We start from the raw sequence: 108,561 nt of genomic DNA on the forward strand, positions 1-108,561 counted from the left end.
TGCGGCGTGCGCGGCGGCGGGGGGGGGGGGGTGGGCTTGGGGGTAAACGATCTCTATCCCGGGGGGGCGGCGCCCGCCCCCCCCCCCCGCTACACTGTGAGATTTCCGTCCGCTACTTGGCGGCGACCACCTGCAGCGCGATGACGGCCGAGAGGTCGTCGTGCAGGCGGACGGTGGCCTCGTGGTCACCGACGACCTTGATCGCGTTGGGGAGCTCGATCTTGCGCTTGTCGAGCTCGCCGATGCCCGCGGCCTTGACCGCGTCGGCGACGTCGCCCGTCTTCACGGAACCGAACAGACGGCCCTCGCGGCCGGCCTTGACGACCAGCTTGACGCGGGTCGCCTCGAGCTTGGCCTTGAGGTCCTGAGCGGCCTCGATCGTGTGCAGCTCGCGAGCGGCGCGGGCCGCCTTGATCTGATCGACCTGCTTCTCGCCACCACGGCTCCACACGATGGCGAAGCCCTGGGGGACGAGGTAGTTGCGTGCGTAGCCGTTCTTGACGTCGACGACGTCACCGGCGGAGCCGAGGCCGGTGACCTCGTGCGTGAGAATAACCTTCGACATTCTGTCCCTACTCCTTAACGGCCAGAGCCGGCGTAGGGGAGGAGTGCCATCTCGCGCGCGTTCTTGACTGCGCGGGCGATGAGGCGCTGCTCCTGCACGGAGACACCGGTGATGCGGCGGGCGCGGATCTTTCCGCGCTCGGAGATGAACTTCCGCAGGGTGGCGACGTCCTTGTAGTCAATGACGCCCACGCGGACGGACTTCGCCGGTGCGGCGTTCTTCCCGTCCTTGCCCTTGCGGATCGGCTTGCGGCGGTCGCCGCTCGACTTTCCAGCCATGATTTCCTTTGCTTTCCGCCTGACGTGGCCGTGGCCGGCCAGGCAAACTCAGTTGGAGGGACCCTTTAGAACGGGGTCTCGTCGTTGTAGGAGCCCGGAGTGTTCCAGACGTCGGCGCCCGCGGACGGGTCAGCCGGTGCGGAAGCGGCCCACGGCTCCTCGACGGCGGGTGCGCCGCCACCGAAGCCACCAGCGCCACCAGGGCCACGACCCGACGACTGCGCGCGGGTCACCTGAGCGGTGGCGTACCGCAGCGACGGCCCGATCTCATCGATCTCGAGCTCGATGGAGGTGCGCTTCTCGCCCTCCTTCGTCTCGTAGGAGCGCTGCTTGAGACGCCCCTGCGCGATGACGCGGGACCCCTTGGTCAGCGAACCTGCGACGTGCTCGGCGAACTCACGCCACACGCTCGCGCGCAGGAAGAGAGCCTCACCGTCCTTCCAGTCGTTCGCCTGACGGTCGAACGTACGGGGAGTGGACGCGATGGTGAAGTTGGCGACAGCCAGCCCGTTCTGCGTGTAACGCAGCTCGGGGTCGGCCGTGAGGTTGCCCACCACGGTGATGACGGTCTCGCCGGCCATGGGACTAGGCGCCGGCCTTCTCGGAGGCTGCAGGCTTCTCGGAAGCTGCAGGCTTCTCGGAGGCAGCGGCCTTGTCGGCGGAGGTGGACGCCTTGCGGGCGGCCTTCTCGTCGGCACGCTTCTGAGCGGCAGCGACCTGGGCGATGGCCTCTTCGGCACGGAGCACCTTGGTGCGCATGACGGCCTCGCTGAGCTTCAGCTGGCGGTCGAGCTCCTTCGTGGTGTCACCGGTCGCGGTGAGCTGCACGACGGCGTAGATGCCCTCGGACTTCTTGTTGATCTCGTACGCAAGGCGACGACGACCCCAGATGTCGATGTTGTCGACAGATCCGCCGTCGTTACGAACGACGTTGAGGAACTTGTCGAGGCTCGGAGCTACGGTGCGCTCATCGATCTCGGGATCGAGGATGACCATCAACTCGTACTGATGCATGACTAACCCACCTCCTCTGGTCTCAGCGGCTACAGACGTTCTGCAGCAGGAGGGTTTGACATCGGTTGCATAGGCAGGACTCCGCCCGGGCAACTTACCTAGGGTAGCCGATGGGCTGCTTCCGCGCCAACCGGGGCGCTGGGTGGTGGTGTCTGCGACGGTCAGTGTGATGCTCATGCGTCCAGCCTCGCCAAGAGGGGAGGCTCGCAGGGCGGCGTCCGCAGATCTGTGGACAACTCATCCGGGTGCCGACGTTGTGGAGGACCAATGCGATGCAGGACGAGCCCTACCGCGCCTCCCACCACGCGAGCAGCCGCCCCGTGGCCTCCTCCTCGCCGAGCGGTCCTTCATCGAGCCGCAGCTCCAGGAGGAAGGAGAGCGCCTGACCGACCTCGCGTCCGGGCCTCAGCCCCAGCAGCCGCATCACCTGCTCGCCGTCGAGGTCCGGCCGGACGGCGTCCAGCTCCTCCTGCGCCTGCAACTCAGCGATGCGCTGCTCGAGGTCGTCGTACGCGAAGCCGAGCCGGTCGGCCTTGCGCCGGTTGCGCGTCGTCACGTCGGCGCGGGTCAGCATGTGCAGGCGCTCCAGCTCGCCTCCGGCGTCGCGCACGTACCGGCGGACGGCCGAGTCGGTCCAGTGCGCGTCCGAATACCCGAAGAAGCGGAGGTGCAGCTCGATGAGGCGCGCGACCGAGTCGACCGTGGCCTTGTCGAAGCGCAGCGCGGTCAGCCGTTTCTTGGCGAGCTTCGCCCCGACGACGTCGTGGTGATAGAAGGAGACGGCGCCGCCCGGCTCGAACCGCCGCGTCGCGGGCTTGCCGATGTCGTGGAGGAGCGCGGCGATCCGCAGGACCAGGTCGGGCGCCGTGCCGGGGTGGCGCTCCTTCTCGTAGCCGATCGCTTGGTCGAGCACAGTCAGGCTGTGCTGGTACACGTCCTTGTGGTGGTGGTGCTCGTCCACCTCCAGCCGCAGCGCCGGCAGCTCCGGCAGCACCTGGTCGGCGAGCCCGGAGTCCACGAGGAGCTGGATGCCGGGCCGCGGGTCGTCGGACGCCAGCAGCTTCGTGAGCTCGTCCCGCACGCGCTCTGCGCTGACAATGCCGATGCGCTCGGCCATGTCCGCCATCGCCTCGCGCGTCTGGTCGTCGACGGCGAAACCGAGCTGAGAGGCGAACCGGGCGGCACGCATCATCCGCAGCGGGTCGTCCCCGAAGGACACCTCCGGGCTGGACGGCGTGGTGATACGACGTGCCAGGAGGTCCTCCACACCGCCGGACGGGTCCACCAGCCGCACCTCCGGGATGCGGAGAGCGAGCGCGTTGACCCTGAAGTCCCGTCGCAGGAGGTCGCCCTCGAGCGTGTCCCCGAACTCCACCTCCGGCTTGCGCGTCGCGCCGTCGTAGCTGTCGCTGCGGTAGGTCGTGACCTCGACCGTGTCGTCGCCGAAGCGCGCCCCGATCGTCCCGAACGCGCGGCCGATCTCCCACACGGCGTCGGCGATCGGCCGCACGACGCCCAGGATGTCGTCCGGACGGGCGTCGGTGGTGAAGTCCAGATCGTGCACCTCGCGGCCGAGGAGGGCGTCGCGCACGGGCCCTCCCACGAGCGACAGCTCGAAGCCGGCCGCGGCGAACGCCTGGGCGAGCCGATCGACCGTCGGGGTCGCGGCCAGGGCGCCGAGGCGGTCGAGGGATTCGGCGACGGACTGCATGGTGACTCAGTTTAATGGGAGGCCGCACGCGCCGCGCGCCTCGGCGGGAGCCGCGTGCTCGCCGGGCTCTCACAGGGGGCGGCCCCTAGAATCGTCGACATGGAGGCGGAACCGGGATCGTGCGTCGGCGCATGAGCGTACCCGGCTCCACCCTCCGGGGTGCGCGACTGCCTGCTGCCCTGATCGGCGCGGGAGTCGCCGTCCTCGCTCTGCTGGCCGGTCCCGCCGCGAGCCCGGCGACCGCGTCCTCCCGCCCCGCGTCGGTGGCCGCAGCCTCTGTCCGCACGGCGACGACAGCCTCGATCGGCGCGTCGCTGACCGCCGACAACGGCGGGGTGCTCGCGCCAGGCCAGGAGCTCGTCACGTCCGTCACGGTGACCAACCCGACGGACACCGCGTACACGGCCGGCTCGGTCGGGTTGTGGCTCGACCCGCAGCCGCAGAAGACGCGATCGGATCTCGCCTCCTGGCTCACCTCGACGGATGCGGTCTCGGGCCGCGTCGAACTCGGCAAGGCGACCCTTCCCGTCCTGGAGCCCGGCTCCAGCGTCGTGGTGCGCGTGAACGTGCCCGCGGCGGCCATCCCCTTCGCCGGCAGGACCACCTCGGCCGTCTACGGGCTCGGCGCCACGGTCGACATCGGACCCGCGGTCGCGAACGCCCGGGGTTCGGTCGTCTGGAGCCCGGGCGACGCCGCGACGCGCTCGACGGTCGGCGTCGTGATGCCGATCGTGAGCCCGTCGACCGGTGACGGCCTCATCTCCGGGCAGGACCTGGCCACGTACACGGCCCCCAACGGTGTGCTGACCCGCGACCTCGACGGCCTCCAGAACCACGCGACCGTCGCGATCGGCCTCGATCCGATGATCCTCGCGTCCATCCGCGCGCTCGGGAACTCCGCGCCGACCAGCGCGACGGCATGGCTCGACCGGCTGAGCACCCTCCCGAACGACACCTTCTCACTCGGTTACGGTGACGCGGACGTCGCCGGCCAGATCCAGTCGGGCCTTCCGGCGCCGCTGCAGCCGACGGCGCTGGGCTTCGCGCTCGACCCCAAGAACTTCTCGCCGACTCCGACGGCGATCGGGGAGCCGCAGAACCCGACATCCACGCCGGCGGCGACGCCCAGCCCGACGCCGACGCCCGGCACCGGGACGACGCTCCCGACCCTCGACCGGCTGCTGGCCTGGAACTACAGCCTCCGCGGCATCGCGTGGCCTGGCGACGACACCCTCCGCTCGGCCGACCTCGCGCCGCTCGCGGCAGCGGGCCTCGGGACCGTCGTCGTCTCCGGAAGCAACACCAACGCCGACAAGCTCGACTCGACCCCGAACGCGCCGCAGCACAGCGGATCGTCGACGCTCGCGGTCTCCGATCAGCGGCTCTCCGAGGCGCTCCGCCAGGCCGTCTCGGCGCCGAGCGACCTCGCCTGGAACGCCGCGATGTCGAAGCTGAACGCGCAGCTCCAGCTCGTCAGCGCGGAGGGCACGACACCCCACCACCTGCTCCTCGCGCTCGACCGCTCCTGGCCGTCGAGCGGGACCCAGCTCCAGCGCACGCTCGACGCGCTGTTCACCGGCCCATTCGCCGCGCCGTCCACATTCCCCGCCCTGCTGTCGTCCGCGCCCTCGTCGGAGCTGGCGATGACCGACGCCCCCGAGTCGCAGACCCGGATCGACAGCATCCACCTGCTGCTGCAGGACGAGAAGTCGATCGACGCGTTCGCGACCATCCTCAGCGACCCGACGACGCTCACCGGGCAGACCAGGGCGCAGTTGCTCACACTCCTCGCGGTCTCCTGGCAGAACCCGCGCACCCAGTGGACCACGGCTGTCAACGCGAGCAGGCAGTCGACGGTCAAGACCCTCCACTCGGTCCACATCCTGCCCACCGAGAACGTCAACCTGGTGAGCGCGCAGGGGTCGATCCCGTTCACGGTCAGCAACGAGCTGAGCACCGAGGCGGTCACGGTCGTGCTCAGCGCATCCCCGTCGAACAGCCGGCTGGAGATCGACGCGCCGACCACGAAGACCATCCCTCAGGACTCCCGGGCGACGATGCTCGTGCCGGTGAAGGCCAAGGTCGGAAACGGCCAGGTCATCCTGTCGCTTCAGCTCTACAGCCCGACGGGCGTGCCGATCGGCGACCCCAGCTCCGTCACAGTGGATGTGCACGCCGACTGGGAGGGCATCGGTGCGCTGATCTTCGGCGGCCTGCTCGTGCTGCTGTTCGGCTTCGGGCTCGTGCGCAACATCCTGCGCCGACGTGACCAGCGCCGGAATGATGCGGACGCCCAGGACGAGGATTCGACGCAGGACGAGGCTACGACCCAGGACGAGGCTGCGACGCAGGACGAGGCCGCCGACACCCGCACCACCCCGGGAGGCACCGATGGCTAGCGTCGGCCGGGCGAGCGCGATGCTCGCGTCCGGCACCCTCGTGTCGCGCCTCCTCGGGTTCGGCAGGGCATGGCTGCTCGTCCAGGCGATCGGCCTGTCGAGCATCGCCGCGAACGCGTACAACACCGCCACGATCGTCCCGAACAGCGTGTACGCCATCATCGCCCAGGGCATCCTCAACGCGATCCTGGTGCCGCAGATCGTGCGCGCCTCGGTCAACCCCGACGGCGGACGCGCGTACATCAACAAGCTCATCACGCTCGGAATCGTGGTGTTCGCGGGTGTGGCGGCCGTCGCCACGCTGCTCTCCCCGGTCCTGATGTCCCTGTACGGCCTGCGCGGGGCCCAGGCGGAGCTCGCGACCGCGTTCGCGTACTGGTCCTTGCCGCAGATCTTCTTCCTCGGGCTGTACACGCTGCTCGGGGAGGTCCTGAACGCGCGCAAGTCGTTCGGTCCGTTCACCTGGGCGCCGGTCGTCAACAACCTCGTCGGCGTCGTCATGCTCGGCGTGTTCGTGCTCGCCTTCGGCGCCTACGCCACCGGCAACAACCATCAGGTGTGGTCGCCCGGGATGGTGGCGCTGCTCGCCGGCGGGGCGACCCTGGGGCTGGCGGCGCAGGCGCTCGTGCTCTTCCTGTTCTGGCGAAGGATCGGCCTCCGTTTCCGCTTCGACTTCGGCTGGCGCGGGGTGAACCTCGGCTCGGCCGGAAAGGCAGCGGGCTGGACCTTCGCCATGCTCATCGCCACGCAGGTCGCTGGACTGGTGGAGACCAACGTCGCCAACTCGGTCGGCGAGGGGCACGCCGGCTCGTTCGCGATGACGAACGCCTGGCTCGTCTTCATGCTCCCGCACGGCATCATCGCCGTGTCGATCGTGACCGCGTTCTACACCCGGATGGCGGAGCACGCCCACCGCGGAGCCATCGAATCCTTCCGCGACGACTTCTCGAGCGCGGCGCGGTCGATCATGTTCCTGATCGTGCTGGCGTCGGCGGTGCTGATCGTCCTCGCCTATCCTGTCGCCCGCGTCTTCACCTCGTCCTACCAGTCGATGGGCAACGTCCTCATCGCCTACCTCATCGGCCTGGTGCCGTTCTCGCTCGTGTTCATGGCCCAGCGCGCCTTCTACTCGCTCGGGGACACCCGGACGCCGTTCATGTTCACCCTCGTGCAGACCGTGGTGATCATCGTGGGCGTGCTCTCCTGCTTCGCGGTGCCCGCGGACTTCCGCGCCGCCGCCATCGCCTTCGTGGTCTCCGGTGCGAGCGTCGTGCAGGCGGCCCTGGCATTCGCGCTGCTGCGCCGCCGAACCGGGGGAGTGGACGGCCGGCGCATCCTGAACGGGATGTGGCGCTTCTTCGTCGCCGGAGTCGCCTCGATGGTGGCGGGCGGCGGGTTCCTCGTCATTCTCGGGGGAGTGGACCACGGGTCCTTCCCGGTGAGCGGTCCGATCGCCGCCGTCGTCTCGTCGGCGATCGTCGGCGTCGTCATGCTCGTCGTCTACCTCGGCTTCCTCGCCCTCCTGCGTTCCAGCGATCTGGAGGCCGGTATCGCGCCCGTTCTGGAGCGCGCCGCGGCCCGTTCCTCCGCTCGCAGGTGACACGGAATAGCATCCGCCTAGGATGTGTTCTACAGGGCGGTGTCTCCGGACGGAGCACCGCAGACCATCAAGGAGTTCCTCCGTGCGGCAGATCATCATCATCGGTTCCGGCCCAGCCGGTTACACGGCGGCCATCTACGCCGCTCGCGCCAACCTCAAGCCGCTGCTGATCGCCTCCTCTGTCGAGGCCGGCGGCGAGCTGATGAACACCACGGAGGTCGAGAACTTCCCCGGCTTCCCCGACGGTGTCATGGGCCCCGACCTCATGTTCAAGATGCAGGCGCAGGCCGAGAAGTTCGGCACCGACATCGTCCTCGACGACGTCGTGTCCGTCGACCTCTCCGGCGACGTCAAGACGGTCACGCTCGGCTCCGGCGCCGTTCACGAGGCGCTGTCGGTCATCTTCGCCACGGGCTCCGCGTACCGCAAGCTCGGGCTGGAGGACGAGGAGCGCCTGTCCGGTCACGGCGTCTCCTGGTGCGCCACCTGCGACGGGTTCTTCTTCCGTGAGCGCACGATCGCCGTCGTCGGCGGCGGCGACTCCGCGATGGAGGAGGCCACCTTCCTGACCCGCTTCGCGGACAAGGTGTACGTCATCCACCGCCGCGAGTCCCTTCGCGCCTCCAAGATCATGCAGGAGCGCGCGTTCGCCAACGAGAAGATCGAGTTCATCTGGAACTCGGAGGTCGTCGGCATCAGCGGAGACGAGCAGGTGCGCGCGGTGACGCTGCGCAACCTGGAGACCGACGAGAAGAGCGAGCTGGAGCTGCAGGGCCTCTTCATCGCGATCGGCAACGACCCGCGGGTCCACCTGGTCCACGGCCAGCTCGACCTCACTCCGGAGGGGACCATCGCGGTCGCCGGCCGGAGCTCCAAGACGAAGGTCGCGGGCGTGTTCGCCGCGGGCGACGTGATCGACCCCACCTACCGCCAGGCGGTCACCGCCGCCGCGTCGGGTACGGTCGCCGCGCTCGACGCCGAGCACTACCTCACGACCCTCCCCAAGGACCTGCTGGAGCGCGCCGCAGAGGGCGCGTCCGGCGATCTCGAACTCACGACCACCGCATAAGGAGAATCAGCAACTATGTCAGCAGCACGTTCCGTCACGGACGCCACTTTCGAGCAGGACGTCCTCAGCAGCGGAAAGACCGTCCTCGTCGACTTCTGGGCCGAGTGGTGCGGTCCGTGTCGCGCCGTCGGCCCGATCCTCGACCAGATCGCCGCCGAGCACGCGGACAAGATCGAGATCGTCAAGCTCAACGTGGACGAGAACCCGCAGACCGCGGCGAAGTACCAGATCACCTCCATCCCCGCGATGAAGGTCTACCAGGGTGGCGAGGTCGTCAAGACCGTCATCGGCGCCAAGCCGAAGCCCGCCCTCGAGGCCGACCTGGCCGCCTACCTCGCGTAGGGCGACACAGGCAGCTTCCACACACTGTCAGACCCGTCCGGCGCTCATCCGCCGGGCGGGTCTTTCGTGTATCCGGGTGTCGGCTCGATTTCCAGCGGGATGCGTGCCGCCCCTAGCATGAATGAACGACACGAGAAACGGACGATTCGTGACAGAACAGGGCAGCCCTCGCCAGCAGGGCAACAATCTGGACCCGTGGTATCACCACTACGCGCAGCGCACCAGCGGCCTGGCCGCCAGTGAGGTCCGAGCCTTGTTCGCCGTCGCCAGCCGCCCCGAGGTGGTCTCGCTGGCCGGCGGCATGCCGTACGTCGCGGCGCTCCCCGAGGATCTGGTCGTGGGGGCGATGAACCGGGTGATGCGGGAGCAGGGTCCGGTCGCCCTCCAGTACGGGTCCGGCCAGGGCGTTCCGGCGCTGCGGGAGCAGATCCTGGACGTGATGGCGCTCGAGGGGATCAGCGGCAGCGCCGACGACGTCATCGTGACGACGGGCTCGCAGCACGCGCTCGAACTGTTCAGCAAGCTGTTCATCGACCCGGGCGACGTCGTGCTCGCCGAAGGCCCCAGCTACGTGACGGCGATGGTCATCTTCCGTTCGTACCAGGCGGAGGTCGACCACATCCCGATGGACGAGCACGGGCTCATCCCGGAGGCGCTGCGCGAGCACATCGCCCGCCTGAAGGCAGCGGGCCGGCGGGTGAAGTTCCTCTACACGGTGCCGACCTTCCACAATCCGGCCGGCGTCACCCTGTCCTGGGAGCGACGGCTCGAGATCCTCGAGATCGCCCGCCAGAACGACATCCTGGTGCTGGAGGACAACCCGTACGGGCTGCTCTACTTCGGTGAGAAGCCTCCTGCTGCGATGCGGTCGGTCGAGCGCGAGGGCGTCGTCTACCTGGGCACCTTCTCGAAGACGCTCGCGCCCGGATTCCGGGTCGGCTGGGCGCTGGCTCCGCACGCCATCCGGGAGAAGCTCATCCTCGCCAACGAGGCGGCCGTCCTGAGCCCGAGCTCGTTCAGCCAGCTCGTCATCTCGGAGTATCTGCGCGACGCCGACTGGCGCGGCCAGATCGACACGTTCCGCGGGGTGTACCGGGAGCGCAAGGAGGCCATGATCTCCGCGCTCGAGGAGTACCTCCCGGAGCTGTCCTGGACGAACCCGAACGGCGGCTTCTACGTGTGGCTCACTCTGCCGTCGCACCTCGACTCCAAGGCCATGCTGCCGCGCGCCGTGACCGAGCTGGTCGCGTACACGCCCGGCACCGCGTTCTACGGGGACGGGTCGGGTGCGCAGAACATCCGCCTGTCGTTCTGCTATCCCACGCCGGAGAGCATCAAGGTCGGCGTCCGCCGACTCGCCAACGTCATCAACGGCGAGCAGGACCTCCTGGACACGTTCGCCGGCACCGGTCCGCTCACCGCGTCCCGCGCCAGTCGCACCAGCCCGAACCCGCCGACGGATCTGCGCTGACCGACGCGAAACACCGCGTCCAGCACGCCCCGCCAGTGCATCCACTGCCAACGAAAGAGCAGGTCATGGCCGAAAAAGAAGCACTCGACATCGTCGTTCTCGCCGGCGGAATCTCGCATGAGCGCGACATCTCGCTGCGCAGCGGACGACGTGTCGCCGACGGCCTCCAGTCGTTCGGACACCACGTCACCGTGCGCGAGCCAGACGGCGAGCTGCTCGGATACCTGAGCGAGAGTCGCCCGGACGTGGTCTGGCCGGCGCTCCACGGATCGAGTGGCGAGGACGGCGCCCTCCGTGCGCTCCTAGAACTCGCCGGCGTGCCGTTCGTCGGTTCCACGACGGACGCCGCCCGGCTCGCCTGGTCGAAGCCGGCTGCCAAGACGGTGGTCTCCCGTGCCGGCGTCGCCACCCCCGTGTCGGTCACGCTGCCGAAGGAGACCTTCCGGGAGCTCGGCGCCAACAGCGTGCTGGCGACGGTGCTCGGAGCGTTCGATGTCCCGCTCGTGGTGAAGCCGGCCCACGGCGGTTCGGCGCAGGGTGTCACCATCGTCACGGCCGCTGAGGAACTCCCGCGCGCGATGGTCGACGCGTACACCTACGCCGACGTCGCACTGATCGAGCGGAAGGTCGCCGGCGTGGAGGTTTCCGTCGCCGTACTCGACACCGGAGACGGTCCGATCGCGCTCCCGCCGGTGGAGATCGAGCCGATCGAAGGCACCTACACGTTCGATGCGCGGTACAACGCGGGGGAGACCCGGTTCTACGTGCCGGCGCGACTGGACGAGTCGACCACCGAAGCGGTTTCTGCCGCAGCAACCGCCGCGCACATAGCGCTCGGGCTCCGGCACCTGTCCCGAGTCGACCTGATCGTCGACGCGGCGGGCGTCCCGTGGTTCCTGGAGGCCAACGTTCTGCCGGGTCTCACGGAGACATCGATCATGCCGCAGGCGATTGCGGCGTCCGGTCGCGACCTCGGGGATGTCTACGCGACGCTCGCGGCGGCGGCGATCGCGGACGCGGGGGAGTAGGCGAAGGTTTCACATGAAACGGGAGGGGGAGGCTGATTCAGCCTCCCCCTCCCGTTCAGTGGTTGCGATGTTTCATGTGAAACGGACGGGCGAGCTGTAAGTCGGCTGGCCGATCTCGTCCAGAATCCGGTTCAGGTCCTGGATCGTCGCGAAATCTACGACGATCTGGCCTTTTCGTGCACCCAGACTGATCTTGACACGGGTATTCAGCCGGTCACCGAGGCGCTCGGCGACCTCATCCAGGTGCCCGCGGTGCTTGCCGGGGGAGACCTTCGTCCGCACCGGCTTCGGTGTCTTACTTGCGGCGGCCTCCGCCGCGCGGACAGTGAGCTCCTCGTTGACGATCTTGTCCGCCAGCCGGAGCATCGCATCCTCGTCGTCGCCGACCGAGAGGATCGCGCGAGCGTGGCCCGCACTGATGACGCCGGCCGCCACACGCGACTGCACCGGCGCAGGCAGCTTCAGGAGACGGATCGTGTTGGTGATCTGCGGGCGCGAACGCCCGATCCGAGTGGCGAGCTGCTCCTGCGTGATCCCGAAGTCCGCAAGGAGTTGCTGGTACGCCGACGCCTCCTCGAGCGGATTGAGCTGCGACCGGTGCAGGTTCTCGAGGAGGGCATCGCGCAGCATGTCCTCGTCGGCAGTGTCCTTGATGACCGCCGGGATGCTGTCGAGCCCGAGCTCCTTGGTCGCGCGCAGCCGACGCTCGCCCATGATGAGCTCGTATTTGTCCACCTGGCCGGCGAGAGGACGAACGACCACCGGCTGCAGCACGCCGACCTCGCGGATGCTCGCCACGAGCTCATCCAACGCTTCGCGGTCGAACTCGACGCGCGGCTGCGCCGCATTGGGGACGATGTCAGCGGGGGAGAGGTTCGCGAGCTGGGCACCGGGCACAGCGACGAGTTCCGCCGTCGCCACCGCGGATGTCGCCGGGAAGAAGACATCCACCGGTCGCGACGACTGATCGCTCGTGGGGATGAGTGCGCCGATACCGCGTCCCAGACCAGTGCGCTTCGCTGCCATTAGCGGGGTACTCCTCTTCGTGCGATTTCAGCGGCCGCCTCGAGGTACGAGAGCGACCCGGACGAGTTCGCGTCATAGCTGATGACGCTCTGCCCGTAGCTCGGTGCCTCCGAAATCCGCACGGAGCGCGGAATGATCGTGTCGAGGACCTCGTCGGGGAAGTGCTGCCGGACATCATCCGCCACCTGATGGGCGAGGTTGGTCCGCGAGTCGTACATGGTCAACAGAATCGTCGACACCTGCAGCTTGGGGTTGAGGTGCCGCTCGATGAGCTGGATGTTCTTCAGGAGCTGGCTCAGGCCCTCGAGTGCGTAGTACTCGCACTGGATCGGGATGAGCACCTCAGTGGCAGCGACGAACGCGTTGATGGTGAGCAACCCGAGCGAGGGTGGGCAGTCGATGAGGACGTAGTCGATGTCGAACTCGTCCAGGAAACGAGCGAGTGCACGCGAAAGGCGCTGCTCACGGGCGACCATCGAGACGAGCTCGATCTCCGCCCCGGCGAGGTCGATGGTCGCGGGGATCACGAAGAGCCCATCGAACTCCGGGCTCTTCTGGATGACCTCTTCGAGCTCCTTGTCGTTGACGATCACGTCGTAGACGCTCGGCGTGCCCTCGCGGTGCTCGACGCTCAACGCTGTGGAGGCGTTTCCCTGCGGGTCGAGGTCGATGGCAAGCACACGAGCACCCGATTTCGCCAGGGCTGCAGCGAGGTTCACGACGGTGGTCGTCTTCCCGACGCCACCCTTCTGATTGGAGATCGTGAAGATCCGCGTTCGTGACGGCAACGGCAGCGTCGTTGAAGCGATGGCTTGTCTCCTCCTGGCGAGATCCTGCATTTCCCGGGCTAGTGGCGTCGACGCATCGAAGGTGATTTCACCCACCTCAACGGGAGCATCCTGTTCGGGTTGTTTCACATGAAACCTCGTTGCTTGGTACGGTCTACGGCCACGCCGCGGGGGAGGTGCTGGAACGCAGTGCGAACCACTCGTCAACTCTAGCTTGACTGTTCGGCGACACCCTTCAGCATCGCGGAAGCTGTGGAGAACGCGGCTATCCTCAGCGGACCTGTGCCCGAATGACTCGCGTGACGTCGTCGAGGACACCTTCGCCGAGCGTGAGCACCTCGACGTCGTGGACACGGAACTTCCGCAGCTCCTTGGTCGCCGCCTCGACCTCTGCGGCTGCGCCGGCACCCTTCATCAGCACCAACTCGCCGCCATCACGGAGCAGGGGAGCGGTCAAAGGAATCAGCTTCCTGAACGCGCTCACTGCACGCGCAGTCACCTGATCCAGCGGCTCAGCCAAGCGCACGTCTTCCGCGCGATCACGCACGACAACCACGTTGCCAAGGCCGAGCTCATCGACCTGCTCGGTGAGCCAGGCGACACGACGCTCCATCGGCTCGATGAGCACGAAGTCGACGTCCGGCCGGGCGATGGCGAGCACAAGACCCGGCAATCCGGCTCCGCTTCCGACGTCGCCGACGCGACCGCGGTTCAGCAATGGCGCGACGATCGCAGAGTTCAGGATGTGCCGCGACCAGATACGGGGGAGTTCGAGCGGCCCGATGAGTCCACGCTCTTCACCCTGCGCAACCAGGTTGGACGTGAACGCGCGCGCGACATCGAGTCGCTCACCGAAGAGCTCTGCAGCGACCGCGGGTTCGGTCTCGACGGAATCAGTCACCGTTTCACATGAAACTACGCAGCGGTGATGACCGTGTGACGGTCACGACCCTCGCCGCGCGAGTTCGAGACATAGCCGCGCTCGGACACGATGTCGTGGACGAGCTTCCGCTCGTACGACGACATGGCGGGGAGGGAGGCCTCGGCCGCACCCTCTTCGAGCCGGGCGATTGCCCGGTCCACCAGCGTGGCGAGCTCCGCCTGGCGCGCATCGCGCGAGCCGGCGATGTCGAGGATCAACCGCGAGAATCCGCCGGTCTGGTTCTGGACCGCGAGGCGGGTCAGCTCCTGGAGAGCCGTGACCGTGTCCGGCTTCGACAGCAGTCGCAGGTTGGTGCCCTCCTCGGAGTTCACCGAGATGTACGCACGGCCGTTGCGGGTGTCGATGTCGATGTCGCCGTCGATGTCGGCGATGTCGAGCAGCTCCTCGATGTAGTCCGCGGCGATGTCGCCCTCGCGGTCGAGGTCTGCAGGGGGCGCCGACTCAGCGTCGCCGTCCACGTCTGCGGTGATGGGGGAGTGGACGGCTTCCTCGTCGGAAGGCGTGAACTCTGTCTGCACGTCGGTCATGTCCCTACTTCTTTCCGGCCTGCTTCTTCGCGCGGTTCTTGTTCACCGGCTGCACACGCTGCGTGGTCACCGGCTTCTGCGGCACTTCGTCCACCTGGAGGACGACGGCGCCGTCCTGCACCAGCTTGCCCTTTCGGGCCAGGCGGGCCTCGCGCGCCTTGGCTGCGTCGGACCCCGGCGTCGGCATGTTGCGGATCACCAGGAACTGCTGACCCATCGTCCACAGGTTCGAGGTCAGCCAGTAGAACATGACGCCGAGCGGGAAGGCATAGCCCGAGAACAGGAACACGAAGGGGAGCAGGTAGAGCAGGATGCGCTGCTGCTTGAACTGCGGGCTCGCCTTGGTCTCCGGCGACATGTTCTTGGAAACGATCTGCAACTGGGTGAGGAACTGCGATCCCGTCATCAGCACGACCATGACCGCGGCGATCACCATGACGGCGACCTGCGGAGGGTTGGCGTGCTGGGCGCCCGAGAAGCTCTGGTGCAGCGGAGCCACACCGAACAGCGTCGCGCTGCCGAACTGCTCCGCAAGCGTCGCGTTCAGCGGACCGACGCCGGCCTTGCCGCTCTGGGCGCCGTTCAGCACCTGGAACAGCGCGAAGAACACCGGCATCTGCAGCAGCAGCGGGAGGCACGAGCTCAGCGGGTTGGTGCCCGTCTTCTTGTAGAGCTCCATCGTCTCGCGCGACATCGCCTCGCGGGAGAACTGGTCCTTCTTGCCCTTGTACTTGTCCTGGATCTTCTTGAGCTGCGGCGCGATCTCGAGCATGCGGCGCTGGTTCTTGATCTGCCGGACGAAGATCGGGATGAGCGCCGCGCGCACGACGACGGTCAGCCCGACGATGGACAGCACCCAGGTGATACCGGCCGCCGGGTCCATTCCGATGTTGCTGAAGATCCAGTGGAAGGCGACGAGGATGAGTTCCACGACCCATTTGATGGGCCAGAGGATGGTGCCGATGATGTCCATGTCTGGGTGCTAGGCCTTTCCCTGGCTGGTGGCGACGACGAATCCGAACGGAGTGACCCGGTAGCGGCGCTTCTTCTTGAGGGGGACGTCATCGACCCCTCCGGCTGCCCACGGATGGCAGCGTGCGATCCGGCGGATGCCGAGCACGCTCCCGACGATCACTCCATGCTCCTGAATCGCCTGCAGAGCATAAGCGGAGCACGAGGGGTAGTACCGGCACACATCGCCGTACAGCGGGGAGATCACCGCTCGGTACGCCCGAAGCACCAGTACGGCAGCGTTCCTCGGAGCGAGGAGCACGGCTGCGATCGCGGTGTTCATGGACGGACGTTGCCTTCGCTGGTGTCCCGTGGACGGTTGTCGCGCGGACTGGTGGTGTGACGGCTGAGGAAACGGTCGGTGGCCCGCGAGACCTCACCGTGCAGATTAGCCCAGGTCAGTTGGGCGGACGCTGGCAATGCCCGGATCACCACGTCGATGCCGGCGCCGTCGGCGGCCGCCGGTGACAGGTGGGGGAGGAGGTCGTACGCCGCGGCCTTGAGCCGGCGCCGAACGCGGTTGCGCACGACCGCGTTCCCGACCGCCTTGCTCACGATGAAACCGAATCGCACCACGTCGGAATCGCGGTTGAACCGGACGTACGCAATCGTGCTCGCTCCGTTGAAGCGAGCACCTCGTCGCACGGTCGCCCGGTACTCCGCGCCCCGCGTGATGCGATGGTTCTTCGCGAGCACGCGCCGCGCCCTACGCCGGAAGGGGCTCTGACCCGAAAGGGGTCAGGCCGAAAGCTTCTCGCGGCCCTTGGAGCGGCGCGCCGACAGGATGGCGCGGCCGGCACGCGTGCGCATGCGGAGGCGGAAGCCGTGGGTCTTCGCGCGCTTGCGGTTGTTCGGCTGGAACGTTCTCTTGCTCATATCAATCTCCGTGGTGGTCTCTTCACAGGCCGGTGCTGAAAGGAATTCGGCCAGCACGGGGAGGCCAGGAAAGTTTCTGGGCAGCCGAAACGGCTGAAGTCAACTTATTAAAGCTACGTCCTGAGGCAACGGAGGTCAAACCGATCGCCCTGAAACCCTTGATTATGCACGGGATTGGCAGGAAGCGCGTGACCGACGCGCCGGAGTATTCCGGGAATCGAATTTGATCCACACCTGTGGACAAGTTAGCGTGAACTCCAAAGTTATCCCCAGGCCATCCCAAAAACGGCCGGAGATCGCTACGGTATTGCTCACACAGCGGTGGATAACTCTGTGAATACCCCTCGGCGGCATCCTTGCCGCCAGCCCAGCGCGAGTCACACGGGGGACGACTCGTCTCGCGTCGGGCCGACGGCATCCACGAAATTCGAAGACGGGGAACGATGGCAGGCGGCGAAGAGTCCATTTCTGCGGCATGGCAGAACGTGCTCGACAATCTCGAGACGGACGACCGCATCACCCCGCAGTTGCATGGCTTCCTCAGCCTGGTCGAGCCCAAGGGCATCATGGCCGGCACCTTCTACCTCGAGGTGCCCAACGAGTTCACGCGCGGGATGATCGAGCAGCGCAGCCGGGTCCCGCTGCTCAACGCGATCGGCTCCCTCGACCAGGCGCTCGAGGTGAACACCTTCGCGATCGTGGTGAACCCGGAGATCCAGCAGGAGTCGATGGTGGGCCCCTCCGAGCCCGATCCTGCGCCGTATCTGGACGCGGTCGCGCCGATGATGGCGCCGCCGACCGAGATCACCGCGCCCCCGCGCAACGGCGACACCCGCCTCAACTCCAAGTACAGCTTCGACAACTTCGTCATCGGCCAGTCCAACCGGTTCGCGCACGCAGCTGCGGTCGCGGTGGCGGAGGCCCCGGCCAAGGCGTACAACCCGCTCTTCATCTACGGCGACTCGGGCCTGGGCAAGACCCACCTCCTGCACGCCATCGGCCACTACGCGATGAGCCTCTACCCGGGCATCCGCGTGCGGTACGTGTCGAGCGAGGAGTTCACGAACGACTTCATCAACTCGATCGCGAACAACCGCGGCTCGTCGTTCCAGGCGCGCTACCGCAACATCGACATCCTGCTGATCGACGACATCCAGTTCCTGCAGAGGGCGGTCGAGACGCAGGAGGCGTTCTTCCACACGTTCAACACCCTCCACGACCACAACAAGCAGGTGGTCATCACCAGCGACCTGCCGCCGAAGCACCTGACCGGCTTCGAGGACCGGATGCGGTCGCGGTTCGAGTGGGGTCTGATCACCGACGTCCAGGTCCCCGACCTGGAGACGCGCATCGCGATCCTCCGCAAGAAGGCGCAGAGCGAGAAGATCCTCGTCCCCGACGACATCCTCGAGTTCATGGCGTCCAAGGTGTCGAGCAACATCCGCGAGCTGGAGGGGACGCTCATCCGCGTCACCGCGTTCGCGAGCCTGAACCGCACTCCGGTCGACATGCCGCTGGTGCAGACGGTGCTGAAGGACCTGATCACGCTCGACGACGACAACGTGATCGCGCCGACGGACATCATCACCAACACCGCGGAGTACTTCAAGCTCAGCGTCGACGACCTGTACGGCTCGAGTCGCTCGCAGGCGGTGGCCACCGCGCGCCAGATCGCGATGTACCTCTGCCGCGAACTGACCAACCTCTCGCTGCCGAAGATCGGGCAGCTCTTCGGCGGCCGCGACCACACGACCGTGATGTACGCGAACAAGAAGATCAGCGAGCTCATGAAGGAGCGGCGCTCGATCTACAACCAGGTGACGGAGCTCACCAGCCGGATCAAGCAGAACCACCGCTACGGCAAGTAGGCCGGCGGACGGTCTCGACAGCACGCCACGCCGCGGCGCTCGAGAAAGTTATCCACAGATTGATCCCCAGAGTGGGGAGAGTTCGTTATTAACACCTGGGGATAACTTGTGGAGAAGTTCCGGAAAGTCGCTCGATTAATGGGGACGAACGGCTCGGTGCTGTGAAAAGCCGTCGATCGGGATCGCGCTCGACATCCGTGTCAACAGTGGGATTCCACCGGCCATCAACAACTCACGAGGGTGTAGTTCCCACTGATTGCAAGGTTTCCACCGAGTTATCCACAGTTTCCACAGCGGTTAACACGATTAATGATTAATCCTTCTCAGTTAAGGCCGGGCGACAACCTCGAGCGCTCGCTCGAATGACAACTTCTGCGAAGAAGGCCAAGCGCTAGGATCGGTGACGTTCGTATCCGAGCGCCGACCAGGGGAGACTTCGTGAAGTTCCAAGCCAATCGGGATGTCTTCAGTGAGGCCGTCTCCTTCGCCGTGAAGCTTCTTCCGCAGAGGACCACCCTCCCCATCCTGAGCGGCGTACTGATCGAGACCACCGACAGCGGCCTGCAGCTCTCCTCGTTCGATTACGAGGTCTCGGCGCAGACGCAGATCGCAGCGGAGGTCGAGGAACCCGGTCGTGTGCTCGTCTCCGGACGGCTCCTGGCCGAGATCGCAGCCAAGCTCCCGAACGCACCCGTGCAGTTCTCGACCGAGGAGTCGAAGATCGTGGTCCGGGCCGGATCGGCGAACTTCACGCTGCTGTCCATGCCTGTCGAGGAATATCCGAGCATCCCGCAGGTCGGCGGGGAAGCCGGGCTCGTCCCTGCCGAGGAATTCGCCGAGGCCGTCGCCCAGGTGGGCGTCGCCGCGTCGCGCGACGACGTGACCCCGGTCATCACCGGAGTGCAACTCGAGGTCGGGAACAACACGCTGGGTCTGGTCGCCACCGACCGGTACCGCGTCGCCGTCCGCGAGATCGACTGGGACAACGGCACCACCTCCGGTGAGGCCCAGACCGCGCTCGTCCCCGCCCGCACTCTGACCGAGATCGGCAAGACCTTCGGCCACTCCGGAACCGTGTCCATCTCGATCACGAACCGGGACGACCGCGAGCTCATCGCCTTCACGGCCGACAAGAAGACCGTGACGTCGCTGCTGATCAAGGGCAACTTCCCGCCGGTCCGCCGGCTGTTCCCCGAGCAGGTCGACAACTACGCGGTGATCAACACCGCCGAGCTCATCGAGGCGACCAGGCGCGTCTCCCTCGTTCTGGAGCGCGAGGCCGCGCTCCGCTACACCTTCACCGCGGACGGTCTGACGCTGGAAGCGATCGGCTCGGAGCAGGCGCAAGCATCCGAGAGCATCGACGCTCTCCTCACTGGCCAGGAGACGGTGGTTTCATTGAAGCCGCAGTTCCTGCTCGATGGTCTCGGTGCCGTGCACTCGGAATTCGTGCGCATCTCCTTCACCAAGACCGAGAACCCCAACAAGCCGGGTCCGGTGCTCATCACGAGTCAGACCTCGAAGGACCAGTCCGGTTCGGACTCCTACAAGTACCTGCTGCAGCCCAACCTGCTGCTCCGCTAGGACCCGGTCCCGCTCCACGAGAGAAGAAGGACAATCATGCACATCGGCCTCATCGGTCTCGGACGCATGGGCAACAACATGCGCGCTCGCCTGGAGAAGAAGGGCATCGAGGTCACCGGCTACGACACCAACCGCGACGTGTCGGATGTGGCGACGCTCGCGGACCTCGTCGCGGCCCTCCCCGCTCCGCGCACCGTGTGGGTCATGGTGCCGGCCGGTCAGGTCACCGACTCGGTGATCAGCGACCTGGAGCCGCTGCTCGAGAAGGGCGACCTTGTCATCGACGGCGGCAACTCGAAGTTCACCGAGGACTTCAAGCACGCCGAGCAGCTCGCGCCGAAGGGTGTGGACTTCATGGACGCCGGTGTCTCCGGCGGCATCTGGGGTCTGGACAACGGCTACGGTCTGATGGTCGGCGGTTCCAAGGAGCAGGTCGAGCGCGTCATGCCCGTCTTCGACGCGCTGCGTCCGGAGGGTCCGCGCGACGAGGGCTTCGTCCACGTCGGCGAGGTGGGGGCCGGCCACTACGCGAAGATGGTGCACAACGGTATCGAGTACGCCCTGATGCAGGCCTACGCCGAGGGCTACGAGCTGCTCGACACCCGCAAGGACATCATCAAGGACGTCACCGGCACCTTCAAGGCGTGGCAGCGCGGCACGGTCGTGCGCTCCTGGCTGCTCGACCTCCTGGTGCGCGCCCTGGAGCAGGACCCGGAGTTCGAGCACATCGAGGGTTTCGTGGACGACTCGGGCGAGGGCCGGTGGACCGTCGAGGAGGCGCTCAACAACGCCGTCCCCGTCCCCACCATCAGCGCGTCGATCTTCGCGCGCTTCGTCTCCCGCCAGAAGGACTCGCCCGCGATGAAGGCCGTCGCCGCCCTCCGCAACCAGTTCGGCGGCCACGCCGTGAAGGCCGTGGACTAACCCTCATTGAGAGTTACACATCTTTCCCTGACTGATTTCCGCAACTATCGCACCGCGGATGTCCCGTTCGCGGCCGGCGCCAATCTGTTCGTCGGCCGCAACGGTCAGGGCAAGACCAACCTCGTCGAATCGCTCGGCTACCTGAGCACTCTCGGTTCGCACCGGGTGTCGAGCGATCAGGCGATGATCCGCAAGGACACCGACTCGGCGATCGTGCGGGCGCGCATCGAGCACGACGGCCGCGAGCTCCTCGTGGAGGTGCAGCTCAACCGCTCCTCGCCGAACCGGGCGCAGGTGAACCGCGGCGCGATCAAGCCGCGCGAGCTGCCACGGTACTTCTCCAGCGTGCTGTTCGCCCCGGAGGATCTCGCGCTGGTGCGCGGCGAGCCGGGTATCCGCCGCCGGTTCCTGGATCAGCTCCTGATCCAGCGCAGCCCGCGGTTCTCGGCGGTCATCGCCGACTACGAGCGCGTGCTGAAGCAGCGGAACACCCTGCTGAAGTCAGCGCGCGCCTCCCGTGTGAAAGGCGACCAGCTCGGAACACTCGACATCTGGGACGAGCGACTGGTCGCGCTCGGCACCGAACTGGTGGATGCCCGCCTCGACCTGGTCGCCCGGCTCAGCGACCCGCTCGTCGCGGCGTACCGCTCGGTCGCCGGCGACGACCACCATCCCCGGCTGATCCCGCAGCTCACCATCCGCGGCGCCCACATCGACGATGAGGACGACGACGCCGAGACCGACGTAACCACCTCATCCGGTGACACCGCGGAGGTCTTCCGCGGTGCGCTGGCGGCCGTGCGCTCGAAGGAGCTGGAGCGTGGCCTCACCCTGGTCGGGCCGCACAGGGACGACGTCCTGTTCGAGCTCAACGGCCTCCCCGCCAAGGGCTACGCCAGCCACGGCGAGTCCTGGTCGTTCGCGCTGGCACTGAAACTGGCCTCCGCCGAGCTGCTCCGCCAGGAGTCCTCGACCGGAGACCCCGTACTGATCCTCGACGATGTCTTCGCGGAGCTGGATCAGGCCCGCAGACGGATGCTCGCAACCGCCGTAGCAGGTTACGAGCAGGTCCTCATCACGGCGGCCGTCTACGACGACGTCCCGGAGACCCTCACCGCCCACACCGTGCGGATCGAGGCCGGGACTATCGTGGGATCGTGAGCGAGGCGTCGGCCGTGTACCTGCGGATGAAGGAGCTCTTCACGGGCACCCCTTCCCGCAGCCGGAGGAAGCGCGGCCCGGAAGACCCCTCCGCGTCGAAGCCTTTCGGCGCCGGACGAGACCCGCGCGGACTCGGCGACGTGGTCGACGCCCTCGCACAGCAGCTCGGCTGGACCGCTCCGCTCGCGAAGTCCGACCTCCTGGAGGGCTGGGAGCAGCTCGCCGGCGAGGAGACTGCCAAGCACGCCATTCCCGACCAGATCACCGACGGCGTGCTGGTCGTGCGCTGCGAGTCGACGGCCTGGGCGACGCAGCTGCGGATGATGCGTTCGGAGCTCCTGGTCCGCATCGGTGAGCGGTTCCCCGACGCCGACATCCAGTCGATCCGTTTTCAAGGCCCGGACGCCCCCTCCTGGAAACGCGGTCCCAGGTCGATTCCAGGGCGCGGTCCGCGCGATACTTACGGCTGACAGCACAAAAGAGGTCGCCCGTCCAAAGAAAACGCCTCAGAGGGGCGATTTCGGGCATTCCGGCTCCCTGCCCTTGGTAGAATGGAGAGTCACTGTCAGGTGCGGTCAGGAGCCAAATTTCATATGACGATGGAACCGAACAGGGCCGAGGCGGAACACGACTACGGCGCGAATGAGATCCAGATCCTCGAAGGTCTCGAAGCCGTCCGCAAACGACCCGGAATGTACATCGGCTCCACCGGCCCCCGCGGCCTCCACCACCTGGTGTACGAGATCGTCGACAACTCCGTCGACGAGGCGCTCGCCGGTCACGCCGACAACATCGAGGTGACGATCCTCCCCGACGGCGCTGTCCGGGTGGACGACAACGGCCGCGGCATCCCCGTGGACGAGCACCCGACCGAGAAGAAGTCCACGGTGGAGGTCGTCCTCACGATCCTGCACGCCGGCGGAAAGTTCGGCGGAGGCGGCTACGCGGTCTCCGGCGGTCTCCACGGTGTCGGCTCGTCCGTCGTGAACGCGCTCTCCTCCCGCCTCGACGTCGAGGTCCACCGGCAGGCGCACGTCTGGCGGCAGAGCTACCGCAACGGCGTGCCGCAGGCCCCGCTCGAGAAGGGCGAGGCATCCGACCGTCAGGGAACGATCATCACGTTCTGGCCGAGCCCCGACACGTTCGAGACGGTCGTGTTCGACTACGACACCCTCCGCACCCGTTTCCAGCAGATGGCGTTCCTCAACAAGGGACTGCGCATCGCGCTCACCGACGAGCGCCCGCCCGAGGTCGAGCCGGTCGAGGGAGAAGTGGAAGAGGACGCGACGGTGTTCGCCGCGCGTTCCGACGTCTTCCTCTACGAGCGCGGCCTGACCGACTACGTGCACTACCTCAACTCCGCCAAGAAGGCAGAGGTGGTCCACGACGAGATCATCTCGTTCGAGTCGGAGGACACCGAGCGCAAGATCGCGCTCGAGGTCGCCATGCAGTGGACCACGAGCTACAACGAGTCCGTCTTCACGTACGCGAACACGATCAACACCCACGAGGGCGGCACGCACGAGGAGGGTTTCCGCGCTGCGCTGACCACGCTGGTCAACCGGTACGCGCGCGAGAAGAACATCCTCAAGGAGAAGGACGACAACCTCTCCGGCGAGGACGTGCGCGAGGGCCTCACCGCCGTCATCTCGGTCAAGCTGTCCGAGCCGCAGTTCGAAGGACAGACCAAGACCAAGCTCGGCAACACGGAGGCCAAGGCGTTCGTGCAGAAGGTCGTCGGCGACCAGCTCGGCGACTGGTTCGACCGCAACCCGAACCAGGCCAAGGAGATCATCCGCAAGGCGCTCCAGGCCGCGACCGCGCGCCTCGCCGCCCGCAAGGCGCGCGAGACCGCCCGGCGCAAGGGCCTGCTGGAGAGCGGCGGGATGCCCGGCAAGCTCAAGGACTGCGCCTCCAAGGACCCGACGCTGTCGGAGATCTTCATCGTCGAGGGCGACTCGGCAGGCGGCTCGGCCGTCCAGGGCCGCAACCCTGAGACGCAGGCCATCCTCCCGCTGCGCGGCAAGATCCTCAACGTCGAGAAGGCCCGGCTCGACCGCGCCCTCGCGAACAACGAGGTCCAGGCCATGATCACGGCGTTCGGCGCCGGCATCGGCGAGGACTTCAACCCGGAGAAGGCGCGCTACCACAAGATCGTGCTGATGGCCGACGCCGATGTGGACGGCCAGCACATCACGACCCTGCTGCTGACGCTGCTGTTCCGCTACATGCGGCCGCTCATCGAGCTCGGCTACGTGTACCTCGCACAGCCGCCGCTCTACCGCCTCAAGTGGTCGAACGCCGACCACGAGTACGTCTACTCCGACCGCGAGCGCGACGCCTTCCTCGCGGAGGGTCTGGCCGCCGGCAAGCGCATCCCCAAGGACAATGGCGTGCAGCGCTACAAGGGTCTCGGTGAGATGGACTACAAGGAGCTGTGGGAGACCACGATGAACCCGGAGACGCGCACGCTGCTCCAGGTCACGCTCGACGACGCGGCCGCCGCCGACGAGATCTTCGCCACCCTGATGGGCGAGGACGTCGAGTCGCGCCGTTCGTTCATCCAGAAGAACGCCAAGGACGTGCGTTTCCTCGACATCTGAGGATGCGCAACGACAAGACCCCACGGTCTGAGAAGAGAGCACTGTGACGGACGAGACCCCCACCGGCGAAGGCTTCGGCATCCACGGCAGGATCGACCAGGTCGACCTGCAGTCGGAGATGCAGCGGTCGTACCTCGACTACGCGATGAGCGTCATCGTCGGGCGCGCGCTGCCCGAGGTGCGCGACGGCCTGAAGCCGGTCCACCGGCGCGTGATCTACGCGATGTTCGACGGCGGCTACCGTCCGGACAAAGCGTTCTCCAAGTGCGCCCGCGTCGTCGGCGACGTGATGGGGCAGTTCCACCCGCACGGTGACTCCGCCATCTACGACGCGCTCGTGCGCCTCGTGCAGCCGTGGAGCCTGCGCTACCCGCTCGCGCTCGGCCAGGGCAACTTCGGCTCGCCCGGCAACGACGGCGCCGCCGCCCCGCGATACACCGAGACCAAGATGGCCCCGCTGGCGCTGGAGATGGTCAGGGACATCGACGAGGAGACCGTCGACTTCCAGGACAACTACGACGGTCGCACGCAGGAGCCGGCCGTCCTCCCTGCCCGCTTCCCGAACCTCCTCGTCAACGGGTCGGTGGGTATCGCGGTCGGCATGGCCACGAACATCCCGCCGCACAACCTGCGGGAGGTCGCCGACGGCGCCCTCTGGCACCTCGCGCACCCGGAGGCCCCCCGCGAGGAGCTGCTCGAGGAGCTGATCAAGCGGATCAAGGGCCCGGACTTCCCGACCGGCGCACAGATCCTCGGCATCAAGGGCATCCAGGACACCTACCGCACCGGCCGCGGCTCGATCACGATGCGCGCCGTCGTCAGCATCGAGGAGCTCCAGGGCCGCGTCTGCCTGGTCGTCACGGAGCTGCCGTACCAGGTGAACCCGGACAACCTCGCGATCAAGATCGCCGAGCTGGTGAAGGACGGCCGCGTCGGCGGCATCGCCGACATCCGCGATGAGACCTCCGGCCGCACCGGTCAGCGCCTCGTGATCGTCCTCAAGCGCGACGCGGTCGCGAAGGTCGTGCTGAACAACCTCTACAAGCACACCCAGCTGCAGGAGAACTTCGGCGCCAACATGCTGGCGATCGTGGACAACGTCCCGCGCACGCTCGCGCTCGACGGCTTCATCACCGCCTGGGTCGAGCACCAGATCGAAGTCATCGTCCGCCGCACCCGTTTCCGCCTCCGTAAGAAAGAGGAGCGGGCCCACATCCTGCGCGGCTACCTCAAGGCGCTTGACGCGCTGGACGAGGTCATCGCTCTCATCCGCCGGTCGCCCACCGTGGAGGACGCGCGCGAGGGACTGAAGGGCCTCCTCGACGTCGACGACACCCAGGCCGACGCCATCCTGGCCATGCAGCTCCGCCGCCTCGCCGCGCTGGAGCGCCAGAAGATCATCGAGGAGCACGACCAGATCGAACTCGAGATCCTCGACCTCAAGGCGATCCTCGCGGACCCGGTTCGCCAGCGCACGATCGTGAGCGAGGAGCTCACCGAGATCGTCGACCGCTTCGGTGACGACCGCCGCACCGAGATCATGTTCGGTTTCGACGGTGACATGAGCATGGAGGACCTCATCCCCGAAGAGGAGATGGTGGTCACGGTCACGCGCGGCGGCTACATCAAGCGCACGCGCAGCGACAACTACCGCAGCCAGCACCGCGGCGGCAAGGGCGTCAAGGGCGCCCAGCTCCGCGGCGAGGACGTGGTCGACCACTTCTTCGTCACCACGACGCACCACTGGCTCCTCTTCTTCACGAACAAGGGCCGCGTCTACCGCGCCAAGGCGTACGAGCTGCAGGAGGCCGGCCGCGACGCGAAGGGCCAGCACGTCGCGAACCTGCTCGCCATGCAGCCGGACGAGGATATCGCGGAGATCCTGGACATCCGCGACTACAACGCCGCGCAGTACCTGGTGCTCGCCACCCGCGACGGCCTCATCAAGAAGACCGCGCTCGAGGAGTACGACACCAACCGGTCCGGCGGCATCATCGCGATCAAGCTCCGCGAGGACGACGAGCTCGTCTCCGCGCTCCTGGTCGAGGAGGACTCCGACCTCCTGCTCGTCTCCCGCAAGGGCATGTCGATCCGATTCACAGCAACCGACGAGGCGCTCCGGCCGATGGGTCGCTCCACCTCCGGTGTGATCGGGATGCACTTCCGCGGCGACGACAGTCTGCTCGACGCGGCCGTCGTCTCCGACGAGGGTTATGTCTTCGTGGTGACCGAGGGAGGGTATGCCAAGCGCACGTCCGCCGACCAGTACCGCCTCCAGAACCGCGGCGGCCTGGGCATCAAGGTCGCCAAACTGAGCGACGACCGAGGGGATCTGGTGGGTTCTCTCATCGTCGATGAGGACGACGAGGTCCTGGTGGTTCTTGCCAGCGGCAAGGTGGTACGCTCTGCCGTGGCCGAGGTACCCGCCAAGGGCCGAGACACCATGGGTGTCGTTTTTGCACGTTTCGCCGAGACAGACAAGATCATCGCTCTGGCGAAGAACACCGAGCGCAACCTGGATTCCCAGGAAGCCGATGCAGAATCGGTAGCCGACGATGAAACCGGTCGCCCCGGGAAGGATGAAGCCGTAGATGAGCAGTAGCGTCGCCGAGAAACTCGCGAGGAAGTCGACACGACGACCCACGTCCGCCAAGCAGGTGCGACTGAAGCTCGTCTACGTCGACTTCTGGTCGACCGTGAAGCTCTCGTTCCTCGCAGGCATCTGCCTGGCGATCATCGCGATCGTCGGCACCTTCCTGATCTGGACCGTCCTCGACCGCACCGGTATCTTCGACCAGCTCAACGGCCTGGTCAAGGACGTCTCCGGCGCCAGCGGCGGCGACCTCCGCTCCGTGCTCGGCCTCGGCCAGGTCATGGGCTTCTCGCTGGTGGTGGGCATCCTCGACATCGTCGTGGTGACCGCTCTCGGCGCCGTCTTCGCGCTGCTCTACAACCTGTCGGTCAAGATCACGGGCGGCCTGCTCGTGGGCTTCACCAACAACTGAGCGCGGCCGGCACTCGATTTCACCATCCGGGCTCAGATCAGGTACCCTCTAATCTGTTGCCCATTCGGGGATATAGCTCAGGCGGTTAGAGCGCTTCGCTGATAACGAAGAGGTCCGAGGTTCAAGTCCTCGTATCCCCACCATGTGTCGTGACGGACACCATCACCCGGGGCCTTAGCTCAGTTGGTAGAGCGCCTGCTTTGCAAGCAGGATGTCAGGAGTTCGAATCTCCTAGGCTCCACAGTGTTTTTCAGTCGCGATCAGGCGCGTTCAGCAGCAGGAGGCGCGATCGCCCGCGTCGGGGCGGTGCTCGAGTAGGCGATGCTCGTCGTCACGCTTCCGAGGGTCCCGATCGTGCCCGACACCTGTTCGAGGTGGCGCATCGAGGTCGCGACGACTTTCAGGATGAAGCAGTCGTCGCCCGTGACGTGGTGCGCCTCCAGGACCTCCGGCGTGATCGCGAGCAGGTCGTGCAGCGGCTTGTACTGGCTGCTCGGGTAGCGCAGTCGCAGGAACGCGAGGATGCCGTACCCCAGGCGCTCGGGGTCCACGACCGCACGGTAACCCGAGACGACGCCCGCTTCCTCCAGCCTCCTGACGCGTTCGGCGACGGCGCTGTTCGACATGTGGACGGTGCGGGCGAGCTCCGCGATCGACTGCCGGCCATCGCGCTGGAGCTCGGCGAGGAGCGCGCGATCGACTCCGTCGGCGGTGAACGGTGGATTCACGGTCATGAGGGGATTCTGGCACGGAAGTGACGGTCTGAGTGGTCGGATGCCGTGGATCGCCTGTTCAAATCGCGCTTCGACCTCCCTACTGTGGTGTCCATGACCATGACCACGACGACCTCCGAGGCCACACAGCACTTCGCGGCGAAACTCCGCTTCGAGACCGACCCCTCCGATGTACGCTCGGCGCAGCTGGCGGGGGAGCGCTTCACGCTGATCGACAGCCGCGGCGACGCCGCGTGGGCACAGGGTCGGATCGCCGGCGCCGTCCACCTCCCGTCGGCGGAGATCGCCGAGCGGGCCGTCGCGCTGGTGCCGATCGACCTGCCGGTGGTGGTGTACTGCTGGGGCCCGGGCTGCAACGGGTCGACCCGCGCCGCCCTCGCGTTCAGCCTGCTGGGCTACGAGGTGCGAGAGCTGATCGGCGGCTTCGAATACTGGGCACGCGAAGGCCTCCCGGTGGAGGACGACCAGGGGCCTGTGGAGCGGGCGGCGGACCCGCTGACTGCGCCGGTGGGCGCGGTGAACTGCGCGTGCTGATGGTGGTGGACATCGTCGGCTTGCTGAGATAAGATATTTACAGCAGGACCCCGAAAGGCCTCCCGCATCTGCCAACGCCCCGCTCGCGCGGGGCGTTGTGTTTTCACGGGTGCCACACGTATTCGCTCACGGTGATCGTCCGTATGTGAGCAACGATTTTCGCTACCGAGCGGCGTGCCCGGGGATCGCGTTCCGCGATGGTCCGATCGCGGTTCAGGAAGAACGTTGCGACGTCTGCGGCCTGGAGAAGTCTGCTCTCGTGCGACGGGCCGAAGTAGATCGTGTCCGCGATGCAGCGAAGGGCGTCGGTCGTGTAGCCCGGAGCGGCAGCAGACTTGAAGTCACGGAGGCTGCGACGCGCCCGCGTGGCTGCCCGATGCTCGTCAGCCAACACCAACCCGAGAGAGTCATCGTCGAATCGCCCGAGCTGACGCTGCACCTCGGCGAGAGTGTGCGCGAGAGTGAGCAGGTGCGGTGGATGCGGCCGACTATAACGGCTGCGCAGCGCAGTGAGGTCGACGCCGCGGAACACATACGACGCCGTTGAGCGAGCAAGGACCTTGGCCACGAGGTCGCATGCTTTGACCCGCCACGCGATTGGTACCGCTCGCCAATCGCGATGTCCGTGAAACATGTCGACGGCATGAAACTCCGCGCCGGGGTCGAAAGCAGGAACATGATAAGAGACCAGTTCTGCGATCTCGTTCAGGCCGTGCTCGATGGATCGAATAGCATCTGGATCGGCGATCAGGGCACCAATGAAGTAGAAGCGATCACTTCGAGCAGATTCATCGACGTAGATCAGGCGCACGTCAACAGATTACTAAAATCTGACATCGCGGACTACTTGAGCAGCCGCGACAGCACCCGATCCGCCAGCGGCTTCCCGCCCGTCTGGCATGTCGGGCAGTACTGCAGCGTGGAGTCCGCGAAGATCACCTGCCGGATCGTGTCGCCGCAGACCGGGCACGGCTGGCCCGTGCGGCCGTGGACGCGCATCCCCGACTTCTTCTCGCTCTTCAGCTCTGACGCGGCCAGGCCCTCCGAGCGGGCGAGGGCCTCGTGGAGCGTCTCCTCGAGCGCGGCGTAAAGGCGGTCGACCTCCTCGGCGCTCATCGAGGCGGGCTTGAAGGGGGACATCTTCGCGACGTGCAGGATCTCGTCCGAGTAGGCGTTGCCGATTCCGGCGATCAGCGCCTGGTTGCGCAGCACACCCTTGATCTGGGCGCGGCCCTGGCCGGCGAGGATGGCGCCGAACGCCTCCCGTGTGAACGCCGCGTCGAGGGGGTCGGGGCCGAGGCGGGCGACGCCGGGCACCTCCGCCGGGTCGCGGACGATGGAGATGGCGAGGCTCTTCTTCGTGCCGGCCTCGGTGATGTCCAGACCCGAACCGCCGTCGAGGACCAGCCGCGCCGCCAGCGGCCCCCTGCTCGGGCGCCCGGTCGGCGGGGGCGGCGGGGTCTCGCGCCAGCGGATCCAGCCCGCCCGCGCGAGATGGATGACGATGTGGAGGTCGCCGGCGGCGATGTCGAGGAACTTGCCGTGGCGGCTGACCCCGGAGATCGTCAGCCCCTTCAGGGCCTCGGGCGGAGGATCGAAGGTCTTCAGCGCGGAGAACGCGATGATGCTCAGCCGGTCGATGACGCGACCGGTCAGGCGCTCGCCCAGGTCGGCGGCGAGGGCGGTGACTTCCGGCAGTTCGGGCACCACCCCATACTGCCGCTCTCCACCGACGAGCGGCAGTAGGGTGTCGGAATGGACATCAGGGTCGCCGCGTACGGCGTCATCGTTGACGGGCCGCGCATCCTGCTCGCGCACTGGAACGAGGGCGGCCGCTCCGGGTGGACGCTGCCCGGCGGCGGGATCGAGCCCGGCGAGGACCCGCTCGACGCGGTCGTGCGCGAGATCCAGGAGGAGACCGGCTTCGAGGCGCGGGCGGAGGAGCTGCTCGGCATCGACTCGAAGATCGTCCCTGCCGAGGCGCGCTTCGTCCCGGAGGCCGGGCCGCTGCACGCGCTCCGGATCGTCTACCGCGCGACCGTCACCGGCGGGAGCCTGAGGAACGAGCTCGACGGGACGACGGACGAGGCGGCCTGGTTCGCGCTCGCGAGCATCCCGAACCGGCGGGTCGACCTGGTCGACGTCGCGCTGCGCATGGCCGGTCTCGGCGACCTGGCCCGCCCGGAGCGCTGAACCGCGGTCAGGCCACTCGGGTGACCGGGCGCTGCTCGGCCGGGATGATGATCCACATCGCGATGTAGGCGATGAACTGCGGCCCCGGCAGCAGCAGGGACAGCAGGAAGAGCAGCCGCACCGTCAGCGGCTTCACGCCGAAACGGTTGGCCAGTCCGGCGCAGACGCCTCCGAGGATGCGGCCGTCGATGGGTCGCTGCAAAGTGTTCATGCCTCCAGCCTCGTCTTCACGGGACCGGAGCACCATCGGGGAAACCCCCGATTCGACCCTGGGGACGGCTGCCCCCGGAGGACTACTCCGCGGCGGGAGTGGTGGGCTCCTCGTCGGCGACCCAGAGCTCGTCGTCCGCGCGGAAGGTCTGCCAGACCGCGTAGAGCAGCCCAGCTGCCGCGATGACGCCCAGGCCGACCGCGATGACCGTGCCCGCACCGGGACCCGAGTTGCGGGACGCCGCTGACGCCTTCTTCGTGACCTCCTTGCGCGCCTTGGTGAAATCACCGGCGAAGGCTGCACTGCGCGCGGCCCGCGCGTGGTCGACGACCGAGAGCGCGGTTCCGACAGCGGTGCCGACGGCCGGGATCACGTCGCCCACGAAGCGGTCGCGTGCGACGCCCGCATAGTGGCCGGCCGAGTCCTTGGCCGACTGGGCGACGGGACGGACGTACGAGTCGTAACCGTCGCGCACCCGCGGCGCGAGCTCCTCACGGGAGTAGTGGGCGGCCTGCTTGCGGGCCGCGGCCGCCAGAGCGTTGGCGTTCGCGATCACTTCCTGCTGCTGCCCCCACAGCTCCTGCGCGTCACTCCGCAGACGGTCGAGCTCCTTCTGGCGCTTCCGTGTCAGGCTCATTCTGGACCTCCATTGCGTCGGCTGGGCGAACTGACTCCATCTTGCCACCGAAAGCCCTGAGGATGGCCCGAGAGCCGAAGTGCGCTCCCGAAACCCAACTGGGCCCTGTGCAAGAATTAGTGGCATGTCTAAGCACACCGCTGTCGCCACGCTCCACACTAACTACGGAGACATCAAGGTCAACCTCTTCGGCAACCACGCTCCGAAGACGGTCCGTAACTTCGTGGGCCTCGCGACCGGTGAGATCGAGTGGACGCACCCCGCCACCGGCGAGAAGACGAACAAGCCGCTCTACGACGGCGTGGTCTTCCACCGCATCATCCCCGGCTTCATGATCCAGGGCGGCGACCCGCTCGGTCAGGGCATCGGCGGCCCCGGCTACCAGTTCGACGACGAGATCAACCCCGAGCTCGACTTCACCCAGCCGTACATCCTCGCGATGGCCAACGCCGGCGTCCAGGGCGGTCGCGGCACAAACGGCTCGCAGTTCTTCATCACCGTCGCGCCCACCACCTGGCTGCAGGGCAAGCACACCATCTTCGGCGAGATCGCGGACGACGCGTCCCGCAAGATCGTCGACAAGCTGGCGGAGCTGCCGACCGACGCCCGCGACCGTCCCCTCGACGACGTCGTGATCGAGTCGGTCGAGATCGACCAGGCCTGAGTTCTGCTGGAGGGCGGAGAGGGAACCATGTCTCAGCCCGTCGACGCTCCGACGAGCGTCTGCTACCGGCACCCCGATCGCGTCAGCCATGTGCGCTGCCAGCGCTGCGGCCGCGCGATCTGCGGTGAGTGCCAGACTCCCGCCGCGGTGGGAGTGATCTGCCCGGAGTGCATGGCGCAGCAGCGCGCCACCGCGCCGCGCACCCGGTCGCCCTGGATCTCTCGGCTCACGGGGCCGGGAGCGCCGGTGGTGACGTATGCGATCATCGGCATCTGCATCGTGGTCTTCATCCTGCAGAACCTGCCGGTGATCGGCTCGCAGGTCACCAACTCATTGCTGTACGCGGGGGCCTACTCGTACCCGTCCGGCTCGCTGTCGCCGGCGCTCGCGTTCGAGCCGTGGCGGATGCTGACCTCGGTCTTCCTGCACGCGAACATCATCCACATCGCGCTCAACATGTACACGCTGTGGATCTTCGGAATGGCGCTGGAGCCCGTGCTCGGCCGGGCGCGATTCCTCACGCTGTTCCTGATCAGCGGGTTCGCCGGGTCGCTCGGCGTGCTGCTGCTCTCCCCAGCCGGTCAGCCGGTCATCGGCGCGTCCGGTGCCATCTTCGGCATGCTGGGCGCCTTCTTCATCATCCAGCGCCGGCTCGGCGGAAACGGGATGCAGATCCTCGTCCTGGTCGGCCTCAACCTGGCGATCGGCTTCCTGCCCGGCATGAACATCGCGTGGCAGGCCCACGTCGGCGGTCTCGTCGGCGGCGCCCTGGCCGGGCTGATCTACGTCGAGACGCGCATGCCGTCGCGGCGCCGCTGGCAGACACCGCTCATCGTGGTGCTCTGCGCGGTGCTCGTCGGCGCCAGCCTGCTGCACTTCGTCTGACGCCGGGCACTTCCCCACAACGCGTGGATAAGTTATCCACAGCCTTATTAACAGTGGGGATAATTACACCGGTGTAACTCTCCACAGGCTTATTAACACTGGGGAGAAGCCGACTGCAGGGCTGTGGGCGGTGGGGAGAACTGCTGTGGATAAGTGGAGGACGGCGGGCGAGGACGCGGTCAGCGCCAGCGGGTGGTCATCAGGAAGCCGATGAAGGCGATCCCGAAGCCGACCAGGATGTTCCACGCGCCGAGGGCGGGGATCGGGTACTGGTTCTGGCTGACGTAGAAGACGATGATCCAGATGAGCCCGAGCAGCATGAAGCCGAACATGACGGGCTTGAACCAGACGGGGTTGGGTGCGTCCTCGCCGGTTGCGGCCGAGCTGCGCTCGGGACGGGCGGAGCGCTCGAGCTTGGTCTTGGACTTGGTGCGTGCCATAGCACACAAGTGTAGCGGGCGCGGTCTGAACGTTCGTGGCGATGCAGGCGTGCAGTTCCCGGGAAACACCCGGTTTGGCGAGGCGCGCTCCCGCTTAGAATGTGCCATATGACCGTCCCCGCAGAGCCCGAGCGCCACCGCGCCGGCTCGCGCCGCGCGGCCCGGCCTCCGCGCCGCACGCGCAGCGCAGGCGAAGTGGTCCTCACCGTCATCGGCGAGCTGCTCATCACGGCCGGCGTGCTGGTCGGCCTCTTCCTCGGCTGGCAGGTGTGGTGGAACAACCTCGTCCTGTCGGGCCAGCAGACCTCGGCGGCGCAGGAGCAGAGCAAGAAGTGGATCGACGACGCGATCAAGGCCCCGCGGCCGACGCCGACGGACCCGTCGTCCCCCGAGGCCGTCGACCCTCCCGTGATGGCGCAGCCCGCGGATTACGAGCCGTTCGCCGTGATCTACATCCCGCGCCTCGGGCCGGACTGGAAGCGTACGATCCGCGAGACGGTCGACGTCGAGAAGGTCCTCAACAGCTACACCGCGGGCGTCGGCCACTACGCCGGTACGGCGATGCCGGGGGCGGTCGGCAACTTCGCCGTCGCCGGGCACGACTCGGGCTGGGGCAACACCTTCATCGACCTGTCCAAGCTGCAGCTGGGCGACCGCATCTACGTGCAGACCAAGGACGGCTGGTACACCTACCTCTTCCGCAACTTCGAGTTCGTGCAGCCCACGCAGGTGCAGGTGATCGCGTCGGTGCCGCATCATCCCGACGTGCAGCCCATCGACAGACTGATGACGATCACGACATGCAACCCGCCGTTCCACGCGGGCGAGCGGCTGATCGCCTACAACGTCTACGCGGGCTACCAGCCCACCCAGAACGTTCCGAATGAGATCCGCGCAGCGGTGACGGGAGGCTGAACCATGTACGGAGCACTGTGGCGCATCCTCCCCGGGCCGGTCTGGCTGCGCATCGTCATCCTGGTGGTCCTGTTCGCCGTCCTGCTGTGGGGGCTGGTGACCTGGGTCTTCCCGTGGGTGGATTCGCTCCTCGGACCCCAGGAAGGTACCGTTGGGCCGTGACCCGCGTACTCGTCATCGACAACTACGACAGCTTCGTCTACACGCTCAACGGCTACCTCCGTGAACTGGGCGCCGAGACCGAGGTCGTGCGCAACGACGACATCGCGATCGAGGACCTGGCGGCGCGCGTCGCGGAGTTCGACGCGGTGCTGGTGTCGCCCGGGCCGGGCAAGCCGGCCGACGCCGGGGTGTCCGTCCCTGTGGTCGAGCTCGCGCTGAAGGCGGGGACGCCGCTTCTCGGGGTCTGCCTCGGGCACCAGGCGATCGCCGAGGCCTTCGGCGGCGTGGTCACCAACGCCGAGGAGCTGATGCACGGCAAGACCTCGCAGGTCGAGCACGACGACAGTCTGCTGTTCGACGGGGTGCCGCAGCCGTTCACGGCGACGCGGTACCACTCGCTGGCGGTCGTGGACGGCACCCTTCCCGACGAGCTCGTCGTCACTGCGCGCACGGCCGGCGGCGTCATCATGGCACTGCAGCACCGGACCGCGCCCATCTATGGCGTGCAGTTCCACCCGGAGTCGGTGCTCACCGAGGGCGGCTACCGGATGCTCGGCAACTGGCTCGAGAAGTGCGGCCTTGCCGGCGCGGCGGAGGCGTCCCGTTCGCTCAACCCGCTGGTGAAGCTGGGCTGAGCCGAGCCTTCCTGCGCGGTCAGCCCGAGCAGTAGGTGAGGCCGACCGTGCTCCCCTGGGGCACGTCGCCCGGCGCGACCGTCTGCGTGTGCACCAGCGGTGCGCCGCTGTTCTGCTTGCAGGTCGAGTCCGCCTTCGGATCGGCCGTCAGCCCGAGCTGCTGGAGCAACGAGGTCGCCGCGGGCAGGGATTGGCCGGTGAGGTCGGTCAGCGTGACCTTGCCGCTCGAGACGGTGAGGGCGATCGCGTCGCCCTCGTGCGCGTTGCTGCCGGCGGCCGGCGAGGTCTGGATGACGACGTTGGCCGGCACCGTCGCGGAGTTCTGCGTCGTGACCGGGCCGAGAGCGAGTCCTGCCGTCGTCAGCGCCTGCTTCGCGGCGTCCTGCGTCATGTTGGTGAGGTCGGGGACGGACACGGACTTCTTGCCCGTCGACACGAAGACGTTGATGGTGTCGCCGGTGGCCACGACGATCCCGGCGGCCGGGTCGGTACGGATGACCTGACCGTCCGCGTAGGTGGAGCTGGCCTCCGTCGACTGCGTCCACTTGAGCTTGAGGTCCTCGAGCTGCTTCGTCGCCTTGTCGAGCGTCTGCCCGGACAGGTTCGGCACCTGACGGGAGCTGTCCGGCATGGTCGTGCTCGGCGCGATTCTCAGCACCCAGGCCAGGACCGCGACGATCACGACCGCCATCACGGCGATGCCGGCCCAGATCCAGATGACCGGTGGGCGGCGCTGCGTGCGGACCATCGTCTGGTCCTCCGCGAGCTGACGGAAGGCGGCCTCCGGGCCGGAGACCGAGCTCGGCGGCGCACCGAAGAGCGTCTCGGAGAACTCGTCCGGCTGCTTGTGGACGGGGACGCGCCCTGCGGCGGCCTCCTCCAGGTCGTGACGGAAGTCGGCGACGGTCTGGTAGCGCTCGAAACGGTCCTTGGTGAGGGCGTGGGCGACCACGGTGTCCATCGCCGGGGAGACCTTGGGGTTCACGGTGCTCGGCGCGACGGGCGTCTCGCTGACGTGCTGGTAGGCGACGGCGACCGGGGTGTCGCCGCGGAACGGCGGCCGGCCGGTCAGCATCTCGAACAGGACGACGCCGGTCGAGTAGAGGTCGGTGCGCGCGTCGACCGTCTCGCCCTTGGCCTGCTCCGGCGAGAAGTAGCTGGCGGTGCCGAGCACCGCGGTCGTCTGCGCGACCGTGGCGGAGGAGTCGCTGATGGCGCGAGCGATGCCGAAGTCCATCACCTTGACCTGGCCGGTCGTCGTGACCATGACGTTGCCCGGCTTGATGTCGCGGTGCACCACGCCCGCGCGATGCGAGTACTCGAGGGCTGTCAGGATGCCCTCGGTGATCCGGATCGCCTCGGCGACCTCCAGCGGGCCACGCTTGATGAGATCTTTCAGAAGAACGCCGTCGACGTACTCCATCACGATGAAGGGGAGCTGCGCCTCGTGGCCGTTCGGCTCGCGGACGGTCTCCTCGCCCGCGTCGAACACCCGCACGATGGTCGGGTGCGTCATCCGCGCCGCCGCCTGGGCCTCCTGACGGAAGCGCGTGCGGAACGCCGGATCCGTCGCCAGGGACGGCTTGAGCAGCTTGATGGCGACCGTGCGGCCCAGCCGGGTGTCCGTCCCACGGTGCACGTCGGACATGCCGCCGCGACCGACGAGCTCGCCCACCTGATATCGGCCTGCGAGCAGGCGGCTATCTGGGCTCAAGACGGGCTCCTTTTCGGGTGGTGGCTTCTGGCTCCGGATAGTGTAGCGGGCCGACTCTGGATGTCTCCCCCGGGTGGGGGCAGACCGGTCGTCGTCAGTGGGGCGCGGCTCCGGTCACGGCGACGGGAGGGAGGTCGCGCCGCCGGCGGCCACGACCGTGTAGGGGGTCGTGGGCGACTGGGCGGACTCTACGGAGTCGCCCTGGTTGCAGAAGATCGAGTAACTGAGCGTGTAGTTGCCCGCAGCCGTCGGCGACCAGGTGAACTTGGAGTCGTTGACCGGCGCCTGCGGCTGCCCGTTGACGAACAGCCGGCGCCCGGTGAGGTTCTGGCCCGCCGGGCAGGTCGCCGAGCCGAACGACACCGTGATCTGCGAGTTGGCCGCTCCCTGGCCCGACGGCGGGGTGGCCGAGACCGAGTCGCTCGGCGTCGGGATCGGCGTAACCGGTCCGTAGACCTTGATGGTGATCGTCGTGCCCTTCTGCACCGGGCCGGTCGGGTTGACCGAGTACACCGTGTTGACCTGGCCGGCGGAGGAGGCCGCCGAGCCGGTCTGCACGTCGGCGACCATCCCGACGCCCTGGAGCTTCTGCCTGGCCTGGTCGGCGGTCAGGCCGAGGTAGTCGCCCTCGTTGATCTGCACCGTGGTGCTGGTCGGGGTGGGCGACGGCGTCGGCGAGGCCGGCGGGGTGGTGTGGACGACCGGCGGAGGTGTCGTGGTGGTCGCGACCGGGGTCTTGGGCTGTGCGAGCAGCGCGATGATCGTCCCGATGAGGACCAGGGCCAGGAGCGCGATGAGCGCGATGAGCGGCCACGTCCACGGGCTGCGCTTCTTCTCCTCGACCGGCTCCTCGGTCTCCTCCTCCTCGACAGCGGCACCGGCGGCCGCAGCGGGCAGCACCGTGGTGGCCTGGGTGGGGGCGACGTTCGGGGAGGTCATCAGCACGGTCGCGGCGTCGGCGGCGATCGCGGCGCCGAGCACGGCGGGCACCGACGCGGCCGCGGCACGGATGTCGCCGCGGCGCAGGGCCTGCGCTGCACGCGCCAGGTGGGCCGCCGAGGCGGGACGGTCGGCGGGGTTCTTGGCGATGCAGGCGAAGACGAGGTTGCGGACCGGCTCCGCGACCGTGGCCGGCAGCTCCGGCGGCGCCTCGTTGATCTGCGCCATCGCGATCGCGACCTGCGACTCGCCGGTGAACGGCCGGCGGCCCGCGAGGCACTCGTAGGCGACGATTCCGAGCGAGTAGATGTCGGTGGTCGGCGACGCCGGGTGGCCCGAGGCCTGCTCGGGCGACAGGTACTGCACCGTTCCCATCACCTGGCCCGTGGCGGTGAGCGGGACCTGGTCGGCGATGCGGGCGATGCCGAAGTCGGTGATCTTGACCCGGCCGTCCGGCGTGATCAGCAGGTTGCCCGGCTTGATGTCGCGGTGGACCAGCCCGGCGGCGTGCGCGGCGTGCAGAGCGGAGGCGGTCTGCGCGACGATGTCGAGGGTGCGGTCGCTGCTGAGGACATGCTCGCGCTCGAGGACGGTGGAGAGCGCCTCACCGGGCACCAGCTCCATCACGAGGAAGGCGCTGCCCTCCTCCTCGCCGTAGTCGTAGACGTTCGCGATGCCTTCGTGGTTGACGAGCGCGGCGTGCCTGGCCTCCGCGCGGAAGCGCTCGAGGAAGCCGGGGTCGCCGAGGTACTCGTCCTTGAGGATCTTGATGGCGACAGTGCGGCCGATGACCAGATCGGTCGCCTGCCAGACCTCGCCCATGCCGCCGATCGCGATGCGCGACTGCAGCTCGTAACGTCCTCCGAAGGTGAGCCCTGCTGTGGGTCTCATTTATTCAGCACCGCCTCTAGTACTTTTTTCGCGATCGGCGCGGCGATGGAGTTACCCGTGCCGCTCTGACCGCGTCCACCGCCATTTTCAACGACTACCGCAACCGCGAACTGAGGGTCGTTCGCCGGCGCGAATCCTGTGAACCACAGGGTGTACGGGTCGGTCGACCCGTTCTGCGCCGTCCCCGTCTTACCGCCGACCTCGACCCCGTCTATTCTTGCATTGCTCGCAACGCCGTGATCGACGCCGTCGACCATCATCTGCTTGATGGTGTCGGCGTTCTGCTGGCTCATCGGCTGCGAGAACTGCTGGGGCTGGAACGTCTCGATCGGCTGCAGATCCGACGAGCGGATCGAGTCGACCAGGTTCGGCGTCATCAGCTTTCCGCCGTTCGCGACCGCGGCCGACACCATCGCCATCTGCAGCGGGGTCGCACGGTCGTCCTTCTGCCCGAAGGAGCCGAGCGCGCGCTCCGCGGGGTCGGTGTAGAGCGGGTAGACGCTCTTCTCGACCGGGATCGGGATGCTCAGCGACTGGTTGAAGCCGAACTTGTCGGCCTGGTCCTTGATGACCTGCGGCTGCAGCTGCATCCCGAGCTCCGCGAACGGGATGTTGCAGGAGAGGATCTGCGCGGTCGCGATCGACACCGTCGCGCCGGGGCCGCAGGTGGTAAGCGAGTCGTTCTTGACGACGGTCGGGGAGCCGGGGAGGGGCAGCGAGGCCACGTTGGGGAGCTGGCTGTCCTTGGTGTACTGGCCCGTCCCGAAGGCGGAGGCGCTCATCACCGGCTTGAACGTGGAGCCGGGCGGGTTGAGGTTGCCGCCGATGGTGCGGTTGGTGAGCGGGCTGCCGGAGGTGTCGAGGAGCTGCTGGTAGGCCGTGTTGACAGCCGCGGTGTCGTGGGAGGCCAGCACGTTCGGGTCGTAGGTGGGCTTCGACACCATCGCGAGGATCTTGCCGGTCTTCGGCTCCAGCAGCACCACGGCGCCCTGGTAGTTCCCGAGGGCGTCCCAGGCCGCCTGCTGCGCCTTCGGGTCGATCGTCGTCTCGACCGTCGCGCCCTGCGGGTTCTTGCCGGTCAGGATCGAGTTGATCCGCTCGAAGAACTGCGAGTTGGAGCTGCCCGACAGCCGGTCGTCGAGGGCGCCCTCCAGTCCGGTCGCCTCGCCGTTGACCGGGTAGAAGCCCGTCACGGCCGAGTACAGCGGCCCGTTGCTGTACTGGCGCTGCCACTTGTAGACGTCGCTCGATGGCACGGACTGCGCGATCGGCTGGCCGGCGACGAGGATGGCGCCGCGCTGGGCCGCGTAGCTGTCGTTCCGCGCGCGGGTGTTGCGCGCGTCCGCGGCCAGGCTGTCCGCCTGGAAGGCCTGCAGGATCGACGTGGACACCAGCAGCGCCAGGAACATCACCAGCACGATCGTGCTGACCCGCTTGATCTCACGATTCATCGTTCAGCTCACCACCAGACGGGGTTGGTTGCGGACGGTGTCGGACAGCCGCAGCAGCAGCGCCACGATGATCCAGTTGGCCACCAGGGAGGAGCCTCCCGCCGCGAGGAACGGCGTCGTCAGACCGGTGAGCGGGATCACCCGCGTCACGCCGCCGATGACGATGAAGCACTGCAGGCCCACGGTGAACGACAGCCCCACCGCGAGCAGCTTGCCGAAGTCGTCCTGCCCGGCGAAGCCGATCCGGAGGCCGCGCGCGACGAAGATCAGGTAGAGGGCGAAGATCGCGAACAGGCCGGCGAGACCGAGCTCCTCTCCCATGCTGGCGATGATGTAGTCGCTCTGCGAAACCGGGGTGACCCAGGGCTCGCCCTGGCCGAGGCCGGTGCCGATCAGGCCGCCGTGCGCGAGGCCGAAGAGGCCCTGGACGAGCTGGAAGCTGCCGCCCTGCGCGTCGTAGACCTTCTGGGAGAACGGGTCGAGCCAGTTCGCGAACCGGTCGTGGACGTAGGGGAGGAGCTGACTGGCGACGATGGCGCCTCCGCCGATCAGCAGCACACCGAGGATCACCCAGCTGATCCGGGCGGTGGCGACGTACACCATCACGAGGAACAGCCCGAAGATGAGGAGGCCGGTGCCGAGGTCGCGCTGGAAGACGATGACGGCCATCGACATCAGCCAGACGATCAGCAGGGGGCCGAGGTCTCGTGCGCGCGGGAAGCGGATGCCGAGGAACTTCTTGCCCACCATCGAGAGCGAGTCCCTGGCCTGCACCAGATAGCCGGCGAAGAAGATCGCGAGGCAGAGCTTGGCGAGCTCGCCCGGCTGGAAGCTGAACGGGCCGATGCCGATCCACACCCGGGCTCCGTAGATCTCCCTGCCGATGCCGGGCAGCATCGGCAGGAGCAGCAGCACGAGCGCGGCGAGGCCGAAGATGTAGGTGTAGCGCTGAAGCACGCGGTGGTTGCGGATGACGACGATGACCGCGATGGCGCACACGATGGCGATGGCCGCCCAGGCGATCTGCTTGACGCCGGCGCTCGCCCAGCCGGAGTCCTTGAAGTGGATGTCGATCCGGTAGATCTCGGCGATCCCGAGGCCGGTGAGGAGGGTGGCGATCGGGAGCAGGAACGGGTCGGCCTGCGGCGCGATGATGCGGAGCGCGATGTGCATCCCGAGTACCAGGGCCGACAGGCCGGCCCCGAGGTAGACGAGCGTGAGGTCGAGGTGGCCGAGCGCGCCGAGCTGCACGAGGACGACTGCCGCGGCGTTGATGCCGCAGGCGATGATCAGGAGGAACAGCTCGAGGCTGCGCTGTTTGGCGGGCAGGCGCAGCCGCTTGACCGGGCCGGTGGCCGGCCTGGCCTGCTTCCGCTCGCTGACGCTACTGTTTTGCGGCATCGGTCAACTGGTCCACGATCGCGCGGGCGGCCGTCAGGTCGTCCGCGTTGATGGTCTGCTGCACGAGCTGCTTGTCGTACTGCGGGAGGCTCTTCACCGTCACATCGGACTCCTCGTAGACGTGCGAGAGCACGATCGGCCCGAGGTTCTGTTGCACGCCCTGGTAGATGGCGACCTTGCCGGCGGGCGACGAGCCGACGAAGAAGCGGGACTGGGTCCACTGGTACCCGAAGAGCACCGCGAGCACGATCGCGACGACGAGCACCGCCAGCCCGATCATCCAGGTGAGCCGGCGGCGGCGCGCCCGGCGCTCGTCCTCCTCGATCAGCTCGTCGAGGTAGTCGTCCGACTGCGGCTCGAAGTGCGTCGGACCGGTGGCGGGGCGCACCGGGTGGAGCCGGAGGGTCGGGAGGCGCGTGGCGCGGGTCGCAGGCTTGGGCTCGCCGAACTGGAGCGGGACCGACGCTGAGCCGACCGTGATCGGCTCCTTCACGACGTCGCCGCGGGCGACGTCCGCGATGTCGAGGATCACGGCGGTGACGTTGTCGGGCGCGCCGGCGTCGAGGCTCTGCTTGATGAGCTTGTCCGCGACCTGCTTGGGCGCGTCGCGCGTGGCGAGGGCCGCGAGGAGGTCGTCGTGCTTCACGACGCCGCTGAGTCCGTCCGAGCAGATCAGCCAGCGGTCGCCCGGCCGCGTCGCGAGGATGAGGGTGTCGATCTCGGGGGAGGCGTCGACGTCGCCGAGCACGCGCATCAGCACAGAGCGGCGCGGGTGGACCATCGCCTCCTCCTCCGTGATGCGGCCGCTGTCGACCAGCCGCTGCACGAAGGTGTGGTCGACCGAGACCTGGCTGAGCTCGCCGTCGCGGAAGAGGTAGATGCGGGAGTCGCCGATGTGGGCGATGGCCATCTCGTCGCCGACGCGCATGAGCGCGCTGACGGTGGTGCCCATCCCGGTGAGCTCCGGATGCTCGAAGACGGTCTCTGCGAGCAGCGAGTTGGCGGCGATCAGCGCGGACTGGAGGGCGAACTCCGCCTCAGGCGCCGTCTCGTACTCGCCGTCGGCCTCCTTGATGCGGTTGACCGCGATCGCGCTGGCGACGTCCCCGCCGGCGTGGCCGCCCATGCCGTCGGCCACCACGAACAGCTCATGCCCGGCATAGCCGGAGTCCTGGTTGTTCGAGCGGATCTTCCCGACGTGCGAGACGGCCGCTGCCCTATTGCCTGCCACGGGTTACCGTCGCAGCTCGAATGTGGTCGTCCCGATCTTGATCGGGGTGTCGAGCGGGACCTGGGTCGGGACGGTGACGCGGCGGCCGTCGAGGAACGTGCCGTTGGTCGAGTCCAGATCCTGGATCATCCACTCGTCGTTCCACAGGAGCAGGCGGGCGTGGTGGGTGGAGGTGTAGTCGTCGCGGATGACCAGCCCGGACTCGCTGGACCGGCCGATGGTGATGGGGTCGCGGCCGAGCGCGAGCTCCGTGCCGGCGCGGGGTCCGGAGGTGAGGACGAGGCGGTGGGCCGTCTGCACGCTGGCCTTCGTGCCTCCCACTGCGGTGTTGGCGCCGGCCGGGAGGTTGGAGACGGGGGCGTGCTGCATGACCGGCTCCGTCGGCCCGGCGGGAGCGGGGACTGCGGCGGGGGAGGCGACGGGCGCTGCTGCCGGGGTCGGGAACGGCGAGGCGGCCGCCTGGGATTCCGGGAGCTTGCGCACGCGCTGGCCGAACAGGTCCGTGCGGAGGGCGTAGACGATGCCGAACACGAACAGCCACAGCAGCAGCAGGAAGCCGAACCGCAGCACCAGGAGGGTGAGCTCACTCGGGTTCACGAGGTGCTCCAGAAGTTGTCGCCCTGCGCGGAGCCGGGGGAGGGCGCCGCCTGCGGGAGCACCCGGAAGACGATACGGGTGCGGCCGATGGTGACGACGGAGTCGGGTTCGAGGATCGCCTTCTTCACCGGCTGCCCGTTCAGCTTCGATCCGTTGGTGGAGCCGAGGTCCTCCACCTGGGCGCGGTGGCCGTCCCAGGTGATCATGACGTGCCGGCGCGAGATGCCGGTGTCGTCGACCGTGATGTCGGCGTCCTGTCCGCGGCCGACGACCGTGCGGCCGCCGGTGAGCGGGTAGTGCCGGCCGTCGATGTCGAGCACCGGCGTCCAGGCGACGTCGCCCTTCACGTTCTCGGAGTCGATCTGGAGCATCCCCACGCTGATGTCGGGGTCCTCCCTGAGCTCGATGGAGAGCCCGCCGGCGAACGCGTAGTGCTGGCTGGTGGCGTGCTTCTGGGCGAACGCGACGAGCTCGTCGGTGAGCGCGGCCCCCATCGAGCTCATGCGCGTGTAGTCGGCTGCCGACATCCTCAGGATGAAGCGGTTCGGCGCCAGGACCCGGTCCCGCGAGACGACCGCCGCCTTGGTGTCCATCTCCTTGCGGATGGCGCTGGTGAGCTCCACGGGCTGCAGCCCGGAACGGAAGGTCTTTGCGAACGCGCCGTTGACGGCGCGCTCGAGCCCCCGCTCGAAGTTGTCCAGAATGCCCACTAGTCTCCCGCTCCCGGCTTGGCCAGCTACATGCATGTTAGTCGGAACCCCCTGGAAGACGACCCTGCACGGCTCCCTCACAGGTGAAGAGGGTTCTCAGGGGCTCCTGCGGATTCGTTCTCGGAGACGCTGTCGTGTTAGTCTTCCTGGGTTCGCGCGAGTGGCGGAATTGGCAGACGCGCTGGCTTCAGGTGCCAGTGCCCGCAAGGGCGTGGGGGTTCAAGTCCCCCCTCGCGCACGAACGAGAGGGTCGCCTCGACGGAATGTCGGGAGCGGCCCTTTCTGCTTCCCTGAAATGTCCCTCATTCAGGTGGCAGAACGACGGGTGCGCGAACACTAGAGTGATCGCGCCGGGCAGCGTGGATGCTCTCCGTGCCTGTTTTGCGCGGAGGGGGATGGCGTGGGGAGACTGCGTCTGCGGGTGGCGGTCGTCGCGATCGTGGCGGTGATCGCGGGGGTCGTGGGAGTGTCGGCGCCGGCGAGTGCGGCATCGATCGGGATATCCACTGTGGGATTGACGATCGACTGCACCACCCTGCACAGCGGCTATTACCAGTCGCTGCATGTGACCACGAGGTTCTGGGGCATGACCGCCGGCGCCCAATACACCGGGGATGTGCAGGTGACGTCTCCGCAGGCCACGATCGCGTTCGCTGCGCCGGTCGTCGCGGACACGCGGGGGTACGGCACGGTCGACACCACGGCAACCGGGACGTTCATCTCCGGCGGCGCCGCGGTCATCGAGCTCTACTCCGGGGGTACGCAGGTCCTCTCGCAGCAGGTGGGCCTCGGCTCGTGTGCCTCGGGGGTCACAGTCACCGGGAGCCTGACCGCTGAAGCGATCTGCCCGACGCGCTACCTCACGGACTTCGGCCAGGAGCAGGCCACGACGCGCCACGTCCACGGCACGCTCACCGGGTTCGTGCCCGCTGAGCCCTACACCTTCACCTTCAGCCAGTCCTCGCCCCTGACGACCGTCTCTGGCGTCGCGGACGCCACCGGGGCGGTGCAACTGGATTTCATGAGCGACAATCTGGAGGCGAGCACCTACGCCGGGGTCTACACGACGAGCCAGGCCCAAGGGGTGGCCTCCGCCGATATCGTCCAGACCGACCCGTGTCCCGCCATGCGGACCAAGTTCCCGGCTCCGGCCACCACGTCGGATATCCAGGGAGACGGGCTGTCCGACCTCGTGGCGATCGACTTCAGCGGACGGCTGCTCTACTACGAGAACGACTCCTGGCTGAGGATCAGCGGCCTCCCCTTCACCACCCCGACGGTCATCGGCTCGGGGTGGGGGCCGCAGCACGGCATCCGGATGCAGTCGATGGGCGATATGACGGGCGACGGTTACGCGGACCTCGTGGCCGTCCGCTCCGACGGGTCGCTTGTCGCGTACTACAACAACATCAAATCCAACCCGGGCCATATGCCGTTCAGCTCGGGCACGGTCATCGGCAGCGGTTGGCAGGGGTTTACGTCGATCACCCTCGGTGATGTCAACGGCGACGGGTTCGCCGATCTCATCGCGCGGAAGTCGGACGGCACTGTGTGGTTGTACCTGAACCACTTCCTCAGCAACCCCGGGCATCTCCCGTTCTCCTCCGGCGTTCCGATGACGATTCCCGGGCTCGGCCCCACCGACAGTTTCGTCGCGGCCGATGTGAACAGGGACGGCTACGCCGACATCGTGAGCTCCGCCGGCTGGACGAGCCTCAACCGGGCGCCCGCCGGGAGCCCGCAGATGTTCATCGACGCCAAGGGTCCGCAGAGCGGCATCCTCAACACCCTCGCCGCGGACGCTCCGCGGGCCGGGTGGGTCGCAGGAGTATTCAACTCCTGGTACATCGTGACCGGGGTGGTGATCGCCAACCCGAACGGCGACGGGTCCCTGCTCTACCTGGAGGGCCTGGGCTACTCCGGGACCGCGAAGGTGATCGGCTCCGGCTGGCAGACCATCCGGACGATTATCTCGTGATCGCGCAGCGCCGGGCGGCCCGGTTCGCAATCGCGCTCGTTGTCGCGCTGGCCGGCGTGATGGTGTCCGTGACGATGCCGGCGAGTGCCGCGACGACCATACAGGGGCAGGACCTGGTGGCGACAGTCGACTGCTCGTCGTTGCAGGGCGGCATGTACACAGCGCTGCACGTCACCGGATCCTTCTCCGGCCTCGGCGCGGGAGCCACCTACACGGCCGGGCTGTCGGTCGGAACCGCCGCCCAGCAGCCGGTGACCGCCGACTCCAGCGGCTCCGCAGTCCTGGACATGCCGCTGACGGGACAGTTCGCGGCCAGCAAGCAGATCGTGCTGACCCTCCGCACGGCGACCACCAACGTGTACCGCGCCGTCCTCACGACCAGCGCGTGCGCCTCCGGCGTCGCGGCGAGCGGACAGCTCACCGCCGACACGGTGTGCGCGATGCGCTACCTGACCGACACCGGCGCCATGGACGCGTCGTCGTTCCATGCGCACGGAACCCTGACCGGCTTCGTGCCGGGTCTCACGTACTGGCTGCAGAGCGATCCGAGTTCCCCGCAGTTCACCGCCGTCGCCGACGCGACGGGAGCGCTGACGTTCGATTTCACGTTCACCGGCAGCGCGACCGCCCTCACCACCCAGGTCTGGACGGGGAGCCAGGGGGTCCCGGTCGCGCAGGAGGCATTCGCCCTGGGCGATCCCTGTCCGGCGCTCGTCCAGGCTCCGAAGCCCGCCCGCCTCAGACACGACGGCGACATCAACGGCGACGGACTGGGTGACCTGCTCGCCGTCGACAAGAGCGGACGGCTCCTCCTCTACAAGAACGGGTCCCGCACGAATCCCGGCGGCCTCCCGTTCACGAACGGCACGGTCATCGGCTCCGGCTGGGGCTACGACTACGGGGCGAGCCCGATGGCGGAGGGTGACCTGACCGGGGACGGCTACGGCGAGGTGATCGCGCGCCGCCCCGACGGGACGCTTCTCGCCTACTACAACAACATGGGGTCGAACCCGGGCCACCTCCCCTACACGACGGGGACCGTGATCGGAACCGGATGGAACGCCTTCTGGCCGATCACGCTCGCGGACGTGAACGGCGACGGTTACGCCGACATCCTGGCAGAGAACTACAACGGGACCACCTGGCTGTACCTCAATCACTACCGTACGAACCCCGCGCAGCCCTTCACGACCGGAGTTCAACTCACGGCGGCGGGCATCCAGAATCTGGACGGCTTCCAGGCAGGCGATCTGAACGGGGACGGGTACGCCGACCTCATCGATCCTGCGCACTGGGTCGATCCCAACCGCACCCCCGCGGGAGGGTCGCCGTTCGCGCAGACCGTGCCGCTGAAGCCGGAGACGTTCTCCGCCGATGCCGGATGGACCCTGGGCGACTACGACGGGTCGGGAAAGGACGGGATGCTCATCGCCAACCCGTTCGGCGACGGCACCCTGCGGTACGCGCCGAACCCGATGGAAGCGTCCGTGCAGGGCGGTACGGTGATCGGCTCCGGCTGGCAGGCGATCTACCAGATCATCTCCTGAGGCGCGAAGCCACCCGCAACCGCGCGAACCGGTAGACGGCCCCCACCGCGAGCACGACGACGCCCGCGACGATCGACCCCACCGGCAGCGTCACCACGAGCACGAGGCATCCCGCAGCGCCCAGGACCGCCAGCACCTGCGGGTAGCGCCGCTGCGCCCGTTCCTGGGTCCAGGCCGACAGGTTCGCGACGACGTAATAGAGGAGTACCCCGAACGACGAGAAGCCGATCGCGCCGCGGAGGTCGGTCACCGCGACGAGCACGCAGACCACGAGCCCGAGCGCGAGTTCGGCGCGATACGGGACGCGGAAGCGCGGGTGCACGGCAGCGAACCAGCCGGGGAGGTCGCGGTTGCGGGCCATCGCGAGGCTCGTCCGCCCGATGCCGGCGATCATCGCCAGCAGAGCGCCGAGCGCCGCGGCGGCCGCGCCGATCCGGATCACGAGCCCCGGCAGGTGCGCTCCAGTCGTGTCCGCGACCGCGCTCAGCGGGGCCGGCGCCGCCGCGAGTCCCGCCGGGCCGAGGGCGTGCAGGGCGGAGACGGCGACGAGCGCGTACACGACCAGCGCGATGGTGAGGGCGGTCGTGATCGCCCGCGGGATGGTGCGAGCAGGGTCGACGACCTCCTCGCCCATCGTGGCGATCCGGGCGTAGCCAGCGAACGCGAAGAAGAGGAAGCCGGCCGACTGGAGGGCGCCGTAGACCGTGGGCGTGGTGCCGGGGGCGGCGGCGCTCGCCGCGGTGTGGGTGAAGCCGATCACCACGGCAACGGTGAGCGCGAAGAGGGCCACCCCGACCAGGATGCGGGTGAGGAGCGCCGTCCGCGTGATCCCGAGCGTGTTGACGAGCGTCAGCACCACGACCGCGAGGATGGCGACGGGCTTCACCCAGGCGGCCGGCACCGCGTAGGTGGCGAACGTGATCGCCATCGCGGCCGAGCTGGCGGTCTTGCCGACCACGAACGACCAGCCGGCGATGAACCCTGGCCACTCGCCCAGCCGCTCCCGCCCGTAGACGTACGTGCCGCCGGAGGTCGAGTACTGGGCTGCGAGCTGCGCGGAGGAGGTGGCGTTGCAGAAGGCGATGAATCCGGCGATGACCAGCCCCACCAGCAGCCCGACGCCGGCAGCCGCGGCCGCCGGGGCGAACGACGCGAAGATCCCGGCGCCGATCATGGAGCCGAGGCCGATCATCACGGCGTCGCCGAGGGTGAGCCGCCGAGCGAGCGCGCCGGGTGGCGGGGAGGCGGGGGTGGTCACGGGCGGCAGCCTAGTCGCCGTGCGTGAATCGCAATTAGACAGTTCCAACTGCACAGTTACAACTGAACAGCTAGACTGTCAATATGCCCGATCCTTCCGCCTCCTCCATCCGCGCGGCCCTCGACCTCCGGGTCGCCTTCGCCCGGCTCCGCCGGCGGCTGCGCGAGGTGGCGACCGAGCCCGCGGGTCTCAGCGCGCAGCAGTCGTCCGCGCTGGCGCGCATCGGCAAGGGCGAGGGCAACACGGCTTCCCGTCTGGCGGAGCTGGAGGGCGTGCGCCCGCAGTCGATGGCCACCACCATCGCGTCGCTCGAGGAGCTCGGCCTCGTCGTCCGCACGCCCGACCCCACCGACGGCCGGCGGCAGCTCGTCTCGCTGACCGACGCGGGCCGGGAGGCCGAGAGCGGCAACCTGGACGCCCGGCGCGAGTGGCTCGTGCAGGCGATGGAGGAGCGGCTCACCGAGGAGGAGCGTCAGACCGTGCTCGCCGCGACGGTGCTCATCGACAAGCTGGTGAGCGCGTGATCGACCTGATCGCCGCCAAGCCAGGCCCCGTCGACCGGTTCGACCGGCGGCTGCTCGCGCCGATGATGATCGGCGCCGTGCTCAACCCGGTCAACTCGTCGATCATCGCGGTCGCGCTCGTGCCCATCGCCACCGCGCTCGGCGCACCGGCGTCCGAGACGGCGTGGCTGGTGTCCTCCCTCTACCTGGCGACCTCGATCGGGCAGCCGCTCGTCGGCCGGCTGGTGGACATGTTCGGGCCGCGGCGACTGTCCATCGCCGGCGCGATCCTCACCGGGCTGGCGGGCGTGATCGGCGTGTTCGCCCCGAACATCGCGGTCCTGGTGATCGCGCGCGTCATCCTCGGCTTCGGCACCTGCGCCGGCTATCCGGCGGCCATGTACCTCATCCGTAGCGAGGCGACCCGCACCGGGATGCGGAGCCCGGCCGGCGTGCTGACCGCGCTGTCGGTGACGACCCAGACCATCGCGGTGATCGGGCCGACGCTCGGCGGCCTCCTCATCCAGGTGGGCGGCTGGCGAGCGACGTTCGCCGTGAACATCCCGCTGGCGATCGCGTCGCTCGTGCTCAGCCTGCTCTTCCTCCCGAAGTCGACGGCGCTGGACGCGACCCGGCCGGCGCGCGGACGGCTCGACTACCTCGGCGTCGCGCTGTTCGCGGGCACGCTGGTGAGCCTCCTGCTCTTCCTGATGAACATCCACCTCGCGCAACTCTGGCTGCTCGGGCTCGCTGCCGTGTTCGGTGCGGCCTTCGCGCTCTGGGAGCTGCGCCGCCCTGACCCGTTCATCGACGTGCGCGTGTTCGCGGGCAACATCCCGCTGCTGGTCACCTACGCGCGCGCCGTGCTCGCGGCGACCGTCTCGTACTGCTACCTCTACGGGTTCACGCAGTGGCTGGAGGGCGGCCGGGGCCTGTCGCCGGCGGCCGCTGGACTCATCCTGCTGCCGACCTTCGCGGTCGGGATCGTGGTCGCGTCACTGTTCGGGCGCAAGCCGGAGATCCGCTGGAAGCTCATCGTGGGCGCGGCCGGTCAGATCGTGATGGCGGTGCTGCTGCTCCTGGTCGGAGCGGAGGCCGCGATCTGGTTCCTCGTGCTCATCGCGATCGTCACAGGAATCCCGCAAGGGCTGGTGAGCCTCGCCATCCAGAACACGCTCTACCACCAGGCCGACCCGGCGAGGATGGGCGCGACATCGGGACTGCTGCGCACTTTCATGTACCTGGGCGCGATGCTCGCCTCGGCGGCGACCGGAGCCTTCTTCCACACGACGGCGGACACCGGCGGCCTGCACGACCTGGCCTGGTTCATGCTCGGCGCGGGCGGGCTGTTCCTGGCGATCACGCTCGTGGACCGCTCCCTGCGCCGGGTGGACCGGCTCGCGACCGGCGCGAGTGGCGACTGATCGGCGGTCGATTGCCGCTGCGCCGTAGAATCCTCTCGTGTCCGAGGACGTCCCGGTGCTGAGCGAGCCGCTCTTCGACGTGTTCGCGAGCGGGAGCTGGATCTTCCTGCCCGCCGGTCCCGCGCGCGGCATCGCGACCGAGCTGGACGCCGAGATCCTCGACGAGCAGTTCTCCTGGTGCGAGAACCCGCACCTCGGCGAAGGCGCCGGGCTGCTCGTCCTCACCTCCGCCATCAACGGCTGGATGCTGCTGCACGGCGCCAGCGAGACGGTCGGCTGGGCCGCCGGCCTCCTCAGCGAGCAGCGTGACCTCTACCGGGCGACGATCGACGTGCGGCTGCCGGCAATGAGCTGGAGCTTCCTGGAGCGCGGAGCGCCGACCCGCTCGGTCTCGGTGGAGCTGGGCGACGACGGCGACCTGGTGACCCGCACCTCCGGCCACCCGCTCCCGTTCGAGTCGGACGGCGTGCACCTCCCCGGCACGGGCAGCGGGTACGACGCCTTCTTCTACCCGGTCGCCATCCTCGGCGAGCACGGCGTGACGCTCCACGACCTGGAGGTCGCGCTCGACCGGCCCAGCGTCACGCTGCGGGTGCGCTGACCCGGTAGCGCAGCATCACCGTCCCGGACGGGAACGCGTGCTCCTCCAGCAGTTCGAGGTCGAGCATGAGATCGGTCGGCAGCGCGGCAGTTCCGCCGCCGACGGAAACGGGGACGAGATAGAGCACGACCTCGTCGACCAGTCCGGCACGGAAGGCCTCCGCTGCGAGCGTCGGGCCACCGATCGACACGTCGCCGGGTGCGGCCTCCACCAGCGCGCGGACGGCGGCCGGATCGAACACCGGCTCGACCGTCGTGCGCGGCGTCGTGACACCGGTGAGCGACGACGAGTACACGATCTTGTCGGCGTCGCGCCAGATGTCCGCGTACTCGCGCATGACCGCGGGCTCGTCGCCGGAGCCGATGTCCTGCCACACATGCATGGTCTCGAACATCCGACGGCCGTAGAGATAGGTGCCGATGCCGCGCTCGCGGGCGTTGACGGCGGCGTGCACCTCCTCGTCGGGTGTGGCCCAGTCGAACGAGCCGGAGGTGTCGACGGTGTAGCCGTCGAGGGACGCGAGAGCCGAGAAGACGAGCGACATGCGGCGACTCTAGGCCTTCGGGGCGCCGGAGGGCAGGGTCGGCTCAGTGCGGGAGGAGCACGGCCAGCGCCCGCAGCTCGTTCCCGAAGACCAGCGGCACGACCACGTCGAGCACGAATCCGATCACGAGAACCAGCGACGCGGCGCCGGCCGCGAGGATGACCAGCGTGGAGAGCAGCCTCAGGTAGGCGTTGTCCGCCACCTCCGCGAGCGTTCCCCGTGCCCGCACCAGGCCCCCCTGGTGGTGGCGGTGCTCCAGCGTGGTCATCGTCTCCCCCCTCCTCGGCCGGCCCCTCGTCCGGCTGACGGGTGGCCGTCCGCCGGACGGCGCGGCCACGACGTCAAGTCAAGCGGGGGAGGGGTCAGGGGGCATCGGTCGATGGTCGGGAGGGGGTCATCCCGTGGGATGATCTCCGGCCACCGTGCAGCCATAGCCGGTGTCGGGCGCCGGTGGCACGTCGCCGGCCGCCGAGGCGAGGCGCCGGGTGAGCTGCTCGCGGCGTGCCTCCAGGACTGCGATCGCCGCCTCGACCTCGGCGAGGCCGTCGAGGTACGCGGCGACGGAGGCGGGGCACTCGTCGCTGCGGGCGTGGCCCGAGCCGAGGCAGGCGATGAAGGGCGCGGCCTTCCCCGGCGGGATGCCGGTGGCCGCCAGCTCGCGGATCTCCCTGACCGCGCGCAGCTGGGCGTCGTCGTAGTCGCGGTAGCCGTTCGGCAGCCGCCCGGGCGCGACGAGTCCGAGGCGCTCGTAGTAGCGGACGGCCTTCACCGTCACGCCGGCGCGGCCGGCCAGCTCGCCGATCTGCATGTTCCACCTCGCGGAGCCGGGGATGATTCGCTCGCCGTCAGCGTAAACCCTGACCCCGAGGTCATGGTCGAATCGCGCTACACTATTAGTTAGTGCCCTAACTATTAAAGCAAGGTAGGAGAGTCGAGATGTCCGGTCGCTTCGCGCAGTGGTACGCGAACTGGAACGCCAAGCTGATCCGCGTGGCCGGTCCCGCGCAGCTCGGCGCCGGGCATCCCGAAGGCCCCGACCTCCGCTCGCCGGCCGCGCCGTGCCCGATCTGCGGGCACCCGATGACGGAGCACTCCGTGCTGCGGCCCGAGGGCCAGCGCGACGCCAGCCGGCTGGTGTGCCCGATCGCCGCCTGAGCCCCATCGCCGCCGGACGCGCTCAGGACTCCCGGACGGCCGCCGCGATGATCGTCCGCAGGCTCTCGCGCAGGTTCAGGATGTCGTCGACCGGCAGGCCGAGCCGTTCCACGATCCGCGGCGGGATCTTCTCCGCCTCGGCGCGCAGGTCGCGCCCGGCGCGGGTGAGGGTGACCTCCAGCGCGCGTTCGTCGGTAGAGCTCCTCCTGCGTTCGACGTAGCCGTTCGCCTCCAGCCGCTTGAGCAGCGGGGAGAGGGTGGCCGGCTCGAGCTGCAGTGCGTCGCTGAGCTCCTTCACCGACCGCGGCTCGCGCTCCCAGAGGGCGAGCATCACCAGGTATTGCGGGTGGGTCAGGTTGAGCGGCTCCAGCACGGGCCGGTACAGGGCGATCACGCTGCGGGCGGCGACGGCGAGGCCGAAGCAGACCTGATTCTCCAGGGCGAGGAGGTCTTCGGGCACATCGGTAAGTCTAGGCGTCGGCCCGGCCATGCTGCCTGATCACTCGGTCTGCCTGATCACTCGGCCCGGGAGAACTCGGAGGCCCGCGTCACCTGGTCCGGGGTGAGCGCGACCCCGGTGTACCGCTCGAACTGCCGCGCCGCCTGCAGGGCGATGACCTCCGCTCCGGTGATCAGCCGCTTGCCCGCCGCCCGTCCCGCCGCAACGAGCGGCGTCTCGGACGGGAACGCGACGACGTCGAAGACGACGGACGAGCGCTCCACGAACGCGTCGCCGAACGACAGCGCGGACTCGTCGGTTCCGCGCATCCCGAGCGGGGTGACGTTCACGATCACGTCGAAGTCCGGCTCAGGCTCGCTCGCCGTCCAGGTGTACCCGTACTTGCGGGCCAGCGCCGTGCCGGCCTCCTCGTTGCGGGCAAGCACCGTCAGGTCGTCGAACCCGGCGCCGCGGAACGCCGCCACGACCGCCTTGGCCATGCCGCCCGACCCGCGCACGACGACGCGCGACACGGGATCGACCGCGTGCTCGGAGAGGAGCAGGGCGACCGCCTCGTAGTCGGTGTTGGAGGCCGTGAGCAGGCCGTCCTCGTTGACCACGGTGTTGACCGACTCGATCGCCAGCGCCGACGGCTCCAGGTTGTCGACCAGCGGGATGATGGCCTCCTTGAACGGCATCGACACCGAGCAGCCGCGGACGCCGAGCGCCCGGATGCCGCGGACGGCGCCCTCCAGGTCGTCGGTGGTGAACGCCTTGTAGACGAAGTTCAGCCCGAGCTCGTCGTACAGGAAGTTGTGGAACCGCGTGCCGATGTTGCTGGGGCGGCCGGAGAGCGAGATGCAGACCTGCATGTCCTTGTTCAGGATGGGCATGGGTCCATTGTCGCAGGGCGGCTCAGAGCGCGGAGAAGGGACCCGTCACCACGTAGGCGGCGCCGAGCTCTGCCTGGACATCGGCGACGAGTGATGGGATGGCGGACCCCCAACGCTCGTGTGCAGCCGGGTCGTCCCACTCCAGGAGCGGAGCCTGATGTTCCTCCCAGTCGCGATTCCACGCCACGAGTCGCGCTTGCAGGCTGATCGAAAGGCCCCAGTCATCCGGGGACAACCGGCCGTCGCCCGGTGCGCGGAGAAGAGGTGCGGTCGAGAGGTACTCGGGTCCCAGGCGGACATGGATTCGTCCGTCCAGGTCCACGGGAGCCTCACCGGTGTACGGACTACGGCGCGGGTGCGGCCCGACCGGCTCAGAGCGGGGTGGGGGCGTGGACACGTCGCCGTAGGGAAGTGCATAGCCCTCGCCTACGTCGAACGACGGCCCGAGCTCGAAGCGCAGGTCGGCAGCGAGCCGGCTCCCCTCCGCGAGCCACAGCACCGCGACGCGACCATCGTCCCAGCCGGCACCCGGACGGTAATGCTCGGACCACCGCCGCCACCAGCACACGAGTCTCCGTGTCAGCCCGGCCGAGACCGCCTCAGGACCCGGTGCGACCTCGCCTTCCGGCTCCCACAGCGGCCACGGCCCGTCCCAATCGGGGAACAGGCGTAGATGGCGCACGATGTGATTCTCGCTCAGGTTCAGCCGGAGCAGTAGGACTGCCCGTCACGAAGAGGGAAAGCCGTTATCACCCGGTCATTCGTCAGCGAGATGATCGTCCGGATGTCATACGCATCGAGAAGGACGCCGTATTGGTTGTAGAAGCCCATCTTGATGACAAGGCATCGCTTGCCGCCGGATTGATCCTGCGCGAAATCGGGGACCATCAGAGCATTGGCGACAGCCGCGTTCATGAGGTCGTCCCAGGAGACATTCGGGAACAGCCCGGATGGCGTAATCGTGTTCAGCCTGGACTGCCAGAGCTGTTCTTTCTCAGCCCGGATGTGCTTATAGCCGAATGACTCGGCAGTCCCGCAACGGAGTCGCTTCGTCTGAGGGATGCCATTCCAGAAGTGCACGTACTCCCGGATGACCATCTCGGAGTCGTTGATCGTGAAGCACTGTACCCACTGAGGGAAATCGATCAGCCGAGAGTTCGGGCTCCCTGCTGGTGGCGAAGCGGATAGGCCGGAGGACGCGAGCTCATCCGGCCTATATCGCTGATTCCCCACCGTGATCCAGCCGAGGGATTCGTTTCGGGGAGGCTCGGGCGGCGGGGCAGCGGCGGTGAGCACGGCGAGACACGCGATCGCACTGGCAACGCTCATCACTACTGGACGGATCTTCATCGACTCTCCAAACATAGAAATAAACATTTCATACGTTACACAAGGAGAGTGCAGGGCACACCCGTACCCGGTCAAGCAGGCCATCCAGATGGTCAAGGACGTGCGGCGGGCAAGAATCCGGCCGCGAACGACGACAAGCCAGAGCAGAAGGCCGGTCCCCGTTCAGGACCGGCCTTCCGTGTCCCCCCTGGACAGTTCCCCCCGGACTTTCCCCTCTGGCGGCCTTGGTCTCACGCTAGGACGCAGGCGGGATGGCGGCATCAGGGCCACCACGGATATCCGTACCCGTGGTGACCCTGATCGCCGGCCGGGGTTCCGGGGCGAAGTGGGGTCACAGCGTCGTGAGGACGTCCCCGATCCGCGTCACGTAGCCGTCGATGAGCGTGACCGCTGCGGGACCGTCACGGCGTGCCGTGGCCTCGCGGAGATCGCGGGCGAAGCGCTCGAGGGCGAGCGGGTCGAGGTGGCCGTGCAGCTTGCGGCCGAGCCGCCGGACCTGGGGGAGGACGTTGCCGAGCGTGCGGATGCGGACGGCGTTGTCCTCGATCCGCGCGAACGCCACGACGAGTTGCGAGAACACGGTGACGAGCCGAGGGGCGTCGTCGTTCGCCGCCGCCGCGACGAGCTCGGCCTGGATGTCGCCGATCAGCTCGTCGTCGTCGGCCTCCCAGAGCGGGAGCCCGCGCAACGCGGCGCCGGCCCACAGGTCGCCGGCGACCTGCACGGACTCGAGGACGCCGCGGATGTCGAACCGGGCGACGCGCGTGAAGCGGTTGCGCTCCATCTCGACGAGGCCCTGCTCGGCGAGCCGATCGAGCGCGTGGCGGATGGGGGTGCGGGAGATCCCCAGCCACTCGACGAGGTCGGCGTCGCGGAGGCGTTCACCCGGCTCGAGGGTGCCGTCCATGATGGCGGCTTCGATGCGCACGTAGGCCTCTTCGGAGAGGGAGATGCGGGCGACGTGGTCAGTGGGCATGGGCATGGTCGGGTGCTCCTGGGTCGGGGGGTGGAACGAGCGGGTTGCTCTGGTCAGATGCTTACTGGTAATCTATAAATATACCAGAGCAAAACTGAGTTCATGAAACGAGTCCCCCATGACCCTCGAAGAACTCCGCGCGCGCTTCCCCTCGCTCGCGGCCGACCGGCGCCTCCTCCGCAATGATGTCTACGCGGTCCTCCTCGCCGGCATCATCACCGGAGACCTCGCACCAGGCGAGCGCCTCAAAGACGGAGAGCTCACCGAAGCGCTCCGCGTCTCGCGCACCCCGGTGCGGGAGGCGATAGGAAGGCTGCAGCAGGTCGGCCTGATCCGCACCGCCCCCAACCGCTACACCCTGGTGTCGCCCCTCGAGATCCGCGAGATCGTCGACGTCGTCGGCGTGCTGCGGCTCCTCATGCCCCCGGCGATCCGCCACGCGGTCAACGGCGTCGACGTGGACACGGAACTGGAGCTGACGGTCGTGGCCGAGCGGCTCGATCGGGAGGCCGAAGGGGCGGGCGACGCGTCGCCGATCGACGCGTTCCAGCGCTCGACGGCGGCCATCCTGGCCGTGATCCCCGACCGCGTGCTCGCCGAGACGATCGAGAACCTCATCCCGCGCTTCGTCCGCTACGTCACACTGTCGGACGAGGGCGCGGCGGCGGTTTCGCGGGAGCGGGTCCTCGACTTCGTCCGGGCCGTGGTCCTGGGCGACGAGAGGGCGGTGGGCGTCCTGGAGGAGGTGTTCCTCGAGCTCGCCGAGGTGCTCAGTCCGCGCGTCGGCGGAGCCGCCTGAGCACAGCCGCCGGGAACACCAGCAGCAGGAGCACCAGCACCAGCAGGATCCCGACGCCCGCGGCGATCGCCGCGGTGAGGCCCAGCGTCACGTCGAAGACGAAGAACACCACTCCGGAGGTCAGCAGGGCCACGAGGCCCAGCGTGATCCTCAGCAGCCGGTTGGCGATCGCGACGGACTGCGCCTTCTCGTGATGCCGGAAGAGCTGGCGGTGCAGCGCCACCGGCGCGAGCCCGAGCGCGGTGCTGCCGGCGGCGAGCACGACGAGGACCAGGTAGAAGCCGACCTGGAACGCGTCCAGCGTGCCGAAGCGCGCCTGGAACGCGATCGCGAGCAGGAAGCCGCTGATGAGCTGGGTGCCCGTCTGGGTCACCCGGAGCTCCTGCAGGATCTCGTTCCAGTTGCGGTCGGCGCGCTGCGTGGCCGACTCCGGGCGCCCGTCGCCCGGGTCGATGTCGTCCCGGGCCGGCGGCTGCGGGTCCCGCGGCTGCGGCTCCGGCGGCTGGCTCATCGCTCCATCGTCGTCCGGGGAGGAGACCCACGCAATGGGTGGACTCCCTGCGCCGCCAGTGCCGCGCGGTAGAACCGCACGAGTTCGGCGGCGCTGGGCCGCTTCGCCGCCATCGTCGCCGTGTCCGACCTCCGGGCGGCCATGTGGTGCCGCCACGACTCGGCGGCGCACCGGTGGTCCCACGCGACGGCCGCCGCGGCCTCCAGCGTTCGGCACCAGCCGATGAGCTCCCGGCCGTCCGAGCCCGGCGCCCAGGTGACGACGCGGTACCAGACGTCGGGCCGGTTCAGGTCGCCGAACGCGAACCGCCGGACGACCGCGTACGGCGTCCCGAGCGCACCCTGGCTCAGCACCCATTCCGACGGCTGCGCGTTCGCCACGGGATGCCAGGATACGGTCACGTCAGAACGTTAGAGACGGCCGCCGACACCGCGTCCCGGCCCACGGCGGCGCCCGGCGTCAGGTCAGCAGCCGGATGAGTGCCGCGACGACGGCGGCCGCAGGCACCACCACGATGAACGGCACGCGCAGCGCGTACAGCCCCGCGGCGATGGCGACCGCGGGGAGTCGCGCGTCCAGATGCAGGGACTGCCCGGCGCCGAAGGTCTGCACGCAGATCAGCGCGGCGAGCAGGGCGGCCGTCAGCAGGTCGCTCGTGCGCGCGACCACCGGGTGGTCGAGAGCCTTGGGCGGGACGAGCCAGCCCACGGCCTTGAGCGCGAGCACGGCGATCGAACCGAGCAGGATGATGTTCCAGGTCGTCACGGCTCGACCTCCCGTTCCATCGGGATCGGGTCGGGATGCGGCCGGTCGTCGCCCCGGCCGAACAGGTTGAGGACGCCGAACACGATCGCGACGACCGCTGCCGCGAGCACGGGCAGGCCCGGCATGAGGACGGGCGTCAGGAGGGTCGCAACGAATCCGGCGGCGACGGCGACCGCCTGGGTCTGGCGCGCCCTCAGCCGTGGCCAGAGGAGTCCGAGGAACGCCGCGGCCGCCGCCGCGTCCAGGCCGTACGCCTTCACGTCGCCGATCAGGTTGCCGAGGAGCGCCCCGGCGAGGGTCATCAGGTTCCAGCCGAGGTAAACGACGAGTCCGGTCACCCAGAACCCGATGCGCTGTGCGCGCGGCTCGGTCTGGGCGGTGGCGACCGCGGTGGACTCGTCGATGGTGAGCTGGGTGGCCGCGGTCCGCCTCCAGAAACCGGGGCCGATGATGCGCGACAGGCGCAGCGCGTAGAAGGAGTTGCGCACGCCGAGGAGGGCGGCGGAGGCGATGGCCGTGCCGCCGGCGGCGACCCCGCCCGACGCGAGCACGCCGATGAGGGCGAACTGCGAGCCGCCGCTGAACATGACGAGGCTGAGGACGCACGCCTGCCACACGTCCAGTCCCGACGCGGTCGCGAGCGCGCCGAACGAGATGCCGTACAGCGCCGTCGCGACGCCGACCGCCCAGCCGGAGCGGGCGGCGGCGCGCTCCTGTTCGGTGCGGGGTCGGCGTGCCATTCTGACGAGACTAGCGGGCCGGGATGCCGCCTAACGGGCCGAGCCGGGCCCCGGCCGGAAGAGTCGCGCAACCACGTCCTCCGCCGTCGTGTCGCCCAGCGCCCACGGCTGGAAGATGACGCGGTAGACGATCGGGGCGATCACGACGTCCATCACGTCGTCCTCGGTCACACCGGTCTCGGGGTGCTGCGCGAGCAGCATCCCCGCCTCGATGCGCCGGTTGCGGAGGCAGTCGGAGGTGCGCTCACCCGCAGCGCCCGCGCCGCCGCGCAGCAGGGCTGCGTTGACCGGCTTGCGGAAGTGGGTGACGATCCCGCTCGCCCAGTCGGTGAGGTCGTCGTGCAGGTCGCCGCGGTCGGCGAGCGGACGGTCGGGGTCGAGGTGGTAGGTGGCGATGTCGTTGAGGAGGGTCGGGAGGTCGCCCCAGCGCCGGTAGATGCTGGTCGGGTTGACCCCGGCGCGCTCGGCGATCATCGGCACGGTGACGCGCTCGCTGCCCTTCTCGCGGACGAGTTCCTCGACGGCGGTGCGCACGCTGTGGATGACCGCGGCGCTGCGTCCGCCCGTCCGCTTGGACGGTGTGGTCGTAGTCATGGGAATAGCTTAAAGCAAAGATTGTTGCTTTTTACCAGACCCCGTTCTATAGTCCGTTAAAGCAATCAAATTTGCTTTTAGGAGGCCGACATGTCCACTGCAGGGGAGAGTTGCCCGACGCTCGAGCGCCCGACGCTCGCGACCGGGTCGACCGCCGCCGCCCGGCCGCGCTCGCGCGGTCGCTCGCTGCGGCTGCGCCCGACCGCCGCGTTCACCGGGACCGCCCTGGCGTTCGTCGCCGTGGCGCTCGCCGTCGGCGCGCCCAGCCCGCTGTTCGTCCTGTACCAGCAGGAGTGGGGCTTCCCGTCCTGGCTGCTGACGGTCGCCTTCGCGATCTACGCGGTGACTCTGCTGATCACACTGCTCGTCGCCGGTTCGCTGTCCGACCACATCGGCCGCCGGCCCGTGCTGGTCGGCGCGCTCGCGCTCCAGATCGCGGCAATGCTGATGTTCCTGTTCTCGAAGGACATCGGGTCGATCATCGCCGCCCGCTCCGTGCAGGGCGTCGCCACCGGCGCCGCGATGAGCACCTTCACCGCCTCCCTGGTAGAGCTGGCCCCGGAGCGGCAGAAGAAGCTCGGTGCGACCATCGGCTCGACGGCCCCCGTCGGCGGGATCGCGCTCGGCGCGTTCTTCACCGGTCTGGCCGTCCAGTTCACGGCGCAGCCGACGACGCTCGTCTTCGTGACGCTGGCGCTGCTGTTCGCCGCGGGCATCCTCGTCGTGCTGGCGTCGCCGGAGACCGTCGCGGCCCGTCCCGGCGCTCTGCGCTCGCTGACGCCGCGGCTGTTCATCCCGCGTGCCGCGCGCGGCGAGTTCGTGGCCGCGCTGCCGCTCTTCCTCGCGACCTGGATGCTCGCCGGGCTGTTCATCGGGCTGTCCCCGTCGATCCTGCACGGCGTCTTCCACCTGGACTCCGGCATCCTCAACGGCGCGATCGTCGCCGTGCCGCCCGCTGTGGGCGCCGTCGCCGGGCTGCTGCTGACCCGCGCGCCGGCACGGACCACGACCGTCTGGGCGATGGCGGCGATCATGGCCGGGATCGCGTTGACCGCCGTCGGGATCGGCGCCGGCCTCCTGCCCGTGCTGTTCGCTGGCGCGGTCGTCGCGGGAGCGGGCTTCGGCGCCGGATTCTCGGCGATGCTGCGGATCATCGCCCCGCTCGCGCCGAACGACCAGCGCGCCGAGCTGTTCGCCGGGGTGTTCCTGGTGAGCTACCTGGCCTACGGCGTCCCCGCGCTGGCGGCGGGCGAGCTGATCGGCGTCGTCGGGCTGCTGCCCACCGCGCTCGGCTACGCGGCGGCCATCGCCGTCGCCTCCGCGGTCGCGATGGTGGTGCAGATCGTGCGGCTGGCGCGCGGCGTGCGCGCCGAGGCTGCGGTCTCCGAGGAGGCCGTGCTCACGCCAGGTCGATGAGCACCTTGCCCACGGCGCCGTCCTTCACGGCGTCGTGGGCGGCGGCGGTCTCCGCCAGGGGGAAGCGCGTGATCGGGAGGCCGTGCTCGGCGCCCACGGGCAGCGCTCCGGCCGCGACGGCCGCCGACACCGCCCGCACGGCGGCCGCCTTGGCCTCCGGCGCGACCGTGTAGGTGAGCAGGAACTGCCAGCGCAGGTTCTTCTGCATCGCCGGTCGGATCGGCATCGTGACGTCGGTCGAGCCGGGAGCGTCGGCGTAGACCGCGATCGTCGCACCCCGGGCGGCGACCTTCGAGTCCAGCTCGGCGTTGGCGCTGGCGTTGACCTCCACGACGATGTCGACGCCGCGCGGGGCGAGCGCACCGATCGCCTCGGCCGTGTCCGGCTCGCGGTAGTTGACGACGTGGTGGGCTCCCGCGGCACGCGCGAGCTCGGCCTTCTCGTGGCTGCTGACGGTCGCGATCACCGTGGCGCCCGCCCAGACGGCGAGCTGGATGGCCGCGTGGCCGACCGCTCCTGCGCCTCCCGCGACGAGCACCGTCCGCCCGTCGAGCGTGCCCGGCGCGAGTTCTGCTGCCACGCCCTCGTGCGCCGTGAGCGCGCGGTGCGCCGTGAGAGCGGGGATGCCGAGGGACGCACCGACGTCGAAGCCGACGCCCTCCGGCAGCAGCACGACCTGCGCCTCCGGGAGGACGACGAGCTCCTGGGCCGTGCCGTCCGGTCGCTGGTACGCGGCATCCCACACCCAGACCCGGTCGCCGGGGCGGACCGTGCCGACACCCGCGCCGACCTCGTCGACCACTCCGGCGCCGTCCTGGTTCGGCACCTGCGGCCGCGGGAGATCGGCCGGGCCGCTGCCCTGGCGCGCCTTCCAGTCGGTCGGGTTGACGCCGGAGACGTGGATGCGGACGCGCACCTCGCCGTCGCCGGGGTGCGGCTCGGCGCGCTCGCCGAGGACGAGGACGTCGGAGTCGCCGGTCGAGGTGTAGCTGACAGCCTTCATGGCTCAAGCCAACCACGGGACGGCGCCGGTCGTCATCCCGCGGAGCAGGCTCCCGAGCTGATCGGCGCCGAGCCGACCGAGGCGAGCACCGGGTGCAGCTCGTTCAGGGTCAGGGCGTAGCCGGTCTGCGGGTCGATGGTGGAGCGCGCGAAGACGACGCCGACGACGTCGCCCGCCTGGTCGAGCAGCGGGCCGCCGGAGTTGCCGGGACGGATCGTGCCGCGCAGCGAGTAGATCTGCCGCTCCACCGAGCCGCTCTGGTAGATGTCCGTCCCGCGGGCGGTGAGCTGGTCGCGGACGCGCTGCGGGCTGATGGTGAACGGCCCGTCACCGGGGTAGCCGGCCGCGTACGCCGGATCGCCCGCGCCCAGGTTCTGCCCGAGGTGCAGCGCAGGGGCGTGGAGGTCCGTGACGTCGAGCACGGCCAGGTCGCGCTCCGGGTCAAAGGCCACGAGCGTCGCCCGGTCGACCGTCGTGCCGCCGGACTCCCGGACCACGACCGACGAGGCGCCGGCGACGACGTGCGCGTTCGTGACGACACGGCCCGGCTGCACGACCCAGCCGCTGCCCTCGGAGTCCACGCCGCAGGCCGGCTTGGACGCGAGCACGGTGACGGTGGACTGCTGCGCCGAGGCGACCGCGGCGGGGACGTTCGGGTCGGGCGCGTCGATCGTCTTGATCGACTCACCGCCTTCGAACACCTTCGGGAGGCCGGCCCCGGCGAGCGCGTCGTCCACGGCGCCGAGCACGGTCGAGGACGGGATCGGCGCGATGCTGTTCAGGGTGGAGACGACCTGCGACGAGTTGGCGGCCTGCACCACGGTCGCGAGGCTGGTGGCCATCGCGAAGCCGGCGACGAGCCAGACGACGACCGCCCAGGTGACCAAGCCGAGGACCGCCCCGATCAGCGAGTCCACCCACTTGACCGGCCCGTGCCGGAGCACCTTGCCGATCACCGACGCCGCAGCGGTCGCCAGCGCGTAGACGATGCCGGCGCAGACGACCAGGACCACCGCGGCCACGATCGAGCGCTGGCTGACGCCGGTCAGCCCGGAGGCGGCCATCCAGTCCACGACCATCGGCGCCAGGAGGAGCCCGAGCGAGAGCCCGACCCCGAGCCCGATCAGCGCCCCCGCGGCGCGGATGGCGCCATTGCTCCACCCCGCCGCCATCGCGAGGACGGCGAGCACGAGCAGCACGACGTCGACCACGATCTCCACGGCTCTCACGATGCCCCACCAGGCTGGGCGCGGGCTGGGGTACAGATGTACGGAACCGGAAACCTGTATGTGCGTGGGTATATTACGAGGGACGCCGGGTTCGCGACCCGAGCGTGGAGGAGGATGCCGTGCCGAAGGGAGCGAACCTCCCGGCGATCGCCGCGTTCAACGAGACCGTGGTGCTGGACGCCGTTCGACGCTCGGAGGGCGGCCTCAGCCGCGTCGAGCTCGCCTCGGTCACCGGCCTGTCCGCGCAGACCGTGACGAACGTCACCAGGCGGCTGCTCGGTCAGGGCCTGATCCGGGAGGCCGGGAAGCAGAGCGAGGGCAGCCCGGGCAAACCGCGCACGCTGCTCCGCCTCGACCCCGCCGGCGCGTACGCGGTCGGCGTGCACCTGGACCCCACTGTGATCACCTGCGTGCTCCTCGACCTCGAGGGCGAGGTGGTCGAGCACCTGCGCCGGCCTTCGCCTCCGGACGGTGACGCGAAGGCGACTCTCGCCGTCATCCTGGACGCCATCCGCTCCCTGCTCGCGACGCCGGGCGTCGACGCGTCGCGCGTGATCGGCGTGGGCGTCGCCGCGCCCGGCCCGCTCGACACCGCGACCGGCGTCGTGGTGCGCCCGCCGCTCATCCCGGGCTGGAACGACTTCCACCTCCGCGACGAGCTGACCGCCGCGACCGGCCTCCCCTCGCTGGTCGCGAAGGACGTGATCAGCGCTGCCGTGGCCGAACGCTGGCGCGACCCCGCCGGCGCCAGCAAGGACTACGCGTTCATCTACTACGGCACCGGCGCCGGCATCGGGCTTGTCCTCGGCGGCGAGGTCTACACCGGCTCGACCGACAACGCGGGCGACGCCGGCCATGTGCTGGTGGACCCGGGCGGCGCGCTCTGCGCGTGCGGGCGGCGCGGCTGCTGGGGCGAGTCGGTGCGGCCGAACCGCCTCGTCATGCAGGGACTCCTCGCGGGCGTGCTGACCGCGCCTCCGGGGTCTCCGGTCGTCGACGGCGAGGACCTGGAGCTCGACGTGGAGGCCGTCGACGCGCTCTTCACGCAGCTGACCGAGGCCGCCGACGCGGGCGACGAACGGGCCGCAGCGATCCTGGACCGCTCCATCCGCAACACGGCCTACTACCTGTCGAATCTCACCGCGCTGCTCGACCTGGACCGGGTGGTGTTCGGCGGCCCGTCCTGGTCGCGCGTCGAGCGGCGCTACCTCGACCAGCTCCCCGAGTGCCTCGCCGAGATCGACATGGGGATACTGACCCACCCGGTGCTCCTGGAGGGGAGTGCGGTGGGGGAGGACGTGGCGGCGGTGGGGGCGGCGTGTCTGGTGCTGAACGAGACGTTCTCGCCGCGGGTGGGGCGGGGCTGAGCAATCTCTAATTTTTATAGAGAAATTTTACGTTTGGGAGCCGACTCTATAAGTTGACATTTCAGTAGCCAACGACGGCGCTGAAACGAATGGAGTCCATCCCATGAGGAAGATGACGAAGACGATGGTGGTGGGGGCGCTGGCCCTAGGGCTGGTCGCAAGTGGTGTGACCGCGGCATCCGCTTCCACTGCGGCGTCGACGGAGCGGATGACCACGGCGGCCGGAGTCACGAGTGAACGCTTCGACGGCGAGGAACTGTTCCGCGGCGTCGTCTTCGGTCAGGGTAAAGCGGGCCGGGTGCTCGGCGACCTGACCGCTCCGGTGCAGATCACGCGTGAGGTCGAGAGCGAAATCGACCGAATCGTTGCCGACATTCGCGCTGAGAATCCTGGGTTCTTCACGCAGTTCGCCACACAGGCCCAAAGCGGGGACGTCATTCGGGTGAGAGATGCGTTCGCCGGCCTGGGCCGAGCGCTCGACACGACTCTCGACAACCTGGGTTACGCGGACGGCTCGAATTCCGCCACCGTGACGCCGCGATGCATCCAGGTGGTGCTCTTCGCTGTGGGCGCTCTGGTGTACGCGGGAGCTGCGATTCTGCAGGTCGCTGCAGTCGCGGTTTCGGTTTGGTACGCGGGCCCGCGGTCTGCGGAAGGGCAGCCGAAGCTCTCCTACGAGAAGTGGATCGCGGAGGTCACCCTTCGACTCGCGCGCTGATGAGCGACCCGACGCTTCTGGACGAGGAGCGTCACCGCTTGCCCCGGTCGGCTGAGGGTGACGTTCCCCGTCGGCGGGTCACGATTTTCGCCTTGGTGTCCCTTGCCTTCTGGGCGCTCGTGGGCGGATTCGTCTATCTGACGAACCAGCCCGAAAACGTATTGACGACGTCATGGCAGCTCGCGGCGAAGACTTCCATTCAGGCCGTCATGCCCGAGCAGTGGGGATTCTTCACCCGCTCGCCGAGGGAAGACGAACTGCTGCCGTACCGGCAGAACTCGGGACAGTGGTCGTCGGCATCGGCATATCCGCACAGTCAGGCGCAGTACTTCTTCGGGTGGAATCGAGTCTCGCGGGCTCAGGGAATCGAGATCGGCATGCTCTTCGCAGAAGTCGCAGATCGGGAGTGGCTTCCGTGCTCGGCGGACTCGTCCGTCACGACATGCCTGGAGGCGAGCGCCTCAGACGCGGAATGGACTCGCGTGGCGAACCGGTCACCCGATCCGACTCTGTGCGGTCGCACGGCGATTTCGCGGGCGCTGCCGCCGCCCTGGGCATGGGCCAACATCGGGCAGGCGAAGCAGGACGTGTCGGTGATCTACCTGGATGTGGCATGTTGAGCTTCGCCGACCGGATTGTCGCACGGACGCTGGCACGGGAGGTGTGGACAGCCAATATCGCGCTCGCCCGGACGCTGATCGCGTTGTCAGGGATAGGCACCCTTCTTGCCTCTTCCGTATCCACTCTGATTCGACCCGCGGCAGGTGTGGATCAGTTGTTCTGCGCGGGCCCGGCGGCGTTCAGCATGTGGTGCGTCACGCCGGCGGGCGGCCACGAGGCGGCGCGATGGGTGGGCATTGTCGCCCTCGCTATCGCAGCCTCCGGCTGGCGTCCTCGCTTCACAGCCCTTCCTCTATGGTGGGTGCTCTTCGGAAACCAGGCGTCGCTCACGGTCGTCGACGGCGGCGACCAGATCGCCGCCGTGCTCGCGTTGCTGCTGATCCCGCTCTCGGTGACCGACAGTCGACGATGGCACTGGTCGCCTGTCGACGAGTCTCGCCCGCGCAAGCATCCGTACGCGGTGATGACTGCTCACATAGCGCTCGCGGTTTTGCGGGTTCAGGTGGCGTATATCTACATCAACGCCTGCCTCGCCAAGCTCGCGGTTCCCGAATGGCTCGACGGTTCAGCGGTCTATTACTGGCTTCGCGACCCGATGTTCGGACCGGCAGGCCCTTTGCGGTCCGTGACGGACTGGCTCCTGGCGCAGCCCATACCCGTCGCGGTGGTCACATGGGGAACCCTCTTGCTCGAATTCGCCCTCGGCATTGCAATATTTCTGCCAGTGCGCGCTCGGCTGATCCTTCTCCCTTTGGGCGGAGCCTTGCACTTCGCGATCGCCGTGACGATGGGGCTGTGGAGCTTCGCGTTCACGATGTGGGCGGCGTTGCTCATCCTGCTCTGGCCGGAGGGCGACCTGCTCGGCTCTGCTGGCCGTCGAATTCGGGTCGCCTTGCAACAGCGCCGGGATCCGGCGGCCGATGACGCCATTCAGTGACTATAGTGTTTTTAGTACAGTTACGATATGTTAGTAAGGCTTGATCGGGCGTCGCCCATTGGGCTGGCTGAGCAGATCGCTGATTCCATCCGGACGGACATCCGCGAGGGCGCCCTCTCGGCTGGAGAGAAGCTTCCGGCAGCGAGGGAGTTGGCGGATGGACTCGGGGTCAACATCCACACGGTGCTGCGCGCATACTCCTGTCTCAGTGTGGCTCGCTTGATCGAAGTGCGTCGGGGGCAAGGGGCTCGCGTTCTGCCGGCGCCCGAATCGTTGCCGAGCGAGATTTCGGGTGCTGTAGACGCGCTCGTTCGGGGAGCAGCGGGTCGTGGTGTGTCCCGCCAGCAGTTGGTGAGATACCTGGAGGAGTTGTCATGAACGGCACGGCGTGTGCCCGGGCCGGCACGCTGCGGATGATGGCCGCCGCTGCTCTATCGACACTTCCCGTCCTAGCGATCGTGTGGTCGCTGGTGGCGTGGCGGTCGATCCTGCCCGCGGAACTTCCGTCCCAATGGTCCGGAGACAAGGTCGTTTCGCACCTCCCCACGCTCGCTTTCGCGATTACCGCCCTCGTGATCGCCGCAACATCTGCCGCATTCTCCTGGCACGCTGCACTGAGCCCGCTGAGCCACGACCACCACCGCCGCACGTTCCTCATCTCGGGCTCGGTAGCTGCAACAGCGGCCTCGGCTTGGCTGATCAGTGCCGGTCTCGCCAGCCATCCAGATCAGGAAATCGGCGCCAATGGATTATGGGCTATTGCTGCTCTGTTCTCTGGGTTGGCGCCGTTTGCTGTGGCGCCGGCGAACTCATCGCCCGACAGTGTCAGTGAAGGCGTGGACCTGGAGCTCACCTCAAGTGAGTCCGTGGCCTGGTCGCACAGTCAGTCGGTGCCGCTCTTCATCTGCACATCGGTCGTCTGCCTCCTCGCGGCAGGCGGTTTCGGCTTCGTGCCGATGATCTTGGCGGGCGTTGATGCCTCGAACGTGGGCGCGCTGATCGTCATGTCGGTCCTCGCTCTGACGTCGTACACTTTCGCCCGAATCAGGGTGACCATAGATCGTCGTGGTCTGCGTGCGCGGTCGGCGACTATCGGAATCACGCTCGTATCGGTTGCCCTCGCTGATGTGACCGCAGCGGAGACGATCATCCTGGAGCCCTTACGTTGGGGCGGGTGGGGCTACCGTGCGGGTCTCCATGGCAGAGCGCTCGTCCTGCGCTCGGGCCCGGCGATCGTGGTCACCCTGCGGAATGGAACAGATGTCGCCGTGACGACGGCTGCTGCTGAACAAGCAGTGAGCGTGCTTCGAGCACTTCTTCGGGGTGCTGACTGACCATGATCCTCTGGAACACACTCGCCGCGCTCGGCGTCGCTTTGACTATCACCGCGATCGTGCTCGTGGCGGCCTGGCTTCGCCGCCTCAGCAGGAAGTAGTCCGGCGCAACACCCTCGGCCCCGGTTCACCGCACACAGTGGCCCGGGGCTTCGCCACGCCCCCCACCCGAGGGCAGACCCTCGATTTCGCGCACCCTCTTTACTTATAAATCAATTTGATTTATAAATTACGAAGAGTCCGCGGCATGGGAGCCGGAGGACCCCAATGCAAAGGAGCATCGATGAAGCGAAGCAGGGTTGTGGTCGCAGCAGTCGCCGCCGCCGCGCTCGTCGCACTGGCGGGCTGTTCGTCGTCGTCCGGGGGTGGTGACGGCAAGACCATCAAGGTCGCCTTCCAGGATTTCGGGTCGGACATCATGGCCAACTTCATGAACAAGGCCAAGACCGACTTCGAGAAGGCGAATCCCGGCACCAAGGTCGATCTGGTGCCCATCAAGGCCGCGGAGAACGACTACTACACCAAGCTCGCTCTCATGAACCGGGCCGCCACCACCGCGCCCGACGTGATGAGCGAGGACACCTTCCTCATCCGCGCCGACGCCCAGGCCGGGTACCTCGCGCCACTCGACTCCTACGTCTCCAAGTGGTCGGACTGGTCCAACTTCTTCGACAACGCCAAGGATGCGGGCAAGGGCGACGACGGCAAGGTGTACGGCATCCCCACCGGGACCGACACCCGCGGGCTCTGGTACAACAAGCAGATCTTCGCCAAGGCCGGCATCCCCACGCCGTGGCAGCCGAAGAACTGGGAGGACGTCATCAGTGCGGCCAAGAAGATCAAGGCCGCCGACCCCGGCGTCATCCCGCTCAACATCTTCTCCGGCAAGGCCGCCGGTGAGGCGAGCTCGATGCAGGGCTTCGAGATGCTCATGTACGGGGCGAGCCAGAAGGGCCTGTACGACGACTCCAACTCCAAGTGGATCACCGGCTCGAAGGCGTTCACCGACTCGCTCGACGTGATCAAGGAGGTCTACCAGGGCGGCCTCGGCCCGAGCCAGGAGGTCACCAGCGACACCAACTACCAGAACACGATCAACAACGAGCTGGTGCCGCAGGGCAAGCTGGCGATCAACCTCGACGGCTCCTGGGCCTCCAACGCATGGCTGCCCACCGGCGCCACCCCGTGGGCCGACTGGGACAAGGTGATGGGCACCGCGAAGATGCCGACGCAGAACGGCAGCGCGCCCGGCTCGATCAGCCTCTCCGGCGGCTGGACGTTCTCGATGGGCTCCAAGAGCTCGGCGAAGGACACGGCCTGGAAGTTCATCACCTTCGTGACCGACAAGCAGCGCTCGCTCGAGTACAACATCAACACGGCCGGCATCCCGGTGCGCAAGGACGTGGCGAACGACGAGAAGTACAAGACGTCCAACCCGACGTCGGAGTTCTTCTCCTCGCTGGTCGCGGTCACCAAGTTCCGCCCAGCGACCCCGGACTACCCGAAGATCTCCAACGGCATCCAGGTGGCGATGGAGTCGGTGATGACCGGGCAGGCCACGCCGGCGCAGGCCGCCAAGACCTACGACGACTCGGTCGTGGGGATCGTCGGTAAGGGCAAGACGGAGTCGAAGTAAGGTGACCTCCACTCTGGATGCCGTCGGCACCGACGCGCGCGGCCGGACCACCCCGGTCCGGCCGCCGCGCGGTCCGAGGACACGTTCGCGCGCACACGCCCGGCGCTCGCTCGCCCGGGCCGTCCCCCTGGTTCCGGCGATCGGCCTGCTGGTCGTGTTCCTGGTCGGGCCGATCCTGTCGTCGTTCTACGGCTCGTTCACCAACATGTCGCTCACCGGTTCGGCGGCGGCGTCGGCGCAGTGGGTGGGCCTCCAGAACTACATCGACCTCTTCAAGAGCCCGGACTTCCCGGTCTCGGTCTGGCTGACCCTGCTCTTCCTGATCGGCTCGGCGGTGATCGGCCAGAACATCGTCGGCATGGTGCTGGCCCTGCTGATGCGCAGCGGCAGCCGCTGGGTCGGCGCGCTCGTCTCGACTTTCGTGGTCGGCGCGTGGGTGCTGCCGGAGATCGTGGCGGCGTTCGCGTCGTACGCGTTCTTCAGCCAGCACGGCACGCTCAACGCGATCCTCGCCGGCTTCGGCATCGTCGGGCCGTCGTGGCTGTTCGCCTTCCCGATGCTGTCGATCATCCTCGCCAACACCTGGCGCGGCGCGGCGTTCTCGATGCTGGTCTACTCCGCAGCGCTGCAGGAGGTGCCGCCGGAGATCACCGAGGCGGCGGAGGTCGACGGCGCCAACGGGGCCAAGCGGTTCTTCCTCGTGACGCTGCCGATGATCCGGCGCAGCATCTCCACCAACCTCATGCTCATCACGCTCCAGACCCTCTCGGTCTTCACGCTCATCTACGTGATGACCGGCGGCGGCCCGGGCAACAAGAGCATGACCCTGCCGGTGCTGGCCTACCAGGAGGCGTTCAAATTCTCCGAGCTCGGCTACGGCACCGCGATCGCGACCATCCTGCTGCTCGTCGGGGCGGTCTTCGCGATCGTCTACGTGCGCGCCCTCAAGACGGAGGTGGACTGATGAGACTCTCGTCGCCCAACGGCATCGCCCTCAAATGGACGGCCAACGTCCTCCTGCTGCTGATCGGCGTGGTCTTCGTGCTGCCGCTGGTGTGGGTGGTGCTGGCCTCGTTCGACGGCAGCGCGACCCTCTCGGTCGCCTGGCCGAAGCAGTGGACGCTGGAGAACTTCCAGAAGGTGCTCACACCTGAGCTGGCGTTCGTGCCGCTGTGGAACAGCCTCCTGCTGTCCGCCGGGTGCGCGGTCCTCACCGTGGTCATCGCCGTGCTCGCCGCCTACCCGTTGTCGCGCTACCGCAACCGGTTCAACCGGCCGTTCCTCTACGCCATCCTGTTCGGGACCTGCCTGCCGATCACGGCGATGATGGTGCCGGTCTACAGCCTGTTCGTGTCGCTCAACCTGATCGACTCGCTCGGTGGGACGATCCTGTTCATGGCGGCGTCATCGCTCCCCATGGCCATCTGGATGACGAAGAACTTCGTCGACTCCGTGCCGATCTCCCTGGAGGAGGCGGCCTGGGTCGACGGCGCGTCCAGCATGAAGACGTTGTGGACGGTCGTGGTCCCGCTCGTGCGGCCGGGGATCGCGGTGGTGTTCATCTACGTGTTCGTCGCCGCGTGGGGCAACTTCTTCGTCCCGTTCGTGCTGCTGCTCAGCCCCGGCAACCAGCCGGCCGCCGTGAGCATCTTCACGTTCTTCGGGCAGTACGGCGCGGTCGCCTACGGCCAGCTCGCCGCCTACTCGCTCATCTACTCCGTGCCCGTCATCGCGCTCTACGTGATCGTGTCCCGTGCGCTGGGCGGCTCGTCCGCGCTCGCCGGCGCCGTCAAGGGCTAGCCGTACCTCTTATATAGAAGGAGTCCTCTTTGTACCAGCAGAACCAGCTCGCCGAGTTGCGGGTCGACCGTTTCGTCCGCGAGCGCCTGACGCCCGCCCTCGAGCGGGCGTCCGTCCCGGTGACCGTGGAGGCGTGGGAGGTGCCGGACGAGCCGGTGCCGTTCGCGCAGGCGGCGGAGGGCGCCTTCGAGCCGTTCGCCGTCGGGAGGCCGTGGGGGCGGCCGTGGGGAACGGTCTGGTTCCGCGTGACCGGGACGGTCCCGGCCGAGTGGTCGGCGGCGCCGGACGAGGTCGAGCTGGTCGTCGACCTCGGCTTCACCTCCGGTCAGGTCGGCTTCCAGGCGGAGGGGCTGGTCTGGGCGACCGACGGCACGATCGTCAAAGCGCTGGAGCCGCTCAACAACTACGTGCGGCTGCAGGCGGCGCCGGGGGAGTCGTTCGAGCTGTTCGTGGAGGCCGCCTCCAACCCCGACGTGGGGTCGGACTGGTCGTTCCGGCCGACGCCGGTCGGCCGGAAGTCGACCGCGCCGACCGACTCCATCTACACGCTGCGCCGGGTGGACGTCGTCCACCGCGACCGGGAGGTCTGGGAACTCATCCAGGACATCTTCACGGTGCGCGGCCTGGCCGCCGAGCTCCCGGCGACCTCGCCGCGTCGGGCCGCGCTGTTCGCCGCGCTGGAGGACGCGGTGACCGCGGTCGACCCGTTCGACGTCGGCGCGACCGCCTCGGCCGGGCGCGCGGCGCTCGCCGACGTGCTGGCGTCGCCCGCCGCTGCGACCGCGCACCGGGTGTTCGCGGTGGGCCACGCGCACATCGACTCCGCCTGGCTGTGGCCGGTGCGCGAGACGATCCGCAAGTGCGCGCGCACGTTCTCCAACGTCCTCGACCTCATGGACCAGGACCCGGACTTCGTGTTCGCGTGCTCGTCAGCGCAGCAGTTCGCGTGGATGCAACAGTTCTACCCCGAGCTGTTCGCGCGCATCCGCGTGCGGGTCGCCGAAGGCCGTTTCGTGCCGGTCGGCGGGATGTGGGTGGAGTCGGACACCAACATGCCCGGCTCGGAGGCGATGGCCCGCCAGTTCGTGGAGGGCAAGCGGTTCTTCCTGGAGGAGCTCGGCTACGAGCCGCGCGAGGTCTGGCTGCCCGACTCGTTCGGCTACTCGGGCGCCCTCCCGCAGATCGCGCGTGAGGCCGGGATGGACTACTTCCTCACCCAGAAGATCTCCTGGAACGAGACCAACAAATTCCCGCACCACACCTTCGACTGGGAGGGCATCGACGGCACGCGCATCTTCACGCACTTCCCGCCGGTCGACACCTACAACTCCATCCTCTCCGGCGGAGAGCTCGCTCACGCAGAGCAGAACTTCGCCGACAAGGGCCGCGCGAACACCTCCCTCGTGCCGTTCGGGTTCGGCGACGGCGGCGGCGGGCCGACGCGCGAGATGATCGCGGCGGCCGCACGCACTTCCGACCTGGAGGGGTCGCCGACCGTGCGGGTCGCGGCGCCGTCCGCGTTCTTCGCCGCCGCGCGCGCCGAGTTCGACCCGGCGCCGGTCTGGGCGGGGGAGCTCTACCTCGAGTTCCACCGCGGCACCTACACCTCGCAGGCGCGCACCAAGCAGGGCAACCGCCGCAGCGAGGCGCTGCTGCACGAGGCCGAGCTGTGGGCGGCGACCGCAGCGGTCAGGGCCGGCGCGGCGTATCCGGCGGAGGAGCTGCGCGAGGCCTGGCGGACGGTGCTGCTGCAGCAGTTCCACGACATCCTGCCCGGGTCGTCCATCGGCTGGGTGCACGACCAGGCCGTCGAGAACTACGCCGCGGTGGCGCGCAGCCTGGAGGACGTGATCGGGAGGTCGCTGGCGGCGCTCGCCGCCGGCGCGGCCGATTCCGACGCTGTCGCCAACGCCTCGCCGTACCCCGTGGACGGGATCGCCCCCGGCGGCATCGGCATCCCGTCCCGAGGTTCCGACGCCCGCGTCGAGCACGACGGCGACGCCATCCGGCTGGTCAACGACCGCATCGCCGTCACGGTCGACGCCGAGGGCCTCATCCCCTCGATCGTGGAGCTCGCGACCGGAAGGGAGGTGGTCCCCGCGGGCACCCGCGCCAACCTCCTCCAGCTCTTCCGGGACACCCCCACGCAGTGGGACGCCTGGGACGTCGACATCGAGTACCGGCTCGCGGGGGAGGACCTCACGCGCGTGGAGTCCCTCGAGGTCGTCGCCGAGACGCCCGAGTCGGTGTCGCTGCGCCTGGTCCGCCGCTTCGGCGCCTCCACGGTGACGCAGACGCTGACCCTCGCCGCCGGATCGCCCGCGCTGGATATCGAGACCCACGTCGACTGGCATGAGCGCCAGCGGATGCTGAAGCTCGGCTTCCCCGTCGACGTCCACACCACGTCGGCGCGCTCGGAGATCCAGTTCGGGCACATCGAGCGGCCCACGCACACCAACACCAGCTGGGACGTCGCCCGGTTCGAGACCAGCGCGCACCGCTGGGTGCATGTGGCGGAGCCCGGCTTCGGCGTCGGCGTCGCCAACGACGCGACCTACGGCCACGACATCACCCGGCACGAGCGCGAGGGAGGCGGCACCTACTCGCTGGTGCGCCAGACCCTCCTGCGCGCGCCGCTCTTCCCCGACCCGGAGGCCGATCAGGGCGAGCACACGCTGCGCAGCTCCCTCGTGGTCGGCGGCGTGGACGCGGCGATCGAGGCGGGCTACCGGCTCAACCTCCCGCTGCGCCCGGCCGCGGCCGCAGTCGAGCCGCTCGTCGCCTCCTCGTCGGCGGGCGTCGTCGTCGAGACCGTCAAGCTCGCCGAGGACGGCTCGGGCGACGTCGTCGTCCGGCTGTACGAGGCGCACGGCTCGCGGGCGTCGACCACGCTCGCGGTCGGCTTCCCGTACGAGCGGATCGAGCGCACCGACCTGCTGGAGCGCGTGACCGGCGACGCCGGGACGACGCTCGCGCTGCGCCCCTTCGAACTCGTCACGCTGCGGTTCGTCCGCGGCTGACCCAGACCGCCCGCCCCGGGCCGCGCGAACCCCGGGGCGGGCAACATCCACCGAGCTGCACCGTTCTGATCCCGAACGGGGGGCGCGTAATGCGGGCAATACATACCCCACGCCCGGTTAGTCTTTCCAACGTGGCGGTCGGTATGTGGCGCAGGCGGGTGCTCGTGGTCGAGGACCACGCCCTGATGCGTTCGCTCGTGGCCGACGCCTTCGCGCAGCGCGGGTTCGAGATCACCGCGGCGCCGTCAGCGGTGGATGCGCTGCGGCTCGTGGACGACGCCGACCCCGACCTCCTCGTGACCGACATCGACCTCGGCTCCCGGCCCAACGGCGTGGAGCTGGCGACGATCGTCCGCGAGCGTGCCCCGCACGTCGCCGTGATGTTCCTCAGCAACCTGTCGCGGGAGGCCGCGGCGGCCCAGGCCCGCGACACCGTCGAGGGGGCCTCCTTCGTCAACAAAGGCGCGATCGGCTCGGTCGCCGAGCTGGTCGACGCCGCGGAGGCCGTGCTGGCCGACCGGCCCGTCGAGCACCTGACCGGCGCGACCGGATCGCAGGGTGCCCTGCTCCGGCTGAGCCCGGCCCAGCGCGAGACCACCCGACTGCTCGCCGCGGGCCTCACGAACGCGGAGATCGCACGCCGTCGCGGCGTCTCGGTGCGGGCGGTCGAGAAGAGCGTGGAGCGCGTCTTCCAGGCACTCGGCCTCGCCGGAGACGACGGCATCGCCCCGCGGGTGGCGGCCGCGACCCTGTACACGGCGACGTTCGGCGACCCGGGGTCGGGGTTGTGAACCCGTCCGTCGCGTCGCGGGTCCGGCGCATCGTCGCGCAGGCGACAGGCCGTCACGCGATCACCTGGTGGACGTGGCTGATCACGGCCCCGGTCGCGCTGACCGTGATGTCGGGGCTGCAGTACGTGACCGGAGGACCGTGGGCGGTCGTCGCGGTGGCCTCCGTCGAACATCTTGCGGTCGGCCTCCTCCTGCTCGTGGGCTGGGCGCTGCTGCGAGTCACGCCGGCTCCGGTGCGCGCGGCGACGGTGATCATCGTGTTCGCCGTCGTCGGCGTCCTCCGTCCCGTCCTCTTCCTCGCCGCCGGATGGCTGCTGGGCATCCCTGTCGACGCCGGTGATCTCGGCGGACGGATGGCGATCAACCTGGTGACGACCGTCGCCGTGTTCTCGCTCATCGCGATCGCAGGCCAGCTCGTCGAAGACCATCTCGGCGTCTATCGACGGCTGCGCGCGGCGCAGGAGGCGTCGGCTCGCGATGCGATGCTGTCCGCGGACCGCGCGCGCGGTCTGCGGGACTCCGCCCTGGACGCCGTCTCCGAAGGGCTGGAGCGCGCCACCGTCGCGGCCGAGAGCCACGGTATCCGTCCTGTCGACGCCGCGAACCTGCTCCGCGAGCTGGCGGAGCAGGTCGTGCGCCCGGCCAGCCACCGGGTCTTCGACACGGACGCCCCGGCAGGGGAGGAGTCCGAAGCCGGCCGCGTGCGCAAGCGCGACTGGATCGCCTCCGTGCTCGGCGGGATGCAGGCGGCCCCTCCGCTCCTGCTCGCCGTGCTGTTCGCGGTGATGGTGCTCCCGTTCGGCGTCTGGCAGTACGGCCTGTTCTTCTGCCTCCCCCCGCTGGTGTGCGGCCTTCTCGTGATGTGGGGAGGGAACGTGCTGCTGGGGCTCGCGGCGACGCGGACTCCGCCCGCGTTGCGTGCGGTGGTCCTCGCGATCGGTTACGTCCTGATCGGTCTGTTGCTCTCGGCGAGCAGCGCGGTCACGGTCCGCCTGATGGGCGGTGACCCCGAGCTGGTCTGGTTCGAGGTCGCCTCGTACTGGCTGGTCGGCCTCGGTGTCGCATTCGTCGCCTCGCTCACCGCGCAGGTGCACCGGGATCAGAGCGAGCTCGAGGAAGCGGTCCAGGACAACATCCGCGCGGCGGCCGCGATTCGAGGCGACTTCGAGCGCGAGCGGGCCGCGCTCGCGAGGCTGCTGCACTCGGGAGTCCAGTCCGAGCTGATCGCCTCCGCGCTCGCCCTCGCGGCGGGACCGTCGGCGGATGCGTCGGCCGAGCTGCGCAGGGTGGTGTCGAGCATCCGTGCCGAGCTGAGCGCGCCGCGCGTGGAGCCGGACGCCGCCGAGCGGATCAGCGCACTGGTCGAGAGCTGGGCGTGCGCCATCCCGCTTCGGTCGTCGTTCGGCGACGACGTCTGGGAGCGCCTGCGCGAGCCCGTGCGTGCCGCCGCCGTGATCGACACGATCTCGGAGGGCCTGGCGAACGCGGTGCGCCATGGCGACGGGTCGGAGGTCACGCTCGACGTGATCGCCGCGTCCGGCGACGGGGTCTCGGTCGTGATCGTCTCCGGAGGGGTGCTGACCGCCGCTGTGCCGGGGATCGGCCTCCGGCAGCTCGCCGAGCGCGGGGACGTCGCGCTGCAGGAGGTCGCCGGCCGCGTCGAGCTCGCGGTGACCATCCCCTAGCGTTCCGGCTCGTTAGCATCCCGTCGCGCGGGCGGACGCCAGTCGTACCAGCCGTACCCGGTGATCTCTGAGTGGACTCGCAGGGTTACCTTCAAGGTGACCGGAACCCGCATCCGTCTTCGTCAGGGCCGGGGTGTTTCCGCGCGACCCGAACGCGCGGGATGCGCCCCGCCCCCGGCCTCCTGCGGCACTCCCCGGTGGTCCGCTTTCATCCGCGAGTTCGTCCCGTTCTCCGACGTCGTGCCCCGAATTGGTGCGATCTATTCGTCTGCATTGATAGAACGTCCAGCGGAAATTTGATAAGAATGATCGGTACGCCTGAAAGCGTCGTCCCCCCGCGGCGCTCGGACCCGACCGTCCCAGGCGAGTTCAGTTCGTCCCAGGAAGGCCCTTTTGCCCGAGTCCTCTGCCCCTCTGCGGCCTCGCCGCAGTACTCGGGGACCCGTCGTACTCGACGTGGACGAGCAGACGCAGGCAGTCGCCGACCCGATCACGGACTTCACGCAGGCGGAGTCGCTGGCCCCGGCCGCCCCGGTCGTCCCGGCGGCACCCGCTGCTCCGGCGCCGATGAGCCGCCGTGCCGCTCTGGAGGCCGAGCGTGCCCAGGCGCGCAAGACGCAGGCCGCCGCGAAGGCACAGGCGGCGCCGGTCGCCGAGCCGCGTGCCGTCGCCCAGGCGCCGCAGGCCGCTCCGGAGGACGGCATCGCGTCCCTGTTCGCCGAGACCCTGGCGGCTGAGGCCCCCGCGGCGCAGAGTGTCGCCGCCGAGAGCGCCGTCGCTGCGAGTGCCGTCGGCCGCCGTGGCGCCGCCGAGCAGCACACCGCGCCGCGGAAGAAGAAGCGCGTCGTCCGCGAGCGCGTCGTCATCAAGCCGACCCGCCCGTCCCGCGCCGAGCGGCGTGCCGCCGTGCAGCAGTCGTCCGTCCCCGCCGCGCAGGTCGCCGCCGGCCCGTCGGTCGCCGACCGCACGAACCCCCGCCACCCGCGTCTCGGCATCTACCGCAAGCTCCACACCGAGGGTCGCCACCGCCGCGGCTTCCACCTCTTCGTGCTCGTCGCGCTGACCGCGTTCTTCGGCACCGCCTCCCTCCCGGCGTACGCGACGACGGGCGAAGCCTCCGTCGGCGGCGCCGCCCGCACCGCCCTCGCCGTGCAGACCCTGACCGGCGGCAACGCCACCGCGCAGGTCGTGTCCCGCGACGGCCTCGGCATCGCGGAGAGCCCGCAGGCCCTCGACGCGACCACGAACAGCGCCGTGTCGCCCACCGTGCAGGCCCTCGCCGTGCAGCTCATGGGCGCGGTCGCCGCGGGCCGCCTGGTCGGCTCCACGCCCGACCACATCCCGGAGATCGCGAACCTCGCCGAGGGCAAGGTCGTCCCGAACTGCGGCGTCGACTACCGCGTGCTGCAGGCGATCTCGGTCGCCCTGGACAACTTCAGCCAGGTCGGCATCAGCGACATCAACCGCAAGTGCACCGGCCAGATCGAGGGCGCAGGCACCGACTCCGCGCACTACGCGGACGGCGGCGGCCACGCGGTCGACTTCTTCCTCCTGAACGGTTCGGCCCTCACCGGCGGCGACGCGAAGTCCCTCCAGCTCATCCGCCTTCTCGACCCGCTCGTGCCCAAGGGCTCCGGCCTGGGCCAGGCGGAGTGCCGCGGCTCGATCAGCGTGCAGAACTTCGCCCCGTTCGACGACACCTGCAACCATGTGCACATCGACTTCCTGAAGTCCCAGGGGGCGACGCTCAAGTACGGGTGAGCTCGGCCACGATTCGTGCCGAATCGCGACTTTGAGTGAGGCAATCACGACATTCGTGCCGAATCGCCGGGGCCTCACCCCAACGGAACCGCGACCCCCGACCCCAGCCGCTTCATCACCAGCGTCGACGTCATCCGCTGGATTCCCGGCAGCCCGCCGAGTTCGCCGTCGTACAACTCTTGGTAGGCCGCCAGGCTCGGCGTCAGGATGCGCAGCATGTAGTCCGGGTCGCCGAAGAGGCGTTCGGCCTCGATCACGTTCGGGATGGCGACCACCGCCTCCTCGAACGCGCCGACCGTGTCCGGGTCGGTGCGGCTGACCGTCACGAACACGATCGCCTCGAACGTGAGCCCGACCGCGGTCGGCGACACCACCGCGCGGTACTGCTCGATGACGCCCGACTGCTCCAGTTCTCGCACCCGGCGGTGGCAGGCCGACAGGCTCAAACCGACCCGGGAGGCCAGTTCCGTCACGCTGATGCGGCCGTCCTGTTGGAGGGTGGAAAGAATCTCCCGGTCAAGGCTGTCCATGTAAACTATTCTCCCGTAGTTTCGGCGATTCTTGCGCAGATTGCGAAGCACCTTTCGCGGATATTGCCGTAGCTTCTGCCTCATGAATCCCGCACTGGTCGCGCAGTTCTGGACGATCGGCGTCCTGCTCACGCTGACGCCCGGCGCCGACTGGGCGTACATCATGGGCGCCGGCGTGCGCGCCAAGTCCGCGGCGCCCTCGATCCTCGGGATGCTGACCGCCTACGCGCTGGTGATCGCGGCCGTCGCGCTCGGCGTCGGCGCGCTCGTCACGCAGTTCCCCGTCGTCCTCACGACACTCACACTCGGCGGCGGCGCGTACCTGATCTGGCTCGGGGTGACGGCCCTTCTCAAGCGCGCCGAGCCGGTCGGACCGCACGGCGAGCCGATCGTCGGAAGCGCGGCCTCCCAGTTCCTCCGCGGCGCGGGGGTCTCCGGGTTCAACCCGAAGGGCCTGCTGCTGCTGCTCGCGCTGCTGCCGCAGTTCACGTCGCCGACCGGGATGCCGGCGGCCGTCCAGATGCTGGTGCTGGGTGCGATCCAGCTGGCCGACATCGCGGTCATCTACACGCTGGTCGCCCTGCTCGCGCGGCGGCTGCTGCGGTCCCGGCCGCGCGCGCTCGTGATCGTCGGGAAGCTGTCGGGCGCGATGATGGTGCTCATCGGCGTGAGCCTGCTCGTGGAGCGGTTCCTGCAGCACTGAAGGCGCTTGAAGCGTTGGCGGGTGCGGATGCGCGGCGTGTATGGTCTCGCGACCGAACGGACAGAATCATGCCGATCGTCGTCAGAATCGAAGCGGCGATCAGAACGAGGAACTGGACGTTCACCGCGACCCAGATGAGCTCCTGGGCAGGCAGCATCTCCTCGCCATTCCATCCGCGCAGGTCGGCTCGCTCGATGATCGCGCCGTCGACCGCGTACCACCAGCAGGTGACGACGGCCGACGCTGCCGTCGCCACCAGCACGAGGAGCCATGTTGCGATCGCCCAACCGCGGTTCGTCATGGGTTACAGCTTGCGGCAACGGTGGCAGCGTATCCGACGTTGGGGCGGTTCTTGTCCAGGTTCCAACTCGTCTTGTTCGGGGCCCTGAACCGAACGAAGTCCCAATGGCAGAAGAACTGGTTGTACATCGTGCCCGTGTTCGCAGAGGGAGCGCGCTTGACGACCTCGTCCCACATCGCGAGACCTGCCATCGTGGGGGCGCCCCAGGCGCGGGCATACCAGGAGGGGTAAACCATCAGCGTGTTGCCGCTCCACGCCGTCGTGTCGACCAGGTTGATCCCGAGCCAGGGATCGGCGACGACTGGGAAGACGGTGTCTTCGGTGAATTCCACGACTTGAGTCAGTGTGGTGCCTGTGACCTCGTAGTGAGTGGGTACCGAGAGGCCGCGGGAATCCTTCGCGCACGGAGTAGCGATGTACAACGTCGGCCTTGCCTCGACGTCGGTGAGGTAGGCGGAACCGTCGTCTGCCAGATGGAGCGTCTGCTCGTTGTCTGCCGTCAGGTGATAGTCATAACGACGGGGCGCGGCTGCATCAGCGATGACGGTGTTGATCTGGATGCTGCCGTCACTCTGGACGATCGGGACGGTCGTCGAACCGTTGTTGTTATCGAACGACACGATTCCAGCCTTCTCCACGACGGCGTCGTCGGACCGGTTCGCGAAGGGGAGGGCGACGGTGATGTGATCTGCCCTCGGCCCGATCGAAATGCCGTCCGCGGGGTCGACCGGAACGGCGAGATCCACTCCGGCGAGGGTCGCCTCGATGGCGGACTCCCCGGTCGTGTCTGTGGCCACCGCGGCAGCAGCCGCGACTGTCTCAGGAGTCGCTGCGGTGACGGCGCTCAGCGCGCTGTCCCCGTTGTCGTCCGCCACGGCGGATGAGCTCACGACGCAGGAAGCGATGAGTGCGAGGCCGATCCCAGCCCCGGTGATTGAGTGCGCGCTCTTACGTTGCACGGTTGAGTCCCTTCAGATTCCGAACATGTGTAATCTCACATGTTCGGGCCATTCTGATGGAACTGAACTGTGGCGTCAAGAATTTCAGAACAGATTCAACGCCGCCCACTGCAGCAGGATGACGGTCTTCCCGTCCACGATCCGCCCGTCCGCGACCATCGCCAGAGCCTCGTCGTACGCCACGACGACCGGCTCGATCTCCTCGCCCTCCTCGGCCACGCCGCCTCCGCCGACGATCTCGCCCGGCCGGTACTCGGCCGCATAGAAGTGCACGCGCTCGGTCACCGAGCCCGGGCTCATGAACAGGTCGAACAGGTGGCGGAGGTCGCCCACCCGCACGCCCAGCTCCTCGGCGGCCTCACGACGGATCGCCTCGTCCGGGGCGTCCCCGTCCAGCAGGCCGGCGGCGGCCTCCACCAGCATCCCGTCCGGGTGGCCGTTGACGTAGGCCGGGAAGCGGAACTGCCGAGTGAGCAGCACGGTGCGCGCGGCGGGGTCGTACAGCAGCACGGTCGCGCCGTTGCCGCGGTCGTAGGTCTCGCGGGACTGCGTCACCCACGCGCCGTCACGCCCGCGGTAGTCGAAGGTGGTGCGGCGGAGGACGTGCCAGCCGTCGGACACGACCTCCACATCGGTGACGCGGACGGACGGGTTTCCGGTCGCGTCGAGGCCGGTGCGGTGCAGCCCGGTGCGCCCCCTGCTGTCCGGGACATCGTGCCCGGGTCGTGCGTCGTGTTCCGTCGATCCCTCACCGCTCATGGCAGGAGGGTATCGGACCTCTCTCCCGCGCGAATGTACGAGCCGACCACCTCGCGGACCTCCACGCCGCCGCCCTGCCAGGTGGCGGGGTTGCGGCGGGCGATGGCGAGGGCGGCCTCCCGGTCGGCGGCCTCCACGATGCCGATGCCCGCGATGATCTCCTTGCTCTCGGTGTACGGTCCGTCCGTGACGCCGTCGCCGCGGACGGAGGTCGCCTCCGTGAACGGGGCGAGCGCGAACGCCGCGGTCAGCGAGCCGTCGCCGATCAGGTCCTCCGAGTGCCGGTCGTGCTCGGCGAGCTCCTCGGGCGTGCCGGCGACGCCGTTGCCGTAGATGAAGATGGCGAACTGGGCCATGAGCGATCCTCTCTGTCGTCACCAGGACGTCGAACCGGCCGGCGCGGAATCGACAGCGTCAGCGCAGCTTCCGCCGCATGGCGCGCACGGCCAGGATGTCGGCCGCCTCGGCGTCCTGCGCCTTCACGATGGCCTTGTCCGACTTGAGCGGCAACTCGTAGCCGTTCTCGACCTCCACCCCGGCCAGGATCAGCCGGGCGCGGGCGATCTCCGCGTCGAAGACCGCGCCGAGCAGTAGCACGACGTTGGCGATCCAGATCCACAGCAGGAACACGATGATCCCGGCGAGCGTGCCGTACGTCTTGTCGTAGTGCCCGAAGTTCGCCACATAGAAGGCGAACAGGGCGGAGGCGACGCCGAGCAGGACGATCGCCACGACGGCCCCGGGGGTCAGCCAGCGGAACCGCGGCTGCCGGACGTTCGGAGTGGCCGAGTACAGCAGCGCGACCAGCAGCACCAGCGCGAACACGACCACCGGCCAGCGCAGGACGGACCACGCCGTCTTCGCCACGTCGCCGACGCCGAGGACGTTGCCGAGCGTCTGGAGGACCGGCCCGGAGATCACGAGCAGCACCGCCACGATGGCGATGAGCACGAGCGACGCGAGCGTCACACCGAGCTGGACCGGGCGCAGTTTGAACGCCGAGCGGCCCTCCCGGACGCCGTACACCCGGTTGAGCGCGCGCCCGAAGCCGCCGACGTACCCGGAGGCCGACCAGACCGCGCCGACGATGCCGACCACCAGCGCGACGCCGGTGGCGGGGGAGGTGGCGAGCGCCTCGATCGGGGCCTGGATGACGGTGAGCATCCCGGGGGCGAGCTGGTCGATCATCCCGAACAGCGCGTCGATGCCCGACTTGCTCTGACCGACCAGGCCGAGGACGCTGACGAGCGCGATCATGGCCGGGAACAGCGACAGCACGCCGAAGTAGGTGAGTCCCGCCGCGAGGTCGGTGCACGACGCCTGGCCGAAGCTGCGCAGCGTGCGCTTGAGGATGTAGCCCCACGGCAGTCGGCGCCGGGAGGTCTCAGCGGCCACGCGCCACCCCTCGCGCCACGAGAGCGGCGGCCCCGCCCAGCACCGCCAGGAACACCGCAGCGGCGGCGACGGGGTGCGACCGGATCTGCACGCGCACGTTGAAGGTGGCGAAGATGTCGTCGAGCGTCCCGGCGAGCTGGTCGCGGGTCTCCTCCAGCTCGAGCTTCAGTGTGTTCATCCCCTTGCCGCTCACGGCCGTTCCCCCTTCAGCGCCTGCGCGTCGGCCTTCAGCTCCGGCCCGAGATCCTCCGGGACCGGCGGCATCCCGCGCTTCAGCATGCCCCGGCCGATGAGGGCGACGATGATCGCCAGCACGATCAGGATGCCGGCGACGATGAGTGCGGCGAGCCAGCCGGGGACGATGAGCGCGAACGCGAACACGGCGGCCGCGACGAGGACGCCGAGCGCGAAGAACACGAACACCAGCGCGCCGACGAGGAGGCCGACCCCCACGCCCGCGGCCTTCGCCTTCGCCGTCATCTCGGCCTTGAACATGGCCAACTCGGCGCTGAGCAGCCGCTTGAGCTGGGCCGTCGCGTCGCGCGTCAGCTCCGGCAGCGGCCGGAGTCCGCGGGTGGTCCGGCGGCGCTCGCGGGGGAGCGCGGCCTTGTTCTCGGTCATTGCGTGTCCTCCCTGGGTTCGCGTCCGAACGTACCCCACGGCCGGGGAGGAGCCAAGGGAGCGCCTCACCGCGTGGCCCACAAGATCGTGGCCCACGCGATGGTGCACACTAGTCGCATGAGCGGCATCGGCGGCAATGGGGCGGGCGGCGGCGGATCGGCCGGCATCAGACCCGGGGGAGTGCTCGTCGCGGTCGTCCCCGGACAGCCGACCGCGGTGCTCGACGCGGCGGCGCGGCTCGCCGACGACCTGGACGTGCCGCTGGTGTGCGCCAACGTCGACCCCAACCGGTACCTGGTCTCCAGCTACGTGGACGGCACGGTCGTCGCGCTGCCGTACGACCCCGACCTCCCCGAGGTGGAGGACGAGACCTTCGACGTCGAGTTGGAGTCCGACATCCGCGAGGCGCTGAACGGCCGCGGCGTCCCGTACTCCCTGAAGCAGCTCGCGGGCGACCCGGCCTGGGCGCTCGCCCGGCTGGCGGACGAGATGGACGCGCGGTACATCGTGGTGGGCACGCGCGAGGCGGGCCTGCGTGGCAGCCTTCGTGAGTTCTTCAACGGCTCCGTCGCGGTGCACCTGGCGCACCGGCAGCACCGGCCGGTGATCGTGGTGCCGCTGGCGCCGGTCAGCGGGTCTGGGGCGCTGCCGTGGGAGGACCCGCCGGTATAGTGGTCCAGCGGCGATGGATCTCGCCGGGGCCTTCCAGCCCGAACCGCGACGGTCGCTGATAGTTCCTGCGCTTCATTGTGAAGGGTGGATGACGCTTGCCCGCGAGAACCCCGCTGCCGGTGCACCTGCACTGGCGCTCCGTCCTGCTCGTCTTCGCCGGCGGTGCGATCGGCACCACGGTGCGCTACCTTCTCTCGGCGACGGTGCCCACGGTCGCCGGCATCCCGCTCATCACGCTCGTCATCAACGTGACCGGTGCGTTCGTGCTCGGCTGGCTGCTGGAGGCGCTGGCCCTGCGCGGACCGGACGCCGGGCGGCGCCGCGACCTGCGGCTGTTCGCCGGCACCGGCATCCTCGGCGGGTACACGACCTACAGCTCGTTCGCCGTAGACACGGACGGGCTGTTCGCGGCACACAATCCCGGCGCCGGGATCGGGTACGCGGTGGCGACCATCCTGATCGGCGCGCTGGCGTCGGTCGCGGGGATCGCGGCGGCCGCTGCGCTCGGGAGGCGACGTGCGCGCCGGTCGGGGGCGGCCGAGTGACGCCGCTGCTGGTGCTCGCCGTGGCGGTCGCGGGCGGCCTCGGAGCCGTGGCGCGGCTGGTGTTCGACGGGGTGCTGCGCAGCCGGTTCCGGATCAACTTCCCGTTCGGCACCACGGTCATCAACGTGACGGGGTCGTTCCTGCTGGGTCTCGTCACCGGGCTGGCGCTCGCGCACGGCCTGCCTCCCGAGTGGCGGACCATCCTCGGCACGGGGTTCCTCGGCGGCTACACGACGTTCAGCACGGCGAGCTACGAGACCGTGCGGCTGGCGCAGCAGCGGCGGTACCGGGCGGCGCTGTTCAACGGCGTGGGGATGCTGATCCTCGCGCTCGCCGCGGCCGGGCTTGGGCTCTGGCTGGGCGGGTTGCTCTGATCGCCGACGGGCGCCTGCTCAGGCCTGCTGCTCCATCCACCACTCGGTGAACTCCTCGGCGCGGCCGTCGCCGGCGAGCACCACCACCCACAGGTTCGAGTAGGTCGGCCCGTCGTGGTAGTCGGTGACGCCCTCCACGAAGTACTGCGACCCGTCCTGGCCGAGCAGCCGCCACTCGAAGTCGACGGATCCCGGGTCGTCCTGCGCGTCGAGCCAGCCCTCCACGATCTCGAGGTGACCGTCCCACGGCTCGGCGAACGGCTCGGTGCGGTAGCTCGCGTCCTCGGTGAAGAGCGCCTTGATGTCGTCGGGGTCGTTCGTCTCCCACGCGCGGCGATAGCGGTCGATCCAGGACGTGATCGCGTCGGCCATGTTCCCCGTTATACGCCCAGGCCGGGCGCACCCGCCAGACTTGACAGCGCGCCACTACGCTGTGCGCATGGTGGGGATCTTCCGCGAGTGGTCGGAGTTCAACGTCGCGGTCGCGGGCGCCGGTGCGGCCCTGGGAGGCCTGCTGATCGTGGCGCTGTCGGTGAACATCTGGCAGATCGCGGAGTCGCGGGGGCTCGCGGCGCGGGCCGGCGCGTCGATCGCGACGCTCATCCTTGGCGTCGCGCTGAGCTGCGCGGCGCTCATCCCGGGGCAGGCGCCGTGGGGGTTCGGCGTGCAGGTCGTCGTCGGGACGCTGATCGGCGGGTTCGTCGCCGTGCGGTCGTCGATCGCCATCCGGCGGGACTCGGCGGCGACCGGCTACGGACGGTACGACGTCGAACGCATCTCGTTGTTCACGGTGCCGCTGCTGCTGGACCTCGCCGGTGGGCTGCTGCTGCTCAGCGGGGTCGCGGCGGTCGGGCTGGTGCTCGTGGCGGTGGCGACGATCCTCGCGATCGTGACCACGGTGGTGTTCTCGTGGGTGGCGCTGGTGGAGGTGCTGCGGTAGGTCAGCTGCGAGCGAGGGCGAGCTGCGGCAGGGCGTCGAGCAGCGGCGCGAGCTCGGGGATGCTGTGCGCCTCCTGGAGGGCGGCCTCCAGCGCCTCGTCGTGCACCGGACGGGCGCTGTCGAGCAGTTCGTGGCCCCCGGAGGTGAGCTCGGTGTAGATGCCGCGCCGGTCGTCCAGACAGTCGATGCGGGTCAGGAGGCCGCGCTCCTCGAGCCGATTGACCAGACGGGTGGTCGCGGACGGGCTCAGCGCGCTGGCGCGGGCGAGCTGCTGCATGCGCATGTGCCAGCCGTCCTGCCGGCTGAGCGCGTCGAGGACGGTGTACTCGACGACGGAGAGGCCGGCCGCGCGGGAGAGCGCCTTCTCCAGCTCGTTCTCGATGAAGTTGTGCAGCGCGGCGAGGGTGCGCCAGCCCTGTGCGCGCACCTCGACGGCGTCGTCGGCGATGCCCATGTGCGGTCTCCTCGGTGCTCGGTCGGCGGTTCGTGCTTGCGCAAAGTAATTGCATGTGCAACTATTTATGACGCGTCTGCAAGTACTTAGTGTACGCGGTCGCCCCTCCCATCCCAGACTTTCCCAGGAGTTCTCATGCCTGCTGGCCTGATCGCCCTCGCGTTGGGCGGCTTCGGCATCGGCCTCACCGAGTTCGTCATCGCCGGACTGCTGCCCGAGGTGGCCGCCGACTTCCATGTCGACGCCGCCGCTGCCGGGTGGCTCATCTCCGGCTACGCACTCGCCGTCGCCGCCGGCGCGATCGGCCTCACCGCTGCCGTCACCCGCCTCCCGCGCAAGACCGTGCTGCTGGGACTGATGGTGCTGTTCATCCTCGGCAACGCGATCTCCGCCCTGGCGACCGACTACCCCACGATGCTCACCGGACGCCTCGTCGCCGCCCTCTGCCACGGTGCCTTCTTCGGCATCGGCTCTGTGGTCGCCGCGAGCCTGGTCGACCCCAGCCGGAAGGCGCGGGCCATCGCCATCATGTTCACCGGTCTGACGGCCGCCAACGTCCTCGGGGTGCCGTTCGGGACGCTGCTCGGCCAGCAGTTCGGGTGGCGGTCGACGTTCTGGGCGATCACGGTCGTGGGAGTGGTGGCGTTGATCGGTGTGGCGGTGCTGGTGCCGGGCGCCCCCGCGACCACCGCCCACGCCGGCCTGCGAACCGAGCTCCGCGCCTTCCGCTCCGGCCAGCTCTGGCTGTCGTTGGCGGCGACCGTCCTCGGCTTCGGCGGGATGTTCGGTGCCTTCACCTACATCGCCTACACGTTGACCGGGCTCTCGGGCTTCCCCGCGGCCGCGGTCCCGTGGCTGCTGATCCTGTTCGGACTCGGGCTGTTCGTCGGGAATGCGATCGACGGCAGGTTCGCCGACCGCTCGATCGACGGGACACTCCTCGTCGTGCTGGCTGTGCTCGCGGTGATCCTCGCCGCGTTCGCGCTGCTCGCCGCTCTGCCGGTCGCCACTGTCGTCGCGCTCGTGCTGATGGGGGCGTTCGGCTTCGCGACGGTCCCCGGCCTCCAGCTCCGTGTCCTCCGCTCGGCCGACGCCGCGCCGACGCTGGCCTCCGGGGCGAACATCGCCGCGTTCAACGTCGGAAACGCGCTCGGCGCCTGGCTGGGCGGCCTCACCATCGCGGCCGGGCTCGGCTACGCCTCCCCGTTGTGGGTCGGCGCCGCGATGACCGTTGCGGCGCTGGCCGTCGTCGCGGTCGCGGCAGCCGCCCGAGCCGGACGCTTCCGGTCTGGTAGACAGAGGCGTACACTCGCACCTGTCTCGAACGGAAGACCGACGATCAGGGGGTGATCGTGTGGTGGATGTGCCCGAAGTGCGGCGCTCCTCTCACGCTCCCGTGCGGCTTCTGATCGGATCCCTCGTCCTCGGCAGCGGCATCGTCGCACTGGGACTGCTGTTCGGCGGCGGCACTGCGAACGCTGCCGAAGCGCCGGCGCCTGGCCCGCTGGGGGGAGTGGTCGCGACCGTCGCGTCGGTGACGCCCGCCGCTCCGGCTCCCGTCCGGGAGGTGGCGGCGCAGGTCGTCCAGCCGGTGGCGAGCGTGGTGCAGCAGGTGGCGGCCGCCGCGCCGGTGGAGGCCGTGGTGAACCCGGTCGCACACGCGGCGGGTCGGGTGGTGGCGGCGCCGGTGGAGCTGGTCGCTCCCGCGGCTGCTGTGCCGGCCGCGGGCGGTGGGACCACGGGTGCTGAGACCTCGACCTCTGGCGCGTCCGCGCAGGTCGCCGACGCCCCCGCCTCCCAGGCTCCGGCCCTGCAGACTGCGTTGGCGCGCCTGCCTCTGATGGGCACTCTTGCCGCGCCGCTCACTCAGGTGACGTCGGTGCTCGCGAACCACCCCGTCAGCACCCTGACCGCGCCGATCGCCGCTGCCGCGGACGGCGTCCTCGCGGGCGTCGCGGGACTCGTGGTGGGCACCGTCCGACCGCTTGCCGTTCCCGGAGCCGCTGGACCCGGGGGCGAGCAAACCGCCATCCCGCTGGTCGACGTCCAGCCGGCCGTCGCTCCCGCGTCTGCCGCTGTGGAGCGCACTGTGCGTGCCGTGGCTCCGTACTCGCCGGCCTCCGTGCCGACCGCCGGCGCGGCCTCCGCGCTGCTCGCCGACGCCCCGTACCGGGACTCCGACGTCCCGTCGCCGGGGAACCCCTCGGGTGTGCTCGGGACGAGCCCCGGCGCCGCCCAGTCCGGTGGCTACAGCTCGGGCTTCGCCACGCTCGGAGGCAGCCCGGCCTGGCCCGCAACCGCCGCGAGCGTCCGCGCCGGCCTCCCGGCGGACGACGACCTCCCGACTTCACCCGTCTTCGATCACGACATCAGCCCCGACTGAGTGGGTTCCTCCCGCCCTGCGCACCCGCGCGGCGCGGACACGGAACCCGAACCCCCGACCGGGAGTTCGACACTCACTCGAAAGGCTGAACGATGAACAAGTATGTCTCCAGAGGGTTGTGGTTCACCCTCTGCGTCGGCGGGCTGTGGCTCGCCGGCACCGCGGCCGCGAACGCCGCGGAACCACCGACGACAACAGGGTCCGGCGGCATCGCGTCCGGCGGCCAGGCCGTACTCGGCGTCACGGCGCCGGTGACCGCCACCGGAAACGGGATCGCCGTGCTCGGCGACTCCACCGCGTCCGGCGCGTCCGCCGCTCCGGCAGCGCCCACGCAGGCGCCCGCCGCCAGCACCAGCGGACTCGGGTCCGTTGCCGGCGGCGACCAGGGCCTGCTCAGCGTGGCCGTTCCGGTCACGGTGTCCGGGAACGCGGCGAGCGTGGCAGGCGACGCGACCAGCGGCGCTGCGCCGGCTGCCGCAGCACCTGCGCCCGCGGCCGCCGCGACCGCCCCTGCGACGACCTCGGGTTCGAATGGTGTGCTGTCCGGTGCTCAGGCGCCGGTCGCTGCCGCGGTTCCGGTGAACGCGAGCGGCGACTCGGTGGCAGTGCTGGGCGATGCGAGCAGCGGAGGTTCGGCCGCTCCGGCGTCCACCACGTCCACCGCTCCCGCTTCGAGCATGACGACCTCGGGTACGGATGGTGTGCTGTCGGGTGCTCAGGCGCCGGTCGCAGCGGCCGTTCCGGTCACCGCGACCGGCAACTCGGTTGCGGTGCTGGGGGACGCGAGCAGTGGCGGGACGGCTTCGGGCGTCCCGGCATCCTCGGTGCCCATGGCTTCGGGTCTGACCACGTCGGGTTCGAATGGTGTGGGCTCGGGTGCTCAGGCACCAGTGTCCGCCGCGGTTCCCGTCGACGCGACCGGCAACTCGGTGGCGCTGCTCGGGGATGCGAGCAGCGACGGGTCCTCGTCGTCCGCTCCGGCGTCGTCCGGCACTCCTTCCGCCTCGGGCGCGACCACCTCGGGCGCGAACGGTGTGGGCTCGGGTGCGCAGGTTCCGGTGAACGCGGCTGCTCCCGTGACCGCTTCCGGCAACTCGGTCGCGGTGCTGGGTGACGCGGGCAGCACGATGCCTCAGTCGTCCGCCCCGGCGTCGTCTGCTCCCGTCTCGTCGGGCATGACGACCTCGGGCGCGAACGGTGTGGGCTCGGGTGCGCAGGTTCCGGTGAACGCGACCGCTCCTGTGACCGCTTCCGGCAACTCGGTGAGTGTGCTCGGTGACGCGAGCACCGCCGGCGGCGTGACCGCTCCTGCTTCGTCGGGAGGGGCCACGGCACCGGTCACCACGGGTGACGGCAGCATCCTCGGTGGCGTGCAGGTGCCGATCGGGGCCGCGCTTCCGGTCGCAGCGGGCGGCGACGCCGTCGCTGTCGGCGGGAATGCGACGACCAGTGCCGTGACCACTCCGGTCGCGTCGGGTGCGACGATCACAGGGACGGGTCAGGCCGGCGGGACCGCTGGGCCCGGGACCATGACCGGGACGGTGACCGACCCGGCGACGGTGGCCTCCGCCGCGCTGGGTTCGTCCGCGCTGGGCTCGAGCACCCTGGGCTCGACCGCGCTGGGCTCGACCGCGCTCGGCTCGTCCGCGCTCGGCTCGACCGGTCCGGCCGCGTCCATGCTGGCGTCGACCGGTTCGGACGCGCTGACCTTCGGGTCGATCGCCGCACTGTTGGCGATGCTCGGAACCGTGCTGCTCTTCGGAGCCGCGAACAGGGAGCGCCGCCACCACACGCGGTGACGGAACTCTCGAACACCGCGACGGGGCTGGGTCGGTCGGAGGACCGGCCCGGCCCATCGCCGCGCGCCGTCCGAGAGGAGCCCCGCGCACCCGTCAGAACCCGATCGGCCGCCCCGGCGTCAGCGGCGCCTCGCTCGCGGTGAACATCTCCCCGCTGTTGTACTCGGCCTCCCGCCGTTCGACCTCCGCGATCAGGGCCTTGTTCAGCATCTCGGACCAGCTGCTGTCCCGCTCCTCGAAGGACGTGGAGCGGTAGGCCGCGCGGGCGCGGTTGCGCAGCGTCTCGGACAGGTAGAAGGTGACCGTCGTCCTCCGGTCCGTGGTCAGGGTGCCGGCGACGGCGGTCGGCCGCGCGGGCGTCTCCGCCGGCCGCTCGTCCGCGAGCGAGGGTTCCGCCTCGACGTCCGGGGTGGCAGGGGAGAGGTCTTGAAGAGTCACGAACGCACCTCGCAAAATACCGCATGTGTCATCTACCGGCAACATACTACGCGATGACACGACAGGAGGCCAGCGAGGGAGGCGATGCCTGTTTCAGCGGGACAGGCGCTCGACGATCGCGCCGAAGAGCTGCGGCCGCGCGGTCGCGGTCGGTACGATCCGCGGACGGAACGGCGACCGGGCGGCGACCACCAGCCCGGTCGTCAGCATCCGGAAGTCGCGTGTCGTCGACCGCCAGGCCCGCTCGTACTGCTCGGTGTTCCCCGCGCGCACGGCGGCGACGGCGGCGCGCGCCTGCGCGAACCCCACCCGCATCCCCTCGCCGGTGAGCGCGTCGACGTACCCGGAGGCGTCCCCGGCCAGCAGCACGCGGCCGGATGCTCGGGAGCGCGAGCGCTGCAGGAGCGGCCCGGCTCCGCGTGCGTCCGTCACCGGCTCCGCACCTGCCAGGCGCTCGGCGAGCTCCGGGATCGTGGCGATCGCCGCCTCCTGGTCGAGAGGGCGGGGGCCGAGCACGGCGACGCCGACGGTGCGGTCGTCCACGGGCGTCACGTAGGCCTCCACGAGGGGGGACCAGTGCACCTCGACCAGGTCGGTCCACGGCGCGACCGCGTAGTGCCTGCGGAGTCCGTAGCGCCGGCGAACGGGGTGCTGGGCGCGCCCCTCCAGCCCGAGCAGCCGCCGGACGGGGGAGTGGAGGCCGTCCGCCGCGATCACCCACGGGGCGTCGATCGTCTCCCCGCCGGCGAGGCTCAGCTCCACGCCGTCCCTGCGCTGGGTGAGCCCGGCGACGCGTCCGCGGACGATCGGCGTGCCCAGCTCGGCGGCGCGCCGGGCCAGCTCGCGGTGCAGCACCGTGCGGCGGACGCCGCGTCCCGGCCGCTCGGCGAAGCGGTGCTCGACGCGTCGCGCGCCGTCCAGGTAGGCGATCCCGTCCAGCCGGTGGCCGGGCGGGTCGACCCCGATCCGGTGGAGGGCGGCGAGGGCGCCCGGCATCAGGCCCTCGCCGCAGGCCTTGTCGATCGGATCGTCGCGGGGCTCCACGACCACGACCTCCATGCCCGCGAGCCGCGCCTCGATGGCGCACGCCAAGCCGATCGGCCCGCCGCCGACCACGACGAGCCCGGTCGTCATGCGGAGGCGGCGGAGGCCGAGGACGCGGCTGTGAGGGAGGCGAGCGCCCGGTTCTCGCACGGGAGCCGGAAGGCCAGCAGCAGCACCGCGTTCAGCACGGTGAAGGCGAGCGCCGTGATCCACGCCGTGTGCACGAGCGGGAGGGCGAACCCCTCAACGACGACGGCGACGTAGTTCGGGTGGCGCAGCCAGCGGTACGGGCCGCGCTCGACCAATGGGAGGCCGGGGACGACGATGACGCGCGTGTTCCAGCGCGGGCCCAGCGTCGCGATGCACCACCAGCGCAGCGCCTGGCTCGCCAGCACGAGCACGAGCATGGGCCAGCCGAGCCACGGCAGGAACGGCCGGTCGAGCAGCCAGACCTCCGCCAGGCAGGCGAGCAGGAGGCCGGTGTGGAGGGCGACCATCGGCGGGAAGTGCGCGCGACCGTACTCGACGCCGCCGCGGGCGAACGACCAGCGGGCGTTGCGCGCGGAGACCACGAGCTCGGCGATCCGCTCGGCGCCGGTGGCGAGGATGAGGGCGGTGTACCAGATCATGCTGCCGAGCCGATCGCGCGCGGGGCGGCGTCCGCTGCCTCCGTCCCTGCCGCCCACTTCAGCAGCACCAGCTCGCTGGTCACGCCCGGCCCGAGCGCGAACAGCAGCCCGACCGTCCCGGCCGGGTGCACGTCCAACTGCTCTGCCAGCACATGCAGCACCGCCGCCGACGACAGGTTGCCGACGCGCGCCAGCGACCGCCAGCTCGCCTCCAGGGCGTCCGCCGGCAGGTCGAGCGAGCGGGCGAAGGCCTCCAGCACCTTCGGGCCACCGGGATGCGCGGCCCAGGCGCTGACGTCCGACACCGCCAGATCGTGCTCGGCGAGGAGGCCGCGGGCGTCGTCGGCGAAGTTGTTGTCGATCACGTCGGGCACGCCGGCGCTCAGGACGATGCGGAAGCCCGTCCCGCCGATGTCCCAGCCGATCACGTCCTCCGTGTCGGGGTAGATGCGGCTGCGCGTGTCGACGACCTCAGGTCCGGGGAGGCCGAGCTCGCGGGCGCGATCGTCGCCCGCCATCACGACCGCCGCGGCGCCGTCGCCGAAGAGCCCGCTCGCGACGATGTTGGCCATCGAGTCGTCGCGCGCCTGCACGGTCAGCGAGCACAGCTCCACCGAGAGCAGCACCGCGATCTCGCCGGGATGCCCGGCCAGGTAGTCGTGCACGCGGGCGATCCCGGCCGCACCGGCGACGCAGCCGAGCCCGAAGCTCGGCAGCCGCTTGACGTCCGGCCGCATCCCGAGCCGCTGCACGAGCTGGGCGTCGATGGAGGGCGCGGCGATCCCGGTAACGGAGGTGAAGAGGAGGTAGTCGACGTCGGTGGCGCGCAGGCCCGCGGTCGCGAGCGCCTGGGTCACGGCGCGCTCGGCGAGCGTGGTGCCCTCGGCGATGAAGAAGTCGTTCGACTCCCGGAACGAGGCGATCGAGCTGTACCGCTCGAGCGGCATCACGAGGCTGCGCGTCTCGACCCCGCTGGCGGCGTGGATGCGCCGCATGACGGCCTGCCGCTGCGGGTCGCTGGTGATCATCGCGAGGAGCGCGGCGGTGATCTCGCCCTGGCTGTAGCTGCGGGCGGGCAGCACGGGCGCCACGGCGACGATACGGCTCACATGCGAAACGTACCACCGGGGTGGTTCCGGGCGGTGAGGTCGGGGTGAACTGTCAGACCGGGTTCGCTCCGCTCAGCCGAGTACGGCGAACGCGTCGATCTCCACCAGCATCTCCGCCCGCGGCAGCCCCGTGAACACCGTGGTGCGCGCCGGCAGCACGCCGGAAGCCACGCGCGTCGCCAGGAACTCCCCGTACGCCTCGTTCATGGCCGCGAAGTCGTCGCGCGTGGTCAGGTAGACGCGGAGCATCATCACGTCGTCGAAGCCGGCGCCGCCCGCCGCGAGCACGGCCTCCACATTGCTGAGGGTGCGCTCGGTCTGCGCCTTCACGTCGCCGGGGTGGAGGTACTCGTTCGTCGCCGGGTCCACCGGGCCCTGGCCGGAGACCTGTAGGAATGGGCCGCGCTTCACCCCTTGCGAGAAGGTGTGGGCGGGCGCGGGCGCGTCAGCGGTGGTGAGGGCGATGCGGTCGGTCATGGGGACTCCTTCGGTGGGGCGGGGGACGGATCGGGTGCGGAGGCGGTCGTCGACGTCCGCGCCCCCAGCTCGGCCGAGATGCGCTCGGTCGCGTCCCGCAGCGCCGGCAGCAGCGCGAGCACGCCGTCGTGCGGCAGCACCACGTTCGGCGCGGAGATCGACACGGCCGCGGCGACCCGTCCGTCCGGTCCGTGGACGGGCGCACCGACGCAGTTCATGAAGGTCTCGTGCTCCTCGTGGTCCTCGGCCCAGCCGCGCTCGGCGCTGACCGCGACGTCGGCGAGCAGCCCGGCGACGGTGACGTGCGTCCTCGGGGTGAAGGCATGCAGGTCGAGGCCGGCGGCGACGCGTTCGCGCTCCGCCGGGTCGAGGCCGCCCAGCAGCACCTTGCCGACCGCGGTCGCGTGGATGGCCGCCGGGAGGCCGATCCGGCTGTACATCCGCAGGCCCTGGCGGGACTCGACCTTGTCGATGTAGGTGACGACGCCGTCCTGGTACGTCGCCAGGTGGACGGTCTGGCCGGTGTCGGCGGCCAACGCGCGCAGGATCGGCGCCGCCGCGGTGCGCACGTCGACGGCGTCGAGCGCGTCGGACGCCAGCGCGAACACCGCCGGGCCGACACGGTAGCGATGCGCGGTGTCGTGGGCGGCGAACCCGCGCGACTCCAGCGTCTGCAGCAATCGGAGGACGGTCGACTTGTGTACGTCCAGCTCGGCCGACAGCGCATCCAGGGTGCGGACGCCCCGCGACAGGAGGTCGAGGACGTCTAACGCGCGCGCGACGGACTGGCTCATGGGATGCGGTCCACGGGCGCGGAGACCGGCGCATGCCACGGGATATCGCCCGGGTGCACCCGCCACCGCTCCCACACGTCATCCGCCGCCGCCGCGATCGCGTCGCGCTCGCCGCGGGTCGGCACGGTCAGCGGCCGGTCGCCGTGGCCGATCAGCGTCAGCGCGGCGAGCGAGTGCCCGAACCGCAGCGCGGCCGTGTCGTCCCGACCCTCCGCGAACCCGGCGAGGAACCCCGCCGCGAACGCGTCGCCCGCGCCGACCGGCTCCACGACCTCCACCGTCAGGCACGGCACATGGGTCTCGCCGCCGTCGCGCCGGTACGCGGAGGCGCGGCGCTCCTCGTCCTTCAGCACGAGCGTTCGCAGGTGCGGGAGGTCGGCGAACAGCCGGGCGGGGTCCGTGTGCCCGAAGTGGACGTGCGCCTCCTCGTGACCGGCGAAGAGCAGGTCCGCCTGGCCGAGGAGGCTGTCGAGTGCTGCGCGGTCGCGGCCGGTCCAGAGGGCGGGGCGGAGGTTGAGGTCGACGCTGACGAGGGTGTCGGGGCCGACGAGCGCGCGCAGGTTCGCCGCGACCTCCGCGGTGGAGTCCGAGAGCGCCGGCGTGATGCCGGAGGTGTGGACGATGGTCGCCCCGCCGAGCAGCGCGGCGGCGGGTTCCGCGCGGAGCTGCTCCACGCCGAGCGCGGAGGCCGCCGACCAGCTGCGGTAGTAGTGCATCCGGGTCCGCACGCCGCCGGGGCCGGCCACCGGCTCCTTCACGTAGAGGCCGGTCGGGCGGCCGGGGTCCCGCTCGACGGCCGAGGTGTCGACGCCGGCCTCGCGCGCGGCCGTGAGCACGCGGTCGCCGAAACCGTCCACCCCGAGGCGCGACACCCACGCGGTCGGGAGGCCGAGCCGGGCGAGCGTGGTGGCGACGTTGAACTCCGCGCCGCCGACGTCGGAGCCGAAGCTGTGCGCCTCCGCGAGCGGGAGGTGGTGGTCGGGATAGAGCACGACCATCGCTTCGCCGATGGTGACCAGATGTGCGGGCTCCGCCATCCGTCCTCCCCTTCTCCTGCCGTCGGCCTTTCGCGATGGACTGGGATCATGCTAGACAAGAGTGCACTGGATTTGCAACGAGCGTTGCGTATTGCGCAATGGTGAGGGAGATGCATGGACGAGTTCAAGGCCGCGCCGCTCGGCTTCACCTCGGCCGACGTCGCCGACCTCCCGCGCACGCGCCCGCAGCTCCGCGACTTCCCGACGCCGATCGTGACCCTGAGCGAGTCCGCGGTCGCCCACAACCTCGCGACGATGGCCGACTGGTGCGCCCAGGCGGGCGTCGCCCTCGCGCCGCACGGCAAGACGACGATGAGCCGCGAGCTCTGGCAGCGCCAGCTCGACGCGGGCGCCTGGGGGATCACGGTGGCGACACCGTGGCAGGCGTCGGTCGCGCTCGGCTGGGGCATCCCGCGGGTGCTGCTGGCGAACGCGCTCGTGCAGCCGGCGGCGCTGCGTGCGCTGGCTCCCGACGCGGACCGGCTGACCGTGTGGGCCGACTCGCCGCGCACGGTCTCGATCATGACGGAGGCGCTGACGGCCGCCGATCCCTCTGTCCCGCTCGCCGTGCTCGTCGAGCTCGGCGGGGCCCACGGGCGCACGGGAGCCCGCGGGCTGGAGGCGGCGCTCGCCGTCGCTGCGGCGGTCGCGGCCTCCCCGGTCCTGCGACTCGCCGGGGTCGCCGGGTACGAGGGCGCCCTCGCGCACGACGCGACGGCGGAGTCGCTCGACCGCGTTCAGCGCTATCTGGAAGAGCTGCTGGCCCTGCACGACGCGATCGAGGCCGCCGGACTCTACCCGCCGGACGGGCCGGTCATCCTCACGGCGGGAGGCAGCGCGTACTTCGACCAGGTCGCGGACGTGCTCGCGCCGCGCCGCTCGGCGGGCGGCCGCGGCCGGGACGTGGAGGTGTTGCTGCGGTCGGGTGCCTACATCACGCACGACGACGGCTTCTACCGCTCGATCACCCCGCTGCGGCGCGGGCCCAGGGGAGACGGCCGCGAGTTCCACGCCGCGATCCACGGCTGGGCGACCGTGGTCTCCCGCCCCGAGCCCGGGCTGGTGCTCGTGGACGCGGGCAAGCGCGACCTCCCATACGACGAGGGACTGCCGATCCCGCAGGCGATCCGGCGGTACGGGGAGCCGGTCGCCGTCCCGCTGGAGGGCGCCGTCGTCAGCGCGCTCAACGACCAGCACGCGTTCGTACTGCTGCCGGACGACGCGGCGGTGGAGGTCGGCGACGTCATCCGCTTCGGGCTCTCGCACCCGTGCACGACGTTCGACAAGTGGCGCGCGCTCGCCGTGGTGGACGACGCGCTCGCGGGTGAGCCTCGCGTGATCGGGATGGTAGAGACGAACTTTGGATGACAGGAGCCCCATGCTGATCGAGACCCTCACCGCCGACCGGGCGCTCGCGGTCGTCCGCGCGCCGCGCATCGACGACCCCGTCGCGCTCTGCCAGGCGCTCGTCGCCGGCGGCATCCGCACGGTCGAGTTCACCTTCACCACCCCGGATGTGGAGGCCGTGATCGCTGCGGCCGCCGCGGATCCGCACGGTGCGCTGGTCGGCGCGGGGACCGTGACGGACGCGCGCACCGCGGAGGCGGCGATCGCGGCGGGCGCGCGATTCCTGGTGACGCCCGGGCTCAGCGAGGGCGCGGCAGCGGTCGCGCGCGAGGCGGGGGTGCCGATCATGCTCGGGGCGCTCAGCCCGTCGGAGGTCATGCGGGCGCTCGAGCTGGGGTCGGCCGCGGTGAAGGTGTTCCCAGCGTCCGCTGTCGGGCCCGGCTACCTGAAGGACCTGCGCGGGCCGTTCCCGGGCGTCCCGTTCGTGCCGTCGGGCGGCCTCCACGCGGGCAACGCGGGCGAGTGGATGGCGGCGGGAGCCCTCGCCGTCACGGCCGGGTCGAGCGTGGTCGGGGTGGCGGACATCGAGGCGGCGGCGTGGGACGCGGTGACCGAGAAGGCGCGCGCGTTCACCGCAGCAGCGGCCGAGTGAGCGCAGCCGTGGATGCCTCGCCGCTGCTCATCCGCGGCGGCCTCCTCCTCGACGGCAGCGGCCGGCCGGGACGCGTCGGAGACGTGCTCGTGGTGGGCGACAGAATCGTGGAGGTCGGACGCCGGCTGGACGGCACGGGCGCCCGCACGATCGACGCTGCCGGTCTCGCCGTGGCTCCCGGCTTCATCGACATGCACGCGCACTCGGACCTGGCCGTCCTCGACGATCCGCTGAACCTGCCCGCCGTCACGCAGGGGGTGACGACACAGGTCGTCGGGCAGGACGGCCTGTCGTACGCACCGGCGAGCGAGCACACCCTCGGCGTCCTGCGCGAGCAGCTCGCCGGCTGGAACGGTCCGCGCGGTCCGGAGGCCGGCTGGGCGGACGTCGCCGGCTACCTGGCCGAAGTCGACCGGCGCGGCACCGCGACGAACGTCGCCTATCTGGTCCCGCACGGCACCGTCCGCCTCGACGTCATCGGCGCGGACGACCGGCCGGCGACCCCGGCCGAGCTCACCGCGATGCGCGCCCAGGTCGTCCGCGGGATGCGCGACGGCGCGTTCGGTCTGTCGGCAGGCCTCAGCTACGCACCAGGGATGTTCGCGGACACCGCGGAGCTGGTCGCGCTCTGCGAGGTCGTCGCCGCGTGCGGCGGGTACTTCGCCCCGCACCAGCGCTCCTACGGCGCGGGAGCGCTGGAGGGCTACGCGGAGATGATCGAGATCGCCCGCCGCTCCGGCTGCGCCCTCCATCTCACGCACGCGACCATGAACTTCGCCGTCAACCACGGTCGCGCGGGCGAGTTGCTCGCCCTCATCGACGCCGCGCTCGCGGACGGCGTGAACATCACCCTCGACAGCTATCCGTACCTGGCAGGATCGACCACGCTCTCCGCCCTGCTGCCCGGCTGGGCGGCGGCAGGCGGCCCTGACGCGACGCTTCGACGGCTGCAGGACCGCGCGGACCGGGCGCGCATCGTCCACGAGCTGGACGTCGCGGGCTCCGACGGCGCGCACGGCGTCCCCGTCGATTGGAGCACCGTGGAGGTCTCCGGCGTGCGCGATCCCGCGCTCTCGAACCGGGTGGGTCGCACGATCGCGGACCTCGCCGCGGAGGAGGGCCGGCCTCCCGCCGAGCTCGCCCTCGACCTCCTGGTCGCCGACCGGCTCGGCACCGGCATCCTCCAGCACGTCGGCGACGAGGACAACGTCCGCACGGTCATGCGCCACCCGCGGCACACCGGCGGCAGCGACGGCCTCCTCGTCGGAGACAAGCCGCACCCGCGGGCGTGGGGGACCTTCCCGCGCTATCTCGGCCGCTACGTCCGCGAGGAGGGCATCCTGACCCTGGAGGACGCGATCGTCCACCTGTCCTCCCGCCCGGCCGCGCGCCTGGGGCTCGCGGATCGGGGCCGGATCGCGCCGGGGATGGTCGCCGACCTCGTCCTGTTCGATCCAGACGCCGTCATCGACCGCGCCACGTTCGCCGAGCCACGCCGGCAGGCCGCCGGCATCCCCTGGGTGCTCGTCGCGGGCGTCCCCGTGGTCGCGGAAGGCCATCGCACTGAGGCCGCCCCCGGCCGGGCGCTACGCTCGGCCTCATGCGCGCCTTCCTGATCCTGCACGGCTGGGGCAACTTCCGCCCGCCAGGACACTGGCAGTACGAGCTCGCCGCCGCGCTGCGCGAGCGCGGTGAGCGCGTCGTCTACCCGCAGCTCCCGGACGCGCAGGAGCCGAACCTGAGCGCATGGCGGGAGGCCGCAGCGGCGGCCCTCGCCGAGGCGTCGGAGGGTGAAGCGCGGGTGACCGTCATCGCCCACAGTCTGAGCGCGATGCTCGGCCACGATCGTCCCGCGCTAGCGCGGCGACAGCGGAACGTTCAGCGCTCGGCGGCGCGCACGACCTCCACCAGCGGCTCGAACAGCGGCTCGCCCCGATGGACGTCCATGACCTCGTCCACGATGTCCTCCGGTTCGGCGCGCTGGAGGAGCAGTTGCAGCTCCAGGCTCTGCGTGTCCTCCGGCACATCGAAGCGCAGCGCGGCGCCGATCGCGGCGAGCAGCGCCTCCGGGACGCCGCCGACGTACTGCACGTAGTCGGCGGCCGGGCCGACGAACCGGTCGTTGCGGCCGAGCTTGCGCAGCGGCTCGCGGCCGACGCGCGTCACCTCGTCCACCAGGTACGGGTTGCGGAACCGGTTGAGGATCTTCGCCCGGTATGCGGCCAGCTCCTCCGGGTCCAGCCCGTGCTTGGCGCTCAGCGCGGCCGACGTCTCCGCCAGTGCAGCCTCCGTCGCCGCCAGCACCGACGGGATGCCGATCGCCTCGCTGATGATCGTCGCGCCCGCCAGGAAGCCCGTGTAAGCCACGGTGGCGTGCCCGGTGTTGACCGTGAACAGCTTGCGCTCGATGTACGGCCCGAGGGAGTCCACGAAGTGGGCGCCCGGGATCGGGGGCACGTTCCCGTTGAACGGGCTGCGATCGACGACCCACTCGTAGAAGGTCTCCACCGTCACGTCGATGCCCGCGTCCGGCGCCTGGGCGGGGACGATGCGGTCGACGGCCGTGTTCGCGAACACCGCGCGGGCGGCCAGCTCGTCGCGGGTGTCGTCGTCCGGGAGGCCGTCCATCAGCTCGGCCGCGAGCAGATCGGTCGCGCCGATCGCGTTCTCGCAGGCCATGACGGCGAGCCGCGGAGCGTCGGACGCCCGGGCTGCGAGCCCGCGCGCGATCACCGGTGCGACGAAGCGCAGGATGCGCGGGCCGACCGCCGTGGTCACCACATCCGCCGTGGCGATCTCCGCGACCAGCGCGTCCTCAGCTGTCGCGCTGTTGATCGCCCGGAAGCCGGTGACGGTCTTGGTCTCCGCGTCGTCCCCGACGAGGTGGACCGCGTACGAGTCCGCCGCGTCGAGCGCGTCGATCAGCTCCGCGTTGACGTCCGCGAACACCACCTCGTACCCGGCTTCGTGGAGCAGGAGCCCCACGAAGCCGCGCCCGATGTTGCCCGCGCCGAAGTGAACGGCTTTCATGCGACCCCCGTCTCAGTCGTTGACGTCGCCGAGCAGCGCGAACAGGGCGTCCGCGTCCGGCGCGTCGATGAGCTGCTGCACATCGTCCTCCTCCGAAAAGAGGATGGCGATCTTGCTCAGGATGTCGAGGTGCTCGTTGTTCTTCCCGGCGATGCCCACGACGAACCGCACCTCCTCGCCGCCCCAGTCGAGCGGCGAGGAGTAGCGGATGAAGGAGAGCGCCGAGCGCACGATCTCGTCCTTGGACTCGTTGGTGCCGTGCGGGATGGCCAGGCCGTTCCCCATGAAGGTGGAGACGGTCGCCTCGCGCTGCGCCATCGAGTCGACGTAACCCGGCTGCACGGCGCCCGCCCTGACGAGCAGCTCACCCGCCTCCCGGATCGCGTCCTCCCGCGTGGTCGCGCTGCCCGCGGCCACGACGTTCGCCCGGTCGAGAATCGTGTCGGTCATTTGGTGGCGTCCTCCGTAACGGTCTGCTGCTTGGCGACGAGGTCGACGACCTCGTCGTACTTGGGGCTGTTCATGAAGTTGTCGACGGACACATGGAGCGAGTCAGGCGACTGGCCCTTGGCGCGGTCGGTGAGCTCGCGCTGCGTGATCACCAGGTCGGCCGTGCCGTCGAGGTTGTTGATGGCCTGGTTCGTCACCGTGACCCCCTCCACGCCGGCCTTCTTGATCTTGTTCCGCAGCACGGATGCGCCCATCGCGGACGAGCCCATCCCAGCGTCGCATGCGAAGACGATGTTGCGCACCAGTCGGTCGGTGGCATCGCCCTGCGCGTCGCCGGTGTCGTGCTCGCCCTCCTGGACCAGACCCTCCAGGACCGAGGAGGACTTGCCCTTGTTGGCCTCGGTCTGCGCGACGGCGGCCTGCAGGTCGCCGGCGTTGCCGCTGGCCAGGTCGCGCTTGCGGGAGGCCCGCAGCACGATCGCTGTGAAGGTGAAGGAGACAGCGGCCGCGGCGACGATCGCCACCGCGATGCCGAACATGTTCGGCACCGGTGCTTGCGCGAAGATGGCGAACACCGATCCGGGAGCGGCGGGCGCCCGCAGCCCGGTCTGGAACGCGACGTTCACGGCGACGCCCGTCATCCCGCCGAGCACGGCGCCGACGATGAGGATCGGCTTCATCAGCACATACGGGAAGTAGATCTCGTGGATGCCGCCGAAGAACTGGATGATGAACGCTCCCGGTGCGCTGGCACGCGCCGCGCCGAGGCCGAAGATCGCCCATGCCAGGAGGATGCCGGCGCCGGGGCCGGGGTTCGTCTCGATCAGGAACAGGATCGACTTGCCGGTCTGCTGGGCCTCGAGCGTTCCGATCGGCGTGAAGACGCCGTGGTTGATCGCATTGTTGAGAAAGAGCACCTTGCCCGGCTCGACCAGAATGCTGACCAGCGGGAGGAGATGCACCGAGACCAGCCAGTTGACGCCGGCCTCGAGGCCCTTGCTCAACCACTCGACCAGTGGTGCGATCGAGAAGAACGCACCGATCGCGAGAATGAAGCCGAGGATTCCGGCGGAGAAGTTGTTGACGAGCATCTCGAAGCCCGCCTTGATCTTCCCCTCCCAGATCCTGTCCACGAGCTTCATCAGGTAGCCGCCGAGCGGCCCCATGATCATCGCGCCGATGAACATCGGGATGTCCGACCCGACGATCACGCCCATCGCGGCGATCGTGCCGACGACGCCACCGCGCACTCCGTAGACGAGACGACCGCCGGTGTTGGCCAGCAGCAACGGCAGCAGGTACGTGATCATCGGACCCACGAGGCTCGCGATGTCCTTGTTCGGGAACGGGCCCTGCGCGATGAAGAGCGCGGTGATGATGCCCCACGCGATGAACGCGGGGATGTTCGGCATGACCATGCTGGAGAGGAAGCTGCCGAAACGCTGTACGTGGACGCGCGCTCCGCCCGGCTTCTTGACCGCGGGGGTCGTCGCCGACGTCTCTGTCGCCGATGTCATTCTGGGCCTCGATTCTGGTTTGGGATCAGGGATGGAACCCGGCGGCCGTGGTTCGGACGGCCTCCCGGGCTTCGGCCGCGCCGTCGGCGGCCAGTGCTGCCCCGGCCAGGGCTTTCGCCTGGTCGAGGGTGTAACGGGTGAGGGACAGCCGCACGTCGGCGAGTGCCGCGGGCGACATCGAGAGGGTGGTCGCGCCGAGTCCGACGAGCACCACCGCGAGCAGGGGGTCGGCTGCGGCCTCGCCGCAGATGCCGACCGGCTTGCCGTGCGCCGCCCCGGCAGCGCCGACCTCCCCGACGAGGCGGAGGACGGCCGGGTGCCACGGGTCCTGGAAGCCGGCGACCGATCCGAGGAGGCGGTCGGCGGCCATCGTGTACTGGGTGAGGTCGTTGGTGCCGATGGAGGCGAAGGAGGCCTCCCGCAGCACCCGGTCGGCCAGCAGTGCTGCGGACGGGACCTCGACCATGACGCCGACGGTCTTCAGCCCGAACTCGCCGGCCAGCTTCATGAAGTAGCGGGTCTCCTCGACCGTCGCGACCATGGGGGCCATGACCCACAGGTCGGCCTTCGTCTGCGCGTCGGCCTCGGCGAGGGCGGTGAGCTGCTCCCGCAGGATGTCCTCGTTCGCGCGCAGCGCCCGGATGCCGCGCAGGCCCAGCGCCGGGTTGTCCTCGTGCGCGTCGTTGAGGAACTCCAGCGGCTTGTCAGCGCCCGCGTCGAGCACCCGCACGACGACCTTCTTGCCGGGGAAGGCCTGCAGCAGCTTCACGTACTGCTCGCGCTGCTGCTCCACGGTCGGTGCCATCCGCGCGTCGAGGAAGAGGAACTCGGTGCGGAACAGGCCGACGCCCTCGGCTCCCGCATCGAGCGCCTTCTGCGCGCCCTCGGCCGAACCGAGGTTCGCCAGCAGCGGGATCGCGGTGCCGTCGGCGAGCGCGCCGGGCTCCAGCCCGCCGGAGAGGGCGGCCTCCCGCTCGGCGATGCGGCGGCGAGCGTCGTCGGTCTGCGCTGCGCTCGGGGCGACGGTGACGGTGCCGGCCCCGGCGTCGAGGATCACCTCGGCGCCCGCGGCCAGGTCGTCCGCCCCGGCGACGCCGACGATCGCGACGATCGCCTTCTCGCGGGCCAGGATCGCGGTGTGCGAGGTCGGGCCGCCCTCCCGGGTGACCAGGCCGAGCACCTTCGTCAGATCCAGCAGCGCCGTGTCGGCCGGCGCGAGGTCCCGGGCCACCAGGATGTACGGCTCGTCGGACTCCGGCACGCCCGGCGCCGGCCGGCCCTCCAGAGCCGCGATCACCCGCTGGGCCACGTCATCCAGGTCGCTCGCGCGCTCGCCCATGTAGCCGCCGAGGCCGATGAGCATGTCCCGGAACACCCCGAAGCCCTCGAACACCGCGCGCTCGGCGGTCGTGCCGCCGTCGATGCGGGAGGCCACGTCGTCGGCGAGGGAGGAGTCCTCCGCCATCATCGACTGCGCCTCCAGCACGTCCGCCGCGGTCCCGGTCACGCGACCGGCGCGCTCGCGCAGATCTGCGGCCACGGTCGCGACGGCCTGCGCGACGCGGGCCTTCTCCTCGTCAGGGGTGCGCGTGCTGGGAGTGGCTTCCGGCTCGGGGAGCGGGTCGGACATCCGGAGCACCCGGCCGAGGGCGATGCCCTGGCCGATGCCGGCCCCGGTGAGCTGTGTGGTCTCCACGATCTCGGACATGATCAGGCGTCGTGGTCCGTGGTGAGGATCACGGCCAGGTCGTCGAGGACGGATTCGCCGTTCGCGGCGTCTGTCGTCAGCACGATCTTGTCGCCGTGGTCGATGCCCAGCGAGATGACGCCGAGGATGCTGCCGGCGTCGACCGTGCGGCCGCCCTCCTTGGACAGCGACACCTTCGCACCGGAGGCGCCGACGGCCTCCACGAAGAGCTTGGCGGGACGGGCGTGCAGCCCGTGGGTCGATCCGACGGTGATGATCCGCTCAGCCATTGTTCCGGTCTCCTTCGTTGTCGGTTGGCACGGTACGCCGCGGTTCAGCGGTGCCATCGGCTCTCATCGTGCCCCGGCCTTCGCGTTGAGGGCCAGATCCAGCGCGAGTGCGCCGTCGAGTGCGGCGGGCGAGACGGGCGGGAGGACGGCGACCGCGGTGCCGGTGGCGGCGGCCCGCGCACGCAGCGCGGGAACGACCGACTCCAGGTGCGCACCGACGAGGACGACGTCGACCGCGGCGAGCGAATCGAGCTGGCTCGCGCTGCCCGCGGCGACCTGCACCTGCAGCCCGCGCGCTGCAGCCGCGTTGCGGAGCTTCACGGCGACGAAGGTGCTGGAGGCGCCGGCGCCGCAGACAACGATGATCTTCATCGACATCATGCCTTTCGGTGGTGCACGAACGGATGGAACGGGTGGATCGGGTGGTCCGGTGGATCGTGACCATGCTCGTCCTGACGCCCAGGTGGGGGCCAGGAAGGTTTCTTCCTGGGGGTGCGGAAGCGGCTTGCTCAGGTAGGAATGCTGCATTGACATTGATGCTCTAAAATCGGGAGTCGACCGAAGGAGCGCGTATGCCGATCCCCACCGACCACGCGACGCATTCCCGCCTCGCCCTCCTCGACCTCCTCCGCCTCGCCGCCGCCCTCTCGGTCGTCGCCTACCACTGGCTGTTCTGGGGCCCGGAGTACGGCGCCGTCCACGCCTTCACCTCCACGCCGGTCACCTGGCTCGCTGCCTACGGCTTCCTCGGCGTGCAGCTCTTCTTCCTCATCAGCGGTTTCGTCATCTTCCTCTCCGCGTCCGGCCGGGAGGCCTCGGCGTTCGCGTCCGGACGGGCGACGCGGCTCTATCCCGCCTATTGGGCGGGCGTCGCGCTCACGTCGGCCACCCTGCTGCTCACCGCCCAGACGCCGCCCGCCGAGCTGCTCCCGAAGTTCCTCGCCAACCTCACGATGGCTCCCGCGGTCTTCCGGCAACCGCAGCTCGACGGCGTCTACTGGACGCTGACGTTAGAGCTGCAGTTCTACGCGCTGGTCTTCCTCTTCCTGTTGTTCCGGCGCCGGCATTGGCTGGAGACCTTCTTCCCTCTGTGGGCGATCGGGATGCTCGGCACGACCCTCTTCGTGCCGCGCGTGGCGGCGCTCCCGCTGTGCGGCGACCTGTTCACCCTGTTCGCCGGCGGCGCGATCATCGCGATGGTGTCCCGCTCCGGATGGACGGCACTGCGGGCGGCCGGCCTGGTCGCGAGCGCGATCGGCGGCGTCGTCGCGACCATCCGGCGCGCGGAGGAGGCAGGCGAAGGCGCGGCGACGAACCCGGTCGCGCTGGGCGTCGTCGTGATACTGCTCTTCGTGCTGGTGTTCGTCCTGACCCGGCCGAAGGTGGCTGCTCTGCCGATCCCCGGGAGTCGCTTCCTTGGTGCCCTGACATATCCGCTGTACCTCTCGCACGCGGTGTTCGGGTACGCGCTGCTCAACGCGTGGGTCGACCCG

The 108,561-nt window shown here is 69.4% G+C and carries 119 protein-coding genes, 3 tRNA genes, 1 pseudogene and 1 riboswitch (1 of these 124 running past the window's edge); of the genes and pseudogenes, 58 read left to right on the forward strand and 65 right to left on the reverse strand.

All coding sequences use genetic code 11. The features are described from left to right. Positions 1-112: 112 nt before the first annotated feature. From rplI to ACFRFH_RS05645, 5 genes are all read right to left on the reverse strand, one after another. On the reverse strand, positions 113-565 hold the full coding sequence (gene rplI / locus ACFRFH_RS05625; RefSeq protein WP_382462013.1) for a 50S ribosomal protein L9: 453 nt from the start codon (positions 563-565) through the stop codon (positions 113-115). Between the two features lie 14 nt (positions 566-579). After that, entirely contained in the window at positions 580-843 is a 264-nt protein-coding gene (gene rpsR, locus ACFRFH_RS05630) for a 30S ribosomal protein S18 (RefSeq protein ID WP_018189012.1), read from the reverse strand. 65 nt (positions 844-908) lie between these two features. Beyond that, positions 909-1,424, reverse strand: a complete 516-nt coding sequence (locus ACFRFH_RS05635) for a single-stranded DNA-binding protein (protein ID WP_382462014.1) — start codon at positions 1,422-1,424, stop codon at positions 909-911. A gap of 4 nt (positions 1,425-1,428) precedes the next feature. Beyond that, entirely contained in the window at positions 1,429-1,857 is a 429-nt protein-coding gene (gene rpsF, locus ACFRFH_RS05640; protein ID WP_382462015.1) for a 30S ribosomal protein S6, read from the reverse strand. Between the two features lie 286 nt (positions 1,858-2,143). Further along, positions 2,144-3,568 (reverse strand): CCA tRNA nucleotidyltransferase, encoded by a 1,425-nt coding sequence (locus ACFRFH_RS05645; protein WP_382462016.1) that lies wholly within the window; start codon positions 3,566-3,568, stop codon positions 2,144-2,146. 131 nt (positions 3,569-3,699) lie between these two features. Between ACFRFH_RS05645 and ACFRFH_RS05650 the strand changes: the two genes are divergently transcribed. From ACFRFH_RS05650 to ACFRFH_RS05675, 6 genes are all read left to right on the forward strand, one after another. Continuing rightward, a complete protein-coding gene (locus tag ACFRFH_RS05650; protein WP_382462017.1) occupies positions 3,700-5,967 on the forward strand; it encodes a DUF6049 family protein in 2,268 nt (755 codons plus the stop codon). Then, on the forward strand, positions 5,960-7,567 hold the full coding sequence (murJ, locus tag ACFRFH_RS05655) for a murein biosynthesis integral membrane protein MurJ (protein WP_382462018.1): 1,608 nt from the start codon (positions 5,960-5,962) through the stop codon (positions 7,565-7,567). Before ACFRFH_RS05650 ends, murJ begins: the two co-directional genes overlap by 8 nt. Positions 7,568-7,649: 82 nt before the next feature. Continuing rightward, entirely contained in the window at positions 7,650-8,636 is a 987-nt protein-coding gene (gene trxB, locus ACFRFH_RS05660; protein ID WP_382462019.1) for a thioredoxin-disulfide reductase, read from the forward strand. A 15-nt stretch (positions 8,637-8,651) separates the two neighbouring features. Further along, positions 8,652-8,978 carry a thioredoxin gene (gene trxA / locus ACFRFH_RS05665; RefSeq protein WP_179604159.1) on the forward strand — a complete coding sequence of 109 codons (327 nt, stop codon included), beginning with the start codon at positions 8,652-8,654 and terminating at the stop codon, positions 8,976-8,978. 148 nt (positions 8,979-9,126) lie between these two features. Then, positions 9,127-10,449, forward strand: a complete 1,323-nt coding sequence (locus ACFRFH_RS05670) for a PLP-dependent aminotransferase family protein (RefSeq protein ID WP_382462020.1) — start codon at positions 9,127-9,129, stop codon at positions 10,447-10,449. Between the two features lie 65 nt (positions 10,450-10,514). Beyond that, positions 10,515-11,477: a D-alanine--D-alanine ligase gene (locus tag ACFRFH_RS05675; protein WP_382462021.1), complete on the forward strand. Its 963-nt coding sequence runs from the start codon at positions 10,515-10,517 to the stop codon at positions 11,475-11,477. Between the two features lie 72 nt (positions 11,478-11,549). Here the strand turns inward: ACFRFH_RS05675 and ACFRFH_RS05680 are convergent, their stop codons facing one another. The 8 genes from ACFRFH_RS05680 to rpmH form a co-directional block, all read right to left on the reverse strand. Next, positions 11,550-12,503, reverse strand: a complete 954-nt coding sequence (locus tag ACFRFH_RS05680) for a ParB/RepB/Spo0J family partition protein (RefSeq protein WP_382462022.1) — start codon at positions 12,501-12,503, stop codon at positions 11,550-11,552. Beyond that, entirely contained in the window at positions 12,503-13,420 is a 918-nt protein-coding gene (locus tag ACFRFH_RS05685; protein ID WP_382462023.1) for a ParA family protein, read from the reverse strand. The genes ACFRFH_RS05680 and ACFRFH_RS05685 overlap by 1 nt, the downstream gene beginning before the upstream one ends. Positions 13,421-13,562: 142 nt before the next feature. Next, positions 13,563-14,192 carry a 16S rRNA (guanine(527)-N(7))-methyltransferase RsmG gene (rsmG, locus tag ACFRFH_RS05690; RefSeq protein ID WP_382462024.1) on the reverse strand — a complete coding sequence of 210 codons (630 nt, stop codon included), beginning with the start codon at positions 14,190-14,192 and terminating at the stop codon, positions 13,563-13,565. A 14-nt stretch (positions 14,193-14,206) separates the two neighbouring features. Next, entirely contained in the window at positions 14,207-14,761 is a 555-nt protein-coding gene (locus ACFRFH_RS05695) for a protein jag (protein ID WP_382462025.1), read from the reverse strand. Between the two features lie 4 nt (positions 14,762-14,765). Then, a complete protein-coding gene (gene yidC, locus ACFRFH_RS05700) occupies positions 14,766-15,734 on the reverse strand; it encodes a membrane protein insertase YidC (RefSeq protein ID WP_382462026.1) in 969 nt (322 codons plus the stop codon). 9 nt (positions 15,735-15,743) lie between these two features. Beyond that, complete coding sequence (gene yidD / locus ACFRFH_RS05705) at positions 15,744-16,055, reverse strand: membrane protein insertion efficiency factor YidD (RefSeq protein ID WP_382462027.1); 312 nt, start codon at positions 16,053-16,055, stop codon at positions 15,744-15,746. Further along, entirely contained in the window at positions 16,052-16,468 is a 417-nt protein-coding gene (gene rnpA, locus ACFRFH_RS05710; protein ID WP_345838768.1) for a ribonuclease P protein component, read from the reverse strand. The genes yidD and rnpA overlap by 4 nt, the downstream gene beginning before the upstream one ends. 42 nt (positions 16,469-16,510) lie before the next feature. After that, positions 16,511-16,648 (reverse strand): 50S ribosomal protein L34, encoded by a 138-nt coding sequence (gene rpmH / locus ACFRFH_RS05715; RefSeq protein ID WP_021763546.1) that lies wholly within the window; start codon positions 16,646-16,648, stop codon positions 16,511-16,513. Between the two features lie 443 nt (positions 16,649-17,091). On the opposite strand from rpmH, the gene dnaA reads away from it, so the two are divergent. The 10 genes from dnaA (at position 17,092) to ACFRFH_RS05765 (ending at position 28,034) form a co-directional block, all read left to right on the forward strand. Continuing rightward, positions 17,092-18,516 carry a chromosomal replication initiator protein DnaA gene (gene dnaA, locus ACFRFH_RS05720; protein ID WP_382462028.1) on the forward strand — a complete coding sequence of 475 codons (1,425 nt, stop codon included), beginning with the start codon at positions 17,092-17,094 and terminating at the stop codon, positions 18,514-18,516. Positions 18,517-18,954: 438 nt separating this feature from the next. Continuing rightward, on the forward strand, positions 18,955-20,100 hold the full coding sequence (gene dnaN, locus ACFRFH_RS05725; RefSeq protein ID WP_382462029.1) for a DNA polymerase III subunit beta: 1,146 nt from the start codon (positions 18,955-18,957) through the stop codon (positions 20,098-20,100). Positions 20,101-20,136: 36 nt separating this feature from the next. Next, positions 20,137-21,024 (forward strand): phosphogluconate dehydrogenase (NAD(+)-dependent, decarboxylating), encoded by an 888-nt coding sequence (gene gnd, locus ACFRFH_RS05730; RefSeq protein ID WP_382462030.1) that lies wholly within the window; start codon positions 20,137-20,139, stop codon positions 21,022-21,024. 6 nt (positions 21,025-21,030) lie between these two features. Next, a complete protein-coding gene (recF, locus tag ACFRFH_RS05735; protein WP_382462031.1) occupies positions 21,031-22,185 on the forward strand; it encodes a DNA replication/repair protein RecF in 1,155 nt (384 codons plus the stop codon). A 26-nt stretch (positions 22,186-22,211) separates the two neighbouring features. Then, complete coding sequence (locus ACFRFH_RS05740; protein WP_382462734.1) at positions 22,212-22,655, forward strand: DUF721 domain-containing protein; 444 nt, start codon at positions 22,212-22,214, stop codon at positions 22,653-22,655. Positions 22,656-22,778: 123 nt separating this feature from the next. Beyond that, a complete protein-coding gene (gene gyrB / locus ACFRFH_RS05745) occupies positions 22,779-24,788 on the forward strand; it encodes a DNA topoisomerase (ATP-hydrolyzing) subunit B (RefSeq protein WP_382462032.1) in 2,010 nt (669 codons plus the stop codon). Positions 24,789-24,831: 43 nt separating this feature from the next. Then, positions 24,832-27,390, forward strand: coding sequence for a DNA gyrase subunit A (gene gyrA / locus ACFRFH_RS05750; protein WP_382462033.1), 2,559 nt, complete (start codon positions 24,832-24,834; stop codon positions 27,388-27,390). Further along, positions 27,380-27,793 carry a DUF3566 domain-containing protein gene (locus ACFRFH_RS05755; protein ID WP_369961733.1) on the forward strand — a complete coding sequence of 138 codons (414 nt, stop codon included), beginning with the start codon at positions 27,380-27,382 and terminating at the stop codon, positions 27,791-27,793. The genes gyrA and ACFRFH_RS05755 overlap by 11 nt, the downstream gene beginning before the upstream one ends. A 66-nt stretch (positions 27,794-27,859) precedes the next feature. Next, positions 27,860-27,936 (forward strand) — tRNA-Ile (locus ACFRFH_RS05760). Positions 27,937-27,961: 25 nt separating this feature from the next. Then, positions 27,962-28,034: transfer RNA gene (locus ACFRFH_RS05765), tRNA-Ala, on the forward strand. Positions 28,035-28,053: 19 nt separating this feature from the next. On the opposite strand, the gene ACFRFH_RS05770 is transcribed toward ACFRFH_RS05765, so the two are convergent. Next, complete coding sequence (locus ACFRFH_RS05770; protein WP_382462034.1) at positions 28,054-28,527, reverse strand: Lrp/AsnC family transcriptional regulator; 474 nt, start codon at positions 28,525-28,527, stop codon at positions 28,054-28,056. 99 nt (positions 28,528-28,626) lie between these two features. On the opposite strand from ACFRFH_RS05770, the gene ACFRFH_RS05775 reads away from it, so the two are divergent. Next, entirely contained in the window at positions 28,627-29,061 is a 435-nt protein-coding gene (locus ACFRFH_RS05775) for a rhodanese-like domain-containing protein (RefSeq protein ID WP_382462735.1), read from the forward strand. A 103-nt stretch (positions 29,062-29,164) separates the two neighbouring features. On the opposite strand, the gene ACFRFH_RS05780 is transcribed toward ACFRFH_RS05775, so the two are convergent. Continuing rightward, positions 29,165-29,872, reverse strand: a complete 708-nt coding sequence (locus ACFRFH_RS05780; RefSeq protein ID WP_382462035.1) for a DUF3800 domain-containing protein — start codon at positions 29,870-29,872, stop codon at positions 29,165-29,167. Between the two features lie 32 nt (positions 29,873-29,904). Continuing rightward, positions 29,905-30,768, reverse strand: a complete 864-nt coding sequence (locus ACFRFH_RS05785; RefSeq protein ID WP_382462036.1) for an Fpg/Nei family DNA glycosylase — start codon at positions 30,766-30,768, stop codon at positions 29,905-29,907. Positions 30,769-30,816: 48 nt separating this feature from the next. Here ACFRFH_RS05785 and ACFRFH_RS05790 point away from each other — a divergent pair, with 48 nt between their 5' ends. Next, entirely contained in the window at positions 30,817-31,254 is a 438-nt protein-coding gene (locus tag ACFRFH_RS05790; protein WP_382462037.1) for an NUDIX hydrolase, read from the forward strand. A 7-nt stretch (positions 31,255-31,261) separates the two neighbouring features. Here ACFRFH_RS05790 and ACFRFH_RS05795 read toward each other — a convergent pair whose 3' ends face one another. Both ACFRFH_RS05795 and ACFRFH_RS05800 read right to left on the reverse strand, forming a co-directional pair. Then, the gene (locus tag ACFRFH_RS05795) at positions 31,262-31,465 is read right to left on the reverse strand and encodes a PspC domain-containing protein (protein ID WP_382462038.1); all 204 of its coding nucleotides are present in this window, start codon (positions 31,463-31,465) and stop codon (positions 31,262-31,264) included. Between the two features lie 82 nt (positions 31,466-31,547). Next, positions 31,548-32,102, reverse strand: a complete 555-nt coding sequence (locus tag ACFRFH_RS05800) for a hypothetical protein (protein WP_382462039.1) — start codon at positions 32,100-32,102, stop codon at positions 31,548-31,550. 124 nt (positions 32,103-32,226) lie between these two features. Between ACFRFH_RS05800 and ACFRFH_RS05805 the strand changes: the two genes are divergently transcribed. Beyond that, positions 32,227-32,766 carry a peptidylprolyl isomerase gene (locus ACFRFH_RS05805; protein ID WP_382462040.1) on the forward strand — a complete coding sequence of 180 codons (540 nt, stop codon included), beginning with the start codon at positions 32,227-32,229 and terminating at the stop codon, positions 32,764-32,766. A gap of 27 nt (positions 32,767-32,793) precedes the next feature. Further along, complete coding sequence (locus ACFRFH_RS05810) at positions 32,794-33,651, forward strand: rhomboid family intramembrane serine protease (protein ID WP_382462041.1); 858 nt, start codon at positions 32,794-32,796, stop codon at positions 33,649-33,651. Positions 33,652-33,830: 179 nt separating this feature from the next. Here the strand turns inward: ACFRFH_RS05810 and ACFRFH_RS05815 are convergent, their stop codons facing one another. Next, positions 33,831-34,091, reverse strand: coding sequence for a cell division protein CrgA (locus ACFRFH_RS05815; protein WP_179604135.1), 261 nt, complete (start codon positions 34,089-34,091; stop codon positions 33,831-33,833). 108 nt (positions 34,092-34,199) lie between these two features. Between ACFRFH_RS05815 and ACFRFH_RS05820 the strand changes: the two genes are divergently transcribed. The 3 genes from ACFRFH_RS05820 to ACFRFH_RS05830 are packed head-to-tail and all read left to right on the forward strand — an operon-like array spanning position 34,200 to position 35,803. After that, positions 34,200-35,006, forward strand: coding sequence for a class E sortase (locus ACFRFH_RS05820; RefSeq protein WP_382462042.1), 807 nt, complete (start codon positions 34,200-34,202; stop codon positions 35,004-35,006). A 3-nt stretch (positions 35,007-35,009) separates the two neighbouring features. Further along, on the forward strand, positions 35,010-35,168 hold the full coding sequence (locus tag ACFRFH_RS05825; RefSeq protein ID WP_382462043.1) for a hypothetical protein: 159 nt from the start codon (positions 35,010-35,012) through the stop codon (positions 35,166-35,168). After that, positions 35,165-35,803, forward strand: coding sequence for an aminodeoxychorismate/anthranilate synthase component II (locus ACFRFH_RS05830; protein ID WP_382462044.1), 639 nt, complete (start codon positions 35,165-35,167; stop codon positions 35,801-35,803). The genes ACFRFH_RS05825 and ACFRFH_RS05830 overlap by 4 nt, the downstream gene beginning before the upstream one ends. A 19-nt stretch (positions 35,804-35,822) precedes the next feature. Here ACFRFH_RS05830 and pknB read toward each other — a convergent pair whose 3' ends face one another. The 7 genes from pknB to ACFRFH_RS05865 form a co-directional block, all read right to left on the reverse strand. After that, entirely contained in the window at positions 35,823-37,517 is a 1,695-nt protein-coding gene (gene pknB / locus ACFRFH_RS05835; RefSeq protein ID WP_382462045.1) for a Stk1 family PASTA domain-containing Ser/Thr kinase, read from the reverse strand. 114 nt (positions 37,518-37,631) lie between these two features. Further along, positions 37,632-39,347, reverse strand: a complete 1,716-nt coding sequence (locus ACFRFH_RS05840; protein WP_382462046.1) for a serine/threonine protein kinase — start codon at positions 39,345-39,347, stop codon at positions 37,632-37,634. After that, entirely contained in the window at positions 39,344-40,798 is a 1,455-nt protein-coding gene (locus tag ACFRFH_RS05845) for a peptidoglycan D,D-transpeptidase FtsI family protein (protein WP_382462047.1), read from the reverse strand. The genes ACFRFH_RS05840 and ACFRFH_RS05845 overlap by 4 nt, the downstream gene beginning before the upstream one ends. Positions 40,799-40,801: 3 nt before the next feature. Then, positions 40,802-42,199, reverse strand: coding sequence for an FtsW/RodA/SpoVE family cell cycle protein (locus tag ACFRFH_RS05850; protein ID WP_382462048.1), 1,398 nt, complete (start codon positions 42,197-42,199; stop codon positions 40,802-40,804). Next, positions 42,183-43,430 (reverse strand): PP2C family protein-serine/threonine phosphatase, encoded by a 1,248-nt coding sequence (locus ACFRFH_RS05855; protein WP_382462049.1) that lies wholly within the window; start codon positions 43,428-43,430, stop codon positions 42,183-42,185. The genes ACFRFH_RS05850 and ACFRFH_RS05855 overlap by 17 nt, the downstream gene beginning before the upstream one ends. 3 nt (positions 43,431-43,433) lie before the next feature. Then, positions 43,434-44,027 carry an FHA domain-containing protein gene (locus tag ACFRFH_RS05860; RefSeq protein WP_382462050.1) on the reverse strand — a complete coding sequence of 198 codons (594 nt, stop codon included), beginning with the start codon at positions 44,025-44,027 and terminating at the stop codon, positions 43,434-43,436. Continuing rightward, a complete protein-coding gene (locus ACFRFH_RS05865) occupies positions 44,024-44,737 on the reverse strand; it encodes an FhaA domain-containing protein (RefSeq protein ID WP_382462051.1) in 714 nt (237 codons plus the stop codon). The genes ACFRFH_RS05860 and ACFRFH_RS05865 overlap by 4 nt, the downstream gene beginning before the upstream one ends. Positions 44,738-44,891: 154 nt before the next feature. On the opposite strand from ACFRFH_RS05865, the gene ACFRFH_RS05870 reads away from it, so the two are divergent. From ACFRFH_RS05870 to ACFRFH_RS05880, 3 genes are all read left to right on the forward strand, one after another. Beyond that, a tRNA-Leu gene (locus ACFRFH_RS05870) sits at positions 44,892-44,975 on the forward strand. 162 nt (positions 44,976-45,137) lie between these two features. Then, a complete protein-coding gene (locus tag ACFRFH_RS05875) occupies positions 45,138-46,715 on the forward strand; it encodes an FG-GAP repeat domain-containing protein (RefSeq protein WP_382462052.1) in 1,578 nt (525 codons plus the stop codon). Next, the gene (locus ACFRFH_RS05880; RefSeq protein WP_382462053.1) at positions 46,712-48,262 is read left to right on the forward strand and encodes an FG-GAP repeat domain-containing protein; all 1,551 of its coding nucleotides are present in this window, start codon (positions 46,712-46,714) and stop codon (positions 48,260-48,262) included. The genes ACFRFH_RS05875 and ACFRFH_RS05880 overlap by 4 nt, the downstream gene beginning before the upstream one ends. Here ACFRFH_RS05880 and ACFRFH_RS05885 read toward each other — a convergent pair. Then, positions 48,252-49,454: an APC family permease gene (locus tag ACFRFH_RS05885; RefSeq protein WP_382462736.1), complete on the reverse strand. Its 1,203-nt coding sequence runs from the start codon at positions 49,452-49,454 to the stop codon at positions 48,252-48,254. The genes ACFRFH_RS05880 and ACFRFH_RS05885 overlap by 11 nt on opposite strands. Positions 49,455-49,603: 149 nt before the next feature. Between ACFRFH_RS05885 and ACFRFH_RS05890 the strand changes: the two genes are divergently transcribed. Genes ACFRFH_RS05890 through ACFRFH_RS05900 form a run of 3 tightly spaced genes read left to right on the forward strand, consistent with a single transcriptional unit; the run spans position 49,604 to position 52,048 of the window. Further along, positions 49,604-50,044 carry a MarR family winged helix-turn-helix transcriptional regulator gene (locus ACFRFH_RS05890; protein WP_382457798.1) on the forward strand — a complete coding sequence of 147 codons (441 nt, stop codon included), beginning with the start codon at positions 49,604-49,606 and terminating at the stop codon, positions 50,042-50,044. Then, positions 50,041-51,447, forward strand: a complete 1,407-nt coding sequence (locus ACFRFH_RS05895) for an MFS transporter (RefSeq protein ID WP_382462054.1) — start codon at positions 50,041-50,043, stop codon at positions 51,445-51,447. The genes ACFRFH_RS05890 and ACFRFH_RS05895 overlap by 4 nt, the downstream gene beginning before the upstream one ends. 37 nt (positions 51,448-51,484) lie before the next feature. Next, positions 51,485-52,048: a hypothetical protein gene (locus ACFRFH_RS05900; protein WP_382462055.1), complete on the forward strand. Its 564-nt coding sequence runs from the start codon at positions 51,485-51,487 to the stop codon at positions 52,046-52,048. Here the strand turns inward: ACFRFH_RS05900 and ACFRFH_RS05905 are convergent. From ACFRFH_RS05905 to ACFRFH_RS05915, 3 genes are all read right to left on the reverse strand, one after another. Further along, positions 52,029-52,592: a dihydrofolate reductase family protein gene (locus tag ACFRFH_RS05905; RefSeq protein WP_382462056.1), complete on the reverse strand. Its 564-nt coding sequence runs from the start codon at positions 52,590-52,592 to the stop codon at positions 52,029-52,031. The two genes, ACFRFH_RS05900 and ACFRFH_RS05905, sit on opposite strands and share 20 nt — an antisense overlap. A 43-nt stretch (positions 52,593-52,635) precedes the next feature. Further along, the gene (locus tag ACFRFH_RS05910; RefSeq protein WP_382462057.1) at positions 52,636-52,860 is read right to left on the reverse strand and encodes a hypothetical protein; all 225 of its coding nucleotides are present in this window, start codon (positions 52,858-52,860) and stop codon (positions 52,636-52,638) included. A 126-nt stretch (positions 52,861-52,986) separates the two neighbouring features. Continuing rightward, a complete protein-coding gene (locus tag ACFRFH_RS05915) occupies positions 52,987-53,400 on the reverse strand; it encodes a MerR family transcriptional regulator (protein WP_382462058.1) in 414 nt (137 codons plus the stop codon). Between the two features lie 128 nt (positions 53,401-53,528). Between ACFRFH_RS05915 and ACFRFH_RS05920 the strand changes: the two genes are divergently transcribed. Beyond that, complete coding sequence (locus tag ACFRFH_RS05920) at positions 53,529-53,747, forward strand: hypothetical protein (RefSeq protein WP_345838728.1); 219 nt, start codon at positions 53,529-53,531, stop codon at positions 53,745-53,747. 22 nt (positions 53,748-53,769) lie between these two features. Here the strand turns inward: ACFRFH_RS05920 and ACFRFH_RS05925 are convergent, their stop codons facing one another. The 5 genes from ACFRFH_RS05925 to ACFRFH_RS05945 form a co-directional block, all read right to left on the reverse strand. After that, positions 53,770-54,207, reverse strand: coding sequence for a MarR family winged helix-turn-helix transcriptional regulator (locus tag ACFRFH_RS05925; RefSeq protein ID WP_382462059.1), 438 nt, complete (start codon positions 54,205-54,207; stop codon positions 53,770-53,772). A gap of 56 nt (positions 54,208-54,263) precedes the next feature. Continuing rightward, entirely contained in the window at positions 54,264-55,079 is an 816-nt protein-coding gene (locus ACFRFH_RS05930) for a shikimate 5-dehydrogenase (RefSeq protein ID WP_382462060.1), read from the reverse strand. Positions 55,080-55,101: 22 nt separating this feature from the next. Beyond that, positions 55,102-55,761 (reverse strand): hypothetical protein, encoded by a 660-nt coding sequence (locus ACFRFH_RS05935; RefSeq protein WP_382462061.1) that lies wholly within the window; start codon positions 55,759-55,761, stop codon positions 55,102-55,104. Between the two features lie 20 nt (positions 55,762-55,781). Further along, positions 55,782-56,429 (reverse strand): hypothetical protein, encoded by a 648-nt coding sequence (locus tag ACFRFH_RS05940; protein WP_382462062.1) that lies wholly within the window; start codon positions 56,427-56,429, stop codon positions 55,782-55,784. A 331-nt stretch (positions 56,430-56,760) separates the two neighbouring features. Next, the gene (locus tag ACFRFH_RS05945; protein WP_382462063.1) at positions 56,761-57,411 is read right to left on the reverse strand and encodes a GntR family transcriptional regulator; all 651 of its coding nucleotides are present in this window, start codon (positions 57,409-57,411) and stop codon (positions 56,761-56,763) included. A gap of 112 nt (positions 57,412-57,523) precedes the next feature. On the opposite strand from ACFRFH_RS05945, the gene ACFRFH_RS05950 reads away from it, so the two are divergent. Further along, positions 57,524-58,204: a GntR family transcriptional regulator gene (locus ACFRFH_RS05950; RefSeq protein ID WP_382462064.1), complete on the forward strand. Its 681-nt coding sequence runs from the start codon at positions 57,524-57,526 to the stop codon at positions 58,202-58,204. Here ACFRFH_RS05950 and ACFRFH_RS05955 read toward each other — a convergent pair. From ACFRFH_RS05955 to ACFRFH_RS05975, 5 genes are read right to left on the reverse strand one after another with little or no spacing between them, the layout of a single operon-like run. Next, positions 58,176-58,715, reverse strand: a complete 540-nt coding sequence (locus ACFRFH_RS05955; RefSeq protein WP_382462065.1) for a DUF6328 family protein — start codon at positions 58,713-58,715, stop codon at positions 58,176-58,178. The genes ACFRFH_RS05950 and ACFRFH_RS05955 overlap by 29 nt on opposite strands. Next, positions 58,712-59,116, reverse strand: a complete 405-nt coding sequence (locus tag ACFRFH_RS05960; protein ID WP_382462066.1) for a hypothetical protein — start codon at positions 59,114-59,116, stop codon at positions 58,712-58,714. Before ACFRFH_RS05960 ends, ACFRFH_RS05955 begins: the two co-directional genes overlap by 4 nt. A gap of 58 nt (positions 59,117-59,174) precedes the next feature. Further along, the gene (locus tag ACFRFH_RS05965; RefSeq protein WP_382462067.1) at positions 59,175-59,480 is read right to left on the reverse strand and encodes an AzlD domain-containing protein; all 306 of its coding nucleotides are present in this window, start codon (positions 59,478-59,480) and stop codon (positions 59,175-59,177) included. Then, positions 59,477-60,220: an AzlC family ABC transporter permease gene (locus ACFRFH_RS05970; RefSeq protein WP_382462068.1), complete on the reverse strand. Its 744-nt coding sequence runs from the start codon at positions 60,218-60,220 to the stop codon at positions 59,477-59,479. The genes ACFRFH_RS05965 and ACFRFH_RS05970 overlap by 4 nt, the downstream gene beginning before the upstream one ends. Before the next feature lie 30 nt (positions 60,221-60,250). Further along, complete coding sequence (locus ACFRFH_RS05975; RefSeq protein WP_382462069.1) at positions 60,251-60,814, reverse strand: TetR/AcrR family transcriptional regulator; 564 nt, start codon at positions 60,812-60,814, stop codon at positions 60,251-60,253. 90 nt (positions 60,815-60,904) lie between these two features. On the opposite strand from ACFRFH_RS05975, the gene ACFRFH_RS05980 reads away from it, so the two are divergent. Next, entirely contained in the window at positions 60,905-62,230 is a 1,326-nt protein-coding gene (locus ACFRFH_RS05980; protein WP_382462070.1) for an MFS transporter, read from the forward strand. Here ACFRFH_RS05980 and ACFRFH_RS05985 read toward each other — a convergent pair. Further along, positions 62,214-63,233, reverse strand: coding sequence for an NADPH:quinone reductase (locus ACFRFH_RS05985; RefSeq protein ID WP_382462071.1), 1,020 nt, complete (start codon positions 63,231-63,233; stop codon positions 62,214-62,216). The genes ACFRFH_RS05980 and ACFRFH_RS05985 overlap by 17 nt on opposite strands. 32 nt (positions 63,234-63,265) lie before the next feature. Further along, positions 63,266-64,453 carry a MarP family serine protease gene (locus ACFRFH_RS05990; RefSeq protein ID WP_382462072.1) on the reverse strand — a complete coding sequence of 396 codons (1,188 nt, stop codon included), beginning with the start codon at positions 64,451-64,453 and terminating at the stop codon, positions 63,266-63,268. 128 nt (positions 64,454-64,581) lie between these two features. Between ACFRFH_RS05990 and ACFRFH_RS05995 the strand changes: the two genes are divergently transcribed. The 13 genes from ACFRFH_RS05995 (at position 64,582) to ACFRFH_RS06055 (ending at position 80,132) form a co-directional block, all read left to right on the forward strand. Beyond that, complete coding sequence (locus tag ACFRFH_RS05995; protein WP_382462073.1) at positions 64,582-65,829, forward strand: ROK family protein; 1,248 nt, start codon at positions 64,582-64,584, stop codon at positions 65,827-65,829. Positions 65,830-65,941: 112 nt separating this feature from the next. Then, positions 65,942-66,547: a hypothetical protein gene (locus tag ACFRFH_RS06000; RefSeq protein WP_382462074.1), complete on the forward strand. Its 606-nt coding sequence runs from the start codon at positions 65,942-65,944 to the stop codon at positions 66,545-66,547. After that, positions 66,547-67,167 (forward strand): SdpA family antimicrobial peptide system protein, encoded by a 621-nt coding sequence (locus ACFRFH_RS06005; protein WP_382462075.1) that lies wholly within the window; start codon positions 66,547-66,549, stop codon positions 67,165-67,167. Before ACFRFH_RS06000 ends, ACFRFH_RS06005 begins: the two co-directional genes overlap by 1 nt. Next, positions 67,161-68,105: a sporulation-delaying protein SdpB family protein gene (locus ACFRFH_RS06010; RefSeq protein ID WP_382462076.1), complete on the forward strand. Its 945-nt coding sequence runs from the start codon at positions 67,161-67,163 to the stop codon at positions 68,103-68,105. Before ACFRFH_RS06005 ends, ACFRFH_RS06010 begins: the two co-directional genes overlap by 7 nt. Before the next feature lie 27 nt (positions 68,106-68,132). Beyond that, positions 68,133-68,483 carry a GntR family transcriptional regulator gene (locus tag ACFRFH_RS06015; RefSeq protein WP_382462077.1) on the forward strand — a complete coding sequence of 117 codons (351 nt, stop codon included), beginning with the start codon at positions 68,133-68,135 and terminating at the stop codon, positions 68,481-68,483. Further along, positions 68,480-69,439, forward strand: a complete 960-nt coding sequence (locus ACFRFH_RS06020; protein WP_382462078.1) for a hypothetical protein — start codon at positions 68,480-68,482, stop codon at positions 69,437-69,439. The genes ACFRFH_RS06015 and ACFRFH_RS06020 overlap by 4 nt, the downstream gene beginning before the upstream one ends. A 283-nt stretch (positions 69,440-69,722) precedes the next feature. Next, positions 69,723-71,075: an extracellular solute-binding protein gene (locus tag ACFRFH_RS06025; protein WP_382462079.1), complete on the forward strand. Its 1,353-nt coding sequence runs from the start codon at positions 69,723-69,725 to the stop codon at positions 71,073-71,075. A 1-nt stretch (position 71,076) separates the two neighbouring features. Then, the gene (locus tag ACFRFH_RS06030) at positions 71,077-72,039 is read left to right on the forward strand and encodes a carbohydrate ABC transporter permease (RefSeq protein ID WP_382462080.1); all 963 of its coding nucleotides are present in this window, start codon (positions 71,077-71,079) and stop codon (positions 72,037-72,039) included. Beyond that, on the forward strand, positions 72,039-72,875 hold the full coding sequence (locus ACFRFH_RS06035; RefSeq protein WP_382462081.1) for a carbohydrate ABC transporter permease: 837 nt from the start codon (positions 72,039-72,041) through the stop codon (positions 72,873-72,875). The genes ACFRFH_RS06030 and ACFRFH_RS06035 overlap by 1 nt, the downstream gene beginning before the upstream one ends. Before the next feature lie 29 nt (positions 72,876-72,904). After that, positions 72,905-75,895: an alpha-mannosidase gene (locus tag ACFRFH_RS06040; protein WP_382462082.1), complete on the forward strand. Its 2,991-nt coding sequence runs from the start codon at positions 72,905-72,907 to the stop codon at positions 75,893-75,895. A gap of 131 nt (positions 75,896-76,026) precedes the next feature. Then, entirely contained in the window at positions 76,027-76,686 is a 660-nt protein-coding gene (locus ACFRFH_RS06045; protein ID WP_382462083.1) for a response regulator, read from the forward strand. Beyond that, on the forward strand, positions 76,683-78,371 hold the full coding sequence (locus tag ACFRFH_RS06050) for a hypothetical protein (RefSeq protein ID WP_382462084.1): 1,689 nt from the start codon (positions 76,683-76,685) through the stop codon (positions 78,369-78,371). Before ACFRFH_RS06045 ends, ACFRFH_RS06050 begins: the two co-directional genes overlap by 4 nt. A gap of 456 nt (positions 78,372-78,827) precedes the next feature. Continuing rightward, the gene (locus tag ACFRFH_RS06055; RefSeq protein ID WP_382462085.1) at positions 78,828-80,132 is read left to right on the forward strand and encodes a hypothetical protein; all 1,305 of its coding nucleotides are present in this window, start codon (positions 78,828-78,830) and stop codon (positions 80,130-80,132) included. Between the two features lie 74 nt (positions 80,133-80,206). Here the strand turns inward: ACFRFH_RS06055 and ACFRFH_RS06060 are convergent, their stop codons facing one another. Next, complete coding sequence (locus ACFRFH_RS06060; protein ID WP_382457762.1) at positions 80,207-80,662, reverse strand: Lrp/AsnC family transcriptional regulator; 456 nt, start codon at positions 80,660-80,662, stop codon at positions 80,207-80,209. Positions 80,663-80,744: 82 nt separating this feature from the next. Here ACFRFH_RS06060 and ACFRFH_RS06065 point away from each other — a divergent pair, with 82 nt between their 5' ends. Then, positions 80,745-81,365: a LysE family translocator gene (locus ACFRFH_RS06065; RefSeq protein ID WP_382462086.1), complete on the forward strand. Its 621-nt coding sequence runs from the start codon at positions 80,745-80,747 to the stop codon at positions 81,363-81,365. Here the strand turns inward: ACFRFH_RS06065 and ACFRFH_RS06070 are convergent. From ACFRFH_RS06070 to ACFRFH_RS06100, 7 genes are all read right to left on the reverse strand, one after another. Continuing rightward, a complete protein-coding gene (locus ACFRFH_RS06070) occupies positions 81,322-81,666 on the reverse strand; it encodes a hypothetical protein (RefSeq protein WP_382462087.1) in 345 nt (114 codons plus the stop codon). The genes ACFRFH_RS06065 and ACFRFH_RS06070 overlap by 44 nt on opposite strands. Then, positions 81,663-82,625 (reverse strand): DUF2599 domain-containing protein, encoded by a 963-nt coding sequence (locus tag ACFRFH_RS06075; protein WP_382462088.1) that lies wholly within the window; start codon positions 82,623-82,625, stop codon positions 81,663-81,665. Before ACFRFH_RS06075 ends, ACFRFH_RS06070 begins: the two co-directional genes overlap by 4 nt. 84 nt (positions 82,626-82,709) lie before the next feature. After that, a complete protein-coding gene (locus ACFRFH_RS06080; RefSeq protein WP_382462089.1) occupies positions 82,710-83,384 on the reverse strand; it encodes an NUDIX domain-containing protein in 675 nt (224 codons plus the stop codon). Next, positions 83,381-83,740 (reverse strand): YciI family protein, encoded by a 360-nt coding sequence (locus ACFRFH_RS06085; RefSeq protein ID WP_382462090.1) that lies wholly within the window; start codon positions 83,738-83,740, stop codon positions 83,381-83,383. The genes ACFRFH_RS06080 and ACFRFH_RS06085 overlap by 4 nt, the downstream gene beginning before the upstream one ends. A 58-nt stretch (positions 83,741-83,798) precedes the next feature. Continuing rightward, positions 83,799-84,779: a YihY/virulence factor BrkB family protein gene (locus ACFRFH_RS06090; protein ID WP_382462091.1), complete on the reverse strand. Its 981-nt coding sequence runs from the start codon at positions 84,777-84,779 to the stop codon at positions 83,799-83,801. Continuing rightward, positions 84,769-84,957: a hypothetical protein gene (locus ACFRFH_RS06095; protein WP_382462092.1), complete on the reverse strand. Its 189-nt coding sequence runs from the start codon at positions 84,955-84,957 to the stop codon at positions 84,769-84,771. Before ACFRFH_RS06095 ends, ACFRFH_RS06090 begins: the two co-directional genes overlap by 11 nt. An 11-nt stretch (positions 84,958-84,968) precedes the next feature. Continuing rightward, entirely contained in the window at positions 84,969-85,400 is a 432-nt protein-coding gene (locus tag ACFRFH_RS06100; protein WP_382462093.1) for a phage holin family protein, read from the reverse strand. Between the two features lie 117 nt (positions 85,401-85,517). Here ACFRFH_RS06100 and ACFRFH_RS06105 point away from each other — a divergent pair, with 117 nt between their 5' ends. The 3 genes from ACFRFH_RS06105 (at position 85,518) to crcB (ending at position 86,991) form a co-directional block, all read left to right on the forward strand. After that, entirely contained in the window at positions 85,518-86,072 is a 555-nt protein-coding gene (locus tag ACFRFH_RS06105) for a universal stress protein (RefSeq protein WP_382462094.1), read from the forward strand. Continuing rightward, positions 86,073-86,147: riboswitch (Fluoride riboswitch) on the forward strand. It abuts the gene before it with no gap. A 20-nt stretch (positions 86,148-86,167) separates the two neighbouring features. Then, the gene (locus tag ACFRFH_RS06110) at positions 86,168-86,617 is read left to right on the forward strand and encodes a fluoride efflux transporter FluC (RefSeq protein WP_382462095.1); all 450 of its coding nucleotides are present in this window, start codon (positions 86,168-86,170) and stop codon (positions 86,615-86,617) included. After that, positions 86,614-86,991, forward strand: coding sequence for a fluoride efflux transporter CrcB (gene crcB, locus ACFRFH_RS06115; RefSeq protein ID WP_382462096.1), 378 nt, complete (start codon positions 86,614-86,616; stop codon positions 86,989-86,991). The genes ACFRFH_RS06110 and crcB overlap by 4 nt, the downstream gene beginning before the upstream one ends. An 18-nt stretch (positions 86,992-87,009) precedes the next feature. Here the strand turns inward: crcB and ACFRFH_RS06120 are convergent, their stop codons facing one another. Beyond that, on the reverse strand, positions 87,010-87,363 hold the full coding sequence (locus ACFRFH_RS06120; RefSeq protein ID WP_382462097.1) for a nuclear transport factor 2 family protein: 354 nt from the start codon (positions 87,361-87,363) through the stop codon (positions 87,010-87,012). 67 nt (positions 87,364-87,430) lie between these two features. Here ACFRFH_RS06120 and ACFRFH_RS06125 point away from each other — a divergent pair, with 67 nt between their 5' ends. Next, entirely contained in the window at positions 87,431-87,931 is a 501-nt protein-coding gene (locus ACFRFH_RS06125) for a hypothetical protein (RefSeq protein ID WP_382462098.1), read from the forward strand. 1 nt (position 87,932) lies between these two features. On the opposite strand, the gene ACFRFH_RS06130 is transcribed toward ACFRFH_RS06125, so the two are convergent. After that, positions 87,933-88,385 (reverse strand): MarR family winged helix-turn-helix transcriptional regulator, encoded by a 453-nt coding sequence (locus ACFRFH_RS06130; protein ID WP_382462099.1) that lies wholly within the window; start codon positions 88,383-88,385, stop codon positions 87,933-87,935. A 135-nt stretch (positions 88,386-88,520) separates the two neighbouring features. Between ACFRFH_RS06130 and ACFRFH_RS06135 the strand changes: the two genes are divergently transcribed. From ACFRFH_RS06135 to ACFRFH_RS06145, 3 genes are all read left to right on the forward strand, one after another. Next, positions 88,521-89,735 carry an MFS transporter gene (locus ACFRFH_RS06135; RefSeq protein ID WP_382462100.1) on the forward strand — a complete coding sequence of 405 codons (1,215 nt, stop codon included), beginning with the start codon at positions 88,521-88,523 and terminating at the stop codon, positions 89,733-89,735. 46 nt (positions 89,736-89,781) lie between these two features. Continuing rightward, positions 89,782-90,768: a hypothetical protein gene (locus ACFRFH_RS06140; RefSeq protein ID WP_382462101.1), complete on the forward strand. Its 987-nt coding sequence runs from the start codon at positions 89,782-89,784 to the stop codon at positions 90,766-90,768. A gap of 92 nt (positions 90,769-90,860) precedes the next feature. Continuing rightward, positions 90,861-92,567, forward strand: coding sequence for a beta strand repeat-containing protein (locus ACFRFH_RS06145; protein WP_382462102.1), 1,707 nt, complete (start codon positions 90,861-90,863; stop codon positions 92,565-92,567). Between the two features lie 93 nt (positions 92,568-92,660). On the opposite strand, the gene ACFRFH_RS06150 is transcribed toward ACFRFH_RS06145, so the two are convergent. From ACFRFH_RS06150 to ACFRFH_RS06180, 7 genes are all read right to left on the reverse strand, one after another. Next, positions 92,661-93,005: a hypothetical protein gene (locus ACFRFH_RS06150; protein ID WP_382462103.1), complete on the reverse strand. Its 345-nt coding sequence runs from the start codon at positions 93,003-93,005 to the stop codon at positions 92,661-92,663. A 93-nt stretch (positions 93,006-93,098) separates the two neighbouring features. Then, positions 93,099-94,139 (reverse strand): NAD(P)/FAD-dependent oxidoreductase, encoded by a 1,041-nt coding sequence (locus ACFRFH_RS06155; protein WP_382462104.1) that lies wholly within the window; start codon positions 94,137-94,139, stop codon positions 93,099-93,101. After that, a complete protein-coding gene (locus ACFRFH_RS06160; protein WP_382462105.1) occupies positions 94,136-94,678 on the reverse strand; it encodes an isoprenylcysteine carboxyl methyltransferase family protein in 543 nt (180 codons plus the stop codon). The genes ACFRFH_RS06155 and ACFRFH_RS06160 overlap by 4 nt, the downstream gene beginning before the upstream one ends. Continuing rightward, complete coding sequence (locus ACFRFH_RS06165; protein WP_382462106.1) at positions 94,675-95,787, reverse strand: type III polyketide synthase; 1,113 nt, start codon at positions 95,785-95,787, stop codon at positions 94,675-94,677. Before ACFRFH_RS06165 ends, ACFRFH_RS06160 begins: the two co-directional genes overlap by 4 nt. Positions 95,788-95,859: 72 nt before the next feature. After that, the gene (locus tag ACFRFH_RS06170) at positions 95,860-96,264 is read right to left on the reverse strand and encodes a RidA family protein (protein WP_382462107.1); all 405 of its coding nucleotides are present in this window, start codon (positions 96,262-96,264) and stop codon (positions 95,860-95,862) included. Next, positions 96,261-97,058, reverse strand: a complete 798-nt coding sequence (locus tag ACFRFH_RS06175) for an IclR family transcriptional regulator (RefSeq protein WP_382462108.1) — start codon at positions 97,056-97,058, stop codon at positions 96,261-96,263. The genes ACFRFH_RS06170 and ACFRFH_RS06175 overlap by 4 nt, the downstream gene beginning before the upstream one ends. Continuing rightward, positions 97,055-98,095: a sugar kinase gene (locus ACFRFH_RS06180; protein ID WP_382462109.1), complete on the reverse strand. Its 1,041-nt coding sequence runs from the start codon at positions 98,093-98,095 to the stop codon at positions 97,055-97,057. Before ACFRFH_RS06180 ends, ACFRFH_RS06175 begins: the two co-directional genes overlap by 4 nt. A 114-nt stretch (positions 98,096-98,209) precedes the next feature. On the opposite strand from ACFRFH_RS06180, the gene ACFRFH_RS06185 reads away from it, so the two are divergent. The 4 genes and pseudogenes from ACFRFH_RS06185 to ACFRFH_RS06200 all read left to right on the forward strand — a co-directional run. Beyond that, entirely contained in the window at positions 98,210-99,463 is a 1,254-nt protein-coding gene (locus ACFRFH_RS06185; RefSeq protein WP_382462110.1) for an amino acid deaminase, read from the forward strand. Positions 99,464-99,473: 10 nt separating this feature from the next. Further along, positions 99,474-100,094 (forward strand): bifunctional 4-hydroxy-2-oxoglutarate aldolase/2-dehydro-3-deoxy-phosphogluconate aldolase, encoded by a 621-nt coding sequence (locus tag ACFRFH_RS06190; RefSeq protein WP_382462111.1) that lies wholly within the window; start codon positions 99,474-99,476, stop codon positions 100,092-100,094. Next, positions 100,091-101,710, forward strand: a complete 1,620-nt coding sequence (locus tag ACFRFH_RS06195) for an amidohydrolase family protein (protein ID WP_382462112.1) — start codon at positions 100,091-100,093, stop codon at positions 101,708-101,710. Before ACFRFH_RS06190 ends, ACFRFH_RS06195 begins: the two co-directional genes overlap by 4 nt. Beyond that, positions 101,695-101,913: pseudogene (locus ACFRFH_RS06200) on the forward strand (alpha/beta hydrolase); the annotation flags it as partial. The gene ACFRFH_RS06195 and the pseudogene ACFRFH_RS06200, both read left to right, overlap by 16 nt. A gap of 59 nt (positions 101,914-101,972) precedes the next feature. Here the strand turns inward: ACFRFH_RS06200 and ACFRFH_RS06205 are convergent. From ACFRFH_RS06205 to ACFRFH_RS06230, 6 genes are all read right to left on the reverse strand, one after another. Further along, positions 101,973-103,124, reverse strand: coding sequence for a mannitol-1-phosphate 5-dehydrogenase (locus tag ACFRFH_RS06205; protein WP_382462113.1), 1,152 nt, complete (start codon positions 103,122-103,124; stop codon positions 101,973-101,975). 12 nt (positions 103,125-103,136) lie between these two features. Next, positions 103,137-103,574: a PTS sugar transporter subunit IIA gene (locus ACFRFH_RS06210; RefSeq protein WP_382462114.1), complete on the reverse strand. Its 438-nt coding sequence runs from the start codon at positions 103,572-103,574 to the stop codon at positions 103,137-103,139. Further along, positions 103,571-105,091, reverse strand: a complete 1,521-nt coding sequence (locus tag ACFRFH_RS06215; protein WP_382462115.1) for a PTS mannitol transporter subunit IICB — start codon at positions 105,089-105,091, stop codon at positions 103,571-103,573. The genes ACFRFH_RS06210 and ACFRFH_RS06215 overlap by 4 nt, the downstream gene beginning before the upstream one ends. Positions 105,092-105,116: 25 nt before the next feature. Further along, a complete protein-coding gene (ptsP, locus tag ACFRFH_RS06220; RefSeq protein WP_382462116.1) occupies positions 105,117-106,799 on the reverse strand; it encodes a phosphoenolpyruvate--protein phosphotransferase in 1,683 nt (560 codons plus the stop codon). A 2-nt stretch (positions 106,800-106,801) separates the two neighbouring features. Further along, entirely contained in the window at positions 106,802-107,068 is a 267-nt protein-coding gene (locus ACFRFH_RS06225) for an HPr family phosphocarrier protein (RefSeq protein ID WP_370055496.1), read from the reverse strand. Positions 107,069-107,131: 63 nt separating this feature from the next. Next, positions 107,132-107,440 carry a PTS sugar transporter subunit IIB gene (locus tag ACFRFH_RS06230; RefSeq protein ID WP_382462117.1) on the reverse strand — a complete coding sequence of 103 codons (309 nt, stop codon included), beginning with the start codon at positions 107,438-107,440 and terminating at the stop codon, positions 107,132-107,134. 200 nt (positions 107,441-107,640) lie between these two features. On the opposite strand from ACFRFH_RS06230, the gene ACFRFH_RS06235 reads away from it, so the two are divergent. Beyond that, positions 107,641-108,561, forward strand: partial view of an acyltransferase family protein gene (locus ACFRFH_RS06235; protein ID WP_382462118.1) — the 5' portion only. The gene runs 213 nt beyond the window's last position; 921 of the gene's 1,134 nt are visible here — the first part of the coding sequence; the start codon lies at positions 107,641-107,643; its stop codon lies off the right edge, out of view.

The sequence above is a fragment of the Leifsonia sp. NPDC056824 genome (genome assembly GCF_042789575.1).
GTDB lineage: Bacteria > Actinomycetota > Actinomycetes > Actinomycetales > Microbacteriaceae > Leifsonia.

What these genes read in the sequence shown, in the direction of transcription:
- rplI (WP_382462013.1), bottom strand. Translation starts at nt 565, where the DNA reads ATGTCGAAGGTTATTCTCACGCACGAGGTCACCGGCCTCGGCTCCGCC.
- rpsR (WP_018189012.1), bottom strand. Translation starts at nt 843, where the DNA reads ATGGCTGGAAAGTCGAGCGGCGACCGCCGCAAGCCGATCCGCAAGGGC.
- ACFRFH_RS05635 (WP_382462014.1), bottom strand. Translation starts at nt 1,424, where the DNA reads ATGGCCGGCGAGACCGTCATCACCGTGGTGGGCAACCTCACGGCCGAC.
- rpsF (WP_382462015.1), bottom strand. Translation starts at nt 1,857, where the DNA reads ATGCATCAGTACGAGTTGATGGTCATCCTCGATCCCGAGATCGATGAG.
- ACFRFH_RS05645 (WP_382462016.1), bottom strand. Translation starts at nt 3,568, where the DNA reads ATGCAGTCCGTCGCCGAATCCCTCGACCGCCTCGGCGCCCTGGCCGCG.
- ACFRFH_RS05650 (WP_382462017.1), top strand. Translation starts at nt 3,700, where the DNA reads ATGAGCGTACCCGGCTCCACCCTCCGGGGTGCGCGACTGCCTGCTGCC.
- murJ (WP_382462018.1), top strand. Translation starts at nt 5,960, where the DNA reads ATGGCTAGCGTCGGCCGGGCGAGCGCGATGCTCGCGTCCGGCACCCTC.
- trxA (WP_179604159.1), top strand. Translation starts at nt 8,652, where the DNA reads ATGTCAGCAGCACGTTCCGTCACGGACGCCACTTTCGAGCAGGACGTC.
- ACFRFH_RS05675 (WP_382462021.1), top strand. Translation starts at nt 10,515, where the DNA reads ATGGCCGAAAAAGAAGCACTCGACATCGTCGTTCTCGCCGGCGGAATC.
- ACFRFH_RS05680 (WP_382462022.1), bottom strand. Translation starts at nt 12,503, where the DNA reads ATGGCAGCGAAGCGCACTGGTCTGGGACGCGGTATCGGCGCACTCATC.
- ACFRFH_RS05695 (WP_382462025.1), bottom strand. Translation starts at nt 14,761, where the DNA reads ATGACCGACGTGCAGACAGAGTTCACGCCTTCCGACGAGGAAGCCGTC.
- yidC (WP_382462026.1), bottom strand. Translation starts at nt 15,734, where the DNA reads ATGGACATCATCGGCACCATCCTCTGGCCCATCAAATGGGTCGTGGAA.
- yidD (WP_382462027.1), bottom strand. Translation starts at nt 16,055, where the DNA reads ATGAACACCGCGATCGCAGCCGTGCTCCTCGCTCCGAGGAACGCTGCC.
- rpmH (WP_021763546.1), bottom strand. Translation starts at nt 16,648, where the DNA reads ATGAGCAAGAGAACGTTCCAGCCGAACAACCGCAAGCGCGCGAAGACC.
- dnaA (WP_382462028.1), top strand. Translation starts at nt 17,092, where the DNA reads ATGGCAGGCGGCGAAGAGTCCATTTCTGCGGCATGGCAGAACGTGCTC.
- gnd (WP_382462030.1), top strand. Translation starts at nt 20,137, where the DNA reads ATGCACATCGGCCTCATCGGTCTCGGACGCATGGGCAACAACATGCGC.
- ACFRFH_RS05740 (WP_382462734.1), top strand. Translation starts at nt 22,212, where the DNA reads ATGAAGGAGCTCTTCACGGGCACCCCTTCCCGCAGCCGGAGGAAGCGC.
- gyrB (WP_382462032.1), top strand. Translation starts at nt 22,779, where the DNA reads ATGACGATGGAACCGAACAGGGCCGAGGCGGAACACGACTACGGCGCG.
- ACFRFH_RS05755 (WP_369961733.1), top strand. Translation starts at nt 27,380, where the DNA reads ATGAGCAGTAGCGTCGCCGAGAAACTCGCGAGGAAGTCGACACGACGA.
- ACFRFH_RS05770 (WP_382462034.1), bottom strand. Translation starts at nt 28,527, where the DNA reads ATGACCGTGAATCCACCGTTCACCGCCGACGGAGTCGATCGCGCGCTC.
- ACFRFH_RS05775 (WP_382462735.1), top strand. Translation starts at nt 28,627, where the DNA reads ATGACCACGACGACCTCCGAGGCCACACAGCACTTCGCGGCGAAACTC.
- ACFRFH_RS05790 (WP_382462037.1), top strand. Translation starts at nt 30,817, where the DNA reads ATGGACATCAGGGTCGCCGCGTACGGCGTCATCGTTGACGGGCCGCGC.
- ACFRFH_RS05795 (WP_382462038.1), bottom strand. Translation starts at nt 31,465, where the DNA reads ATGAACACTTTGCAGCGACCCATCGACGGCCGCATCCTCGGAGGCGTC.
- ACFRFH_RS05800 (WP_382462039.1), bottom strand. Translation starts at nt 32,102, where the DNA reads ATGAGCCTGACACGGAAGCGCCAGAAGGAGCTCGACCGTCTGCGGAGT.
- ACFRFH_RS05805 (WP_382462040.1), top strand. Translation starts at nt 32,227, where the DNA reads ATGTCTAAGCACACCGCTGTCGCCACGCTCCACACTAACTACGGAGAC.
- ACFRFH_RS05810 (WP_382462041.1), top strand. Translation starts at nt 32,794, where the DNA reads ATGTCTCAGCCCGTCGACGCTCCGACGAGCGTCTGCTACCGGCACCCC.
- ACFRFH_RS05815 (WP_179604135.1), bottom strand. Translation starts at nt 34,091, where the DNA reads ATGGCACGCACCAAGTCCAAGACCAAGCTCGAGCGCTCCGCCCGTCCC.
- ACFRFH_RS05820 (WP_382462042.1), top strand. Translation starts at nt 34,200, where the DNA reads ATGACCGTCCCCGCAGAGCCCGAGCGCCACCGCGCCGGCTCGCGCCGC.
- ACFRFH_RS05825 (WP_382462043.1), top strand. Translation starts at nt 35,010, where the DNA reads ATGTACGGAGCACTGTGGCGCATCCTCCCCGGGCCGGTCTGGCTGCGC.
- ACFRFH_RS05840 (WP_382462046.1), bottom strand. Translation starts at nt 39,347, where the DNA reads ATGAGACCCACAGCAGGGCTCACCTTCGGAGGACGTTACGAGCTGCAG.
- ACFRFH_RS05845 (WP_382462047.1), bottom strand. Translation starts at nt 40,798, where the DNA reads ATGAATCGTGAGATCAAGCGGGTCAGCACGATCGTGCTGGTGATGTTC.
- ACFRFH_RS05850 (WP_382462048.1), bottom strand. Translation starts at nt 42,199, where the DNA reads ATGCCGCAAAACAGTAGCGTCAGCGAGCGGAAGCAGGCCAGGCCGGCC.
- ACFRFH_RS05885 (WP_382462736.1), bottom strand. Translation starts at nt 49,454, where the DNA reads ATGATCGGCCTCGGCTCCATGATCGGCGCCGGGATCTTCGCGTCGTTC.
- ACFRFH_RS05890 (WP_382457798.1), top strand. Translation starts at nt 49,604, where the DNA reads ATGCCCGATCCTTCCGCCTCCTCCATCCGCGCGGCCCTCGACCTCCGG.
- ACFRFH_RS05905 (WP_382462056.1), bottom strand. Translation starts at nt 52,592, where the DNA reads ATGTCGCTCGTCTTCTCGGCTCTCGCGTCCCTCGACGGCTACACCGTC.
- ACFRFH_RS05910 (WP_382462057.1), bottom strand. Translation starts at nt 52,860, where the DNA reads ATGACCACGCTGGAGCACCGCCACCACCAGGGGGGCCTGGTGCGGGCA.
- ACFRFH_RS05915 (WP_382462058.1), bottom strand. Translation starts at nt 53,400, where the DNA reads ATGCAGATCGGCGAGCTGGCCGGCCGCGCCGGCGTGACGGTGAAGGCC.
- ACFRFH_RS05920 (WP_345838728.1), top strand. Translation starts at nt 53,529, where the DNA reads ATGTCCGGTCGCTTCGCGCAGTGGTACGCGAACTGGAACGCCAAGCTG.
- ACFRFH_RS05930 (WP_382462060.1), bottom strand. Translation starts at nt 55,079, where the DNA reads ATGCCCATCCTGAACAAGGACATGCAGGTCTGCATCTCGCTCTCCGGC.
- ACFRFH_RS05940 (WP_382462062.1), bottom strand. Translation starts at nt 56,429, where the DNA reads ATGAAGATCCGTCCAGTAGTGATGAGCGTTGCCAGTGCGATCGCGTGT.
- ACFRFH_RS05945 (WP_382462063.1), bottom strand. Translation starts at nt 57,411, where the DNA reads ATGCCCATGCCCACTGACCACGTCGCCCGCATCTCCCTCTCCGAAGAG.
- ACFRFH_RS05950 (WP_382462064.1), top strand. Translation starts at nt 57,524, where the DNA reads ATGACCCTCGAAGAACTCCGCGCGCGCTTCCCCTCGCTCGCGGCCGAC.
- ACFRFH_RS05955 (WP_382462065.1), bottom strand. Translation starts at nt 58,715, where the DNA reads ATGAGCCAGCCGCCGGAGCCGCAGCCGCGGGACCCGCAGCCGCCGGCC.
- ACFRFH_RS05970 (WP_382462068.1), bottom strand. Translation starts at nt 60,220, where the DNA reads ATGGCACGCCGACCCCGCACCGAACAGGAGCGCGCCGCCGCCCGCTCC.
- ACFRFH_RS05975 (WP_382462069.1), bottom strand. Translation starts at nt 60,814, where the DNA reads ATGACTACGACCACACCGTCCAAGCGGACGGGCGGACGCAGCGCCGCG.
- ACFRFH_RS05980 (WP_382462070.1), top strand. Translation starts at nt 60,905, where the DNA reads ATGTCCACTGCAGGGGAGAGTTGCCCGACGCTCGAGCGCCCGACGCTC.
- ACFRFH_RS05985 (WP_382462071.1), bottom strand. Translation starts at nt 63,233, where the DNA reads ATGAAGGCTGTCAGCTACACCTCGACCGGCGACTCCGACGTCCTCGTC.
- ACFRFH_RS06000 (WP_382462074.1), top strand. Translation starts at nt 65,942, where the DNA reads ATGACGAAGACGATGGTGGTGGGGGCGCTGGCCCTAGGGCTGGTCGCA.
- ACFRFH_RS06005 (WP_382462075.1), top strand. Translation starts at nt 66,547, where the DNA reads ATGAGCGACCCGACGCTTCTGGACGAGGAGCGTCACCGCTTGCCCCGG.
- ACFRFH_RS06010 (WP_382462076.1), top strand. Translation starts at nt 67,161, where the DNA reads ATGTTGAGCTTCGCCGACCGGATTGTCGCACGGACGCTGGCACGGGAG.
- ACFRFH_RS06015 (WP_382462077.1), top strand. Translation starts at nt 68,133, where the DNA reads ATGTTAGTAAGGCTTGATCGGGCGTCGCCCATTGGGCTGGCTGAGCAG.
- ACFRFH_RS06020 (WP_382462078.1), top strand. Translation starts at nt 68,480, where the DNA reads ATGAACGGCACGGCGTGTGCCCGGGCCGGCACGCTGCGGATGATGGCC.
- ACFRFH_RS06025 (WP_382462079.1), top strand. Translation starts at nt 69,723, where the DNA reads ATGAAGCGAAGCAGGGTTGTGGTCGCAGCAGTCGCCGCCGCCGCGCTC.
- ACFRFH_RS06035 (WP_382462081.1), top strand. Translation starts at nt 72,039, where the DNA reads ATGAGACTCTCGTCGCCCAACGGCATCGCCCTCAAATGGACGGCCAAC.
- ACFRFH_RS06060 (WP_382457762.1), bottom strand. Translation starts at nt 80,662, where the DNA reads ATGGACAGCCTTGACCGGGAGATTCTTTCCACCCTCCAACAGGACGGC.
- ACFRFH_RS06065 (WP_382462086.1), top strand. Translation starts at nt 80,745, where the DNA reads ATGAATCCCGCACTGGTCGCGCAGTTCTGGACGATCGGCGTCCTGCTC.
- ACFRFH_RS06070 (WP_382462087.1), bottom strand. Translation starts at nt 81,666, where the DNA reads ATGACGAACCGCGGTTGGGCGATCGCAACATGGCTCCTCGTGCTGGTG.
- ACFRFH_RS06080 (WP_382462089.1), bottom strand. Translation starts at nt 83,384, where the DNA reads ATGAGCGGTGAGGGATCGACGGAACACGACGCACGACCCGGGCACGAT.
- ACFRFH_RS06085 (WP_382462090.1), bottom strand. Translation starts at nt 83,740, where the DNA reads ATGGCCCAGTTCGCCATCTTCATCTACGGCAACGGCGTCGCCGGCACG.
- ACFRFH_RS06095 (WP_382462092.1), bottom strand. Translation starts at nt 84,957, where the DNA reads ATGAACACACTGAAGCTCGAGCTGGAGGAGACCCGCGACCAGCTCGCC.
- ACFRFH_RS06100 (WP_382462093.1), bottom strand. Translation starts at nt 85,400, where the DNA reads ATGACCGAGAACAAGGCCGCGCTCCCCCGCGAGCGCCGCCGGACCACC.
- ACFRFH_RS06105 (WP_382462094.1), top strand. Translation starts at nt 85,518, where the DNA reads ATGAGCGGCATCGGCGGCAATGGGGCGGGCGGCGGCGGATCGGCCGGC.
- ACFRFH_RS06120 (WP_382462097.1), bottom strand. Translation starts at nt 87,363, where the DNA reads ATGGCCGACGCGATCACGTCCTGGATCGACCGCTATCGCCGCGCGTGG.
- ACFRFH_RS06125 (WP_382462098.1), top strand. Translation starts at nt 87,431, where the DNA reads ATGGTGGGGATCTTCCGCGAGTGGTCGGAGTTCAACGTCGCGGTCGCG.
- ACFRFH_RS06130 (WP_382462099.1), bottom strand. Translation starts at nt 88,385, where the DNA reads ATGGGCATCGCCGACGACGCCGTCGAGGTGCGCGCACAGGGCTGGCGC.
- ACFRFH_RS06135 (WP_382462100.1), top strand. Translation starts at nt 88,521, where the DNA reads ATGCCTGCTGGCCTGATCGCCCTCGCGTTGGGCGGCTTCGGCATCGGC.
- ACFRFH_RS06145 (WP_382462102.1), top strand. Translation starts at nt 90,861, where the DNA reads ATGAACAAGTATGTCTCCAGAGGGTTGTGGTTCACCCTCTGCGTCGGC.
- ACFRFH_RS06155 (WP_382462104.1), bottom strand. Translation starts at nt 94,139, where the DNA reads ATGACGACCGGGCTCGTCGTGGTCGGCGGCGGGCCGATCGGCTTGGCG.
- ACFRFH_RS06160 (WP_382462105.1), bottom strand. Translation starts at nt 94,678, where the DNA reads ATGATCTGGTACACCGCCCTCATCCTCGCCACCGGCGCCGAGCGGATC.
- ACFRFH_RS06170 (WP_382462107.1), bottom strand. Translation starts at nt 96,264, where the DNA reads ATGACCGACCGCATCGCCCTCACCACCGCTGACGCGCCCGCGCCCGCC.
- ACFRFH_RS06175 (WP_382462108.1), bottom strand. Translation starts at nt 97,058, where the DNA reads ATGAGCCAGTCCGTCGCGCGCGCGTTAGACGTCCTCGACCTCCTGTCG.
- ACFRFH_RS06180 (WP_382462109.1), bottom strand. Translation starts at nt 98,095, where the DNA reads ATGGCGGAGCCCGCACATCTGGTCACCATCGGCGAAGCGATGGTCGTG.
- ACFRFH_RS06185 (WP_382462110.1), top strand. Translation starts at nt 98,210, where the DNA reads ATGGACGAGTTCAAGGCCGCGCCGCTCGGCTTCACCTCGGCCGACGTC.
- ACFRFH_RS06190 (WP_382462111.1), top strand. Translation starts at nt 99,474, where the DNA reads ATGCTGATCGAGACCCTCACCGCCGACCGGGCGCTCGCGGTCGTCCGC.
- ACFRFH_RS06205 (WP_382462113.1), bottom strand. Translation starts at nt 103,124, where the DNA reads ATGAAAGCCGTTCACTTCGGCGCGGGCAACATCGGGCGCGGCTTCGTG.
- ACFRFH_RS06210 (WP_382462114.1), bottom strand. Translation starts at nt 103,574, where the DNA reads ATGACCGACACGATTCTCGACCGGGCGAACGTCGTGGCCGCGGGCAGC.
- ACFRFH_RS06215 (WP_382462115.1), bottom strand. Translation starts at nt 105,091, where the DNA reads ATGACATCGGCGACAGAGACGTCGGCGACGACCCCCGCGGTCAAGAAG.
- ptsP (WP_382462116.1), bottom strand. Translation starts at nt 106,799, where the DNA reads ATGTCCGAGATCGTGGAGACCACACAGCTCACCGGGGCCGGCATCGGC.
- ACFRFH_RS06225 (WP_370055496.1), bottom strand. Translation starts at nt 107,068, where the DNA reads ATGGCTGAGCGGATCATCACCGTCGGATCGACCCACGGGCTGCACGCC.
- ACFRFH_RS06230 (WP_382462117.1), bottom strand. Translation starts at nt 107,440, where the DNA reads ATGAAGATCATCGTTGTCTGCGGCGCCGGCGCCTCCAGCACCTTCGTC.